This is a genomic window from Glaciihabitans sp. GrIS 2.15 (assembly GCF_035984695.1).
Taxonomy (GTDB): Bacteria; Actinomycetota; Actinomycetes; order Actinomycetales; family Microbacteriaceae; genus Lacisediminihabitans.
The window spans coordinates 1-115,343 of sequence record NZ_JAXCHU010000001.1 but is presented as its reverse complement, the minus strand read 5'-3'; the positions used below and the strand labels follow the sequence as shown (position 1 = coordinate 115,343).

General features: G+C 62.7%; 105 protein-coding genes, 1 tRNA gene and 2 pseudogenes (1 of these 108 running past the window's edge). 55 read left to right on the top strand and 53 right to left on the bottom strand.

Going from position 1 to position 115,343, the window contains the following annotated elements:
- On the bottom strand, positions 1–840 hold the start of the coding sequence (locus tag RCH11_RS00545) for an APC family permease (RefSeq protein WP_327055037.1). 903 nt of this gene lie to the left of the window's left edge; 840 of the gene's 1,743 nt are visible here — the first part of the coding sequence; it begins with the start codon at positions 838–840; its stop codon lies beyond the left edge, outside the window.
- 292 nt (positions 841–1,132) lie between these two features.
- On the opposite strand from RCH11_RS00545, the gene RCH11_RS00540 reads away from it, so the two are divergent.
- Together RCH11_RS00540 and RCH11_RS00535 are read left to right on the top strand one after the other, a co-directional pair.
- On the top strand, positions 1,133–2,047 hold the full coding sequence (locus RCH11_RS00540; RefSeq protein WP_327055036.1) for a helix-turn-helix transcriptional regulator: 915 nt from the start codon (positions 1,133–1,135) through the stop codon (positions 2,045–2,047).
- Complete coding sequence (locus RCH11_RS00535; protein WP_327055035.1) at positions 2,044–2,823, top strand: alpha/beta hydrolase; 780 nt, start codon at positions 2,044–2,046, stop codon at positions 2,821–2,823. Before RCH11_RS00540 ends, RCH11_RS00535 begins: the two co-directional genes overlap by 4 nt.
- Positions 2,824–2,901: 78 nt before the next feature.
- Here the strand turns inward: RCH11_RS00535 and RCH11_RS00530 are convergent, their stop codons facing one another.
- The gene (locus RCH11_RS00530) at positions 2,902–4,488 is read right to left on the bottom strand and encodes a cation:proton antiporter (protein ID WP_327055034.1); all 1,587 of its coding nucleotides are present in this window, start codon (positions 4,486–4,488) and stop codon (positions 2,902–2,904) included.
- A gap of 133 nt (positions 4,489–4,621) precedes the next feature.
- On the opposite strand from RCH11_RS00530, the gene RCH11_RS00525 reads away from it, so the two are divergent.
- Positions 4,622–5,122 (top strand): DUF427 domain-containing protein, encoded by a 501-nt coding sequence (locus tag RCH11_RS00525; protein WP_327055033.1) that lies wholly within the window; start codon positions 4,622–4,624, stop codon positions 5,120–5,122.
- Between the two features lie 51 nt (positions 5,123–5,173).
- Here the strand turns inward: RCH11_RS00525 and RCH11_RS00520 are convergent, their stop codons facing one another.
- Positions 5,174–5,665 carry a CarD family transcriptional regulator gene (locus RCH11_RS00520; RefSeq protein ID WP_185201090.1) on the bottom strand — a complete coding sequence of 164 codons (492 nt, stop codon included), beginning with the start codon at positions 5,663–5,665 and terminating at the stop codon, positions 5,174–5,176.
- A gap of 199 nt (positions 5,666–5,864) precedes the next feature.
- On the opposite strand from RCH11_RS00520, the gene RCH11_RS00515 reads away from it, so the two are divergent.
- On the top strand, positions 5,865–6,809 hold the full coding sequence (locus RCH11_RS00515; RefSeq protein WP_327055032.1) for an SDR family oxidoreductase: 945 nt from the start codon (positions 5,865–5,867) through the stop codon (positions 6,807–6,809).
- Positions 6,810–6,829: 20 nt separating this feature from the next.
- Here RCH11_RS00515 and RCH11_RS00510 read toward each other — a convergent pair whose 3' ends face one another.
- Positions 6,830–8,296 carry a sugar porter family MFS transporter gene (locus RCH11_RS00510; RefSeq protein WP_327055031.1) on the bottom strand — a complete coding sequence of 489 codons (1,467 nt, stop codon included), beginning with the start codon at positions 8,294–8,296 and terminating at the stop codon, positions 6,830–6,832.
- A 166-nt stretch (positions 8,297–8,462) separates the two neighbouring features.
- On the opposite strand from RCH11_RS00510, the gene RCH11_RS00505 reads away from it, so the two are divergent.
- From RCH11_RS00505 to RCH11_RS00475, 7 genes are all read left to right on the top strand, one after another.
- Positions 8,463–8,699 (top strand): hypothetical protein, encoded by a 237-nt coding sequence (locus RCH11_RS00505; RefSeq protein WP_327055030.1) that lies wholly within the window; start codon positions 8,463–8,465, stop codon positions 8,697–8,699.
- A gap of 86 nt (positions 8,700–8,785) precedes the next feature.
- Entirely contained in the window at positions 8,786–8,998 is a 213-nt protein-coding gene (locus tag RCH11_RS00500; RefSeq protein WP_327055029.1) for a hypothetical protein, read from the top strand.
- A gap of 220 nt (positions 8,999–9,218) precedes the next feature.
- Entirely contained in the window at positions 9,219–9,437 is a 219-nt protein-coding gene (locus tag RCH11_RS00495; protein WP_327055028.1) for a three-helix bundle dimerization domain-containing protein, read from the top strand.
- Between the two features lie 199 nt (positions 9,438–9,636).
- Positions 9,637–9,864, top strand: a complete 228-nt coding sequence (locus RCH11_RS00490; RefSeq protein ID WP_327055027.1) for a three-helix bundle dimerization domain-containing protein — start codon at positions 9,637–9,639, stop codon at positions 9,862–9,864.
- A 107-nt stretch (positions 9,865–9,971) separates the two neighbouring features.
- Positions 9,972–11,453 carry a DHA2 family efflux MFS transporter permease subunit gene (locus RCH11_RS00485; RefSeq protein ID WP_327055026.1) on the top strand — a complete coding sequence of 494 codons (1,482 nt, stop codon included), beginning with the start codon at positions 9,972–9,974 and terminating at the stop codon, positions 11,451–11,453.
- A 72-nt stretch (positions 11,454–11,525) separates the two neighbouring features.
- Positions 11,526–11,843 (top strand): DUF7882 family protein, encoded by a 318-nt coding sequence (locus tag RCH11_RS00480; RefSeq protein WP_327055025.1) that lies wholly within the window; start codon positions 11,526–11,528, stop codon positions 11,841–11,843.
- A gap of 85 nt (positions 11,844–11,928) precedes the next feature.
- The gene (locus RCH11_RS00475) at positions 11,929–12,903 is read left to right on the top strand and encodes a bacteriorhodopsin (protein ID WP_327055024.1); all 975 of its coding nucleotides are present in this window, start codon (positions 11,929–11,931) and stop codon (positions 12,901–12,903) included.
- A 6-nt stretch (positions 12,904–12,909) separates the two neighbouring features.
- Here the strand turns inward: RCH11_RS00475 and dhaK are convergent, their stop codons facing one another.
- The 5 genes from dhaK to RCH11_RS00450 form a co-directional block, all read right to left on the bottom strand.
- Positions 12,910–13,905, bottom strand: a complete 996-nt coding sequence (gene dhaK / locus RCH11_RS00470) for a dihydroxyacetone kinase subunit DhaK (protein WP_327055023.1) — start codon at positions 13,903–13,905, stop codon at positions 12,910–12,912.
- A 62-nt stretch (positions 13,906–13,967) separates the two neighbouring features.
- Entirely contained in the window at positions 13,968–14,600 is a 633-nt protein-coding gene (gene dhaL / locus RCH11_RS00465; RefSeq protein ID WP_327055022.1) for a dihydroxyacetone kinase subunit DhaL, read from the bottom strand.
- A complete protein-coding gene (locus RCH11_RS00460) occupies positions 14,597–15,388 on the bottom strand; it encodes an HAD-IA family hydrolase (RefSeq protein ID WP_327055021.1) in 792 nt (263 codons plus the stop codon). The genes dhaL and RCH11_RS00460 overlap by 4 nt, the downstream gene beginning before the upstream one ends.
- A gap of 1 nt (position 15,389) precedes the next feature.
- Entirely contained in the window at positions 15,390–16,268 is an 879-nt protein-coding gene (locus RCH11_RS00455) for a class II fructose-bisphosphate aldolase (RefSeq protein WP_327055020.1), read from the bottom strand.
- Between the two features lie 68 nt (positions 16,269–16,336).
- On the bottom strand, positions 16,337–17,098 hold the full coding sequence (locus RCH11_RS00450) for a LuxR C-terminal-related transcriptional regulator (RefSeq protein WP_327055019.1): 762 nt from the start codon (positions 17,096–17,098) through the stop codon (positions 16,337–16,339).
- 197 nt (positions 17,099–17,295) lie between these two features.
- Here RCH11_RS00450 and RCH11_RS00445 point away from each other — a divergent pair, with 197 nt between their 5' ends.
- From RCH11_RS00445 to RCH11_RS00430, 4 genes are read left to right on the top strand one after another with little or no spacing between them, the layout of a single operon-like run.
- Positions 17,296–17,937 (top strand): ABC transporter permease, encoded by a 642-nt coding sequence (locus RCH11_RS00445; protein ID WP_327055018.1) that lies wholly within the window; start codon positions 17,296–17,298, stop codon positions 17,935–17,937.
- Positions 17,930–19,186, top strand: a complete 1,257-nt coding sequence (locus tag RCH11_RS00440) for an ABC transporter ATP-binding protein (RefSeq protein WP_442788977.1) — start codon at positions 17,930–17,932, stop codon at positions 19,184–19,186. The genes RCH11_RS00445 and RCH11_RS00440 overlap by 8 nt, the downstream gene beginning before the upstream one ends.
- Before the next feature lie 5 nt (positions 19,187–19,191).
- A complete protein-coding gene (locus RCH11_RS00435; protein WP_327055380.1) occupies positions 19,192–19,959 on the top strand; it encodes an ABC transporter permease in 768 nt (255 codons plus the stop codon).
- Positions 19,959–20,942 carry a glycine betaine ABC transporter substrate-binding protein gene (locus tag RCH11_RS00430; protein ID WP_327055017.1) on the top strand — a complete coding sequence of 328 codons (984 nt, stop codon included), beginning with the start codon at positions 19,959–19,961 and terminating at the stop codon, positions 20,940–20,942. Before RCH11_RS00435 ends, RCH11_RS00430 begins: the two co-directional genes overlap by 1 nt.
- On the opposite strand, the gene RCH11_RS00425 is transcribed toward RCH11_RS00430, so the two are convergent.
- A complete protein-coding gene (locus tag RCH11_RS00425) occupies positions 20,939–22,339 on the bottom strand; it encodes an LLM class flavin-dependent oxidoreductase (RefSeq protein WP_327055016.1) in 1,401 nt (466 codons plus the stop codon). The two genes, RCH11_RS00430 and RCH11_RS00425, sit on opposite strands and share 4 nt — an antisense overlap.
- Before the next feature lie 147 nt (positions 22,340–22,486).
- Between RCH11_RS00425 and RCH11_RS00420 the strand changes: the two genes are divergently transcribed.
- Both RCH11_RS00420 and RCH11_RS00415 read left to right on the top strand, forming a co-directional pair.
- Complete coding sequence (locus RCH11_RS00420) at positions 22,487–22,726, top strand: hypothetical protein (protein ID WP_327055015.1); 240 nt, start codon at positions 22,487–22,489, stop codon at positions 22,724–22,726.
- A 72-nt stretch (positions 22,727–22,798) separates the two neighbouring features.
- Complete coding sequence (locus RCH11_RS00415) at positions 22,799–24,043, top strand: monooxygenase (protein WP_327055014.1); 1,245 nt, start codon at positions 22,799–22,801, stop codon at positions 24,041–24,043.
- Between the two features lie 15 nt (positions 24,044–24,058).
- Here RCH11_RS00415 and RCH11_RS00410 read toward each other — a convergent pair whose 3' ends face one another.
- From RCH11_RS00410 to RCH11_RS00395, 4 genes are all read right to left on the bottom strand, one after another.
- Positions 24,059–24,640, bottom strand: a complete 582-nt coding sequence (locus tag RCH11_RS00410) for a hypothetical protein (RefSeq protein ID WP_327055013.1) — start codon at positions 24,638–24,640, stop codon at positions 24,059–24,061.
- A gap of 108 nt (positions 24,641–24,748) precedes the next feature.
- On the bottom strand, positions 24,749–25,597 hold the full coding sequence (locus RCH11_RS00405) for a patatin-like phospholipase family protein (protein ID WP_327055012.1): 849 nt from the start codon (positions 25,595–25,597) through the stop codon (positions 24,749–24,751).
- A 2-nt stretch (positions 25,598–25,599) separates the two neighbouring features.
- Positions 25,600–26,439 carry an aldo/keto reductase gene (locus tag RCH11_RS00400; protein WP_327055011.1) on the bottom strand — a complete coding sequence of 280 codons (840 nt, stop codon included), beginning with the start codon at positions 26,437–26,439 and terminating at the stop codon, positions 25,600–25,602.
- A 132-nt stretch (positions 26,440–26,571) separates the two neighbouring features.
- Positions 26,572–27,609 carry an NADPH:quinone reductase gene (locus RCH11_RS00395; RefSeq protein ID WP_327055010.1) on the bottom strand — a complete coding sequence of 346 codons (1,038 nt, stop codon included), beginning with the start codon at positions 27,607–27,609 and terminating at the stop codon, positions 26,572–26,574.
- Positions 27,610–28,512: 903 nt separating this feature from the next.
- On the opposite strand from RCH11_RS00395, the gene RCH11_RS00390 reads away from it, so the two are divergent.
- Positions 28,513–28,935 (top strand): pentapeptide repeat-containing protein, encoded by a 423-nt coding sequence (locus tag RCH11_RS00390; RefSeq protein ID WP_327055009.1) that lies wholly within the window; start codon positions 28,513–28,515, stop codon positions 28,933–28,935.
- Between the two features lie 148 nt (positions 28,936–29,083).
- Here RCH11_RS00390 and RCH11_RS00385 read toward each other — a convergent pair whose 3' ends face one another.
- Complete coding sequence (locus RCH11_RS00385; RefSeq protein ID WP_327055008.1) at positions 29,084–29,842, bottom strand: SDR family NAD(P)-dependent oxidoreductase; 759 nt, start codon at positions 29,840–29,842, stop codon at positions 29,084–29,086.
- 85 nt (positions 29,843–29,927) lie between these two features.
- On the opposite strand from RCH11_RS00385, the gene RCH11_RS00380 reads away from it, so the two are divergent.
- Positions 29,928–30,524, top strand: a complete 597-nt coding sequence (locus RCH11_RS00380; protein WP_327055007.1) for a TetR/AcrR family transcriptional regulator — start codon at positions 29,928–29,930, stop codon at positions 30,522–30,524.
- Positions 30,525–30,678: 154 nt separating this feature from the next.
- On the opposite strand, the gene RCH11_RS00375 is transcribed toward RCH11_RS00380, so the two are convergent.
- Entirely contained in the window at positions 30,679–31,599 is a 921-nt protein-coding gene (locus RCH11_RS00375; RefSeq protein ID WP_327055006.1) for an NAD-dependent epimerase/dehydratase family protein, read from the bottom strand.
- Between the two features lie 236 nt (positions 31,600–31,835).
- On the opposite strand from RCH11_RS00375, the gene RCH11_RS00370 reads away from it, so the two are divergent.
- The 4 genes and pseudogenes from RCH11_RS00370 to RCH11_RS00355 all read left to right on the top strand — a co-directional run bounded on the left by RCH11_RS00370 (position 31,836) and on the right by RCH11_RS00355 (position 35,983).
- On the top strand, positions 31,836–32,432 hold the full coding sequence (locus tag RCH11_RS00370) for a GNAT family N-acetyltransferase (RefSeq protein WP_327055005.1): 597 nt from the start codon (positions 31,836–31,838) through the stop codon (positions 32,430–32,432).
- A gap of 58 nt (positions 32,433–32,490) precedes the next feature.
- A pseudogene (locus RCH11_RS00365) lies at positions 32,491–33,060 on the top strand (GNAT family N-acetyltransferase).
- 573 nt (positions 33,061–33,633) lie between these two features.
- Positions 33,634–34,230 (top strand): TIGR00645 family protein, encoded by a 597-nt coding sequence (locus RCH11_RS00360; RefSeq protein ID WP_442788976.1) that lies wholly within the window; start codon positions 33,634–33,636, stop codon positions 34,228–34,230.
- 55 nt (positions 34,231–34,285) lie between these two features.
- On the top strand, positions 34,286–35,983 hold the full coding sequence (locus RCH11_RS00355; protein ID WP_327055004.1) for an AMP-binding protein: 1,698 nt from the start codon (positions 34,286–34,288) through the stop codon (positions 35,981–35,983).
- 14 nt (positions 35,984–35,997) lie between these two features.
- On the opposite strand, the gene RCH11_RS00350 is transcribed toward RCH11_RS00355, so the two are convergent.
- Genes RCH11_RS00350 through RCH11_RS00340 form a run of 3 tightly spaced genes read right to left on the bottom strand, consistent with a single transcriptional unit; the run spans position 35,998 to position 37,843 of the window.
- Positions 35,998–36,951 carry a hypothetical protein gene (locus RCH11_RS00350; RefSeq protein ID WP_327055003.1) on the bottom strand — a complete coding sequence of 318 codons (954 nt, stop codon included), beginning with the start codon at positions 36,949–36,951 and terminating at the stop codon, positions 35,998–36,000.
- Positions 36,948–37,682 (bottom strand): cytochrome b N-terminal domain-containing protein, encoded by a 735-nt coding sequence (locus tag RCH11_RS00345; RefSeq protein WP_327055002.1) that lies wholly within the window; start codon positions 37,680–37,682, stop codon positions 36,948–36,950. The genes RCH11_RS00350 and RCH11_RS00345 overlap by 4 nt, the downstream gene beginning before the upstream one ends.
- Positions 37,679–37,843, bottom strand: coding sequence for a hypothetical protein (locus RCH11_RS00340; RefSeq protein ID WP_327055001.1), 165 nt, complete (start codon positions 37,841–37,843; stop codon positions 37,679–37,681). The genes RCH11_RS00345 and RCH11_RS00340 overlap by 4 nt, the downstream gene beginning before the upstream one ends.
- Positions 37,844–38,412: 569 nt before the next feature.
- Between RCH11_RS00340 and RCH11_RS00335 the strand changes: the two genes are divergently transcribed.
- The 5 genes from RCH11_RS00335 to RCH11_RS00315 all read left to right on the top strand — a co-directional run bounded on the left by RCH11_RS00335 (position 38,413) and on the right by RCH11_RS00315 (position 44,526).
- Positions 38,413–39,147: a glucose 1-dehydrogenase gene (locus tag RCH11_RS00335; protein ID WP_327055000.1), complete on the top strand. Its 735-nt coding sequence runs from the start codon at positions 38,413–38,415 to the stop codon at positions 39,145–39,147.
- Positions 39,144–39,689 carry a hypothetical protein gene (locus RCH11_RS00330; RefSeq protein WP_327054999.1) on the top strand — a complete coding sequence of 182 codons (546 nt, stop codon included), beginning with the start codon at positions 39,144–39,146 and terminating at the stop codon, positions 39,687–39,689. Before RCH11_RS00335 ends, RCH11_RS00330 begins: the two co-directional genes overlap by 4 nt.
- A 79-nt stretch (positions 39,690–39,768) precedes the next feature.
- Positions 39,769–41,886 carry a S9 family peptidase gene (locus RCH11_RS00325; RefSeq protein WP_327054998.1) on the top strand — a complete coding sequence of 706 codons (2,118 nt, stop codon included), beginning with the start codon at positions 39,769–39,771 and terminating at the stop codon, positions 41,884–41,886.
- A gap of 188 nt (positions 41,887–42,074) precedes the next feature.
- Positions 42,075–43,175: a hypothetical protein gene (locus RCH11_RS00320; RefSeq protein ID WP_327054997.1), complete on the top strand. Its 1,101-nt coding sequence runs from the start codon at positions 42,075–42,077 to the stop codon at positions 43,173–43,175.
- Between the two features lie 64 nt (positions 43,176–43,239).
- Positions 43,240–44,526, top strand: coding sequence for an ATP-binding protein (locus RCH11_RS00315; protein WP_327054996.1), 1,287 nt, complete (start codon positions 43,240–43,242; stop codon positions 44,524–44,526).
- Between the two features lie 18 nt (positions 44,527–44,544).
- Here the strand turns inward: RCH11_RS00315 and RCH11_RS00310 are convergent, their stop codons facing one another.
- Entirely contained in the window at positions 44,545–45,918 is a 1,374-nt protein-coding gene (locus tag RCH11_RS00310) for a D-alanyl-D-alanine carboxypeptidase family protein (RefSeq protein WP_327054995.1), read from the bottom strand.
- Between the two features lie 123 nt (positions 45,919–46,041).
- On the opposite strand from RCH11_RS00310, the gene RCH11_RS00305 reads away from it, so the two are divergent.
- Entirely contained in the window at positions 46,042–46,434 is a 393-nt protein-coding gene (locus RCH11_RS00305; RefSeq protein WP_327054994.1) for a VOC family protein, read from the top strand.
- Positions 46,435–46,438: 4 nt separating this feature from the next.
- Entirely contained in the window at positions 46,439–46,924 is a 486-nt protein-coding gene (locus RCH11_RS00300; protein ID WP_327054993.1) for a DNA alkylation repair protein, read from the top strand.
- A 53-nt stretch (positions 46,925–46,977) separates the two neighbouring features.
- On the opposite strand, the gene RCH11_RS00295 is transcribed toward RCH11_RS00300, so the two are convergent.
- The 5 genes from RCH11_RS00295 to RCH11_RS00275 form a co-directional block, all read right to left on the bottom strand.
- On the bottom strand, positions 46,978–47,322 hold the full coding sequence (locus tag RCH11_RS00295) for a type II toxin-antitoxin system PemK/MazF family toxin (RefSeq protein WP_327054992.1): 345 nt from the start codon (positions 47,320–47,322) through the stop codon (positions 46,978–46,980).
- Positions 47,316–47,561 carry a CopG family transcriptional regulator gene (locus tag RCH11_RS00290; RefSeq protein WP_327054991.1) on the bottom strand — a complete coding sequence of 82 codons (246 nt, stop codon included), beginning with the start codon at positions 47,559–47,561 and terminating at the stop codon, positions 47,316–47,318. Before RCH11_RS00290 ends, RCH11_RS00295 begins: the two co-directional genes overlap by 7 nt.
- A 91-nt stretch (positions 47,562–47,652) precedes the next feature.
- Positions 47,653–48,486: a phosphotransferase gene (locus RCH11_RS00285; protein WP_327054990.1), complete on the bottom strand. Its 834-nt coding sequence runs from the start codon at positions 48,484–48,486 to the stop codon at positions 47,653–47,655.
- 191 nt (positions 48,487–48,677) lie between these two features.
- A tRNA-Glu gene (locus RCH11_RS00280) sits at positions 48,678–48,753 on the bottom strand.
- A gap of 68 nt (positions 48,754–48,821) precedes the next feature.
- Positions 48,822–49,724: a diacylglycerol kinase family protein gene (locus RCH11_RS00275; protein WP_327054989.1), complete on the bottom strand. Its 903-nt coding sequence runs from the start codon at positions 49,722–49,724 to the stop codon at positions 48,822–48,824.
- A 90-nt stretch (positions 49,725–49,814) separates the two neighbouring features.
- Here RCH11_RS00275 and RCH11_RS00270 point away from each other — a divergent pair, with 90 nt between their 5' ends.
- Positions 49,815–50,453 carry an MBL fold metallo-hydrolase gene (locus RCH11_RS00270; protein WP_327054988.1) on the top strand — a complete coding sequence of 213 codons (639 nt, stop codon included), beginning with the start codon at positions 49,815–49,817 and terminating at the stop codon, positions 50,451–50,453.
- Between the two features lie 22 nt (positions 50,454–50,475).
- On the opposite strand, the gene epsC is transcribed toward RCH11_RS00270, so the two are convergent.
- Both epsC and cysK read right to left on the bottom strand, forming a co-directional pair.
- The gene (gene epsC / locus RCH11_RS00265; RefSeq protein ID WP_327054987.1) at positions 50,476–51,039 is read right to left on the bottom strand and encodes a serine O-acetyltransferase EpsC; all 564 of its coding nucleotides are present in this window, start codon (positions 51,037–51,039) and stop codon (positions 50,476–50,478) included.
- Between the two features lie 4 nt (positions 51,040–51,043).
- Positions 51,044–51,982 (bottom strand): cysteine synthase A, encoded by a 939-nt coding sequence (gene cysK / locus RCH11_RS00260; protein ID WP_327054986.1) that lies wholly within the window; start codon positions 51,980–51,982, stop codon positions 51,044–51,046.
- Between the two features lie 164 nt (positions 51,983–52,146).
- On the opposite strand from cysK, the gene RCH11_RS00255 reads away from it, so the two are divergent.
- Positions 52,147–52,383: a hypothetical protein gene (locus RCH11_RS00255; RefSeq protein WP_327054985.1), complete on the top strand. Its 237-nt coding sequence runs from the start codon at positions 52,147–52,149 to the stop codon at positions 52,381–52,383.
- Here the strand turns inward: RCH11_RS00255 and RCH11_RS00250 are convergent, their stop codons facing one another.
- A complete protein-coding gene (locus tag RCH11_RS00250; protein ID WP_327054984.1) occupies positions 52,384–53,337 on the bottom strand; it encodes a hypothetical protein in 954 nt (317 codons plus the stop codon).
- 236 nt (positions 53,338–53,573) lie between these two features.
- Between RCH11_RS00250 and RCH11_RS00245 the strand changes: the two genes are divergently transcribed.
- Positions 53,574–54,743: a thiolase family protein gene (locus tag RCH11_RS00245; protein ID WP_327054983.1), complete on the top strand. Its 1,170-nt coding sequence runs from the start codon at positions 53,574–53,576 to the stop codon at positions 54,741–54,743.
- Here RCH11_RS00245 and RCH11_RS00240 read toward each other — a convergent pair.
- Complete coding sequence (locus tag RCH11_RS00240; RefSeq protein ID WP_327054982.1) at positions 54,740–55,978, bottom strand: PucR family transcriptional regulator; 1,239 nt, start codon at positions 55,976–55,978, stop codon at positions 54,740–54,742. The genes RCH11_RS00245 and RCH11_RS00240 overlap by 4 nt on opposite strands.
- A 168-nt stretch (positions 55,979–56,146) precedes the next feature.
- Between RCH11_RS00240 and RCH11_RS00235 the strand changes: the two genes are divergently transcribed.
- The 3 genes from RCH11_RS00235 (at position 56,147) to RCH11_RS00225 (ending at position 61,188) form a co-directional block, all read left to right on the top strand.
- Positions 56,147–57,898 (top strand): aldehyde dehydrogenase family protein, encoded by a 1,752-nt coding sequence (locus RCH11_RS00235; RefSeq protein ID WP_327054981.1) that lies wholly within the window; start codon positions 56,147–56,149, stop codon positions 57,896–57,898.
- A 63-nt stretch (positions 57,899–57,961) separates the two neighbouring features.
- Complete coding sequence (locus RCH11_RS00230; RefSeq protein WP_327054980.1) at positions 57,962–59,551, top strand: AMP-binding protein; 1,590 nt, start codon at positions 57,962–57,964, stop codon at positions 59,549–59,551.
- Positions 59,548–61,188, top strand: coding sequence for a GMC family oxidoreductase (locus tag RCH11_RS00225; RefSeq protein WP_327054979.1), 1,641 nt, complete (start codon positions 59,548–59,550; stop codon positions 61,186–61,188). The genes RCH11_RS00230 and RCH11_RS00225 overlap by 4 nt, the downstream gene beginning before the upstream one ends.
- Before the next feature lie 140 nt (positions 61,189–61,328).
- On the opposite strand, the gene RCH11_RS00220 is transcribed toward RCH11_RS00225, so the two are convergent.
- On the bottom strand, positions 61,329–62,231 hold the full coding sequence (locus RCH11_RS00220) for a DMT family transporter (protein WP_327054978.1): 903 nt from the start codon (positions 62,229–62,231) through the stop codon (positions 61,329–61,331).
- A gap of 44 nt (positions 62,232–62,275) precedes the next feature.
- Here RCH11_RS00220 and RCH11_RS00215 point away from each other — a divergent pair, with 44 nt between their 5' ends.
- On the top strand, positions 62,276–62,782 hold the full coding sequence (locus tag RCH11_RS00215) for a MarR family winged helix-turn-helix transcriptional regulator (RefSeq protein ID WP_327054977.1): 507 nt from the start codon (positions 62,276–62,278) through the stop codon (positions 62,780–62,782).
- A gap of 156 nt (positions 62,783–62,938) precedes the next feature.
- Here the strand turns inward: RCH11_RS00215 and RCH11_RS00210 are convergent, their stop codons facing one another.
- Positions 62,939–63,358 (bottom strand): GlcG/HbpS family heme-binding protein, encoded by a 420-nt coding sequence (locus tag RCH11_RS00210; protein WP_327054976.1) that lies wholly within the window; start codon positions 63,356–63,358, stop codon positions 62,939–62,941.
- A 506-nt stretch (positions 63,359–63,864) separates the two neighbouring features.
- Between RCH11_RS00210 and RCH11_RS00205 the strand changes: the two genes are divergently transcribed.
- Positions 63,865–65,187, top strand: coding sequence for an HNH endonuclease signature motif containing protein (locus RCH11_RS00205; protein WP_327054975.1), 1,323 nt, complete (start codon positions 63,865–63,867; stop codon positions 65,185–65,187).
- A gap of 1,180 nt (positions 65,188–66,367) precedes the next feature.
- Entirely contained in the window at positions 66,368–66,778 is a 411-nt protein-coding gene (locus tag RCH11_RS00195) for a hypothetical protein (RefSeq protein ID WP_327054974.1), read from the top strand.
- Positions 66,779–67,830: 1,052 nt separating this feature from the next.
- Here the strand turns inward: RCH11_RS00195 and RCH11_RS00190 are convergent.
- Complete coding sequence (locus tag RCH11_RS00190) at positions 67,831–68,760, bottom strand: LysR substrate-binding domain-containing protein (protein ID WP_327054973.1); 930 nt, start codon at positions 68,758–68,760, stop codon at positions 67,831–67,833.
- A gap of 66 nt (positions 68,761–68,826) precedes the next feature.
- Here RCH11_RS00190 and RCH11_RS00185 point away from each other — a divergent pair, with 66 nt between their 5' ends.
- Positions 68,827–72,267 (top strand): bifunctional proline dehydrogenase/L-glutamate gamma-semialdehyde dehydrogenase, encoded by a 3,441-nt coding sequence (locus RCH11_RS00185; protein ID WP_442788975.1) that lies wholly within the window; start codon positions 68,827–68,829, stop codon positions 72,265–72,267.
- Positions 72,268–72,370: 103 nt separating this feature from the next.
- Positions 72,371–73,597 (top strand): FAD-binding domain-containing protein, encoded by a 1,227-nt coding sequence (locus RCH11_RS00180; RefSeq protein ID WP_327054971.1) that lies wholly within the window; start codon positions 72,371–72,373, stop codon positions 73,595–73,597.
- A 48-nt stretch (positions 73,598–73,645) separates the two neighbouring features.
- On the opposite strand, the gene RCH11_RS00175 is transcribed toward RCH11_RS00180, so the two are convergent.
- Positions 73,646–75,592 (bottom strand): cellulase family glycosylhydrolase, encoded by a 1,947-nt coding sequence (locus tag RCH11_RS00175; RefSeq protein ID WP_327054970.1) that lies wholly within the window; start codon positions 75,590–75,592, stop codon positions 73,646–73,648.
- Between the two features lie 936 nt (positions 75,593–76,528).
- Between RCH11_RS00175 and RCH11_RS00170 the strand changes: the two genes are divergently transcribed.
- From RCH11_RS00170 to RCH11_RS00155, 4 genes are all read left to right on the top strand, one after another.
- Positions 76,529–77,209: a haloacid dehalogenase type II gene (locus tag RCH11_RS00170; protein ID WP_327054969.1), complete on the top strand. Its 681-nt coding sequence runs from the start codon at positions 76,529–76,531 to the stop codon at positions 77,207–77,209.
- A gap of 37 nt (positions 77,210–77,246) precedes the next feature.
- The gene (locus RCH11_RS00165) at positions 77,247–77,726 is read left to right on the top strand and encodes a PPOX class F420-dependent oxidoreductase (RefSeq protein ID WP_327054968.1); all 480 of its coding nucleotides are present in this window, start codon (positions 77,247–77,249) and stop codon (positions 77,724–77,726) included.
- Between the two features lie 135 nt (positions 77,727–77,861).
- Entirely contained in the window at positions 77,862–78,749 is an 888-nt protein-coding gene (locus tag RCH11_RS00160) for a 1,4-dihydroxy-2-naphthoyl-CoA synthase (RefSeq protein WP_327054967.1), read from the top strand.
- Positions 78,750–79,932: 1,183 nt separating this feature from the next.
- Positions 79,933–80,349: a VOC family protein gene (locus tag RCH11_RS00155; RefSeq protein ID WP_327054966.1), complete on the top strand. Its 417-nt coding sequence runs from the start codon at positions 79,933–79,935 to the stop codon at positions 80,347–80,349.
- A gap of 273 nt (positions 80,350–80,622) precedes the next feature.
- Here RCH11_RS00155 and RCH11_RS00150 read toward each other — a convergent pair whose 3' ends face one another.
- The 5 genes from RCH11_RS00150 to RCH11_RS00130 form a co-directional block, all read right to left on the bottom strand.
- Positions 80,623–81,429: a hypothetical protein gene (locus tag RCH11_RS00150; protein WP_327054965.1), complete on the bottom strand. Its 807-nt coding sequence runs from the start codon at positions 81,427–81,429 to the stop codon at positions 80,623–80,625.
- Between the two features lie 3 nt (positions 81,430–81,432).
- Entirely contained in the window at positions 81,433–81,963 is a 531-nt protein-coding gene (locus RCH11_RS00145) for a hypothetical protein (RefSeq protein WP_327054964.1), read from the bottom strand.
- A 142-nt stretch (positions 81,964–82,105) separates the two neighbouring features.
- Positions 82,106–82,333: a hypothetical protein gene (locus RCH11_RS00140; protein ID WP_327054963.1), complete on the bottom strand. Its 228-nt coding sequence runs from the start codon at positions 82,331–82,333 to the stop codon at positions 82,106–82,108.
- A gap of 535 nt (positions 82,334–82,868) precedes the next feature.
- Positions 82,869–83,837: a squalene cyclase gene (locus RCH11_RS00135; protein WP_327054962.1), complete on the bottom strand. Its 969-nt coding sequence runs from the start codon at positions 83,835–83,837 to the stop codon at positions 82,869–82,871.
- 189 nt (positions 83,838–84,026) lie between these two features.
- Positions 84,027–84,359, bottom strand: coding sequence for a hypothetical protein (locus RCH11_RS00130; protein ID WP_327054961.1), 333 nt, complete (start codon positions 84,357–84,359; stop codon positions 84,027–84,029).
- 320 nt (positions 84,360–84,679) lie between these two features.
- Here RCH11_RS00130 and RCH11_RS00125 point away from each other — a divergent pair, with 320 nt between their 5' ends.
- A complete protein-coding gene (locus tag RCH11_RS00125) occupies positions 84,680–86,059 on the top strand; it encodes a GAF domain-containing protein (RefSeq protein ID WP_327055378.1) in 1,380 nt (459 codons plus the stop codon).
- Between the two features lie 368 nt (positions 86,060–86,427).
- On the opposite strand, the gene RCH11_RS00120 is transcribed toward RCH11_RS00125, so the two are convergent.
- From RCH11_RS00120 to RCH11_RS00090, 7 genes are all read right to left on the bottom strand, one after another.
- Positions 86,428–87,261, bottom strand: coding sequence for a polysaccharide deacetylase family protein (locus RCH11_RS00120; RefSeq protein ID WP_327054960.1), 834 nt, complete (start codon positions 87,259–87,261; stop codon positions 86,428–86,430).
- An 852-nt stretch (positions 87,262–88,113) separates the two neighbouring features.
- Positions 88,114–90,237, bottom strand: coding sequence for an alpha-galactosidase (locus RCH11_RS00115; RefSeq protein WP_327054959.1), 2,124 nt, complete (start codon positions 90,235–90,237; stop codon positions 88,114–88,116).
- On the bottom strand, positions 90,234–92,255 hold the full coding sequence (locus RCH11_RS00110) for a beta-galactosidase (RefSeq protein ID WP_327054958.1): 2,022 nt from the start codon (positions 92,253–92,255) through the stop codon (positions 90,234–90,236). Before RCH11_RS00110 ends, RCH11_RS00115 begins: the two co-directional genes overlap by 4 nt.
- A 2-nt stretch (positions 92,256–92,257) precedes the next feature.
- Positions 92,258–93,178, bottom strand: a complete 921-nt coding sequence (locus RCH11_RS00105; RefSeq protein WP_327054957.1) for a carbohydrate ABC transporter permease — start codon at positions 93,176–93,178, stop codon at positions 92,258–92,260.
- Complete coding sequence (locus RCH11_RS00100; protein ID WP_327054956.1) at positions 93,179–94,135, bottom strand: carbohydrate ABC transporter permease; 957 nt, start codon at positions 94,133–94,135, stop codon at positions 93,179–93,181. It lies immediately after the preceding gene.
- A gap of 11 nt (positions 94,136–94,146) precedes the next feature.
- A complete protein-coding gene (locus tag RCH11_RS00095) occupies positions 94,147–95,454 on the bottom strand; it encodes an ABC transporter substrate-binding protein (RefSeq protein WP_327054955.1) in 1,308 nt (435 codons plus the stop codon).
- 206 nt (positions 95,455–95,660) lie between these two features.
- Entirely contained in the window at positions 95,661–96,677 is a 1,017-nt protein-coding gene (locus tag RCH11_RS00090; RefSeq protein WP_327054954.1) for a LacI family DNA-binding transcriptional regulator, read from the bottom strand.
- A 154-nt stretch (positions 96,678–96,831) separates the two neighbouring features.
- On the opposite strand from RCH11_RS00090, the gene RCH11_RS00085 reads away from it, so the two are divergent.
- Both RCH11_RS00085 and RCH11_RS00080 read left to right on the top strand, forming a co-directional pair.
- A complete protein-coding gene (locus tag RCH11_RS00085; protein WP_327054953.1) occupies positions 96,832–97,278 on the top strand; it encodes a MarR family winged helix-turn-helix transcriptional regulator in 447 nt (148 codons plus the stop codon).
- Between the two features lie 70 nt (positions 97,279–97,348).
- A complete protein-coding gene (locus RCH11_RS00080; RefSeq protein WP_327054952.1) occupies positions 97,349–97,789 on the top strand; it encodes an OsmC family peroxiredoxin in 441 nt (146 codons plus the stop codon).
- A gap of 192 nt (positions 97,790–97,981) precedes the next feature.
- On the opposite strand, the gene RCH11_RS00075 is transcribed toward RCH11_RS00080, so the two are convergent.
- Entirely contained in the window at positions 97,982–99,145 is a 1,164-nt protein-coding gene (locus RCH11_RS00075; RefSeq protein WP_327054951.1) for an acyl-CoA dehydrogenase family protein, read from the bottom strand.
- Positions 99,146–99,308: 163 nt separating this feature from the next.
- Between RCH11_RS00075 and RCH11_RS00070 the strand changes: the two are divergent.
- Positions 99,309–100,946 (top strand): annotated as a pseudogene (locus RCH11_RS00070) (AMP-binding protein).
- Positions 100,947–100,952: 6 nt separating this feature from the next.
- Here RCH11_RS00070 and RCH11_RS00065 read toward each other — a convergent pair.
- The gene (locus tag RCH11_RS00065) at positions 100,953–101,543 is read right to left on the bottom strand and encodes a TetR/AcrR family transcriptional regulator (RefSeq protein ID WP_327054950.1); all 591 of its coding nucleotides are present in this window, start codon (positions 101,541–101,543) and stop codon (positions 100,953–100,955) included.
- 58 nt (positions 101,544–101,601) lie between these two features.
- Between RCH11_RS00065 and RCH11_RS00060 the strand changes: the two genes are divergently transcribed.
- From RCH11_RS00060 to RCH11_RS00050, 3 genes are read left to right on the top strand one after another with little or no spacing between them, the layout of a single operon-like run.
- On the top strand, positions 101,602–103,209 hold the full coding sequence (locus RCH11_RS00060) for a carboxyl transferase domain-containing protein (RefSeq protein ID WP_327054949.1): 1,608 nt from the start codon (positions 101,602–101,604) through the stop codon (positions 103,207–103,209).
- A gap of 5 nt (positions 103,210–103,214) precedes the next feature.
- Complete coding sequence (locus tag RCH11_RS00055) at positions 103,215–105,215, top strand: acetyl/propionyl/methylcrotonyl-CoA carboxylase subunit alpha (protein ID WP_327054948.1); 2,001 nt, start codon at positions 103,215–103,217, stop codon at positions 105,213–105,215.
- Positions 105,216–105,237: 22 nt separating this feature from the next.
- Positions 105,238–106,089, top strand: coding sequence for a DNA-3-methyladenine glycosylase (locus RCH11_RS00050; RefSeq protein ID WP_327054947.1), 852 nt, complete (start codon positions 105,238–105,240; stop codon positions 106,087–106,089).
- A 171-nt stretch (positions 106,090–106,260) separates the two neighbouring features.
- Here RCH11_RS00050 and RCH11_RS00045 read toward each other — a convergent pair whose 3' ends face one another.
- The 3 genes from RCH11_RS00045 to RCH11_RS00035 form a co-directional block, all read right to left on the bottom strand.
- Positions 106,261–106,911 carry a cation diffusion facilitator family transporter gene (locus RCH11_RS00045; protein ID WP_327054946.1) on the bottom strand — a complete coding sequence of 217 codons (651 nt, stop codon included), beginning with the start codon at positions 106,909–106,911 and terminating at the stop codon, positions 106,261–106,263.
- A 1,169-nt stretch (positions 106,912–108,080) separates the two neighbouring features.
- A protein-coding gene (locus RCH11_RS00040) for an IS3 family transposase (RefSeq protein WP_327054945.1) occupies positions 108,081–109,264 on the bottom strand; the annotation gives its coding sequence in 2 pieces (ribosomal slippage) (positions 108,081–109,006 and positions 109,006–109,264; 1,185 coding nt in all).
- Positions 109,265–109,473: 209 nt separating this feature from the next.
- The gene (locus tag RCH11_RS00035) at positions 109,474–110,667 is read right to left on the bottom strand and encodes an IS30 family transposase (RefSeq protein ID WP_442788974.1); all 1,194 of its coding nucleotides are present in this window, start codon (positions 110,665–110,667) and stop codon (positions 109,474–109,476) included.
- Between the two features lie 146 nt (positions 110,668–110,813).
- Between RCH11_RS00035 and RCH11_RS00030 the strand changes: the two genes are divergently transcribed.
- The 3 genes from RCH11_RS00030 (at position 110,814) to RCH11_RS00020 (ending at position 113,074) form a co-directional block, all read left to right on the top strand.
- Positions 110,814–111,041, top strand: a complete 228-nt coding sequence (locus tag RCH11_RS00030; RefSeq protein WP_327054943.1) for a DUF2283 domain-containing protein — start codon at positions 110,814–110,816, stop codon at positions 111,039–111,041.
- A gap of 51 nt (positions 111,042–111,092) precedes the next feature.
- Positions 111,093–111,596: a hypothetical protein gene (locus RCH11_RS00025; RefSeq protein WP_327054942.1), complete on the top strand. Its 504-nt coding sequence runs from the start codon at positions 111,093–111,095 to the stop codon at positions 111,594–111,596.
- A gap of 1,199 nt (positions 111,597–112,795) precedes the next feature.
- Positions 112,796–113,074, top strand: a complete 279-nt coding sequence (locus RCH11_RS00020; protein WP_327054941.1) for a hypothetical protein — start codon at positions 112,796–112,798, stop codon at positions 113,072–113,074.
- Here the strand turns inward: RCH11_RS00020 and RCH11_RS00015 are convergent.
- The 3 genes from RCH11_RS00015 to RCH11_RS00005 form a co-directional block, all read right to left on the bottom strand.
- Positions 113,065–113,583 (bottom strand): VOC family protein, encoded by a 519-nt coding sequence (locus tag RCH11_RS00015; RefSeq protein WP_327054940.1) that lies wholly within the window; start codon positions 113,581–113,583, stop codon positions 113,065–113,067. The two genes, RCH11_RS00020 and RCH11_RS00015, sit on opposite strands and share 10 nt — an antisense overlap.
- A 636-nt stretch (positions 113,584–114,219) precedes the next feature.
- Entirely contained in the window at positions 114,220–114,975 is a 756-nt protein-coding gene (locus RCH11_RS00010) for an NUDIX hydrolase (protein ID WP_327054939.1), read from the bottom strand.
- A 146-nt stretch (positions 114,976–115,121) separates the two neighbouring features.
- The coding region (locus RCH11_RS00005; RefSeq protein WP_327054938.1) for a hypothetical protein at positions 115,122–115,343 on the bottom strand (222 nt) is incomplete at its 5' end.

The following is a 115,343-nucleotide window of genomic DNA, read 5'->3' as shown; positions in this document are numbered from 1 at the left end:
CGCGACCGCGACGAGGGCGTAGGTCACCAGCAGCAGAAGCGTGCTGATGATCGCGGCGCGACCGGGCGTCTTGGCCGGATCGGCGGTCTCCTCGTTGACCGAGACGGCGGTATCCCAGCCCCAGTAAATGAAGATGGCGGTGAGCATCGCGGGAGCGATCACCTTCGTGAAGTCGAGGGTGAATGGATTGAACCAGTCGAGGGTCGGCACCAGTGAATAGCTTTCCGCGTTACCGGAGTAGACCCGCACGAGCGCGAATGCGGCGAAGGCGATGAGGATGATGACCTCGATACTGAGCAGGAAGTACTGGAGTCGCGCGGAGATCTCGATACCGCGGTAACAGATCCAGGTCATCAGGGCGATCCAGAGGAGGCCGGCCACTGTCGACCAGAAGGTGCTGCTCGACAGGTCGGACATGCCGGGGACGCCAAATTGACCGAGGAGGGTGAAAGTGTACGAGCCGGCAATCTGGGCCAGGTTTGCCATGACGATGACGTCGGCGACGATTATTCCCCAGCCACCCATCCAGCCGGTGACCGGCCCGAACGCGCGGGTCGCCCAGGTGAATGTGGTGCCGCAATCGGGCTCTGCACGGTTGAGTTCCTGATAGGCCACGGCGATGAGATACATCGGGATGAAGGCGAGCAGCACGATGCCCGGGGCCTTCACCCCCGCGAGGAGCGCGCCGCCGCTTGCGACGATCAACCCCAGACTCGCTGCGAGGCTATAGGCCGGAGCGGTGGATGCCACCCCCATGACGATGCTGGAGATGAGGCCGAGTGAACCGCCCTTCAGCCCCTTACTGTCCACATCGCTCGTGGTCGGATCAGTTGCGGTCATGCGCACACTCCTTGCCTGCAGGCCGCCGGTGGAACGGCACAACCGGGTAGCGGAGATCGCTCGTCATCGAACGACTTATGCGGCTCACACTAGTGCCGAATCGTGTCGGACTTTCGACACATTTCTGCGGATTAAGTGTTTTTCGCCTCTTTATTACGATGAGATCGTCTGCGGTTTCACCATAAAGCCGATCAAATGGTCCGTCGAAGGTAAACCGGCCGAGTCGATGGGAGCTCTGCCGGGAGGCGGATCGGCGCTGCCGGGGCCCCTCGGTTCTGCGTATGGTGGTCACATGCAACCAGGCAACCAGTTCGGCGAATTCTTGCGCGCCCGGCGCGAACTCCTCACCCCGGAAGATGTGGGCCTTCCGGCCACCGGACGTCGACGCGTCCAGGGCCTGCGTCGGGGGGAAGCCGCCCTCGTATCCGGCCTCTCGCCGGAAGACTACCTGCGGCTGGAGCAGGGGGTCGAGCAGAATCCGACCGATGATGTGCTTGACGCACTCACTCGCGCGCTCAAACTGGACGACGATGCCGCTGCAGCCCTGCGCAATCTCGCTCGGCCGACACCCCTTGCGAACCGCGAATCCACGAGCGCCGAGGCATCACACGGCGAAGCACCCGAGGGGCTCGTCGGCCTGATCGACACCTGGCCGAACCAGGCCGCCTGGATTGAGGGACGGCTCACCGAAGTGCTCGCCGCCAATCCCCTCGCCCGCGCGCTCTCCCCGCTCCTCGCACCCGGAACCAATCTCATGCGCTCCGTGTTTCTCGATCCGGCCGCACGCGAGCTCTACACCCGGTGGGACGAGATGCTCGTCGCCACGGTCGCGCGTCTGCGCACCCTCATCGGCCCGGACATCGACGACCCGGCCCTCGCCCAGCTGGTGGGCGAACTCTCCGTGCGCAGCGGCGAGTTCCGCGCGCTGTGGGGTGCCGCCGAACTCCCGACAGAGGGCGACACGATCACCCGCCTGACGCATCCGCAGGTGGGGGCGCTCGAGCTCGAGACAGAGCGCCTGGCCATCGGCTCCCCCGGCGAAGCCTCTTTTGGGCAGTTCCTCGTGATCCTCCATGCGCAAGCGGGCTCCGATTCGGAGACCGCTCTTCGCCGGCTCTCCGCAATCGCCTCCGGAAAGTCACCGGCCGAAGCTAAGCGCATCCTTCCTGCCCCCGTGCCGATCGAATCGAAGCGCCGCCTTCCGTGACCCGGGCTGCTTCCACAGGCCCTCGCGTCATCTCCCGGATCGGCCGACGCGCCGTCCGGGTGCTCATTGTGATCGTCGTACTGTTGGTGCTCGCGATCGTCGCTCTGGTCACCTGGGCGAATATCGTCATGCAGGGTGAACGCGGGCCGGCACTCTTGGCCTGGCGTGACCACCGGGTCGCCATCACTTCAACAAATCACTCGATAGTTCTCACCCCACGCTCCGGAGCCACGGGCACGGGTCTCGTCTTCATACCGGGCGCAAAGGTCGATCCCTATGCCTATCTCTACAAACTCTCCGGCATCGTGGAGAAGGGGGTGACCGTCGTGATCACCAAGCCGACCCTCAATCTCGCCCTCCTCGACCAGAGACCGCTCTCCACCTTCACCGCCGATGCTCCCGAGGTGACCCGCTGGTTCGTCGGGGGCCACTCGCTCGGCGGCGTGCGCGCCTGCATGCTGGCCGCTTCGACCGCGGAACCGGATGTCGCGGGCCTCGTGCTCTTCGGCAGTTATTGCGCCAACGACCTTTCGCATACCGAGCTGACCGTGCTCAGTATCGGCGGAGAGCGTGACGGCCTGAGCGCGCCAGCCAAGATCGATGCGGCGAAGCACATGCTGCCATCATCCGCCACCTTCGTCGAGATCCCGGGGAGTAACCACGCCCGCTTCGGCGACTATGGAGTGCAGCCGGGCGACGGCGTGGCGACGATCTCGAGCGCCGCGGCGCGATCAGAGATCTCCGCGGCGCTGGCACGGATTCTCGTCGGCGATTAGAGTACGGGCCAACACGAGGGCAGACCCGTTGGACACCGCCCTGCCGCTGACGAGCTGTCTGGTCGGCCGTTCCTGAGTTCAGCTGTCATTCCTGTTGTTGTGCCGGATCGCCCGCACCGCCACTTCCTCGGCATCGATCGAGGCGAGGATGGCACGCACCGCCGGCTCCTGGTAGCGGCCCTCCCTGCGGGCGACCAGCACCGCTGCACGCTCGGCATCGATCATCGCAAGTCTCAGGCGCCCGAAGACGGCCTGGGCCGGTTCCACGCCGTCGGTACCGGGGCTGAGCAACGGTTCCCCGAGCCGGGCTGCGTCGTTGCGGAGACGATCAATGACTGCCGCGTCATCCGATTCCTTTCTCTCGGAATCCAGCTGCACGACACCGGCCGCCCGAGCCTCCGCCATCAACATCTGTGCCTCGACGAGTTCCTGGTCGGTGTTCGGTGGCGGCAACTTCAACCGCCGGATGATCAGGGGCAGGGCTAATCCCTGAAGCAGGGTGCCGATCACAACCGCGAAGGCGAGGAATTGCAGGAATGGTTTCTGAGGGGTTCCGTCGGGGAGGAGGAACACCGCCGCGAGTGTCACCACACCACGCATCCCGGAGAATCCGATTGCCACGGTGGTGTTCCAGCTCATGTCGCGCCCGCGGAAATGTTTCGGTCCGAAGCGGTAAAAAGTACGAACGGAGACGATCCAGGCGAACCGCGCCGCCACGAGGAAAAGCAGCATGCCCACTGAGATGAGGATCGTCTCGACGACGCTGAAGCCCGAGTTTGCGACCCCGCCAAGGATGCCCTTCAGATTAAGTCCGATGAACAGGAAGACGGAGTTCTCGAGGAGGAAGCGAATGGTGCGCCAGTTCACCGAGTCTGCAATGCGCGCCTGCGCCGACTGCACGACGGGCGCGTTGACCCCGACGATGAGGCCGGCGATCACGACGGCGAGCACCCCAGAGCCGTGGAGCAACTGCGTAGGAATAAAGGCGACGAATGGTGTCACCAGCGACAGGCTGGTATCGAGCACCGGCGCCTTCAATTGCTTCCGGATCGCGGAGAGGCCGTATCCCGCTGCGAGGCCGAAGCCAACGCCGACCACCACCGCGAGCACGAAATCCCCGGCGACCGCCCACGGATTGAAGGTGCCGACGATCGCCGTAATTGCCGCTGACAGTGCCACAAGTGCTGCGGCATCGTTAAAAAGGCTCTCCCCCTCGAGAATCGTGACGAGCCGACGGGGCAGATTGAGGCGACCGGAGATCGAGGTCACCGCCACGGCATCCGTCGGGGCGACGACCGCGGCGAACGCGAATCCGGTGGCGAGCGTGATCGCCGGCACGATCAGCCAGGTGAAGAATCCGACGACCACGACCGTGAACAGCACGAGCCCTACCGAGAGGGCGAGAATGCTGTCGCGTCGGGCTCGCACATCAACCAGGGAGGTGCGGATCGCCGCGGCGAACAGCAGCGGAGGCAACAGCCCGTAGAGCACGAGCTCCGGTCGCACTTCGATCCGTGGCAGCCCAGGGACGAAGGAGACGAGCGCACCAACAGCCACCAGCGCGATGGGTGCGGACCAGCCAACGCGACGCGAGAGACCCGTCACGGTGACCGCCACGAGCACGAAAGACACGATCCAAATAATGGTCATAACGGAGTCATTCATGTCGGCATCCCTTCGGTCTGTGCTGCAGTTTTAGGGTAGATCGTGAGGGGGCAGAGCGTTTGAGGGCAGAGCGTTTGAGCTTCGAGCACGACACACTCGGGATCAGTCCAGATTCGAAGAGCAGGATTTCACTATGCGTCCTCCCGTTCGCCCCGTCGTTCCCGCCCCCGGCCAGGAATCCGTCTGGGACTACCCCCGCCCGCCCCGCGTCGAAGCAACTACCGACCGCATTCGCATCCGATTCGGAGGCGAGACGATCGTCGACACGACGGATGCCGTGCGGGTGCTCGAGACGAGCCATCCGCCGGTCTACTATCTGCCCCGCTCCGCGTTCCCGGGGGGTTCGCTCGTACCGGCCCCCGGCTCCAGCTTCTGCGAGTTCAAGGGTGCCGCGAAGTACCTGACGGTGCTCGCCGGCTCAGCCCAAGCCGAGTCTGCGGGCTGGTACTACCCGAACCCGAGCCCCGGGTACGAGTTGTTGGCGGACCGCGTCGCAGTGTACCCCTCGGCGATGGACTCCTGCGAGGTCGCCGGCGAGATCGTGACACCGCAGGACGGCGACTTCTACGGTGGCTGGATTACCTCGAAAGTTGTCGGACCGTTCAAGGGTGAAGCAGGAACGAGTGGATGGTAGCGCCCACCAGTGCGTTGACCAGACGGGGCGCTCACCAAACGGGGCCCGAAGCTAGACCGAGACGGTCGCCAGCACTTCGTCGAGTACCGCTGAGGCTTCTTCGTCAGTGGAATTCTGGGCGAGTGCGAGCTCGGAAATCAAGATCTGTCGGGCCTTGAGCAGCATCCGCTTCTCGCCAGCCGACACGCCGTGGTCCTGGTCGCGGCGCCACAGGTCGCGCACGACCTCGCTGACGCGATAGACGCTGCCACTACCCATTTTTTCGGTATTGGCCTTGAATCGGCGGGACCAGTTGCCTGGTTCCTCGACCATGTCGCTGCGCAGCACGTCGAAGACCGCTTCGACTCCGGCGCTGTCGATTACGTCACGCACTCCGATGAGCTCGACGTTTTCGATCGGTAATTCGATCGTCAGGTCGGTCGCGTGCACGTTCAGGGTGATGTATTCCTTCGGCTCACCCTTAATTGTTCGCGTCTTTACCGCGGTGATTGTTGCAGCGCCGTGATGGGGGTAGACGACAGTCTCTCCGACTTGGAAAATCATGCGGTAATGCCTTCAATCGTTGATTCTGTATCGCAGGCACCTATCGCACGCGACACAAGCGCGAGGGGAGCGGGTAGCTGCCTGGAGGGACATCGAGCGGTTCCACGTCCGTGACCGTATACAGGATAACGTATGGGGGCTCGATTATATTTCCCACTGACCGGTCGGAGCCCGGAGGTGCCGGGCGTAGCCTTCGACCATGACCAACACTCTGCGTGATGTCGCCGTGCCTGACCTCTCCGGACTGCTTGCCGTCGTCACCGGAGCGAACAGCGGTCTCGGCTTCGCACTCACCTCTCGTCTCGCCGCAGCCGGAGCCGAGGTGGTACTCGCAGTCCGCAACTGGGCCAAGGGCGAGGAGGCGGTCGCCCGGGTTCGAGCGGAAATTCCGACGGCACGACTCCGGATGCTTCCCCTCGATCTCTCCTCGCTCGATAACATTGCACGCTTTGCGGCGATGCTGACCGCCGAGGGTCGACCGCTCGACCTGTTGATCAACAACGCCGGGGTGATGATGCCGCCGAAGCGGGGCACGACGCAGGATGGCTTCGAGTTGCAGTTCGGCAGCAACTATCTCGGTCATTTTGCGTTGACCGCCCATCTTTTGCCCCTGCTGCGCACGGCGGAGGCGCCCCGAGTGGTGTCGCTCAGCAGCCTCCTCGCCCGTTCCGGTCGATTCGACTGGAATGACCTGCAGAGCGAAAAGCAGTACAGCCCCCTGCGTGCGTATGGGCTCTCCAAGCTAGCGATGCTCGTATTTGGTCGCGAGCTTGATCGGCGGAGCGCTGAGGCCGGATGGGGCATCCGCAGTTACGCGGCCCACCCCGGTTCCACCCTCACCAACCTGCAGGTGACTGGGCCGCAGTCCGGCGGCACGAAGGGTGGCGCTCTGGCAACCTACCTGAAGCTGACCTCGGGAATCTCCTGGCTCTGGCAGCAGGCACCACGGGGTATCCTGCCCGCCCTGTACGCCGCTACGAGCATCGATGCCGTTGGCGGCAGCTACTACGGACCGGGCGGATTCCTCGAGCTCACCGGCCCTCCGAAACTCGCCGTCGTGCCACAACGCGCGCTGTCGGAATCGGATGCCGCCCGCCTCTGGACCGTCTCAGAAAATCTCACCGGGGTTTCGTTCTCCGGCTGACTCGCCTCGGTACGTAGCGGTCAGCCGCGCGCGGAATCCTTCTGCGGAGGTGCCTTACCCGCCTTCGCGCTCCCCTTCTGCGGCAGTAGCGTGTTCGCTTCCTCCAGCGACATTCCGTTCGTCTCGGGGATGAACCGGGAGACGAACAGGAACGACAGCAACGCGAACGCGGCGTATATGCCGTAGGTGAGCACAAGCGAAACCGCGGCGAGCGGAGGGAACGACACCGTCACCAGGAAGTTGGCGATCCATTGCGCTGCCGCGGCAACACCGAGCGCGCGAGCACGAATGCGGGTGGGAAAAATCTCGCCGAGCAACACCCAGACCACCGGACCCCAGGATGCCCCAAAACTCACGACGAAGACGTTGGCGGCGACGAGGGCGATTGGTCCCCACGCTCCCGGGAGCGAGGGTGCTCCCTTCACCACATCCGCCTGGCTGAAGGCGATGGCCATGGTCGCAAGCGACAGGGTCATGCCAGCCGATCCGACGAGCAGAATGGGGCGACGGCCCACCCTGTCGACGAGCGCGATCGCCACGAACGTCACCGCAATGTTAGTGACCGCGGTGATCACCGAGATGGTGAAGGAGTCTTTCTCCTGGAAGCCGACAGACTTCCAGAGCGTGGTCGAGTAGTAGAAGATCACGTTGATGCCTACGAACTGCTGGAACACCGACAGGATGATGCCGATCCAGACGATCGGTTTGAGGCCGAAGCGATCGCCACGCAGCGCGCCCTTCTTCGATCCCTCCACATCCGTCTTGATCGCGTCACGCATGTCACGGATGGCTCGCTCCACATCGTCGTCCGGCCAGATGCGCGCGAATATCGTCCGCACCTCGTCATCGCGCTTTTTCAGCACGAGGAAGCGGGGAGACTCGGGAAGAAAGAAAGCGATCGCGCCGTAGATGACGGCCGGCACGATACCGGCGAGAAACATCCAGCGCCAGGCTTCAAGCCCCAGCCAGAAGGTCGCGCTCGCGGTGCCGGCGGCATTGGCGAAGATCGTATCTGAGAGAAGGGCAGCAAAGATTCCGAGGGTGATGGCAAGCTGCTGCAGGGAGGCGAGACGCCCACGAAGCTGGCGCGGTGAGATCTCGGCGATGTAGGCCGGAGCAATCACCGAAGCGATTCCGATGCCGAGTCCGCCGACGAGACGCCAAACCACGAGATCCCACACGCCGATCGAGAGACCGCACCCGATCGCGCTGGCGAGGAAGAGAATCGCGCCTACGATCATCGCCGGGATTCGTCCGAATCGGTCGGCGAGACGGCCGGCGAGGTAGGCGCCCACCGCGCAGCCGATCAGGGCACTGGCTACCGCGAGCCCGGTGAGGGACGCGGAGAGGGAGAACTGTTTTCGCACGGCATCGACCGCGCCGTTGACCACCGACGAATCGAAGCCGAAGAGGAAGCCACCAACCGCGCCGGCCATCGCCAGAGCGATGACTTTCACAGTGGTGCGGGGACTGGTGGTATCTGACATCACGGACCTTCGATCAAAAATCAAGCGCTCCATTTCACCCTACGCTCGTCCCTCACGGCGATTTCATGGGTTGCCAGGCAGGGCGGGCAGGGGTATCCGACTGACTTTTGGCAAATGGTCGACCGCTGTTAACTTCTCCTCTATATGCGAGCGCAAAGCTGGTCCCATGATCGCGATCACCCTCAACTCACTCGAGCTCCAGGCCGTTGTCGGTTCGAGCGAGACCGCAATCGTGCTTCGGTCGCGCATCACGAGCGAGGTCTCGGCAGCAGTGCCGGAGAGTCTCTGCGGCGAACGAGTGTCACTGGCATGGTCTTCCCACCGGGTCGTCATCCCGCCTGTGTCAAACCGGCTGGCCGCCGTCACGGTGCGCACCACACCGGGTGACGATGCGGTCGACTGAGTCCCCGGGGACACGCCGCGTGCTTACGGAAACCGGCAGCACCATCCCCACCCGAGCCCTCCGGCGCGAAGTCATCCGTTGAACCCATGGACCACTCGGCTGTCAATCGTTCACAATGGTTTTTCGTGGAGTCCTCCGGGGTCTGCCGATGGGATATCCGCCACCAGGTGACCGGCGAACTTGCCGGAACCATCGTGCGCACCCCCGCTGGTTATGTGCTCAAAGACGATCAGGAGTACACCATCGGCCGCTTTTCCACTCGGGAACATGCGGTCGACGGACTCTACGAGTTCGTCTGACCGGCGGGATTTGCACCATTTCCGGGAAGTCGACCGGACAGGGGCGAATGCTTCGACATCGTGAAGCCGAATTCAGGTTCGGATGAAGTGGCGGCGGAAAGATTCCCTCGCACGCCGAGATTGGCGCGGTCCACTCCCTCGCGTCCACTCCCTCGCGTCCACTCCCTCGGGTTGACTCCCTCGCGTTGACTCCAGATCCTGTGGAGCGCAGACTGTGGGCATGTCCTCCTCCCCACCGGATGCCGCGGCCGGAAAACTCGTGGACCGCCTCGCCATCCGGTTCCCGAGAGCCACTCGCGAGCACATCGCGACGACGGTCGCGGAAGAGTACGAGTCACTTTCGGACAGTCGCATCCGCACCTACATCCCGAATCTGGTCGAGCGCGCGGCCCGCTCCCGCCTCCAGCACGAGGTTGTGCGGCTACTCCCAGCCGATTAGAACGCGAGCGCCGGTTAGAACAGAACGCGAGCGCCGTTTATGGCCCGCGGTCACCGTGCAGTCCACTGCCTCACCGAACGATGTGTCGGATGCGGTTCCCTAACGGCTGAGGGTTGCCATCGTTTTAGCGAACAGCAGGCAGCCAGTAGCTGAACATCGTTGGTTGACGACGGGCGAACGGATGCCCCAGACTCAACCAATGGATCAATTGCAGGAAGACCTGGGTATCGCCAAGGTCGTGGACCATCTGACTGAGCAGTTTCCCGCCCTCGGCCGCATCCGGGTGGAACAGGTAGTCGACGAGGCCCACAGACTGCTCAGCGGAAATCCAATTCGTGACTACGTGCCGGTGCTCGTGCAGCGCACCGCGAAAGATCGCCTGAGGCGCATAATGACGGATGAACCCGCGGCCATCCCGGCCGTCTGAGCCTTCATCGATCTCCTGATCCACATTTGCAGGCGCCGCCGCCCAGGCGCCCTTTACGGTGCGCCATCAGCTCCCACCAACGACCACTCCTCTCCGACGGGAATCCCATGACCAACACCGTCTCCGCCCGCATCGAAGAACTACCTCACGATCACGCCGCCCGACTCGGGGCGCGCAATCGCCTGGTGATCTTCCTTTTGCTCATCTCGGTGTTCGTAATGATTCTCAATGAGACGATCATGGGCGTCGCGCTGCCAACTCTCACCAAAGATCTCGGCATCACTCCGAGCGCCGCCCAGTGGTTGACCGCAGCCTTTCTGCTCACCATGGCCGTGATCATCCCCGTCACCGGTTTCCTGCTTCAGCGCTTCAACACCCGACCGCTGTTCATTGCTGCGATGGGCCTTTTCAGTCTTGGCACTCTGATCGCCGCCGTCGCACCCGGATTCGAGATCCTGCTGCTCGCGCGGATCGTGCAGGCCAGTGGAACGGCCATCATGTTTCCTCTGCTGATGACCACAGTGATGAACCTCGTTCCCGCGGCGACCCGAGGTCAGATGATGGGAAATATCTCGATCGTGATCTCGGTGGCTCCCGCCATCGGACCGACCATCTCCGGTCTCATCCTCAGTGTGCTCGACTGGCGATTCATGTTCATCCTCGTGCTCCCGATCGCGCTCGCCGCCCTCGTCGTCGGCGCGCGCCTCATCGCCAACGTCACCGAACCGCGGCCAACGCGTATCGATGTGCCCTCGGTGATTCTCTCCGCGCTGGGATTCGGCGGCGTCGTCTTCGGTCTCAGTACCCTCGGTACGGCCACCACTGCGCTCGAAAGCTGGCTGCCGCTCACCATCGGCGTCATCGCCCTGGCGGTCTTTGTGCTTCGTCAGATACGACTCCAGCGCCGCGACCGGGCGCTGCTCGACCTTCGCACCTTCGTCTCACGGGACTTCACATTCTCGATCGTCATGTTCGCGATCAGCATGATGACCATGTTCGGCACCATCGTGCTGCTGCCGTTCTACCTCGTGAGTGTGCTGCACGTACCGGTAATCACCGTCGGCCTCCTGCTGCTGCCCGGCGGGCTCACAATGGGACTTCTCGCACCCCTTGTCGGCCGCATCTACGACCGGGTCGGGCCGACCGTGTTGCTCATCGTGGGCTCGAGCATCGTGAGCGCCGACCTGTGGGCGATGACAATGCTCGACGAGAACAGCTCATTTCTCTGGGTGCTCGCGGCCCATGTGGCGCTGAGCATCGGCCTCGCACTGCTCTTCACCCCGCTGTTCACCGCGAGCCTCGGATCTCTCAAGCCCGCGCTTTACTCCCACGGAAGTGCGATCGTCGGCACCGTGCAGCAGCTCGCCGGAGCAGCCGGCACCGCTCTTTTCGTGACGGTGATGTCCGCCCAGGCTGCGACTCTCACGACCGCGGGAGCGTCACAAGAGTCCGCCACGGCTGCGGGTATCCGAATCGCGTTCACCTACGGCGCTGTCATTTCACTCTTCGCTATTCCCGCGGCCTTCTTCGTGCGCAAGCAGAACAGCCCCACACCGGCGGATGCCGCGGAGTTGGTCGCCCCCCACTGATCACCGCAAGCACTTCATCGCCGCCATCCTCGGATACAGTACTCACAGAACCACGAGGAGCAGAGATACAGCATGGGCAGTCTGGTGTACGGCAATTCGAGCATCGAAGTAGCCTTCGACGACCGGGCGCTCATGCATCTTCAGATTGTGATCACCAACAAACTGCGCCGCAACGAGAGCTTCATTTTCACCTGGGTGAACGCGCCGGAGTTGGGCAGTGGACGCAGCACGATCTGGCTCGATCCCAGCAGCACCCTCTACTACCGCTATTCGGGCAGTCGCATCCCGAGCATCAACCGGGGGTGGGTCGAAATGTTGATGCTCTCGGCCAACAGTGCGAGCGGTCTTTTCTTCACGCCGGAGCCACCGATACACGGGATCGCCTCGTGACGTGGGATGTGCGCAGCGCTATTCACGTTTCGTACCGAATCACAAGGGCCTGCCGCAGCGCTGCGATGAAGGCGCACACTGGCTAATGATGATCGCCGCAAGCACAGCGCCCTGGAACGCTACACTCAGCCAGCCGCAATACCTCCTCTGCCTGTACTTCCTCGTGATTGCGGGCCTCGCTCTCTTCGCCGGATTCCTGCGCACCTGGACTACCCGCAACGAGGTGGGTTCCCGCTATCGCAGTGCCGTGGTCGCCCGACTGAGCGTCATGATCGTCGCAAGCCTGAGCTACTTTTTTATTGTCGTGGAATTCCTGCGCGGCTACGACGTCACCGGTGAGGGTCATCGACCCAACACCGAAGCAATCCTGGCTTTCGCACCGCGGTACATGGACTGGTCGATCACGGTGCCCCTGCTCACGGTCGAACTGCTCGCCGTCTGCACCATCATGGGCGCCGCGGCCCGCCGCACCCAATGGCTGGCCGGAGGCGGAGCTTTCCTCATGATCTTCACCGGATTCCTCGGTGCGTTCGTCATCGGAGGCGGCGAAGACACCACGCAACTGGTGCTGTGGGGCTCGATCAGTTGCGTGTTCTGGATCTTCACCACGATTGTCCTGATCCGGCGCGTTCAGGCCTCAACCGCGCACCTCACCGCGGAGTCGGCCTCTTTGCTACGCCAAGCCGCCACCCTTCTCCTCGGAGGCTGGGCCGTCTATCCACTCGTCTTCCTCATTCAGATCTTCGCCTTCGGGGGCGGCTGGACCACGACGATGCAGGTCGCGCTGTGCATCACCGACGTCATGGTGAAGATCGGCTTCGGAAGCCTGATCCACCGAGTGGCCAAGCTACGAACCGCTGAAGACGTGCGCGCGGGCGATGACGTACATCCCGAATCCATTTGGATTTCGTCAATCAAGCAGTCTGATGCCGGTGCGGCTCGCGAGGTCTATCTCGCCGAGGGAGCAATGATCCACCCCCGCCGAGTCAGGCCCCCTTCGGCAGGTGCCGTCGCTGCCGCCGGCACTGCCGAAGACGACCTATCCGGCCTCGACGACTGAGCGTGATCAGAAGACTCGAATTGCTACCTCCGCCGGTGCAGCGAGAAGTGCCTCGATCTCATCGTCCAGCTTGACGAGGGTCAGCGACGCGCCGGCCATGTCGAGTGATGTGCAGTATTCGCCGACATAGTTGCGCCCGACGGTGATGCCTCGCGCTTCCAGTTTCTCGTGCGCGATACCGTAGAGCAGGTAGAGCTCGCTGATCGGTGTGCCCCCCAGCCCGTTGATCATGAGCGCAACCCTGTCGCCCGGGGCAAAGGGGAGGTCGGGCACGATCGCGTCGAGAAGCACCTCAACCAAATCATTGGCCGGGGACCACTTTGCACGCTCACGGCCCGGTTCCCCATGGATTCCCACTCCGATTTCGATCTCATCATCGGCCAAATCGAACAACGGCGATCCCTTGGACGGCGGCGTGCAGGCCGTGAGAGCAATCCCCATTGTTCGGGTCACCGAATTGACCTTCTCCCCGATTCGCACCAATTCGTCCAGGTCGGCACCATCTTCCGCCGCCGCCCCGACAGCCTTCATCACGAAGAAGTTGCCGGCCACGCCTCGGCGACCGACCGTATAGGTTGAGTCTTTCACCGAGACATCATCATCGATGAACAGTGTGCGAACGGTGACGCCGTCGGCCTCGCTCATCTCCTGGGCCATGTCGAACGCCATGCGATCACCGGTGTAGTTGTTGACCAAAAGCAGCACACCTTTGGGGGAGGCGAGGAGCTTTGTGGTCGCATAGACGTAGTCCATCGGCGGGGCCGCAAACACGTCACCGGGGCAGGCTCCGTCGAGCATGCCCTTTCCGACCGTCATCACATGGGCCGGCTCGTGACCCGATCCGGACCCCTGGATGATGGTCACCTTGTCGGGCCTCGGCGAATCGGCGCGGTGGATGAGGTTGTACTCCGGCACATAGCGCAGGGTGTCAGGGTTCGCGAGCGCGATTCCCTTGAGCATTTCCGGCACGAACTGTTGCGGATCATTGATGAACTTCTTCATGGGGGTCTCCTTCGGATCAGGTTGTGATGATGATGATGATGATGATGGTGGTGGTAGTGGTGTCAGCTCTTCCAGGTTTCAGCAAGCTGCTCTGCGAGTACGGCGACCGCGACGGCCCCCGCGTCAGGGGATCCGATGCTGCGATCCCCGCTGTAGCTTGCTCGGCCGCGAAGCGCTTTCAGCGAACTAGTGGCCTCCGCCGCCGTCCGGGCGGCCGCGGCGAGCTTCTGCATACTGAGACCGCCGGAATCTCCCTGGAGCACGGATGCTTCGAGCGCATCGATAGCGGGAACGAGAGCGTCGAGCAGGGTCTTATCCCCGACATCCGAATTGCCGCGCTTCTTGATGCCTTCGATACTGGTGCGGAGGGCTGCGACCACGTCGGCGCCCGATACCGAGTCGATTCCCTTGAGCGCGGTGCCGGCACGCATAAAGGCAGTACCCCAGATCGGACCAGAGGTCCCCCCGATACGGCTGGAGATCACGAGAGCGATCTTCAGCAGAAAGGTACCCGAATCCTCCCGGTCGTACTCGTCCCAGTGCGCGATCACCTGTTCAAAACCCCGCGCAAGGGAGTAACCGAAATCGCCGTCACCGACAACTGAGTCCAAATCGCCGAAGTACTTTTCATTGTCGACGCAGGTCTGGGCGATACTGCGCACGACGAACTCGGTCGTGTCGAGGCTGGTGCTCATGAGGGGTTCCTTACTGGATCGGTCGCGAGGATCACATTGAAGTCTTGAATTGTCACCCAGGCACCCGGACGAACGTTGGCCGCATCGTGAAGCACAGTGGTGACCTCGCCCCCGGGATCACCGAGCGATGAAATGACAAGGTCGGCACCCGCGAAGTCTTCATCGCGGGTATAGCTACTCACCGTCACAACGGTCGACAATCCCGCGGCGAGAGCCGCGCGAAGTCCATTGGCGCTGTCCTCGATAACGACGACCTCGCCGGGCGCGAGGCCGAGTTCACTGAGGGCGAGAAGGTAGATGTCGGGAGCTGGCTTCTTGGCAGCCACGATGTCGCCCGCAAACACCCGGAAGACCGCCGCGGCATCGACTCCAACCGCCTGACCGAGCACCGCGCGAACCGAGGTCTCCGCCGAAGTCGAAGCGACGGCGAGGCCGTAGCCTGCTTCGATGGCCTCGTTGACCAGTCGCGCGATTCCCGGACGGGCTGGCATCCGTCCCTCTCCGACCAGGGCGGTGTAGATCTCGGTCTTGCGTCGATGCCACTTCGCGATCAGGTCTTGCTGGGTTCGGGCATCGGTGGGGAGGCCTGCCAACGCGACGAAGTCCGGCGTGAACAGGCTCGCCATGCGCTCCTTGCCCCCGCCGATGAGGACCCGTGAGGCGTACTCCTCGTCGCTCCACTGCACGGGCAGATCGAACTCCCGGAACGTTTGGTTGAAGGCAGGCAAATGGCCGTAGCGTTCAGTGTCGGCGAGTACGCCATCGCAATCGAAGATCAGGGTCGGCACGTCACCACGCCTGTCCCGCGCTACCGAACGTGCGAGCAAGATCAGCCGTCATCCGGGTGACGTCGGAACCCACTGCCGTGAACAGTGTGGGTGGATCCCACTTCTCGGCCGCCTCCGCCTTTCGCAAATTCTCGAGCGAGGACTTCATGAACAGCTCTTTGAGAGCGGTAGAGATGTTGACCTTCGCGCACCCCCGGGAGATGAGGTCGCGGAACTGGTCGTCGGTCATGCCACTTCCGCCGTGAAGGGCGATCGGGATCGGCTCCGCGGCAACAAGATCGCTCACCCGTTGAAAGTCGAGCACCGGCGTGCTGCGATACACGCCGTGAGCGTTTCCAATCGAGGGAGCGAAAACGTCGACCCCCGAGCGCCGGATAAAGTCGAGCGAGACCTCAAGCGACTGTCTCTTGGCCTCATCGTCTGAGCCGTGTCCGTCTTCGACGCCGGTGATGGCTTCGATTTCCCCCTCGACGTGAGCGCCAAACCGTCGCGCTTCGGCAACGACCTCGATCGTCTGGCGCAGATTCTCTTCCACCGGCAACTCCGAGGCGTCAAAGAGCACGGAGTTCCAGCCAAGAGCGAGGCATTCGGTGATGACGGACCGGTCCGGGCAATGGTCGAGGTGCAGGGTGACCGGCACCTCGATGCCCGCCGTCATGCTCGACCAGAGTGCGAAAAGCACCGGCGCACCGATCGACCGAACGGTCTTGACTGAGGTCTGGATGATCACCGGCGAATTCGCCTCGACAGCACCGGCGAGTACGCACTCGAGCGTGAGGTCGTTCAGGATATTTACGGCTGGCACGCCATACCGGTGCAAAAACGCCCTGTCGACGATCTCTGTGAGCGGCACAATCGCCATCGTGACCTCCGTTGTCATCCGTACTCCAGAACGTACGTGCGGTCATCAACGAACGATATGGGGGGTTTCCCTACCGCGCTCGGTGGCTAGCCGCGCTCGACCAGCACGGATGCTGCCCACGAAGCCAATTCCGTGCGATTGCGAGCACCCGTCTTCCGCAGGATGGTTCCGACGTGCTTCTCTACGGTCTTCGCTGAGATACCCAGCTCGTACGCGATGCGCTTGTCTGGCCAGCCGGTCTCCACCAGCAGGCTCACTTCGCGCTCGCGTGCGGTGAGCGCTGCATCCGGCAGCGGTGGTCGGGTAACGAAAAGGCGAGAATTGGCAATCGCCACGGCAGCGTGAATCGCGAAGAGCTCAAGGAGCCGCGTGTCGTCGCCGTCGAACGTCCTCTCCGCATCGTGTCCAAAAACAATGCAGGCACCGATAATGACGGAACCGAGTCGAATGGGAACCCCGACCACTGCACGTGAGCACCTCACATCGTCGGCATGGATGTGCCCTCCCGGCACTGCGGAATAACGGCTGAAAGTCACCGCTCCGTCGGCCCGAACGACAGCCCCGGTGACACCCTCGTCGAGGGGAAAGACCTCACCCGAGCGGCATCCGACATCGAGATCGACTTCCTTGCGGTAGACCTGCCTCAGCTCGTCGATGGTGCAGATCGACCCGCTCTCGCAGCCGAGCAATAGCACCGCATTCCGCAGGATTCTTTCGAGGAGCGGCTCCAACGCGAATTCGCCGGCAAGGTCATTAGCAAGAGCGGCGAGCACGGCCAGCTGCCCATCCACTTCCCCCCCAGCGCCTCGACCGCGGAGCTCAAGGGACGCGACTGTTGAGCGTTTCATTATTCATCCTCAGTGCGGCGCAACGGTGCACAGCGTGTCTTCATTTTCTCCCCGAATGTTCGTGTTCGCGAGGAAAGCCCCTATTTTGGCAGCAATGTCAAATTTGAGTTTCCGGGAGCTTTTATTATGGTTGAAGGCGGCGTCTACCCCCCAAACGAGGGGTGCGTTTCGATCAGGAAACGTGCGAGGTGCTGTTCATGTGGGATTTTCTCCAGAGTCATTCGGCTCAGATCGTGTTCTCCTCATGGCAACATGTGAGCCTTGTCGCCCAGTGCCTTGTACTCGCGACGATCCTGGCAGTGGGGTTGGCTGCGGTCGCCTATCGCAGCAGCATCCTCAGTTCCGCAGCGAACTCACTCTCCGCGATCGGGCTCACCATCCCGGCATTCGCGCTGGTCGGACTCGTTATCGCGCCGCTCGGGTTCGGGGTGCCGCCCGCTGTCGCGGTCGTTACCTTCTTCGCGATCCTGCCCATCTTGCGTAATACCGTCGTCGGCCTCAACGGAGTCGACCCGGCCGTCGTCGAATCGGCACGCGGCATCGGAATGGGTCGTATCCGCACATTGCTAACAGTGGAGCTCCCACTGGCGTGGCCCGTGATCCTAGGTGGTATCCGCGTCTCGGCGCAAATGGTCATGGGGATCGCCGCCGTCGCGGCCTACGTGCTCGGACCTGGGCTCGGCGGGTTCATCTATTCCGGACTCTCTCGACTGGGAGGTGCCAATTCGCTCGAGTCGGTACTCACCGGCGTCATTGGCGTGGTCATCCTCGCCCTCATCCTCGATCTCGTCCTCGTCGGTCTCGGCCGACTCACTACACCCAGGGGTATCCGTGTCTGAAACCGCCATCACTGAAGCACCCGCGATTGCGACCAGCGCCACCGCGCCCGTAATCAGCGGCAAGTCGATCCTGCTCGAGGGGGTCACCAAACGCTACCCTGGCCTGAAGAACGCGGCAGTGGACGGCATCACCCTCGAGATCCCGGCCGGAAAAATTGTCATGCTCGTCGGACCGTCCGGGTGCGGCAAGACCACGACGCTCAAGATGATCAATCGGCTCATCGAGCCGACCGAGGGTCGCATCGTGCTCGGCGACGAGGATGTCACTGACATCGACGGGGACGAACTGCGTCGCCGAATCGGCTACGTCATCCAGGCCGGTGGGTTGTTTCCGCACCTCACGGTCGCAGCGAATATCGCGATCGTGCCGAAGATGCTTGGCTGGGACAAGAAACGCATCTCCGACCGCGTCGACGAACTGCTCGAGCTGGTCTCCCTCGACCCCGCCGACTATCGCGATCGCTACCCAAAGGAGCTGTCCGGGGGGCAGCAACAGCGAGTCGGCGTCGCTTGGGCACTCGCGGCCGATCCGCCGGTGCTGCTCATGGACGAGCCCTTCGGTGCCGTCGACCCGATCACCCGCCAGAGGCTGCAAGACGAGCTCATCCGCATCCAGGAAGAGCTACAAAAGACGATCGTGATCGTCACACACGACTTCGACGAGGCCGTGAAACTCGGAGATTGGATCGTTGTGTTCAGCGACGGGGCCCACATCGTGCAATACGACACTCCGGAACGGATCCTTGCCGAGCCGGCCAACGAGTTCGTCGAGAACTTCATCGGCTCTGGAGCTGGCCTCAAGCAGCTGACCCTGCGTCGCGTGAGCGATGTGGAGCTGGCGGATGCGGTACTGGCGCACCCGGGAGAGATCGCCTCAGAGGTGCATGCGCGCGCCGTCGCCGCAAAGCACAACCACGTCGTGATTGTCGACGATCGCGACCGCCCGATCCAATGGCTATCTCGCCGGCAGCTCTCCCGGCTCAGGTCGATCGGCGCCGAACGCGACAACCACCTACCGGTGGTCGGCAGCCGCGCGACCCTCAATGATGCCCTGGACACCATGCTCGTCTCGAGCGCGGGCGCCGCGCTCGTCACCGGTAAACGCGATCGCTTCCTTGGGGTGATAGACGTGGAAACGGTGATGGATGCCATTACCTCCGCACGCGCCTCGGCCGCCGCCTCCGCTGCTGCACCGACCGGTACGAATTCTGGAGAGATCGCGATCATCGAAGAGACGGCGACCAGGTGACCACGATTGAACGCCCCGAAGTGGCACAGCGCGTGCTTGCTACCGCGCGATCAGCCTCCTGGCGAGGGCTCATCGCGCAGCCGATCGCCATCATCGCGGTGCTCACCGGGTTCGTCGTGTGGCTGGCGCTCGCGCCCATCACCGCCACAGAACGCACCACCCTCGCCCCCAGAGCACTGTGGACAGCCACCCTCCAGCACCTGTCGCTCACCTTCGTCTCGGCTGTGTTGGTGTTGGCCATTGCTATCCCGCTCGGAGTGCTGCTCACGCGGCGCCGCTTTCGTCGCCTCGGCGCCCCGATTCTCGCCATTGCAAATATCGGTCAAGCCGCCCCGGCCGTCGGTCTCGTCGTATTGCTCGCGATTTTCATCACGTCGGGATATTGGGCATCGGTTCTCGCCCTGGTGCTGTATGCCGCGCTCCCCGTGCTGCGCAACACCATGATCGGCGTGCGCGGGGTCGACGAGCGACTGGTCGAGGCCGGACGCGGCATGGGCATGAGCTCGACCTCGGTGCTTTTCCGCATCGAGTTACCTCTCGCCGTGCCTGTCATGCTCGCGGGCATCCGCACGGCCCTTGTGCTGTTGGTCGGCACCGCCGTCCTCGCGGCATTCGTGAACGGCGGAGGCCTCGGCATCCTCATTGTCACCGGCGTCAATCTCTATCTCTACAGCGTGCTCGTCTCCGGGGCGCTGCTCATTGCGCTACTCGCACTCTCCATCGACTGGCTCGGCCGCATTGTCGAACAGGTCGCCCGCCCGAAGGGACTGTGATGAATCGCATCATCCGCTCTATCGCAGTACTCGATGTCGGCATCCTCGCCCTCACCGGGTGCGGCTTGCAGCCCGCCACCGCCTACGTGCCACGGGTCTCCCCCGGCTCGATCACCCCGTTGGACCTGCCGCGCGGCGCCTCACTGACCATCACGTCGAAGAACTTCACCGAGCAACTCATCCTCGGTAAAATCGCCGTGCTCGCGGCGAAGGCCGCCGGCTTCGCCGTCACGGACCTCACCAACGTGCCGGGCAGCGTGCCCGCTCGCAACCTCATGACGTCAGGCACCGCCGACATGATGTGGGAATACACCGGCTCTGCCTGGCTCACCTACCTCGGTCAGACGGAGGGTATTCCCGACAAACAGGCCCAATACCTCGCTGTGAAGAAGGCGGATGCCGCGAACGGGCTGAGCTGGCTCCCGCCAGCCCCGCTCAACAACACCTACGCCCTCGCCATCCGAGCGGAAGAAAGCAAAAAACTGGGCATCACCAAGTTGTCACAGATCGTGACGCTTCCAGTGGCAGATCGTACGTTCTGTGTCGAGCCGGAGTTCAACTCTCGAGTCGACGGCCTGAATCCCATGCTCACGGCCTACGGGCTCACGCGCGGCAAGGCGAGCAGCGTTCCCGCCTCAAGCGTCAAGGTCTTCGACACCGGAGCCGTCTACACCGCGACCGACCGGGGCACCTGCAACTTCGGCGAGGTCTATACGACCGACGGCCGCATCAACAAGCTCGACCTCACCGTGCTCGAGGATGACAGGGCCTTCTTTGCCGCCTACAACGTCGCTGCCATATTCAACTCGGCAACACTCTCGAAGTATCCGCAACTGGCCGATATCTTCGACAGGATTACGCCCACAATCACCGGCACAACAGTTCGCAAGCTCAACCTCCGCGTCGATGATGGCGGCGAAGAGCCCGCGGATGTCGCGTTGGACTTCATGCTGAAAAACGGTTTCGTCCGGCCCGCCGGCTAATTCTTCGGGGTGGTGGCAGTCGACGCGACTCCTCCGATGCGAAATCCCGCGCCCTTGTGCTCGGCCGGCAGACGGTCACCGCGTCCGTGCAGCTTGTGGCGAAGCGTTCCTTCCGCGTATTCCTCGGGATAGGCGCCACGGGCGCGCAGCACCGGAATCACATGTTCGACGACATCCTCGAAGGTACCCGGCGTGATCGCGTAGGCGAGATTGAAGCCGTCGACGTCGGTCTCGGTGACCCACTCCTGCAGCTGGTCGGCGATCTCTTCTCCCGAACCGATCATGAACGGTCCGAGGCCGCCGATGGCACCGAGACGGGCGATATCGCGCACCTTCCATTCGCTGCCGTCCTCGTTGGCGGCCTGGAAGTTCGCGACCGTCGACTGGATGGCGTTGCTCTTCACATTGCCGATCGGCTCGTCGAGGTCGTACTGCGAGAGGTCGATTCCCATCCAGCCCGACATGAAGACGAGCGCGCCCTCTTCACTCGCGTACTGCAGATAGTCCTCGTATTTCGCCCTCGCGAGCTCCGGCGTCGCGTCGGTGATAATCGTGAGGAGGGTGTAGATCTTTGCCGAATAGCGATCACGACCGGCAGCTTCGAGCGCATCGCGGATGCGCCCCACCGTCGCCTTGAGGCCTGCCTTGGTCGACGATGCGACGAAGATCGCCTCGGCGTTTCCCGCTGCGAACGCGATACCGCGCGGGCTCGCTCCCGCTTGGTAGATCACCGGCGTTCGTTGCGTCGACGGTTCGGACAGATGGATGCCTGGAACCGTGAAGTTCTTGCCGGAGTGCCCGATCTCATGCACTTTGCTCGGGTCGGTGAAGACACCGGTCTCGCGGTTGCGCTGCACCGCGTCATCCTCCCAGGATCCCTCCCACAGCTTGTAGAGCACCTCGAGATACTCGTCGGCAACGTCGTAACGGTCGTCGTGCTCGAGCTGGTCATCGTGACCCATGTTGCGCGCCGCAGACGGGAGGTAACCGGTGACGACGTTCCACCCCACCCGACCGTTCGTGAGGTGATCGAGCGTGGACATCCGCCTGGCGAAGGGATAGGGATGCTCGTAGGCGGTGCCAGCGGTGATGCCGAAGCCGAGGTTGTCGGTGACCAGCGCCATTGCCGACACTAAAAGCACGGGATCGTTCACCGGCACTTGGGCGCCGTGACGGATCGCTGCCTCGTTCGAGCCGCCGTAGACGTCATAGGTGCCGAGCACATCCGCGATGAAAATTCCGTCGAAGGTGCCACGCTCGAGGAGCTTCGCGAGATCCGTCCAGTAGTGCAGGTCCTTGTACCGCCAGGACTGGTCATCGGGGTGACGCCACATGCCGGACGACTGATGGGCGACGCAGTTCATGTCAAACGCGTTGAAACGGATTTGTCTGGCCATGAGTCCATCGTGACCGATCCGGGCTACGCCTGCGCCTCTGGAGGACACGGGGCGTCACATCCCGAAACAGTGCGGGCAGCGCGAGCCACTTCAGCCCTACGCTCGCCGAGTCACCTTCCCCACCATCCCGTCCACTGGAGCCCCTGAATGATCCGCATCGAACAACTCACCACAGTCGTCGGGCACGGCGCCGAGGGCATCGGCACGGCCCACCAGCGCAAGGCCTGGCTGAGCCAGGTGCCAGAGGCCAACTCCGACTTCGCCGAGACGGCCACTGCTGTGTGCGACATCGAGTACCACCCTGCCGCGAAAATACCGGTCGAGAAAGCGATCTGCGCACCGCCGACCCCGCCGTGCAGCAATTCCTTGCCACTGATGCGGCGGTGAAGAGCATCCTGCTCGACCTCGACGCACGATAACCGCACGATAACCGCTACCGCACGAGATCAGGAGAACATCATGACCCTCACCACATCGACGGGAATTTCGATCGATAACCGCTGGAAAGACGTCCCTCGACCCTCGGATGCCGCGGAGTGGATCGCGCGCGCGGAGGACGTCGCCAACATCCTCGCGACGGATTCTGTGGAGCGCGACAGCGCAAACCAGACGCCCTTCGCCGAGGTACAGCTGCTGAAGGACTCCGGGTTGGTGACGCTTCTCGGCCCGGTCGCGCAGGGGGGTGGCGGCCAGAGTTGGGATACCGCCTACCGCGTCATCCGCGCCGTGGCCCGTGGTGACGGGTCAATTGGGCAGCTCATCGGTTATCACTATCTCTGGGCCTGGGCCGCCCGGCTCGTCGCTACCGAGGATCAGATCGCGGCTGTCGAGGAGCTCTACACGACCAGAAACCTCCTGTTCGGAGGGGCCGTCAATCCGCGGGACAGCGATCTCACGGTGATCGAGGATGGCGACGAACTGATATTCAGCGGTCACAAATCGTTCTCAACTGGTGGCCAGGTCTCGGACCTGACCGTGCTGGAGGGGATTCTCGACGGCACCGACACCCACATCTTCGCGATTGTGCCCACGGACCAGCCCGGGATCGTCTTCGCCGACGACTGGGACAACCTGGGCCAGCGACTCACCGAATCGGGTTCCGTAGACATCATCGATGTACGGGTCGACTGGTCTTCGGCTGCCGGTTTCGTTGGCAAGGTATTTCAACCGCTGGTGTACAACACGCTTAACGTGCCGGCCATCCAGCTCGTCTTCGCGAACTTCTACCTGGGGATCGCCGAGGGAGCTCTCGAGACTGCAGCTGCCTACACGAGAGCCAAAACCCGCACCTGGCCCTACGGAGGCGACAACAAGCGTGAAGTTGGCGAAGAGTGGTATCTGCTGGAGGGCTACGGCCAGCTCGAGTCCAAGCTGTTGGCGGATGAGGCACTCATAGATCGTGCCGGATCCGAGATCAGCCGAGTGCTGCACGAACCACGGGAGAATCTCACGAAGCGGCGCCGCGGAGAACTGGCCGTGCTCGTCGCGGCGGCCAAGCTGAGGATCATCGAGGATGGCCTCGAGATCACCACCAAAATCTTTGAACTGACCGGGGCGCGCGCGTCAGCCAACTCCATCGGCCTCGATATTTTCTGGCGTAACCTCCGCACGCACAGCCTTCACGATCCACTGCCCTATAAAAAGCGCGAGGTGGGCCAGTTTGTGTTGCTCGACGAGGTCCCAGAGCCGAGCTGGTACACCTAAGCGCGGCGCCGCCGGTCAGAAACCGCCGAAGTCACCGCCGCCGCCGAAATCGCCGCCGCCCCCGAAATCTCCTCCGCTGTCGTAGCCGCCGGAGTCTGCGCCGGTGGAGTCGGAGCCCCAGCCATCTGAGGCGGCCGAGTCGTTGCCGAAATCCATCGGCATGAAACTGCTCACCAAAGCAGACCCGATCACGAATCCCGCCACGCTTCCCAGCAGAGAGGTCGCGAACATGCCGCCGAGACCGACTCCGCCAGCACCTCCGAAACCAGAACCGCCAAGGGTGCGAGTGAGGGCGCCTGGCTGCTGCAGCTCCACGCGAGTCGCCGCTTTCGCGAGTGTCGAAGGTTCAGCGTCCGCGGGACGCTCATTCGCATCGGCGTGTGCCGTCAGCTTTTCGAACAGGATGTCCCGCTGCTGCGGTGTGAGCTTCGAGAAGGCTTCGGTGTGCACTTTCTCGATGGTCTCGGGCGGTGCCGTACGCAGAAGATATTCGTAGCGCTCGACAGCGATTTCATCGTCACTCCGACGGGCTGGCGCAGCAGGACCCCGCTCTGCGGACTCGTCTCCGCGGCCGAACAGTCGATCAAAGAATCCCATGGTCGTGTTCCTCTCGAGAGATTGCGAATCTTCCTCGCAAATACTTGCGAACTCCTGGATTTGTGTCGGAGACGTAATCGAGCCGCGCCGACGTCGACGGCGCCTGGACTAGCCGAGGAACGCCGCGATCTCAGCGGCGATCCGGCGGCCCTGCTCTCGGCCGGCGCGCGCTGATACGGGGGCGGTGGCGGGATCGAGCGGATTGCTGCCGAACGCGAGGAGCGAGGCGTCATCCGCGAACACCACCTGCACTCTGGCAGGTTCAAGGACCGCGAGTTCATGCGCCGGGAGGGCCACCGGCGCGTTGGCTTCGGCGAGCGGCGCGAGGATGAGCACCGGATCCGATCCTGCGGCGAGGTCCGAATTCGCGATCGTGCGCACTCCCCCATCGGTGTATCGGTTGCCGTCGATCTCCACAGTCGGCCAGATCCCCGGCACGGCACAACTCGCGGCGACCGCATCGATCAGGTCCACCCCAGAGTGACGGTCGAACACCCGCAACTCACCCGTCACCGCATTGACGGCCGTCACCAGCAAACGTCGATCGGGCCAGGACTGCACGGTGAGTCGCGCACTGATGATGGCACGACGGTCACCGGGAGAAACCGTTGTCGATTCGAGTGCGAACCGGCCAACCCGACGACGTCCCTCCTCGGCCGAGGTGACACCATCGAGAAGGCGCGCCAAAGTCTCCTGGAATTCGAGCACATCGAATTTCGCACCGACCTCTGCCGTGTGCTCTTCGAGTTGCTGCTCGAACAGCGTGCGGAGCGCAACACCGCCAGCGATCTGGGAGGCGACAACCGATCCTGCCGACGTGCCGATGAAGGTAGAGTCAGTGGCGAACAGCCGCAGGCTCGCCTCGGGTTCGACCTCTTCGATGCCGAGCAGCACTCCCACTTCCCAAGCAATACCGGCGATGCCGCCACCCGCGAGCACCAGCGCATTCGCGCCCACCCCTAGGCCTTCGGCACGTAGTTGAAGGTGTCGGGGTCCGGACCGGTGCGCTCCTTGCGGTCGAGCTCAGTGATCGACCGCATGTCGTCATCCGACAGCTCGAAGTCGAAGATTGCGAAGTTTTCTTCGACCCGCGAGCGCGTCACCGATTTGGGGAACACGATGTCACCGCGCTGGATGTGCCAGCGGAGGGTGACCTGCGCCGGTGTCATATCGACCTTCTCGGCGATCGAAACGATCACTTCGTCAGCGAGCACTTTGCCCTGGGCGATCGGCGACCAAGCCTCAGTCACGATTCCGTGAGCCGCGCCGAAGGAGCGCAGGGAGTCCTGCACGAGGTACGGGTGCACCTCGATCTGGTTGACGGCGGGCACGATGCTCGTCTCGTCGAATAGTCGCTGCAGGTGCGTCTCCTGAAAGTTGGACACACCGATCGCCTTCACGCGGCCAGACTCGGAGATTTCCTGCATCGCCTTCCAGGTCTCCACGAAGTCACCGACGGAGGGGAGCGGCCAGTGGATCAGAAAGAGATCGAGGTAGTCGAAACCGAGCGCGTCCAGCGTTTCATCGAAGGCCCTGAGCGCGGCATCCCGCGCGTGGAATCCGTTATTGAGCTTGCTGGTGACAAAAACCTCGGAACGGGCAAGTCCCGATGCGGCGACTGCCTCCCCGACCTGCTTCTCGTTGCCGTACATTTCGGCGGTGTCGATGTGGCGGTAGCCCACCTCGAGCGCATCGAGGGTCGCCTGCCTCGTGTCATCCGGAGTGATCTGAAAAACGCCGAATCCGAGTTGCGGGATGACGACCCCGTTATTCAGGGTGATGGTGGGTACTTCGGTCATTGTGCGTGTCTCCTTGCGCTTTGTTGCATGTTCTCTGCAGGTCCATTGGAGGCCAACACCGTCTACGTCCGACTTATGCCCAGCCGTTCCCAAAAGGGGTCGCGGACGCAGAACCACGGGCACGAGGGTGCGCTAGTCCTCGCCAGCATGGCCGACGTCGATGAGCACCTTGCCTACGATGTCTCCTTCGACCGCCGCATGCGCCTGCGCGGTCTCGGCCAGCGAAAACCGGTGAAGCGGAAGGCCGACATCATCGCCGATGGGGAGTGCTCCGTCGATGATGGCGGCGTTGATGTCCGCAGCCGCGGCATCTCGCACATCCTGCCCCTGGGTGTACAGCAACTGGAACTGGTAGCGCACATTGAGTGTCATGAGCACCCGGATGTCGAGCACCAGCGGATCTCCGGTGCTCGCGTACACGGCGATCGAACCGCGGTTTCGGATGACCTTGCCGTCGAGCTCTGCGTTCTTGTCAGGCGCGACTTCCACGATCAGGTCCACGCCGTCCGGCGCAAGCCTGCGGATTTCGAAAGCGGCATCGGTCTCGCGGTAGTTGACGACGTGGTGGGCGCCCGCCGCCCGTGCCAGGGCGGCTTTCGCCGGCGAGCTGATGGTCGTGATCACCGTCGCTCCGGCCCAACGGGCGAGTTGGATGGTGGCGTGACCGACGGCGCCGGCGCCACCGGCGACCAGCACCGTCTTCCCGGCGAGGGCACCGGGTGAAAGTCGGGACGGTCCGTCCTCCGCCACGGTGAGCGCGCGATGCGCGGTCAGGGCCGGCACACCGAGGCTGGCACCGAGGTCGAAGCTCGCGGCATCCGGAAGCGGGTAGACGCGATCCTCTGGGAGCACGGTGAACTCCTGGGCGGTTCCGCCGCTGGCACTCTGAAAGGCGGCGATCGCCGTCCAGACCCGATCCCCTACCGCGAAACGGTGTGCACCGGAACCGACCGCATCGACGACGCCGGCGCCGTCCTGATTCGGCACGATCTCCGCATAGGTCAGCGGATCACCGGGTTTCGATCCACGGCGCGATTTCCAGTCGGTGGGATTCACCCCCGAGACGACGATGCGGATCCGCACTTCCCCGGCCTCCGGTTCTGGCACGGGGCGCTCGACCAGATGAAGCACGGATGGAGCGCCGGTTTCGCTGTAGACGATTGCTTTCATGATGGACCCAACGCTACGCGTGTGCCGGGATTCCTGGCCGGGTTATTCGGTTGTACCCGCGAAAAACTTCAGCCGGGCGGGCGCGAGCACCGTCTGGGCGACCGCGGGATTCTGTTCGGCTACGGCAGGCATACCCGGGATTTGGAGCACGGCGCGAGTCGCGGAGTCTCTGTTCTCCGCCTCGACGGCGGTGGAAAACCCAAAGTCGTCCCCGGTTTTGGGAGCCTTTCGGATCGAGAGGGCAGGGCGGCTCACAGACCGCCAGCCGGCTGATCGGCACTCCCCCGATCACGGCCTCGAGGTTGATGGTGTCGCCGTTGGCGTCACTGCCCGTGCTGTCTCGCTGGCCGCGCCAGTCAAGCGGAAAAGGTGAATCGGTCAGCGAGAACCGTGACCCGCACATGCGGCGATAATCGTGTGTTGAGAACGTCACTGGCGACGACGTGGACCTCGTTCCAGACGATCCAGTATTTAGACGGTCGCCGGCACTTCTGCACCGATCGCAGATCTGTCGCGTTGGCCCTCCGGCTTGCGGGCTTTGTCGAACGACCGCAAATTGCGATGGTTTAAGTGGGAGAACGCACGAGAGTTAAACCGGTCGGTGAGCCCTGCGAAAACCTCGATAGCCGTGACGCTTGTCGCGTGCATACGGAGCTGCACCCTCGCGGGTTCAAGGGGTGCACCGTGTTCGACTGCTTCGGCGCGGGACAGAAAGTGTCCCAGCGCACATTTGACGGGCGATCCTGGCGCGCCGATCCGCGCACCCGCGAAGCAATGTTCAGGACATTCCCGATCGTCCGTCGACTTCACGAATTGCTGTGGTATCTCGATCAAGCAATAGCCCTCGTCCCCAACACACGCGATACCGCCCCTCTGCGTGCTCATTGTGAGCATGTGCTCGTCTTGAGTAATCAGCGGCCGGACCAGCTCAGAGAGCTTGACGTCGACGCCGAGTTCGATCGCGCGCGCCCCATCCTGATCGAAGCGAGCGAGCTCGCGCGGGGCTCACGGGGAACGGCCGAGCGAAATCCGCATGACGGACGCCGACTCTATCCAGGGAGTGACCTCAGGGGCGCCAAATTGGCGAAGGCCAATCTCTGCGGTGTGACCCTTCGCGGCTCAGTACTAGTCCGGGCGGATCTCCGCTCCGCCCAGTTGACTGGTTGCGACGTTCTCGGCGTGGACATGCGAGATGCGAATCTGTCCGGCACCGACCTCGGTGGCGCGATCTACCTGACGCAGATGCAGGTCAACAGTGCGCACGGCGACGATGCGGCGATTCTGCGCGCAGGGTTCAGCCGCCCCTCGCACTGGAGCGCACGGTAGCGGTTCCCCCAGCGGAACAGCATCGGCATACTCGGCCGTTGGGTCGAGTGGCCCCGGATCTGTCGCGGTGGAGGGCCGGGCTTATGACACGCTCCCAGCAACCTCGGCCTGGTGTCGTGCTCGCGCCGGTTCGTGTGAGGGAGGTCGGCTACCAGGGGGCTCGGGTGCCGTCCCAGGACCAGAGGGCTCCCGTTGGACCGTCGTCGGGCAGGAGCGCGAGGCGGATCGCTCCTGTGGCGGCTTCGGCAGGATCGCCGCCGACGGTCATGCCGGCGATGAGATTGGTGCGGCGCAGGCCCGGCGCTAGGGCGTTTACTTTGAAACCCTGGCCGAGTGTCTGAGCCGTGAGGAGGGTGACGGCGTTGACCGCGGTCTTGGAGCTCCGGTAGGCGAGTCCGCCGCCTTGAACCTGTTCCCAGTCGAACTGCGGGTTCGGGCTGTTGTTCCAGGTCAGCGAGCCGGTGCCGCTGGAAAGGTTGACGATGCGAGGATGTGCCGACAGTCTCAGCGCGGGAAGGAAGCCTTGCGTGACGGCGATAAGGCCAAAAACGTTGGTCTCGTAAGCAGTCCGCAGTTGCTCGATGGTGGTGCCGGTGATGTCTTCGCCGCCGGGGTTCACCCCCGCGTTGTTGATGAGGATATCCAGTTCGCCGACCTGTTGCACTGCGGCGGCGACCGATGACGGATCGGTTACGTCCAGCTGCACGACCTGCACACTCCGGCCAATTTCTTTCGCAGCCCGCTGTCCCTTTCCGAGGTCTCGCGCTCCGATCCACACGTTCACGCCGCGGTCGAGGAGTTGCTGCGCGATATCGAATCCGATGCCACTGTTGCCTCCGGAAACTAGTGCCACCGAATCCGGCTCGGGCGATCGGATCTCCGTGGGAAGACGATCAATTTGGTTCATAGTAATTCTCCAACTCCAACGATGTAGTTGGAATACTACGGCACTCGCGCCACATCTCCAACTTAAGCGTTGGTATTCTGTCAACGTGGCTTGGGATACGGAAGGAACGCGTCGCCGACTCCGTGACGCTGCGCTAGTGGAGTTTGCCGCTCGGGGGTTCGACGGCACCACTGTCGGCTCCATTGCCGAACGGGCCGGAGTGAATAAGGAACGGCTCTACAGCTACTTCGGCGACAAGAAGGCCCTCTGGGAGCTCGTGCTGGCAACCGAGCTAGAGCGTCTTGCGTCCGCCGTGGACCTGACCGGAGTCGGGTTGGACGATATCGGGGAATTCGCAGGCGCGACGTTCGACTACCACGCAGCCAACCCCGCGCTGGGTCGCCTCTTGCAGTGGGAAGGGTTGCAGGACGGCCCGCCCGCCGACGCCGCCGCCCGCACGATGCACTATCGGCAAAAAGTAGAACGTTTCGCCACTGCCCAACGGGACGGCCTGCTCGATGACGGCATCGATCCCGCTCACCTCGCCTTCGCGTTGATCGCCCTCGCCGCATGGTGGCAGACCGTGCCGCAGTTGGCCGAAATGATCACCGGCGCCGGACCGGACGATCCGCAGGAGCGTGCACGACGACGACAGTTCGTCGTCGAAGCAGCACGACGACTCGCGGTACCGTCGCGCAGCTAACAGGGTGAAGGCGCCCGAAAAGGAATGTTGACGTGCGACCACGGTGTTCAGGATGCTGCACCGTCAATACCGTTCCGCACGGCCGTTCATGCGTGTCAGGGATCGAGATATTTGGCGAGCGACTATGACGGGCTATGGGGCTGAATGGAGCCAATCACTTCTTGTTGCGGTAGCTTTCGGCAGTCGTGATGAGTGCCCCGGTCCACGGCGTTACGGTTACGTCGAGTTCGCGCTCCGTCTCCGTCGAATCAATGATGTACGGCATCTCGAACTGATAACTCGAGGCCCACACTTCGCGCATCATCGGATTGACCACACCGAGCGAGCGCAGCAGCAACTGTGGGTAGCCGGAGACTTTTCCGTGGGTGCCATAGTGCGCATTGACCTGCCCCACGATGTCGGTGCGACTGGCGGTGCTGCTCGGAACATGCCAAATTCGGCCCCACTCGCCCGTGTAATCTGCGGCGGCGATGAGTGTGGTGACAATGTCGGGCAGGTAGCTCCAGCTGTGTGCGAGCTGCGGTTTACCCACGACACGAGCCGTCTTGGACCCGAGGACCGCAGTGAAAAATGACCCGCCGAGGTGTGCTGTGCCGGTGGCTCCCGGCCCGAAGTAGTCGCTGGCACGCACCTCGACGGCGCGAACGTGGCCGGCCTCATGTGCGGCGCGCATCCTCGCCCATCCGGCCTGACGAATCAGTCCCTTGGCTTCGGTGGTTGTCTCGGGTGAGTGTTCGGTCATTGCGCCGGTCGGCGCCCCATACGGGTAGAGGTTACCCATAACGACGATCCGGGCGTCCGTGGCGGATGCGGCAGCAATAGCCGCCTCGAAGATCGGCGGCCATTGCGCGGCCCAGTCGGTGTACGGCGGATTCGTGCAGAGAAAAATGGTCGAGGCATCCATTGCAGCGTGCGCAAAAGCGGCCGGATCATTTGCCTCCAGTACTCGGGCGGTAGCGCCGACGGCGGCGGAGCCTGAGCGGGTCGCGATGGTCACCGTGTCGCCGCGCGCGGCGAGGCGTTCGGCGAGCGGACGGCCAATCAGGCCGGCTCCAACAACGAGGTGCTTGTTCATGGGGTCCGTTCGTTTCGATCGTCACATCGCGGAGTTCACGCAGGTCACGCAGAGTCTGGCAGAAGGACAGCGCAGGAATAGCCGCTCCCGCGCAAATGCAGTGGCATTCGATCGGTTGGTCATCGCTCCAGCGTGCCCGGCTTCCTCTCACCGGAACGCAATAGAGCAATCAATCGCCTGCTCCGCAATCCCGGTTGCCGGCGTGCGGCATGTCATCACGGCCGTATCGTTTAGGCATGACTTTCGCGGCGACTCCCGTGCTCAAGAACGCCCGTGTGACTCTGGAGTCTCTTCGCCTGGATCACTCCGACGATCTCGCGATCGCGGCCGAAAAAGATGACCTGTGGCGAACGTGGTACACCCACATTCCGGCGCCAACCGAAATGACTGATGAGATTGAGCGCCGACTCTTGCTTCAGAAGGAGGGCCGCATGGCGCCCTGGGCAATCATCGACGGTGGGAGCGGCTGTGCTGTCGGCATGACGACGTACTGCAACCTCGACCCTGTCAACCGTCGGCTGGAGATTGGATCAACCTGGCTCAGCGGCGCCTCGCAGAAAACCGGCGTCAACACGGCCGCAAAACTTCTTCTTCTGACCCGAGCGTTCGAGGAGTTGGACTGCATCGCCGTCGAGTTTCGGACACACTGGCACAATCACCAATCACGAACTGCCATTGAGAAACTCGGAGCGAAGCAGGATGGTGTGTTGCGTAACCACACGGTCTTCGAGAACGGGACCGTCCGCGACACAGTAGTGTTCTCCGTCATCGACAACGAGTGGCCCACCGTGAAATTTGCGCTGTCGGACCGAGTCAATCGCAGGGCCAGCTGAGCCCGGGGCCCCGTACAGGATTCCCGCACCAGTGTCGGCGGGCCGATAGCGTGAACAAATGGACAAGGTAGAACTGCGCACCGAACGGCTTCTTCTGAGAGCTCCATCTCCCAGTGACGTCGAGGCCATCACCGCGGCCTGTCAGGATCCGGAAATCCAGCGGCGAATACCGATCCCGGTTCCATACACGCGGTCGGACGCTGAAAGATACGTCACCACCTAATCCGACTCTGGTTGGGCAAGCGGTAAGAGTTGCACGTGGGCCATCACGATCGCAGATGAGTTCGTTGGCGCAATCGGCCTTGACGGCATCGGTTCTGAGCAAGCCACGATCGGCTACTGGTTGGCGGTCTCTTCTCGAGGCCGCGGACTGCTCACCGAAGCTGCGCAAGCCGTCGTAGAGTTCGGCTTCGCAAGACCACCCACAGGACTGGGCCTCATACGCATCGAGTGGCATGCCTACGCGGGCAATGTTGCATCCGCTCGCGTCGCTCGCCGTGTCGGCTTTCACTTCGAGGGGACACTTCGGCTCGGTGCCGTAGGACGTTATGCCAGAGAAGACGATTGGGTCGCCGGCATCCTCGCGGGGGACGGGCAGAGCTCGCCAGCATGGGCGATCCTCCCCTGATTCGCATGCTCACGCGCAAGAGGTTCAGCCTCCGGGAATGTTGATGAGGCCGGACAGAAGTGGCAAGTTGCGTGGATAGACGACGCAGTGCCGGGGACAGCTCTACCCCTCGGTCTGCCTGTTTTCGCTGCCCCCCGCTGGAGTGGGACCGTTCAGGAACGGTTGTCAACTCATTGTCAACCCGCGATCTTGCTGACTTCGTCGACCGTGTCTCGATATTTTTTTGGATGAGGTCGCGGTTGCCGGAGCGGCGCCTTTCGATGCGGAAGATCCAATCCGAGTTCTGCCGCAGCGCCTTCCCACACGACGGCTCACTTCCGCGCGGTATTTCGCGATCTCCCTCGGCGGGAAGATTTCTGGCTATCCATTCTGGCTATCCAGTGACGAGACAGGAGGACAAGATCCCGAACAGCCCACCCAGCACATTCCCGAGACCACTTCCGTAGGCTGGTGGGCAGGACGTCGCCCGACCAGCCCCGCCAATACCGCCCATAGTCCGCCGGAGTTTCCGGCATCGGCTACCTCATTTTCTTCAGCCGCTGGCTGCAGGCCCCTCTATACGTTGGTCTCATCGTGGCCCAGCTCATCTATGTCGTGGTCTTCATGGTGGAGCTCTACCATCTCGGCGAAAAAGTGCTGGCGCACCCGCTCGAGATCAAGGAAGCCGAGATCATGCTCGGCGTGCTCGGCCTGATCGACGTGGTGATGATCGCGAATCTGCTCATCATGGTGATCATCGGTGGGTACGAGACCTTCGTCTCACGCATCAGGATCGAGGGCCACCCCGACCAGCCGGAATGGCTGTCGCACGTGAACGCCAACGTGCTCAAGGTCAAGCTCGCCATGGCGATCATCGGTATCTCATCGATTCACCTGCTCAAGACCTTCATCGGCGTGAACGACCTCGGAGACAAGAACGCGGTGGTCGATCCGGTCACCGACGAGCGTTACACCTCCGAGGGAGTCTTCTGGCAGGTAATCATCCATACCGTATTCATCTTCTCCGCCGTGGCTCTCGCCTGGATCGACAAGATCTCGAGCGGAGCCCACACCCCCGCGATCGCGGCCAACCCGCCCCGCTCCGAGTACGCCACCAGTGGCGCCCCATCAGACAACGAGTTGCGCGCTGCCCACTACGAGCAACTCGCGCGGGAGCTCCGGGGCAACTGACTCGGAGAGGAGCCCGCGATACGATCGAGTTCCTAACCCTCGAGGAGCGCCACCGGTGTCGCACAAGTCCGCAACTGACAACTTCCGCGCAGCGCGAGACCGATTGGTTGCTTTTCGCGACAATCACGCCGAAGCCGTTGCGGGATTCGAGTGGCCCGATGTCGGGGATACCTTCAACTGGGGTATCGATTGGTTCGACGCGATCGCCCGGGGTAACAACCACCCCGCCCTGGTGATCGCCGAAGAAGACGGCGCGACGAAGCGGTTCTCCTTCCGCGAAATGGCAGCACGCTCCGACCAGGTGGGCAACTGGCTCAAATCCCTCGGCGTGAGGCGCGGCGACGCGGTGATGCTCATGCTCGGCAACCAGGTCGAGCTCTGGGATTCGATGCTCGCCATCATGAAACTCGGCGCGGTGATCCTGCCAACGACAACGGCACTCGGCACCGCGGATCTCATCGATCGGATGCAGCGGGGAGGTGTGCGGCATGTGATCGCCGCATCCGCCGATGCGGACAAATTCGATGACGTGCCGGGCGACTTCACCCGAATCCGGGTGGGAGCGGGCAGTGCCGACTGGACCGATTTCGCGGATGCTTTCGCCACGCCGGCCGCGCCGCTTCCGCATCCGCTTACCGCTCCCCACGATCCGCTGTTGCTCTACTTCACCTCGGGCACGACGAATCGCCCGAAGCTTGTGGAGCACACCCAGGTGTCGTATCCGGTTGGCCACCTCTCGACGATGTTCTGGCTGGGACTCCGCACCGGCGACATCCATCTCGCCATCTCCTCCCCCGGCTGGGCGAAGCACGCCTGGAGCTGCTTCTTCGCCCCATGGATCGCCGAGGCCACAATCTTCGTCTACAACTACGGCCGCTTCGATGCGGCGGGGCTCACCCAGAAGATCCGGGACGAGCACGTCACTTCGTTCTGCGCACCACCGACCGTATGGCGCATGCTCATCCAGTCCGACCTCTCAGCCGGTCGCGGCGACCTTCGCGAGGCGATCTCGGCGGGCGAGCCGCTCAACCCCGAGGTGATCAGCCAGATCCGGCGCCAGTGGGGGCTCACCATCCGTGACGGCTACGGCCAGACCGAGATGACCGCGGTGGTCGGCAACACCCCCGCTTCGCCGGTGAAGGACGGGTCGATGGGTCGGCCGCTTCCCGGAAGTCCGATCGTGCTGGTCGATCCGATCTCCGGCGCGCTCGCTGAGGAGGGCGAGATCTGCGTCGACCTGGCCAGGCACCCGGTGAACCTCATGACCGGCTACGTCGGGGACGCTGAGCGCAACGCCGCCACCACCCACGACGGCTACTTCCACACCGGCGATATCGCGGCACGGGACTCCGACGGCTACATCACCTACATCGGCCGCACCGACGACGTGTTCAAGGCCTCCGACTACAAGATCAGCCCGTTCGAACTCGAGAGCGTGCTCATCGAGCATCCGGCCGTGGCCGAGGCCGCGATCGTACCAGCTCCGGATGCCGTGCGACTGGCCGTACCGAAGGCGTACGTCGTGCTTGCTGCGGGCTTCGAGCCCTCGTCGGATACCGCGTTCTCGATCCTCGCCTATGCGCGGGAGCAGCTGGCGCCGTTCCAGCGCATCCGCCGCATCGAATTCATGGAGCTCCCGAAGACCATCTCAGGAAAGATCCGCCGGGTGGAGTTGCGCGCCCGCGAAGAGGAGGTCGCCATCGGCACCGTCATTGCGATCGAGTGGCGCGACGACGACCTCCGCGGGAACTGAGCCCGGGTCGGTCCCTACCGGCGTTTGTAGTAATTCCGCCACACGAGCTTGTGAAACGGGATCAGCCGCGGAAGATCACGAAGGCCGGGAATCAGAGGAACCAGTGTGAGCAGCAACGTGAGGATTGCGACAGTGAACACCACGAGGAGATCCGCATTGGCGGCGGACTTGAATGGCTCAATCTGGTAGAAAAACGAGAACAGCCACAGCCAGGACTGCCCGGGATAGTTGCCGGTCTCGTTCATCATCCCCCACTGGTCACCGCTGAGATGCAGGTTTGTCGCGAGGTCCTTGAAGTAGGTACCATCGCCGAGAAACAGCACCGAGCGCGTGTAGTCAAAATTGTAAAACGATCCGCCAGCCTGCAGAACACTGTCGAGTGATCCCTGCTTGGCCATCGTGAGAAGTGATCCGGTCAGCGCCGGAACCGGTCCGTATTTGCCCGAAGCCACCTCCGCCGGATTATTGTCCTTCGCCTTGTCGAGAGCCTTCCCGTAGGCATCCGTCCAGGATGTCTGTTGATCGCTCGTGGCGGAGTTCCAGGCCGCGACTGCGGCGGGCGTGTTTGGCAGCGTGCTGAGCGGCTTGATCACGAAATCCTTCGCTGTGTCGAAGGGAATCTTCACCCCGGCAAGACTCTGCAGGTCGAGTGGGCCGATGGTTTGGGTCGCGCCCGGCGTCGAGTTGTAAGGCGGTCCATAGCCTGCAGTCCCACTCGTGTGCCCGAGTTCGGCGTTCGCCGTGACCACGAAGTCGTTCGGCTGGCTGTTCGCCCAGGACTTGAGCGTGACGCTGTGGTCATCGGGCGAACTGAAGATCGCGGATGCGGCGAGCACGAGAAGAGTGACCACAATCACCCCGACCGTGAGTTCCTTGAACAGGTCGTACTCACGATTGGTGCCATTCCATGCGCGACCGGCGAGGCCGGTCCCTCGGCGCCACGACATCGGGCTCAGCGGCTTGCTCATCGGTCTGCCTTATCTGTCAGTTCGGGAAATGCCGCATCGCGCAGCTGGGTGTCGGTCTCTGCTGCATCGAGAGGCGAGACCACTCCATGAACCCGTACGAGGAGAACATGTAGGGCGACGATCGCCGCGACGGCGAGCGGTAGGAGGGTGATATGCCACATGAACATCTGGCCCACATTCGCAACATTGAACCAGGCACCGATCCCGGCGGCGTTGAGGGCGTCCTTCGCCTCGAAGGAAATCCATTCCGATTCGAAGTTTGTCTGGAGCAGATAGCCGGTGAACGCGGCACCGATCGATACCGCAAATGAGACGACACCGGTGATCCAGGTGAGCAGTCGGCCCCCGCGCCACGCTGCCATCCAGAATTTTCCCCACAGGTGCACCACCATGAAGAGGAAAAAGAACTCCACACTCCAGAGATGCATGCTGTTCACGAAATGTCCGAGCGAGGAGAGGTGCCACCAGCTCGGACCGTTGAGACTGAGGACCACTCCGGACACGATGATCACGGCGAGCGATGCGATCGCACCCATACCGAAGACATAGATCCAGGATGCGACGTAGCTCGGCTGGGTCTCCGGGAGCAGCTTCTTCGGCGGCAGGGTCTTCAACATCCACCGGCGGGCTTTGCCCGTCCAGGTGTAGAACTCTTCATCCGGCTTCGCGCCCGGAGCGTTTGCTTCGGTCGGCCCAGCCGGGGTGGTTGGCGGTGGTACGAAGGTGGTCATTTGCGCTTCCGTCCCGCCGGGAAGGGAAGCACGAGAGCGAGCACGAACAGCAACAGCATCACGGCGATCACGATGAAGTTACCCAGCTGGATCGTGAACGCACCCCAGCCCAGATAGATCGTAGAGGCATCCGCCGCCACTGATGAGAGAAGAACCTGCATGATGACCTCCTGGCCGTTTGATTGTTCGAACGTTACGAGCGCTGGCCCCGGGAAATCGGGACTTTGGTCCCCAGTCGTATCTCGGAAGTCGGGACCAGCAGGCCCGTCCGCGTGAAGACCTGCTCGCAGACTGCCGGAAAAGATCCGCCGGGTCGAGCTGGGTGCCCGCGAAGAGGAGGTAGCCATCGGTACGGTCATCGCGATCGAATGGCGCGACGACGACCTCCGCGGAAGCTGAGCCCGGGTCGACCTCTACCGGCGTTTGTAGTAATTCCCGCAGATGATCTCGTGGAACGAGATCAGCCGCGGAAAGTCGCGGAGGCCGTTTGACCTCGTGGCGGGAGTTACAACTCCCTCCGCATGACGTTTTGCCTTCCGCGAGCCGCGTTTTCCCCCGCCAGCGCGTCCAAGAGCGCGAAGTCAGTCCCTAAGTGGAACGTAAACGGACCTTCGGGTAGGGCCCTTTACACGGGCCGCCCCTTCGGGACTAATGGCCCGGTCCACACGAAGGACTGCTCGCAGACTGAACACCAGACATCACCCACCAGAAACGAAGCAGAGGACGCTCTATGAACCGGGTCACAGGCAAAGTCGTACTCATCACCGGGGGCGCCCGCGGGATGGGAGCCGCTCACGCGCGGCTACTGGTCGCCGAAGGGGCGAGCGTCGTTCTGGCGGATGTGCTGGATGCGGATGGCGAAACTCTGGCCGCGGAGCTCGGCGAAGCGGCCCGATTCGTGCACCTCGACGTCACGCAGGAAAGCGACTGGGCAAACGCTCTGCGGCTGGCCCTTTCCGAGTTCGGCCACCTCGACGTACTGGTCAACAACGCCGGGATCGCCAACGGCTCCCCGATTGGAGACTTCCCGCTTGAGCTCTGGCAGAAGACTGTCGATATCAATCTCACCGGCAGCTTCCTCGGAATGAAAACTGTGTCGGCTGTGCTGGCCGCCCAGGGACACGGATCCATCATCAACGTCTCCTCGGTCGAAGGGCTGCGGGGAAGCGCGGGACTTCATGCGTACGTCGCAACAAAGTTCGCCGTGCGAGGTCTCACCAAGTCGGTCGCACTCGAACTCGCGCCGTCCGGAGTTCGGGTGAACTCCATCCACCCCGGATTCATCAGCACGCCGATGACCGCCGGTCTCGATCCGCACCAGCTGCAGATTCCGATGGGCCGGGCCGCGGATCCCACCGAAGTTTCTCAACTCGTGCTCTTCCTGGCGAGCGATGAGTCGAGCTATTCCACCGGCTCCGAGTTCGTGATCGACGGCGGACTCACCGCGGGGATTCCACACTCGTGACCACCGCAGCGATTCTGCGGAGGGTCTCCACCTCCCTCGTGACGAACCCCGACGGCGCGGGCGTGCTCGCGGGTGCCGTGCTGATGGCCGCCCACTTTGAGCGCTTTGCAGAGGTCGCCGACCCGCCCCCGGAATTTCGTCGCCCCCGGGGGAACGACGTCGCCTACCCGCTCGGCAATGTCCCGCTCGGCAATGTCCTACTCGTCTGTGCTCCGGGCTGCGATTCGGTGACGGTCGGCGAGAACCTCGCTGCAGCCCTCGCGGCCGGCAACCGGGTCGCGGTGTCACTCCCCGGAGTGCCAGACCAGCTGATGCGACTTCTCTTCGAATTGCTCTACGGATGTTTTGCCATGGAGCGATTTTGTGTGCTCACCGAGGCGTGCGGTTGGACTATCTCCGGCGCCGACCTCTCGATCGTCGTTCTCACGCCCTCTCGCGCGTACCTCAATGAACGCCCGTGGATAACGCAGGCGCAGTCCCCTGGGTTGCTCACCTCATCTACGGACCTTCTGCGTTTCTATGGCGCCGCGCAGGGGGACTGACGCGCGCGCGCACGGGCTTTTCGCACATCACTCTGGTCACCGAATCTGCGCCACGGCCGGCGGCGGCTAGCGTGGGGGCATGTCAACTGAGACCCAGCGTGTGCCATTCGCCTCCCTCGAAAGCTATATCGCACTCCCCCGGGTTGAGGGCCTTGCGCTCTCCCCGGATGGCCACAGCGTGGTGCTCACCATCGCGACCCTGGCCCGCGATCGCACCTCGTACGAGCGTGCACTCTGGTCGGTGCCCGCCGACGGCTCGGGATCACCCACTCGGCTGACTCGCTCCGCCAAAGGCGAATCGGGCGTCGCCTTCACCGGTTCGGGCGACATCCTCTTCGTCTCCGCGCGACCGGATGCCGCGGCGGAAAAGGACCAAGATGCCGCGCAGCTCTGGGTGCTCCCCGCCGCCGGTGGTGAGGCCCGCGCGGTCACCAGGCTGCTCGGAGGGGTCTCCGAGATCGCCGCAACGGCTTCGGGTTCCAACACCATCGTGATGACGGCGAACCTGCTGCCGTCGGCGGACAGTCTCGAGACGGATGCCGCGGCGCGCGCCGAACGCACGACCAAGAAGGTCACCGCGATCCTCCACGAAAGCTACCCCGTCCGGTACTGGGACCACGACCTCGGGCCCGCGGAGCCACACCTTCTCGCGCTCGACCTGTCGATCCTGCGAGAGACGATCGCCGACAGCCCCGACGCGTCCGGCCCCAACCCGTCCGGCACCAACCCGTCCGGCACCGACCAAGCGCTGCTCCCCTATCCCACGGACCTCCCCCGCCCCCGCGACCTCACTCCCAGTCCCGGACGTTCCGCCGACACCGCCGGCCAGGCCCTCACCCCCGACGGGCGCACCCTGATCGCGTCGCTCCGGGTTGCGGAGCAGCGAGCCGGTCGCTTCGTGATCGTGTCGATCGATGTCGAGTCGGGCACCATGACGACCCTCTTCGATGAGGAAGGGGTGGACTTCGAGGTGCCAGCGGTCAGCCACGATGGTCGACGGATCGCCTACGTGCGCGCCGACTTCAGCACCCCGAACGGCCCCGCCGACCAGGAGCTGTGGGTCGCCGACATCGATGGCGGAAATACTTGCCGTGTCGCCGAGGGTTGGGACCGCTGGCCCTCCAGCCTCAGCTTCGATGCCGACAACGAGTCCCTCATCGTCACCGCCGACCACGACGGCCGCGGTCCGGTCTTTCGCGTACCGCTCGACGGCGGATCTCCGATTCAGCTCACCACGGACGACTTCAGCTACACCGATGTCGCGGTCGACCTCGCGAGCGGGGACCTTGTCGCGTTGCGATCATCGTGGGTCGCGTCGCCACATCCCGTGCGGATCTCCCGCTCGGGGGTCGTCACCGCGTTGGCAACCCCCGCTCGGCTGCCGGAGGTGCCCGGGTCGATCACCGAGGTCGAGACGACGGTCGAGGATGGCGCTCGCGTGCGCAGCTGGCTGCTGCTTCCCTCGGATGCCTCGCCCGAGCATCCAGCTCCACTGCTGCTCTGGATCCACGGCGGACCGCTCAACAGCTGGAACGGTTGGAGCTGGCGCTGGAACCCGCTGCTCGCGGTCGCCCGCGGGTATGCAGTGTTGCTACCTGATCCGGCACTCTCGACCGGCTATGGCCTCGACTTCATCGCCCGCGGCTGGGACGCCTGGGGAGCCAAGCCCTACACCGACCTGATGGCGATCACGGATGCTGCTGAGGCTCGCCCCGACATCGACGGCACCAGGACCGCGGCCCTTGGCGGCTCGTTCGGCGGGTACATGGCGAACTGGGTGGCCGGCCATACCGACCGGTTCCGCGCGATCGTGAGCCACGCCAGCCTCTGGGCCCTCGACCAGTTCAACGGCACCACCGACAACTCCTGGTACTGGCAGAGCATCTTCTCGCCGCAGGGCATGATCGATAGTTCGCCGCACCACAGCGTGCGCGACATCGTCACGCCGATGCTCGTGATCCACGGCGACAACGACTACCGCGTGCCGATCGGCGAGAGCCTGCGTCTCTGGTCGGAACTCGCCGAACACCATGCCTCGCCCGATGGCTCGACCCCACACAAGTTTCTTCTCTTCCCCGACGAGAATCACTGGGTGCTGAAGCCCCAGCATGCCGTTCTCTGGTACGAGACCGTTTTCGCGTTCCTCGACCAGCACGTGAACGGCGCAAACTGGGCGCGCCCGAAGCTGCTCGGCTAGCCTGCCGGGCGTCAGCGGCGGCGGCCAGTATTTTTCTGCGGCTTTTTCGTGCGCAGTTCTACCGATGCGTCAAGTCTCGTCGAGTCACCGCTGACCCGCCGAACGCGGGGGAACCTCGCCGTGTTTATTTGCCCACACTCGGGGTTCCCTGCAGCGAGTCACTCTCATGGAGACGTAGCATACCTACCGTGTCGACCCGCCACCGAAGCAGAATTGCGATAGTCACCTGCGCTGTCGCGGTCCTGCTGCTTGGCGTGGCTATTTTTTCCGCCGGGCGGTCTTTCGGGCTATTCAACGAGAACGTTGCGGAGACGGGTTTTCGACCCCTGGCGGATGCCCTGAGTGGTTCGGGTGCGAACCGCGTCTGCGAGCAGGGAGACGCCGGCTTCGGTCCAGACAACTCGTCGCCCTGGTACAAGGCAGTCTTCGCTGCGCCGGCATCCATCGACCTCACCGACGAGGTGACGAGAGCAGCGGCGAGACAAGGCTTCGTTCTCTCCTCCCTGCGAATCGCCGCTCCCGGGGCATCCCAGAAGCTCTACCAGGGCACTAGTTCGAATCGCACTCTCACTATCGCGGTGTACCAGCATGGCGCGTCGATGAACACCTGTGCCGGATCGACTACTGCGAGCAGCCGATCGAGTTCAGTGGAGCTCACGCTCGAGTACCCCTCAAATACAACCGGAAAGGCCGCACCGATAGAGGTGCAATCGACCGAGCCGGCACCCGACCCGGCTACCTGGTATGACCAAAAGTTCGGGACTTTCGTCGCAGTAGCGGTGACCGGATTGGGCAGTAGCACTGTTGCGCTGCCGGCCGGTGCACGATCAGGGCTGCTCACCATCACGCACGCGGGTTCGGACCGTTTCAGAATTTCCGCGGTCGATGCTGGCGGCACTTCGACCGGGGAAGAGATCGTCGATACCGTCGGCGATTACTCCGGAGTGACCGCCTTCGGAGTGCCAAGCACCGGGGCGATCCCGTCGACACTGTTGGTCGACACAGACGGCCCCTGGAGCATCACGTTGTCCCCCCTTGCAGACGCTCTGCCACTCGGTGTTGCCGCCGAGGGATCGGGTGACCGGGTCTTTCGCTACGATGGCCCGAACCGCGACCTGGCGCTGCGATTCACCGGTTCGTCGCTCTTCGAGATACGTCAGATCAAGGATCCAGGTGCACCCCTCATCGTTGCCTTCGAAGACACCGGTGTTTTCTCGGGCTCTGGCTCAATCTCCGAGGGGCCGTCGATCGTGGTCGTGCACTCGAACGGTGACTGGACCATCCGGTAGGGGCTTCCCCAGAGGTCAGTGGCCTAGATTGACACCCACACGAAATTCACGCGAGGGAACCACAATGACCGGTTGGCGCATCCGAGACTTCCACTCCGACGATCTCGATGGCATCCTGCACCTCTGGGAGGAGATCACCGCCGCGAAGGCCGAACCGGTCTACGGGCTCTCCGAGGTGCTCGCCTCCTGCCAGAAAGACCATGCCGTTGTGGCAATGCACGGCGAGGAAGTGGTGGGTGCTGCCGTCGGGCGCGCCGCTCACGCCCAGGGCTGGATCGTGTTCCTGACCACCGCCGAGCCCTGGCAGGGGCAGGGCATCGGCACGGCAATGCTGGCCGCGCTCGAAAACCGGATGGCACCGCATGGCCTCGCTAAGCTCTCCGCGCTCATGCCAGAATCCCCGAGCCGGGTGGATGCCTTCCTCAATCGCGGCTTCGAGGTCAAGAAGAATTTGCGCTACTTCGAGCGCCACATCCCGGTGCAGCGCGAAGAGCTGCGCTCGCTGAGTGAGCTCGGCGGACGCATCCTTCCCCGTGACCTCTGGGAAAGTGTCGGTGGGATGCAGCGAGAGAAAGAGCTGCTCGAACGCCGCCTCGTGATGCCGCTCGCCAAGCCCGATATGGCCGAGCAATATGGCGTGGTACCGCCGAAGGCCGTTGTGTTGTTCGGGCCTCCCGGCACCGGCAAGACCACCTTCGCCAAAGCGATCGCCTCCCGCCTCGAATGGCCCTTTGTCGAGGTCTTTCCCTCTCGACTTGCGGCGGACCCCAAGGGACTGGCCGGCGCCCTTCGCGAGACCTTTTTGAAAATCTCCGAGCTTGAGCACGCGGTCGTATTCATCGACGAGGTGGAGGAGATCGCCGCCCATCGCGGCGGAGAGCCGCCGTCGGCGCTTCAGGGCGTGACAAATGAACTGTTGAAGATCATCCCGGCCTTCCGCGAACAGCCCGGACGGCTGCTCGTCTGCGCAACCAACTTCATCCGCGCCCTCGATTCGGCCTTCCTTCGCCACGGTCGGTTCGACTATGTCGTGCCGATCGGCCTGCCGGATACAGCGGCCCGACTGGCCATTTGGGAGCGTTACGTGCCCATCTCGATGACCGGTCTCATCGACCTCGACGCCCTCGTCGTGGCGAGTGACGGGTTTTCCCCCGCCGACGTGGAATACGCCGCGCGCCGGGCATCCCAGGAGGCGCTCGAGCGTGCGCTTTTCGCAGGAACGGACGAGTCCACTCCGGCCGGTCCGAGCACCAAAGACTACATTTCCGCCATCCGGTCGACCCGCACCACGGTGTCGCCGCAGGTCGCGGCCGATTTCCTCGAAGACATCGAGAGGCTCGCCCGGCTGTGATTCGAGCGGCGGTGAGGTTCAGCGCACGCTGAGCAACTCGTGCGGATGCGTGAGCCGCCACCATCCGTCCGGCCCGGAGATCGAGCCGTCCAGCACGAGCGGCACCGCGATCGGAGCGCCGTCGACGACGAAATAGAGGCTGCCGACCGTCGAGCCATCGGTCGCCGTCGTTACGGGCTTTATCGTCATTTTTGAGGTAATCGGCGCATCCGACCAGGTGAGCACGGATGCCCTGCTACCGGTCACCACGCGCGCGCCGTCTTTCCAGGTCGTTGAGTAGCGTCCAACGACCGTGCCGTCACCCACGAGTTGAACGGTATGGAAGCCGGACCGGATGCTGCGGACCATCAGCTGCGCGGCACGATCCAACGATTCACGGCTTTCTCCGCCCAGGATCACCCCGACGATGGTGATCGGCTTGGCGAGGCCGACGTCCGCGGTGGCCGAGAACAACAGGCTCGAACCGACCGTGTCGAGGGTGCCGGTCTTGATGCCGTTGATCCCCTCTGAGCCGAGACTGATGTTGTTGTTCGACAGGGATCCCACTCCGGGCACCGTAATCGAACGCGATCCCACGATCGCGGCGACCGCCGGGTTCATTATCGCGAGCTTTCCGATGGCGATCAGATCAGCCGGGGTGCTGACGTTGCGCGGGTCGATACCGGTCGGCTCCACGATGGTCGTGTTGGTGAGACCATGGGTGGCGAGCCAGCTCTTCACTGCGCTGAGGTAGCGGGCGCGAGATCCGAACGCCCAGGTGCTCACCGCATCCGCGTAGTTGCAGGCGGATGCCACCAGCATGAGTGCGAGCGCGTCATGCTCGGACAGCGTGCTGCCGGTCTTCATCGGTTCGATCGAAGCGCCGAGCACGTAGTACTGGTCATAGAGATCGTGATCGGCCTTGCTGAAGGTGAGGGTCGGCCCGGGATCCGTCCCCGTGAGGGGCTTTGCGTCGAGCACGACGAGCGCGGTAATCAGCTTGCTAATACTTGCGATCGGCAGCGGGCCCGCCCCGCCACTCGAGGCGAGAATGCCGTTGGTACCAACAGTGCGCGGATATGCCTCGGCGCCGGTGACGCTCACGGCGGCCTCCCCCACGCTCGGGAGAGTGAGCACCACCGCCCCCGGCTGGGTGAACGACGGCTTGGTCGACGACAGCGTCGCCGGGCTGAGCGGCGCGAGAAGGGTGAGCGGCAGGTACGTGCCGACTGCCGCGACGATCACGAGCAGCACGACAAGCCCGGTGACACGGCGACGGATGCGACGGCGGCGAGCCCTGGCCTGGACGACCGGGTCGAGCGGGTCGAACCTGTAGCCCCCGGCATCCGCCTGTCCGCGCGCGAGCATCTCTGAGAAATCGACGAGGTCGGTCGGCTCGGTGCGCTCTGTCACCGCGACATCAATAGAAGTGAAACTGTCGCGGTTTTTGAGTACATATGCTCATGTTACGGCGGTAGGGCAGTTTTGTCGTCGGCTTCGGCGTAACTTGTCCAGCGACGCGAATGAGGAGAACATATGCCCGTGTGGCCCGGATCGATCACTGCCATCACCCTGTTCGTCGACGATCTCGCGGCGACCAGGGCCTTCTACCTCGAGGTGTTCGGGTTGCCGATCCTCTTCGAAGACGAAAACTCGGCAGTATTCCGTTTCGACAATACGATGATCAACCTGCTCAGGTCGTCCGCGGCCGTCAGCCTCATCGACCCCGCAACGGTGGCCTCCCGCGGCTCCGGTTCGCGGCTGCAACTCACGCTCGATGTGGAGAAGGTGGACGCCACCTGCGCCGAGCTCACCGCGCGAGGGGTCGAGCTGCTGAACGGTCCGATGGATCGCGAGTGGGGTATCCGGACGGCGAGTTTCCGAGATCCCGGCGGTCACATCTGGGAGATTGCGCAACCGCTTGGCTAATGGAGTGAGTGACCCCGGCGAGTTTGTGGATGCCGCCCTCCAACTCGAGGCGACCTGGCAGCGCGCGATCGACGAAGAGGCCCGCATCGGCACCGACCTGCAGTTCTACGGAGCATCCGTTGGCGCCGTGCGCGGCACGATTCGGGATGTCGCCCAGCGGTATCCCGGCCTCGGGCACGACGAGATCACCGCCCTGAGCTCCGAACTCTGGAATCCACCCGTCTTCGAGCGCCGGCTGGCGGCCATCGTGCTGCTGCAGACCCACGTGCGCCTGCTCGACAACTCCGACCTCACCCGCCTCGAGGGTTTCCTGCGGGATGCGCGCACGCCAGCGCTCGCCGACCCCCTCATCAGGGAGGTGATCAGCCCGCTGGTCGAGGCTCTGGATGCTCCGGGGCGAGCCCGCGCGAACATGGCGCTCGCTCGCTGGTCGACCGACAGCAACCCGTGGCTGCGTCACGCGGCGCTGCAGGTGAGTCAGCCGGAGTGAGTTCGCAGCTCAAACCGCACGTAAATCTTCTGGTGACGTAGCAATGCCCCCGGCTAGAGCCCGAAAACTAAGCGGAGCCCGTCATCCACCCCGTCAAGAATTCCGTCCGAAATCTGGCCACACTTCTCCTCAAGATCCGACTTGTTCAGTGTGACGACTGCCGTGACGTTGACGACCGAGTCGCGCGGAAGACCAGAGACCGCCGAAGGAAGGAACACGTTACCGGGCATCGCCGCGAGGGCGGTTTTCGAGGTGATCACGGTCGCCAGCACCGTCGCCAGTCGGCTGTCATTGAACGAGTCGGATTGGATGACGAGCACGGGGCGACGCTTTGCCGGGCGGCTTCCGTCCGGTGCGCCCAGGTCCGCCCAATAGATGCCTCCTCGTAGGATCACCATTCGTCGGTAGCGCCGAGAACACGGCGTCCGGCGCTGACGGCGAGCTCGGTCGACTCATCCGTCTCCCCGATGATATCGAGCGCCGCGTCCATCTGTGCGGTCAGTGACTTGGCGTCCAGCTCATCCAGGTAGTTGACCGCCGCGCGGGCGAAGAACTCCGAGCGGCTCATCCCGAGTTCCTTGGCTCGACGAGATGCGCGATCGAAAGTTTCGTCGGGGAGGGAGATTGCCGTCTTCATTCCCAAAGTATAACTCGGTATAACTTTTCCCTCAATCGGCGTCATCGGTCCATCTCGAATTGACCAGGGTTGTGATTCGGGAGTCGCGCAGTCACCCGCCGGTGAGCACCGCGCGGACCATGCTCCGCCCGTGATCTTCAAAGGCCGAGTCGTTGATGCTGTTCGCCCAGACCACCGTTCCAAGAGCCTGCTGAATGCACTCCAGCCGGTAGATCTCAGAATCCTGTGCGGTCATTGGTCGATCGAGGCCTTCCAAGAACGCGCATTCAAGGTGTGGGCGCCCTGCGAACTGTTGGTTGGCCAGTCTGACGAGCTCGCTGGTCCAATGGCGTTGGTCCGCGCGACCGAAATCAATCACTCGCAGTTGACCGTCGTTCACGAGCCAGTTGCGCGGCTGATAGTCACCGTGAGTAAACGAAAGAGCCACTGGGCGGATTGAGACGGAAACAAGCCGCGCCTCGAGTTCCCTGAGCTGCACTTCGGGCACCAGTAAGCGAGCCCGCGAAATCGACAGCCTGGCGTCTGTGACAAGCCTTTGGATGTAGTGCTCGGATAGAGGGCCAGGAACGAGAAGTTGTTTGAGCCGGCATCCCGCCTGACGGTAGATCTCAGGATCCACTTCGGCGTCAGTCCCCTCGACGAGTTCCCCGGGGAGGTAATGGGTTACCAGGATGAGTTCATCGCGTGAAGAGTGAGCCAACTGCGGTACCCAGACGCTGAACCTTCGAAGGAACTGGTCGTGGGCGTCGATCTCTCGCGCTATGTGGTGGCTGGCTCGACTGGCCTTGACGATGTACCGCCGCCCGCCTGACCGCACGTCAAGTACCGCCGTGTCTTGAAGTGGCCATGAAAGATCGGCGAGCACTTCCCAGTCATCGAGCCAACCATCGAGAAGGTTTCGCTGAACCAACGTCAATTCCCGCATGCCTTCAGTATGCGACCGCGTGAAGTGAGCCCGGACTGGCACGATCGGATGAGACAGCGCGATGTGAGATGAATCCAACCGAACCGAGGCGATCATCGACAGCTTCGACTGTTGCCACAGGCCGTTTTCGGGGGCTCTAGCTGCACTAATGAAAAAGGCCCGAATACCGAAGAATCTGGCATCCGGACCGGTGGTGACCCCAACCGGATTCGAACCGGTGTTACCGCCGTGAGAGGGCAGCGTACTAGGCCGCTATACGATGGGGCCGCAAGTGGACAACTCCCCGAGTATGCCACATGCCAGCGAGACGCACCAAAACGGGACCGGTGCTGTGCTCAGGGCGACAGAATGCGCAGGGCCCCCGGCACGATTTCGATCTCAAGCGGCAGCGGGCCCACTCGCTCGCCGTCGGCGTAGGCGACCACGCCATCCGCCTCGATCCTTACGTGCTTCGCGCGACGAATCGAGACTCGCGGATCGGTCACGTGCGTGCCCTTAAACACGCGCGGGAAGATCCCAAGGAATGCAATTCGTGACAGCGGCTCGACCACGCACACGTCGAGCAGCCCGTCATCGAGCAGGGCATCGGGGGTGATCAGCATCCCACCGCCGAACGAGGTGTTGTTGGCGATCGACACGAGTGTGCCCGCTGTGTTCCATTCGACACCATCGAGAACCAGTCGATAGGTCGTGGGTTTGAGGGTCGCGAGTTCACGAAACAGGGCCACGTTGTAGCGGCTCTTCCCGCGCGGCCAGCGCATGAGGTTCGCGCGCTCGTTGACAAGCGCATCGAATCCGGCCGAGAGCACGCCGGCATACCAACGGTCGGGCTCCCCCGCGTGGCGAATGAGCGCGGCATCGATCACGCGCGGCTCACGCGCGAGAGCGCTGAGTAGCTGGTCGGTCGCCGCATCGGTGTCCCCGATCGGGATCCGCAAGCCGCGGGAGACGTCGTTACCGGTGCCCGACGGCACGATTCCGAGCGGGATGCGCGTGCCGGCAACGAGGTTCGCGCCGAGGCTCACCATGCCATCGCCGCCCACAACCACGAGGGCATCCGGGGCAAGAGCGACCGCCTTCTCGGCCTCACGGTGAAGGTCTGCCATCGTCGGCTCGCTCAGGGCGGTCACCCGATGGCCGGCCCCGCGCAGGCTTTGCACGACGGTGGGGCCGACCGCGCGTCCCTTGCCGAATGAGGCGGTCGGATTGATCGCGACGACGATCCGCAAAGCGGTCACGAGAGCGGCAGCGGTGTCGTCATTTCACCAGTATGTCGGATGCCATTCGCGAAACTTCCGAGCCGCACAGATTCGAGTACAGTCGGAAAAATGCGCATCACGAAACAAGAACATGCCTGCCTCATCCTCGAATCCTCGGGCAAGACGCTCGTGATCGATCCCGGAATCTTCACCACCGCACTCGTCGGCCTCACCGACGTCGTCGCTGTGGTGATCACCCACGAACACGGCGATCACTGGACCGCCGACCAGCTCACCCGCATCCTGAAGCGCAACCCCGATGCGAAGCTGTACGGGCCGGAAGGCGTGGCTCTCGCGGCCACCGACTTCGACATCATCATCGTGAAAGACGGTGACACGATCAACGCCGAGCCGTTCTCACTGCGCTTCTTCGGCGAAAAGCACGCCGTGATCCACTCCTCGATTCCGATCGTGGACAACGTGGGCGTGCTGGTCAACGACGCTCTGTACTACCCAGGCGACTCCTTCACGGTGCCGGAGGGCGTCGAAGTGGATGTGCTCGCAGCACCCGTCGGCGCTCCCTGGCTGAAGATCGGCGAAGCGATCGATTTTGTGCTCGCCGTGCGACCTCGCCGTGCCTTCGCCACCCATGAAATGGTGCTCTCGACCGCGGGTAAGGCGATGGGTGGCGACCGCCTGAAGTGGGCTGCCGAACAGGGCGGCGGGGAGTACGTGGCCCTCGAGCCGGGAGACACGCTCGACCTTTAGAACTGCCTCTTAATCAGCGGGGTCAGATGTAGATCGCGGGGTCCGTGAACGTATCGGCGGCGGATGACGCGGTTCGCGGTCGAACGCGCGCCGGAATGCCGGTGAGCACCGAGTGCGGCGGAGCATCCGTCACGACAACCGCGTTCGCCCCGATGATCGAGTCGTGCCCGATGGTGACGGGCCCGAGCACACTCGCACCCGCGCCGACCACCACGCGGTCGCCGATGGTGGGATGCCGCCGCTCACGCACAGAGCTCGTGCCGCCGAGGGTGACGCCGTGATAAATCAACACGTCATTGCCGACAATCGCGGTCTCGCCGATCACCACGCCCATGCCGTGATCAATAAAGAGTCGGCGGCCGATAGTCGCACCCGGATGGATCTCTATGCCGGTAAACGTCCGCACGATTTGCGAGTAGATGCGGGCCAAGAGAAACAGCCGCCACTTCCACAGACGGTGCGCGACGCGATAACCCCACACCGCATGCAGACCGGAGTAGGCAAGGAACACCTCGGCATTCGACCGCGCTGCCGGATCATTTTGCCGAGCCATCCGGATGTCTTCACGAATGCCCCTGAACGGCACCCGGTCAGTCCGCGAGGTCTTCGTACAGCACTGTCGAGAGATACCGCTCGCCGAAGCTCGCGATGATCACCACGATGGTCTTGCCCGCGTTCTCCGGTCGCGCGGCCAGATCGACGGCAGCCTGCACGCTCGCCCCGGAGGAGATCCCGGCGAGGATGCCCTCCTCCGCCGCGAGACGACGTGCCATCGCGACGGAGCGGGTGATGTCGATGTCGATGATCTCGTCATAGACCTCGCGGTCGAGAACTTCGGGCACGAAGTTCGCCCCGAGGCCCTGGATCTTGTGCGGCCCGGGTGCTCCCCCGTTGAGGATGGGCGACTCGGCCGGCTCGACGCCGATAACGGTGAGGCCCGGCTTCTGCTCCTTGAGATAGTTTCCCGTGCCGGTAATCGTGCCGCCAGTGCCGATGCCCGCGACAAAAATGTCGACCGCTCCCTCCGTGTCGTTCCAGATCTCGGGACCGGTGGTGGCGTGGTGGATGGCCGGATTCGCGGCGTTCGCAAACTGTTGTGCGTAGACGGCTCCTGGGGTGCTGGCGACGATGTCGGCCGCGCGGTCGACGGCGGACTTCATACCGCCGGGGCCGGGGGTCAGCACGAGATCGGCGCCGTACGCGCGCAGCAGCATCCGCCGCTCCTTGCTCATGGTTTCCGGCATGGTGAGAATCACCTTGTAGCCGCGGGCCGCGCCGACCATCGCGAGCGCGATGCCGGTGTTGCCGCTGGTGCTCTCGACGATCGTGCCGCCGGGCTTCAACTCGCCCGACTTTTCGGCCGCATCGACGATGGCGACCGCGAGACGGTCCTTGACGCTCGCGGAGGGGTTATAAAACTCCAGCTTCGCGAGCACCGTCGCTCCGAGGCCCTTGGTGACCTTGTTGAGCCGCACGAGCGGGGTGTTACCAAAGATTTCGGTGATGTCGTTGTAGACGCGTTGCGACATGGGAGTGCGCTTCCTGTTCCTGGCCAGACCGCAGTCACCTGCGCGACGGTTTTCGGTGATACTGGATTCAACGCCGCTTCGGCCAATTCCTTCCCGATTATGCCGCCTCGCGCTGCGAGCACTGTGAAAATGGCTGGGCTGGGGCGGCCGGGTCGATTCAGCCTGTGCCTTTCGGCCCTGTGGTGATGTGGCTAACCATGCGCTCGTCCGTCAGCCATGCGGCCGAACACAAGCCCTCACGGTCGACGTACGACGGCATGGTCGCGCCGGCGCGGCATGGTCGCGCCGGCGCAGCATGGTCGCGCCGGCGCAGGCATCGCGGCGTCGCCATCGCGCGTCGCAGCGTCGCCATCGCGGCATCCGACGCCATCGCGCCGCCGCATCCGTCGCCGGAAATATGACTAGCGGATGCCTGCGGCTAGGAGGTGCGCCCGCAGTCGATTCAGCGAACACGCGATCTGCCAGTGCCACCGAGTCATCCCGTGGCCCGCCGCCCGAAGGTCATCCTCGCGCCGCTTCTCATCGATTAGAGCTTGCTCAGGAGTTCGGCCGCGCAAGAATTCCGGATCGGTGTACTTCGCATTTCCGTCGAATTCGCCGATCATGTTGAACTCCGGCCACCAGAAGTCGACGATATAGACCTGACCGCTCGCTCCCGTCACAGCGACCTGCAATTGCGGCATCGGGATCCCGAGACACTGCATGTTCGCGCGGCTCACCGACTCCCCCGGCCGGTCTGAATTTCCATCGGCGAACTCGATCGCTCGCCTGGCTTTCACGCTACCGTGCGTCAGCGGCATCTCGTCGAGTTCGCGAATCAGGTCATGCTGTGTGACCAGCGTGCGAGGGACCGACGCGAGCGGATGCGCGGTTCGGCGCAGCGCGGCATCCGCGAGCGCGACACCTGCCGCAAAAGTAGTGCACGCGGCCATGTCCGCCACCGTGCGTGCGAGCGTCGTAACGCTGAGCTGCTCGATCGAGATCGATTCGCGAGGGAATCCGACCGTGTGTCGCTCGAGCATGCCGGTCGACCGACCACCGGTAGCTCGCGGCACGAGGACGTGTGCTTTGGTCGGCCACGAGGCCACGAGTGGCAGCCGCCACAACGCAGCAGCGGAGTGGTGCGAGAAGACGGTGCCGACAGGAGCGGCAAGCGATACGGCCTTGACGCGAGCCCGATACCTTTGGTCCCCGCTCAGGGCACTCCAGAGCGATGCCCGAATGTACACGCCCGGGAAGAGGGCGACCAACTCTCCTCGCGCGACTGAAGCGAAGAATGCGGAGCGCTCGCCCGGAGTCGGCAGTTGCCGGGTGACGTGGATGTGGTCGATCCAGTCGGCCGTGAGTGGTGGCATGCCCTCAGGGTGCCCGGCCGGGCGCGACCGACCCGCTGTTCGATCCCTTTTGGCGGACGCCGGACTCACAGTCTGAATGTGAAGGAGTGGATGGGAATCGCCGCACCCGAGCCAACCGGAGACCGTGCGTCCGTTTGTCAGCCATGCGGCCAAACGAACTGCCGCACGGCTGACAAGCTGCCGCACGGTCGAGCTCCCGAGCTTAAGCTGGAGGAACCAAGACAAGGAAGTCCACCATGAGCAACTCCGCAGTGATCGTCGACGTCATCCGCACCCCCTCAGGCCGCGGCAAGCCGGGCGGCTCGCTGAGTGGTGTGCATCCCGTCGACCTGCTCGCCATCACCCTGCGCGCCCTCGTCGAGCGCAATGGCGTCGACCCGGCGACCATCGACGACGTAATCGGCGGATGCGTCGCGCAGGCCGGCAAGCAGACCTATAACGTGACCCGCAACGCGGTGCTCGGCGCCGGCTTCCCCGATCACGTGCCCGCCGTCACGATCGACCGGCAGTGCGGCTCCAGCCAGCAGGCCGCCGTCTTTGCCGCCCAGGGCATCATGACCGGCAACTACGACATCGCCATCGCCTGCGGTGTGGAGTCGATGAGCAGCAACCCGATCGGCTACTCGATCATGGGCGAAGACATCTACGGCGAGCAGGTGGCTGCGCGCTACCCCGACGGGCTCGTCGGCCAGGGCATTTCCGCCGAGCTGATCACGAGCAAGTGGGGATTCTCGCGCGCGCAGCTCGACGACTTCGCGGCACGCTCACACCAGCTCGCCGCTGAGGCGGCCGCCGCCGGCTATTTCGCCAACGAACTCATCGCCGTTGGCGACGTCACGACGGATGAGACGGTGCGCCCCGCGACGACTGCGGAGGGCCTGGCTGGCCTCAAGCCGGCCTTCTACACCGAACGATTCGCCGCGCGCTTCCCGGAGATCGGCTGGAACATTACCCCAGGCAACTCCTCCCCCCTCACCGACGCCGCCGCCGCGACCCTCATCATGAGCGAGTCGAAGGCCGCCGAACTCGGGCTGAAGCCGCGCGCGCGGTTCCATAGTTTCGCCGTGACCGGCAGCGACCCACTGTTCATGCTCACCGGAGTGATCCCCGCCACGGCGAAGGTGCTCACGAAGGCCGGACTCACGATCGACGACATCGACGCCTTCGAGGTGAACGAGGCGTTTGCTCCCGTGCCGTTGGCCTGGCTCGCAGAGACCGGAGCGGATGCAACGAAGCTCAACCCACGCGGCGGCGCGATCGCGCTTGGGCACGCACTCGGAGCATCCGGTGCCCGGCTGCTCGCCACGATGGTCAACCATCTCGAAGCCACCGGCGGTCGCTACGGCCTCCAGGTGATGTGCGAGGGCGGCGGCATGGCGAACGCCACCATCATCGAACGTCTTTAGTCGCGAATCCCGCCGAGGCGCACCGCGCGCAGGGCGGCATAGAGCTCGGATGCCTCGGCCGGCCGTGACACGGAGCGACCGGTGAGTTCGGCGATTCGTCCGAGTCGGTAGAGCACCGTGTTGCGGTGGCAGTGCATCCGCTTTCCCGCGTCTGCCGTCGAACCGCCAGCGTCAAACCACGCTTCGAGCGTGTCGAGAAGCACGGTACCGTCAGCAGAATTCGCGCCGCCGACAGAGCTCGCACCGAGGAGGTTCGCGAAGACACTGTCCCGCAGCTCGGCTCCGTAGCCCGGCTGCGCTACGAGCAGAAGATCGAGCGGTGCTGATCCGTATCGGTGGATGCCGACGCCCGGCGATGCGATGCACTCGACCGACATGCGGGCCTGACTCACGGCATCCGGCGAGGCCGCGAGCTGGTTGAAAGCACGGCTGATGCCGACCCTTGACCTGGCACCGGTCGCGACAATCGAAACGGCACGGTCGAGTTCCGCTCGGGGGGCGACCCCGATGAGGCCCACATATTCTCCCTTCCAGGCGGTCCAGGCGGAGGAGATGCCCGCCGCGCGAAGTCGTCCGTGTACCTCAGGAACCGGGTCGGCGCCGCTACTGCTGCGCTCGGCGGCGATAACGAGGTAGCTGGCATGCTCCGGCAGTTCGAGCGCACGAAGAAGGCCGCCGATCTCCCCGGGGGCGGCGCTGCCGTCGAGAAGGCTGAGCAACATGACGCTGCGCGCCTGCTCATCGCGGCGATCACGCTCGTCCACGAACGCGCGATACGCCTCGGCGGCGGCGCCCGAGAATCGGTCGATAATGCCCCAGACATCCGACGACAGGTGCAGCAGCGTCTCGGTGCGCTGGGTGCCGACCGAGCGGGACATCATCTCATCCCACAGTTGCAGTCCCGCAAGACGGTAGGCGTGCAGCAGGCTCGTCATCGGGATTCCGTGCTCGGCCTTGACGCGGCCGGCACGGCGCGGGGCGGCGAGCGAGTTGGTCGTGCCGGCGAGAGTGGCGAGCAATGCCGAGATATTTTCGCGCACGATCGAATGCAAAAGATCGCGGGACATCGGGTTCTCGGAGTACGCGTGTTCGCCGGCGAGGATCTGGTCGACGACGCCGTCGGTGAGTGCTCCGACCGAGTCGACCAGTTCGAGGAAGAAGCCGGAGGATCCGCCGTCATCCGGTCGGGCGGGCGAGACCGCGACGCTGCGCGTGAGTTCCTGGTCGATGGACATAGCTGGACTGTATCGCGACGTTGTGCGGCGGCACAACGGTATTCGGGGAACAGGCGGCGTTCGCCCATCGCACTCTCCTCGATCATGGGCGATACTGGAACTTCTTAGGTGAGGCATGGTCGTTGCGATTATGCCGAAGACCAAGCAGGCAGCGATCAAAGGAGATTGATGACCACCACAGAGCCGACCGTGCCCGCCACGGCCGTTCCCACGCTCGACGTATCCATTCGGGGCGATCTGGATTCCGCGATCAGTCAGCTTTCCGAGGGCGAGTCTCGCTGGGCCAAGATGACCGTTCCCGCCCGCGTTTCCCTGCTCAGCCAGGTGCATGCTTCTGTCGCTGCGGCCGCGGACCAGTGGGTCGACGCGGCCACTCGCGCGAAGAACCTCGACCCTGATTCGCCTTTCGTAGGCGAAGAATGGATTTCGGGACCCTACGTCGTGCTCTCTAGCCTGCTGGCTCTTCAGCACACGCTGGGCGCGATCGCCTCCGGCACGAGCCCGATCGCTGACAAGAAACTCGGCACAGCGCCCGGCGGTCGGGTGAGCGTGCCGGTACTGCCAGCGAACGCCTACGAGGCACTGCTCTTGCACGGTTTCAGCGCCGAAGTGTGGATGAAGCCGGGCACGTCCGTGGACTCGGTGCGGTCATCCGCCGGCCTCGGTGCCCGCACCCCGACCGAGACCAACGGAGTCGGCCTCGTGCTCGGTGCCGGCAACATCACCGGCATCCCGCCGCTCGATGTGCTCTATGAACTTATTGCCCATAACCGGGTCGCGCTTCTCAAGCTCAATCCGGTGATGGACCGGATGCTCGCGCCCTACTCAGCCGCCTTCAAACCGCTCATCGACCTCGGTCTGCTGCGCATCGTGACGGGTGCAGGCGATGTCGGAAGCTACCTCGCCAACCATCCAGGCATCTCTCACGTGCACATCACCGGCAGCGCGGCCACCCACGACCTGATCGTCTGGGGCACCGGCCCCGGGGTGGCCGATCGCAAGGCCTCCGGCACGCCATTGCTCAAAAAACCGATCACCAGCGAACTCGGCGGCGTGGCCCCCATCATCGTGCTGCCCGGGGCTTGGTCACAGGCCGACCTGAAATACCAGGCCGAACACGTGGTCACCCAGCGCCTGCACAACGGCGGCTACAACTGCATCGCCGGCCAGATAGTGGTGCTCAGTTCCCAGTGGCCGCAGCGCAAGGCATTCCTCGCGGAGCTGCGCAGCGCTCTCACCCGCACCCCCGACCGCGCCCCGTGGTATCCGGGCAGCGATGTCCGGGTCGACTCGGCCTCCACCTCCTACCCCGGTGCCGAGCGATTCGGGTCGAGCGGAGGGCGGCTGCTCGTCGACATCCACGCGAACGATGATGCCTCGACGATCCTGACGACGGAGTACTTCTCGCCGGTACTCGGTGTGATCGAGCTCCCTGGCACTGGGCAGGAATTCCTCGACACCGCGGTCGACACCGTCAACCGCGACTTCGTCGGTACACTCGGGGCCAACATCATCGGGCTGCCGAGCACCATCAAACAGCTCGGCGCCGGATTCGAGAACGCCCTGGCCAGACTCGACTACGGCACCATCGCGGTCAACACCTGGACCGCCCTCGGCTTTCTCACCCCGGGAGCCCCGTGGGGCGCCTTCCCCGGTCACACTCTCGATAATGTGCAGAGCGGTATTGGTGTCGTGCACAACGCCCTTCTGCTCGACGGCACCGAGAAGACAATCGCTCGAGGTCCATTCCGCCCGTTCCCCCGGTCCGCGCTGCATGGGGAGTTCGCGCTGTTCCCGAAGCCACCGTGGTTCGTCACCGCCCGCAGTGCCAAGAAAACGGGCAGGCTGCTGGCCGGTTTCGCTGCCGCACCGTCGTGGTTCAAAATGCCCGCCATCTTCATCTCGGCATTCCGCGCCTGACACCGATAGGTTTCTTAGGCCACAGTAGGAGCACCACTCACCACACGATCAAAGGAGATTCACGTGGTTTTTCGAGGACCTCTGCCGGATGTCGACATCCCGCACCTCAGCGTCTACGACTACCTATTCGCCAGCATCGATGCGGCCGATCTGGACCGCATTGCGATAGTGGATGGCGCTTCCGGCGCCGAGACGAGCTATCGCCAAATGATCGGCCAGATCAACCTCGTGGCGGGGGCGCTCGCGGCCCGAGGTATCGGTCTCGGCGATGTCGTGGCGCTGCATTCGCCCAACGTGCCCGCCTTCGCTGCCGTATTCCACGGCATCCTTCGATCGGGTGCCACCGCGACGACCGTCAACGCGCTCTACACCGGGGAGGAGATGGGCACGCAGCTCAGCGACTCGAAGGCGCGCTTCCTCTTCACGGTGTCGCCGCTTCTCGCCGCCGCGAAAGATGCGGCATCGCGGGCTGGAATCGCCGACGACCATGTGGTCGTGCTCGACGGCGCCGAGGGCCACCCGTCGCTGCGTGACCTGCTGACTGAAAACAACCCAGCGCCCCAGGTGCGGTTCGACCCCGCCGAGCAGATCGCCGTACTGCCGTATTCCTCGGGCACGACGGGTCGGCCGAAGGGGGTTATTCTCACCCATCGCAACCTCGTGGCGAATGTCGCGCAGTCCCTTCCCCTTCTGGGGGCGGATGCGGCTTCCCGGGTGCTCGCAGTGCTGCCGTTCTTCCACATCTATGGCATGACGATGCTTCTGAATATGGCATTTCGTACCCGGGCGCGGCTGGTGACGATGCCGCGATTCGACCTGGCGGAGTTCCTGCGTATCATCCAGGATTTCCAGATCAACTGGGCATTCATTGCGCCTCCGATCGCGGTGGCACTGGCGAAGCATCCGCTCGTCGACCAGTACGACCTGTCGAGCATGGAGGTCATCGTCTCTGGCGCGGCGCCATTCGACGGCGCTCTCGGAACGGCCGTCGCAGAGCGACTCAGCTGCCTGGTGCGCCAGGGATATGGCATGAGCGAGATGAGTCCGGTTTCGCACAGCATTCCGGTGAGCCGGGATGATATCCCCCTTGGCTCGGTCGGCATAACCCTTCCGAACATCGAGTGTAAGCTTATTGACACTGCCACCGGGGACGAGATCGAGATGCCGCTCGAGGGCACCAGTGCGCCCGGCGAACTGCTCTGTCGTGGACCGAACATTATGCGCGGGTATCTCGGCAACGACGAGGCCACTCGTGAGACGATTGACGAAGACGGGTTCCTGCACACGGGCGACATCGCCACCGTGAGCTCCGAGGGGATCGTTTCGATCGTCGACCGGCTCAAAGAGCTCATCAAATACAAGGGCTATCAGGTGGCCCCGGCCGAACTCGAAGCCCTGCTGCTCACTCACCCGCGCATTGCGGACGCCGCGGTCGTTGGCTCGCACGACGCCGAGGGCGAGGAGATTCCGAAGGCATTCGTCGTTGTGCAGTCTGGCTCCGAGATCTCGGCCGACGAAGTCATGGCGTTCGTGGCCGAGCAGGTGGCTCCGCACAAGAAGATCCGCCAGGTCGCATTTATCGACACCATTCCGAAATCGTCTTCGGGCAAGATCCTTCGCAAGGACCTGCGCAACCAGGAGGTATCCGCATGAGCACTACCCACGTCGGCACCGCCGACGCCTTCGACTACGTCGTCGTCGGCGCCGGGGCATCCGGTGCCGCCCTTGCGGCAAAACTTACCGAAGACGGCACCCGAACGGTGCTCCTTCTCGAGGCCGGGCTCGTCGACAAGAAGACCGAGGTTCACATCCCGGCCGCATTCTCAGCCCTGTTCCGTTCCGAGCTCGACTGGAACTACGACACGACGCCCCAGCCCGAACTCGGCGGCCGCACCGTCTATTGGCCGCGGGGCAAGATGCTCGGCGGCTCGTCGTCGATCAACGCCATGATGTGGGTGCGCGGGTTTGCCGCCGACTACGACCATTGGGCTGAGACAGCGGGATCAACCTGGTCGTACGCCGCGCTGCTTCCCTACTTCCGCAGCGTGGAGCGGGTGGAGGGCAACACCGATCCCGACCAAGGCTCCGGGGGCGCCATCAGCATCGAGCACCAGCGCAGTCCGCGCTCGCACACAGCGACCTTCCTCAAGGCGGTCACCCAGGCCGGGTTCGCAGTGGTGGCCCCGAATACGGCGCTGCCCGATGGATTCAGCCAGACCATGGTGAGCCAGAAGAGAGGCAAGCGCTTCTCCAGCGCCGATGGCTATCTCACGCCCGCCAAGGGGCGAAACAATCTCACCGTGCGAACGAGTGCGCAGGCCACTCGCATCGTGTTCGACGGCACTCGCGCCGTCGGTGTGGAATACCTCCTCGACGGGGTAAAGAAGCAGGTGACGGCACACAACGAGGTAGTTCTCTGCGGCGGGGCCGTCAACACTCCGCAGTTGCTGATGCTCTCGGGCATCGGCAACGCTGGTGAACTCACGGCTCACGGCATCCCGGTACTCGTCGACTCACCGGAAGTGGGTAAGAACCTGCGCGACCACCTCCTTTCCGGCCTGATCATCGAGACCGCCGGAGACACTCTGTTCACCGCGAAGAAGATTCCCGAGCTCGTGAGCTTCCTCGCCAAGGGCCGGGGCATGCTCACCTCGAACGTCGCAGAAGCGTATGGTTTTGTGCGCTCGGACCCGTCATTGGAGCTTCCCGATATCGAGATCATCTTCGCGCCGGTGGCATTCATCGGCGAAGGCCTCATCCCCGCACCGGCTCACGCACTGACCGTCGGAGCGATTCTGCTGAAGCCGGAGAGCACGGGCACGATTACCCTCGCCTCGGCCGATCCGCTGGCAAAGGCGATCATCGACCCGCGATACCTCACTGATGTCGGGGGCACGGACCGCGCTCGACTGATAGCGGGCCTCGGTATCTGCGAGGACATCCTGCAGGCGCCGGCGCTGCAATCGACCACCGGGCCGCGATTCGTCGCACCGGAGGGGGGCGAGACCATGAGCCGGCTCGAGCGTGATGGCACCGCGATCGAGACCGCAGCGCACACGCTGTACCACCCGGTGGGCACCGCTCGAATGGGCACGGATGCCGCCTCCGTCGTCGACGAGGAGTTGCGGGTGCGCGGAGTGCAGGGCCTTCGCGTTGCCGACGCGTCAGTGATGCCCGACATCATCCGGGGGCACACCCAGGCCGTGTCGATGGTCATCGGCGAGAAGGCCGCTGACCTGCTGATGGCGGCGGCGAAGACCGAATCGCTTACCGCAGGCGCCAGACGGTAGTTTCTCTGGTCGCCACCGTTCCTCCCACACCGGAGCGAGCGGTGGCACCCCTGTTTCTCGCGCCCGCATGAATTGCGACATCCTTCCGCGAAGCTCATTTCGGTCACCGTCGGCTGTAGTCGGTCCCGCAAGGGAAACAGCTATCGGGTGGGGTCGTTGGGAAGTCCTTCGTGAGCACGGACGGGCTTTGCTGTTTTAGAGACGATGACGGCAGCGATTGACCCAAGGACGATGACAACTCCTGCTACCTGCAGCGGGGCGAGGTCCTCCCCGGCGATCATCCAGCCCAGGAGTATGGCCACGACCGGGCTGAGTAAGCCGAGGAAAACCGTGGTGCTTGCGGGAAGCTGCGCGATTCCGCGAAACCACACGACATAGGCGAATGCGGTGCCGACGACAGAAAGATAGCTGAACCCCATCATGTTCGGAAGTGTCAGAGGCGTCGTTATAAGCCCCTCGATCGCGATCGTGAGGACCAGGAGGAAGAGCCCGCCTGCGATGAGCTGCCACGCTGTTGTGGTGAGCGGGGACGCTGGCTGCCCCCACTTTTTAGCGAGCACGATCCCGGACGCCATGGAGAGAGTTCCGCCGATGGCGGCCGCGAGGCCGACGGCATCGAGGCGCGATTGCGCCTGGAGCACAATAAGGCACACACCGAGCAGGCCTGAAGAGCCGGCGAAGACGACCCGCGCGGTAAGTCTTTCTTGGAGAACACGACTGGCGAGAACGGCGACAACGAGCGGCTGAAGGCCGCCGACAATTGCGGCCACGCCGCCGGGGAGCCGGTACGCCGCGATAAAGAGCAACGCAAAGAACGCTCCGATGTTGAGAATGCCGAGAACCCAGGACTTCCACCACCATTCACCGCGCGGCCACCGTCGGCAGAGCACCAGGAGCAGGACTCCCGCAGGAAGCGCACGCACAGTTGCCGCGAGCAGCGGCCGATCCTCCGGCAGGAACAATGTGGTCGTGAGGTAGGTGGTGCCCCAGAGCACCGGGGCCACGGCTGTCGTCAACACGAGGAAGTTCTGATTGCTAAGCACTTAGGTATTATACCTAAGTGCTTAGCAATAGCTAGACTGGGGGCATGCCAGACCAAGTAGATCGAATCATTAAGCAATGGCACGCAGAAAAGCCAGAACTCGACGTCTCATCAATGGCCACTCTCGGCCGACTCAGTCGTACGACACTCGCCGTGGAATCGCGCCTGGCCGAGACATTTGCGCGGCATGGTTTGGATGCCCCCTCATTCGACGTGCTCGCAACGCTCCTGCGAAGCGGCGCCCCCTACCGGATCGCCCCACTGGAACTGGCCCGTGAAGCCATGATTTCCACGAGCGCGGTGGCACAGCGCCTGAACAAACTAGAGTCCCGCGGATTCGTCACGCGGGAGGCTAACCCCGACGACGGCCGCGGAACTCTCGTGTCGCTCACCGGCACGGGCAAGGATCTCATCGAGTCCGCTTTGCCAGATCATCTCGAAACCGAGCGCGCCATCACCGCAGTGCTCAGCACCGACGAGCAGGCCCTGCTCGGGATGCTCCTTCAACGAATCAGCACCGCGGCCAGTTCACGACAACCGCCAACCCGTTAACATCGCAATGGGAATCGCTTCGTTAATGTCAACCTAGTGACGAGCAAAAACGCTCGGTCCCGGGGGTTTACAAACCAGGACGAAAACTCGACGCGCGCAGTTTCGAGGGTGACCGCGTTCGAGCCGCAGGCCCGCTGAAACCCGCGCGTGAACGCCTCAATACGCTGCAGCTCCCGCCGTTGCGACATCCTGGTCCTGCTCAATCGAGCCCGTGGAGACCCCGATGGCGCCCATGATGTGGCCATCGCGAACCAGTGGGATGCCGCCGGGAAAGACCGCCAGACGCCCGCCGTGGGCATCGCTCAACCCAAAAATCGACCCCTCCGGGCGGGTGAGCTCCTGCAAGTCGCCTGTTTCACATTGGAACGCGATGGACGTATAGGCCTTGTTGATCGCAATAGTGATGCTGCCGATATTTGCCCCGTCCATGCGCACATGAGCCTTGAGGTTGCCCCCGGCGTCGACGACGGCAATGTCCATCGGCTGCCCGATCTCGGTGGCTTTCGCTTCGGCTGCGTCAATCACGCGCCGAGCCTCTTCGAGTGTGATGGTTTCGAGTACGGTTCCGTTGGCCATTTGATGTCCTTTTCGCTGGGGAATATTGAGGTTATTCAAACACGCAACGAGCCGACTGGATAGGTAGGAATTACCCCCATAGCCCAGTGCGCAGAATCCCTGTAGCCCGGCAAGACAAGCTCCTCGAGCGTCGACAAAATCCGAACCGGGTTTCACTGGATTTAGCTGGTTTTTTGACCAGCCAAGCATGATCCGACCCGCCCGATCGCGAACCTCTGTCGGATATTTGTCGGGCGTATTTCACATCCTTCCAACGGAAACATGGTCATCGGCGAGGAAGCCGCCGATGTGCTGATAGCGGCGGCCGATTGGCTCGTCGTACGCGCCAGACCGTAGTTCTCTTGGTCGCCACCGACCCTCCAACAGCGGAGCGAGCGTGATGCTTATTCTTCCCTCCTGGCTCCACTCCTCCCCAGGCGGATTTTTGCGGCTTTTTTCCACAGGAAGTCCTGATCAAACGGGGTATCAGCTCGAGGAATGTCGGTGGTCACTGCGAGACTTCTCTCATGAAAACGTCAACGCTCGAGCGCACCGCGGCGGTGGATCTCACCGACTCCGAGCTGCTCGCTGCGCTCGAGGATCGATTCGCCGAGCGTCGCGTGGTGGATGCCGAAATCACTCGACTCGCCGCCCAAGTGGGTGACCGATCGTGCGTGACTCTCGGGCGCGAGGGGCTTGCCACCCGGCTGGGAGAAAACAGTCCGGCGGCAGTCCTGGTCGCGGTTGGACTCATCGCGCTGAGCGAAGCGCGGCTGTTCTGCCGCGTCGGCGATGCCACCTCGGCGTCTCGGAGTCTGACCGGCGAAGCCGTGTCGCCGCGGCATCCGCTAGTCGCCGAGGCGTTCTGTGCCGGGTCGATCGCCCTCGACTCCGCGAATTGGATCGTCTCGAACCTCGACCAAGCGTCACCGCGCGCCGACTTCGAGCAGGCGCGCACTGCGGAACGGCTGCTGTGCGCGTTCGCGACGGAGAACCCGGCTGACAGCGTGCGCAGAATGGCGCTCGCCTGGCGAGATGCGTTGGATGTCGACGGAATCGAGCCCCGAGATGAATGGCTCACCCGCACACGCTCACTCCGCCGACGGGTGCTTCCGAACGGCATGAAGTTGTTCTCGCTCACTCTCGCCCCGGTCGGCGCGGCATACCTGGATGCCTACCTCGATGGGTACGTCGGCAACGTCCTGCGCGCGCCACGCTTCGAGTCGGGTGTTTCCCCCGGCAGCGACGATGCCGAACCTCAAGACCCGCGCACTCTCACCCAGATTTCGGCGGATGCCCTCGTCGAGCTCGCCCAACATGGCATCAGCTGCCGAAGCACCGCAGCGCCTATGCCCAGCACCACGATCGTCGTGCGGATGAGCCTCGACTCACTCCTGACCGGGCTTGGCGCGGCGCACATCGACGGCGGCGATCAACCAATCTCCGCTGGTGCCGCGCGACGAATGGCGGCCGACGCCCACATCATTCCCGCGGTGCTCGGCGGCCCGAGCGAGGTGCTCGATCTCGGCAGGTCGAATCGACTATTCAGTCGCGCCCAACGACTCGCCCTTGCAGAGCGCGACAACGGCTGCGCTGTCGCGAACTGCCATAAGCCACCGAGTTTTGCTGAGGCGCACCACATCCGCTGGTGGACTGACGATACGGGGCCGACGGATCTGGAGAATGGCATTCTCCTCTGCTCGAAACACCACCATGCGATTCATCAGGGCGGATGGGAAGTGGTGATCCGAGACGGGGTGCCGTGGTTCATTCCACCGTCGAGTGTCGATGTTTACCGCAGACCGCGGCGCGGAGGACGCGCGCCCGTGCCGGAGTTGGTGGCGATGTGATTGCGCGCCACAGAAGGAAGCTCCCAAAAGTACAGCACGAACGAGAGCAGCGCCCAGGACTGCAGCACTCAGCGGTACAGGGCGTAGAACCATCGGACGAAGCGTGAGCTGGGAAACGACAGCTCGATCAAGGGGAGGTACCCGAGGTCCGTCCCGCACAGTGTCGCTGGCCGCCGACCCCGCGACCTGTCGTGCCGCGCCGTTGCGCTCCGCCCGATCCAGACCAGGCCGGGCAGCAGCACCACAGCATTTCCTGATTCCCCCAGGCAGATGTGTGACTGTAGCTCGGCCGTCTCGAATTGCACATCCGGCTCGAACCCGGCCAAGCGGCCGGTCTGCTCGGCCTCAAGCCGATTCGGTCGTCGCAGCCGCCAGACGGTAGTTCTCCCGGTCGCCACCGTTCGACCCCCGCAGAGCGAGCGGTGACGCCCGCTCCCTTCGCTGCTCCACTCCTCCACTCCTCCGCTCCTCCACAGTCGCGACTTCGCAGATTTTTCCCCAGGGGGCATCGATCAATTAGGGAGAAAGCTCTCGGAATATCAGCGGTTATTTTCGATACGCCGCTACACGAATTCCCATCCTCGCTTCCGAAGTTCATCCAGGCTAACGACGGCTGTAGCCCCTTTCCCAAGGGACAGCGTTGGCCAATACCGGGGAAAAGGAAAGCCGGACTCGACTGCCGAGTCGATCAGAGTTTTAGCGGCCGCACGGAACCACTGCACCCGCGCGAGGGAAGACAGCCACCAGTGAGGTTGGGTAACGAACAACGGGAATACTTCGCTCGTGGAGACTGCCAGCCACCCGGTCAGGCTCGATCGCTTCAGCCAAATCGCTTCAGCTAAATCGAAATCGTAAACCTGCCCGCCGGTCACCACACACGCCCCGCTGACTTACGCCGCTGCGGAAATCTCAAATCTCTGGTGATGTCGCTTGGCCGCCTGACTGCGTCAACCTGGTTCGCTGCCGACGCCTCGGCTCACGTTCCTGGTCAAGAGGCGGCGGAATACCCCTGGCGGCGGATTGCGGCGACGGATCGGAAGAAGCGTGCAAGCCAATATTCTTAGCGAGAACCCATGCTCAGGAGTGCGGCCGATATGAAGGAGATCAAGGGATGACTGGAAATTACGAATACTTGCAACACGCCCGCGCCAAACTACGGCTCAACGAAGGACCACCGACTGTGGGCGCGGCCGCCAAAGCTCTTCACCCCGAGGACAAGCTCGTCAACCGGATCAACCGAAAGGTTGGGTTGGGGATCACAAAAAGCGTGGGAACGATGTGGTGCGCATACGCGTTCGCGCTTCTCGCTCTCGTGAGCCTGCCTGCGGCAATTTTGAGCCATGATCCGATCATCATCATCGCCTGGATCGCGCAAACCTTCCTTCAACTCGTCTTGTTGCCGGTGATTATCGTCGGCCAAAACATTCAAGCCGTTGCCGCCGATGCCCGGTCGGCGGCAACGTATGAAGACGCGGGCGCGATTCTGGAAGAAGCCAAACAGATCCAATTGCACCTGGCATCACAGGACGCAGCTATCGGCGCGCTCCTCGACAAGATCAAGGCCCTCGAGGTATCAAAAGCCGGCGGCTGACCCTGACGTCCGCAATTCGTCAACTCGCCTGGAGTGTTGGCGCCCGAGGGACTTCGGACAGTGAAGCCGAACAGGGAAGTTGCTGATTTCGACGGCGTTTCTCCTAGTGACAAGCGCTGGACTATCGCCCATGAGCAGCGGCAGCGGCAGGAGCAGCGGCAGCGGCAGCGGCAGCGGCAGCGGCAGCGGCAGCGGCAGCGGCAGCGGCAGCGGCAGCGGCAGCGGTAACGGTAACGGTAACGGCACCGAGTGTTCGCCGAAGCCGCAGAGAACATGCCTGAGCTTCTCAAACGGGACTTCACCGCCGCCCGCCCATGGCGCAAGTTCGTCGGCGACATCGGTGAAAAAATCGGACGCGATCTCCCCATGCGTTCCTCGAAGCGCAGAACTGGGGTGGGCCGGAATTAGGCGTTGGCCGAGTCGTTGTTTTCCGCAATGAGGACCGTTTCTATCCCGCGGAAGATGCCACGAAAAAGTCAGCCAGACGCGATGTCATCGCCGATATCGAGGGGTCCGATAACACCCGCCGACGCCACTCAGCGCTCCGATACCGGCGACCCAACGAATTCCACTCCCGTTACCAGCAACCAGCCTTGCCAGCGCACCGACAACCATTAATCCGCTGTCCGAAACTCACGCAGCAGCCCCGTCTCTGCGATCACTTTCGCTCACTCGAGTTAGGGGATTTAACGGAAGTGCATCTGTCATATTTCCGACCAGCAACCGCGAGGTCGATAAGGCGTTCTGGTCTCCTATTGGACGACAACCGACATTTATGTCTCTCGCAACCCTCTGCTAGCCGCCGGCGCCCTTGTGCACCAGGACATCAAATCCGTGGGAGAGGGAGTACTCGTGGTCACCATGAAGGATATTGGCGGCAACATCTTTGGTCTTCTGCAGCGGCGGCAGGACGCAGGGTCGTCCCAATAGTTCGATGAGGTCCGGGCGGTCCGGCACCGGGTTTTTAGGAGGCTTGCGTCCGGTGCTTGAGTGAGAAACCCGTGGCGAATCAGCGGCGGAACGGCGCGTCCACCACGGGGTAGTGCCAGAGGTCAGTCACCCGAGCTGGCTTCGGCCGCCGACCCCGCCACCTGTTGCGCCGTGCGCTCAAGCACCGCACGAACGGCAACGATCGCGGGACGGGTGCTGCTCGCCTCGCGCACCGAAGTGAAGATAGTGCGCTGGGGATGCTCCGGTAACAGCACCAACCGTGCCGTCGTGCCCCGCCCGATCCAGACCAGGTCGGGCAGCAGAGCCACGGCATTGCCCGACTCCACCAGGCGGATGTGCGACTGCAGGTCGGCCGTCTCGAATCGCACATCCGGCTCGAACCCGGCCAGGCGGCAAGTCTGTTCTGCCCAGTGCCGGGAGGCGGTGCCACGAGGCTCCATGACCCAAGCTGCATCCGCTGTCTCCCCGATCGAAGCGGGATGGAACCGACCGCGGTCCGCTGGTGGCGTCGCGAGTCGGATCGCATCGGTTGTGAGCGTACGCCGGTCGAGTTCCGGATGTCGCGGGGCAGCGTGTCCCGGATACTGCTCGGCGATCACGAGGTCGAACTCCCGCGCCCAGGTCTCGCGCAGGGCGGACTCCGGCTCCCGCTGCACCATCTCTACCCGCACTTCGGGGTATTCGGCCTCCATGATAGAGAGCGCGTCAGGCATGAGGGCGAGCGCTGCAGATTGGAAGACCGCGATCTTCACCGTTCCGGTGACAGTCGTCAGCGACGAGGCGAGTTCGGCTTCGGCACGTTCGAGCGTGCGCAACACCTCTGCCGTATGGCTGACCAGGATCTCTGCCTGCGGCGTGAGCACCACCCGGCGGCCCGAAGATCTCAGTAGTTCCACACCCACTTCCTTCTCGAGCAGGCTCAGTTGTTGCGACACCGCAGAGGGACTGAAACTCAGCGCTTCGGCCACGCCAGCGAGGGTACCGCGGATCTGAAGTTCGCGAAGCAGGCGGAGGCGTCGTACATCGAGCATCGGGGCACCCTATCCATTAGTTGCACTTAAGAATACTCGTCAGAAAGGGTCGCTTTACCTAACCGGATGTACGAATCAATACTGGAATCAGACTGCTGCGAAAGGATCCCCGTGACCGACACCGCCACGACTACGTCCCTGGACGACGCCCTCTCCCCCGAGCTTGCCGAGCGCACCGTAGCGCTCGTGCGCCACTGGCTCGAAGAGGGTGCACGAGTGCCGGTGAACGCCTCCGCCGGGCGCCTCGCCGGAGTACTGAAGGATCCGAAGGGGCTCGCCTTCACGGTCGGCTTCGTCGACGGCGTCATCCGCCCGGAGGACCTCCGAGTTGCCGCGCGTAACCTGGCAGCACTCGCGCCTGGAGTGCCCGCGTTCCTGCCCGTGCCCCTGCGCGCCGCGGTGCGCCTCGGCGGCGTGTTTGCTCCGCTCCTCCCAGGAGTCGTCGTGCCGATAGCCCGTCGGGTTCTGCGCGGTATGGTCGGCCACCTCATCGTGGATGCCACGCCGGCCAAACTCGGCACCGCGATCGGGTCTCTCCGCGCTCACGGCGCGAAGCTCAACATGAACCTCCTCGGGGAAGCGGTGCTGGGAGAGCGGGAAGCGGCGCGTCGCCTCGCCGGTACTCACGCTCTGCTTGCCAGGGATGACGTCGACTACGTGTCGATCAAGGTCTCGTCGACCGTGGCTCCGCACTCGCCGTGGGCGTTCGAAGCGGATGTCGAGCACGTCGTCGCGAGCCTCGCCCCGCTGTTCGAGCGAGCAGCCTCCTCGACGCCAGCCAAGTTCATCAACCTCGACATGGAGGAATACAAGGATCTCGATCTCACCGTCGCCGTCTTCACGCGCATCCTCGACCAGCCTCGATTCGCGCAGCTCGAGGCTGGCATTGTGCTGCAGGCCTACCTGCCGGATGCCCTCGCCGCGATGGTGATACTCGGTGACTGGGCCACCCGTCGTCGGGCGGCCGGTGGCGCTGCGATCAAGGTGCGCCTGGTCAAAGGCGCCAACCTGCCGATGGAGCAGGCGGAGTCTTCGGTGCGCGGCTGGCCACTCGCCACCTGGTCGACAAAGCAGGACACTGACACAAACTACAAGAGGATCCTCGACTACGCGTTGCGACCGGAGCGTATCGATGGTTTACACCTCGGCGTGGCGGGTCATAACCTCTTCGATGTGGCCTATGCATGGTTGCTCGCCGGGATGCGCGGCGTGCGGCATGGCATCGAGTTCGAGATGCTGCTCGGCATGGCTACCGGCCAGGCGGAAGCGGTGAAAAAGGATGTCGGTGGCCTTCTGCTGTACACGCCCGTCGTGCAGCCGAAAGAATTCGATGTCGCGATCGCCTACCTCATCCGTCGGCTCGAAGAGGGCGCGAGCCAGGACAACTTCATGTCGGCGGTGTTCGAGCTGTCCGACAACGAAGTGCTGTTCGAGAGGGAGAAGAGCCGCTTCCTCGCCTCGCTCGCCTCGCTCGACCGGGCCATCCCACTGCCGCGACGCACCCAGAATCGCTCCGTCACCGAAATGTCACCGACCGACCGCTTCGTCAATCAGGCCGACACTGACCCCTCGCTTCCGGCCAACCGCGCGTGGAGCGCCCGCATCCTCGAGCGCGTCCCCGGCTCACGGCTCGGCATCTCCGCGGTTACCGACTCCGTCATCAGCACCGAGGATGCCCTCAACCGGGTGATTACCGCGGCCGCCACTGCTGGCGCGGAGTGGGGTGCCCGCAGCGCCGAGGAGCGTACCGCCATCCTGCATCGCGCGGGAGACTCCCTCAGTGCACACCGTGCGGAGCTGCTCGAAGTGATGGCGAGCGAAGCCGGCAAGACCATCGACCAGGGAGACCCGGAGGTGAGCGAGGCCATTGACTTCGCCCACTACTACGCCGAGCTCGCCCGCACTCTTGAGACCGTCGACGGCGCCACCTTCGTACCCTCGAGGCTCACCGTCGTGACCCCGCCGTGGAATTTTCCGGTGGCGATTCCTGCAGGTTCCACGCTGGCCGCTCTCGCGGCCGGCAGCGCCGTCATCCTCAAGCCGGCGGCGCTCTCGGCCCGCTGTGGAGCCGTGCTGGCTGAGGCACTTTGGGAGGGCGGTGTGCCGCGGGAGGTGCTGCAGCTTGTGCAACTGAGCGAACGCGACCTCGGCACGCAACTGATCTCGCACCCCGAAGTGGACAGGGTGATCCTCACCGGCGGCTATGAGACCGCAGAGCTGTTCCGTTCCTTCCGCCCCGACCTACCTCTACTTGCCGAGACCAGCGGTAAGAACGCGATCATCGTCACGCCGAGCGCTGACCTCGACCTCGCCGTCAAGGACGTCGTCGCATCGGCGTTCGGCCATGCCGGGCAGAAGTGCTCGGCGGCCTCCCTGGTGATCCTGGTCGGCTCGGTCGCTCACTCGGCGCGCTTCGCCAACCAGCTGCGTGACGCGGTCGCCTCGCTCAAGGTGGGTTACCCGACCGACCCGGCAACCCAGATGGGGCCGCTGATCGAGCCGGCCAACGGCAAGCTTCTCGGCGCTCTCACCACTCTCGGCGAGGGCGAGGCTTGGATGCTGGCGCCGAAGAAACTCGACCGCGATGGCCAGCTCTGGTCGCCCGGGGTGCGCACCGGAGTACGTCGCGGATCGGCCTTTCACCAGACCGAGTACTTCGGGCCCGTGCTCGGCGTGATGACCGCGCTGACGCTCGACGAGGCCATCGCCATGCAGAACGAGACTGACTTCGGGCTCACCGCGGGCATCCATTCCCTCGACCCTGCGGAGCTCGGCCTGTGGCTTGATACCGTTCAGGCCGGAAATCTCTATGTGAATCGCGGCATCACCGGGGCAATCGTGCAGCGCCAGCCTTTCGGAGGCTGGAAGAAGTCCTCGGTCGGAGCCGGCACAAAGGCGGGGGGACCGAGCTACCTGTTCGGGCTCGGCTCCTGGGTGCCAGCACACCACTCTGCACCCGGCGAAGCGAACACGCATGCCGGGGTGAGAGCGCTGCTTGCGGCAGATGACTCGCTGTCCGGCGCCTTCGGCAGCGACGCTGCGGCCTGGCACAGCACCTTCGGGAAGGCTCAGGATGTCTCTGCCCTTGCCGTGGAGCGCAACGTGTTCCGCTACCTCCCCGTGCCCGTGACAATCCGACTCTCTGAGGGAGCGCCACTGTCCGAGCTGCTGCGCGTCGTGGGCGCAGGGCTCCGTGCGGGATCCGACCTCAGCGTGTCCACCGCTGTCGCAAGCGACGCGCTGGTCGGCATCCCGGTAGTGGTCGAGAATGACGCGACCTGGCTTGCGCGAGTGCCGTCACTGAATCCCAGCCGTATTCGTCTCATCGGCGGCGACCATTCGGCCCTCGCTGCCGCACTCGGCGGACGCCCTGATGTCGCGATCTATGGCGGCCCGGTCACTCCGGCCGGTCGAATCGAGCTTCTGCCGTTCCTGCGCGAGCAGGCGATAAGCATCACAGCCCACCGGTTCGGCACACCCAACCACCTCACGATCGGCCTCATCTGACCTCATTTAAGAGGGTATTTATCTGGGAGCTGAAAACGGTCGCACGCCTGCGCGCCGGTTCAAGACAGAGCGTTCCTTCATTTCCTCGGCCTAGATTCAGCGGGTGATCATTTCCCTCGACGGCGTCTCCCCCGTAGCCGTGGTTGAACGACACCTGTCGCATCTCGTAAGCGATCGGATCAGGGCGAGCCCCGACATCCGCGGTGGCCAAATGGCAGCGGATGCTGCGCTCAACGCGTTCGACGTGGCCGGGTATGCCGCGACGCGCAGCCGAGTGCTTCCGGAATCGGCTCGCGGAGCCTCGCGGTTGTCGCCCTACATTCGCCACGGGTTGCTACCACTGCAGGAGGTCTGGAACGCGGTCGCAGGCCCGACCGCGGATGTCTCAAAATTCCGCGACGAACTGCTCTGGCAGGAGTACGCCCGACACCTGTATGCCCGAGTTGGTATGCAGCTGCACCGCAACTTGCGATTCGATGTTCCCTGGTCGGGAGATTTCGCGCCGGAAGCGTGGCCGCGCGAAATGACTTGCGTCAACTGGGCGCTCTCGAGCCTGGAAACGAATGGCTGGCTCGTGAACCAGACTCGAATGTGGCTTGCCTCGCAGTATGCCGTGCGGTCCGGAGCAGGATGGATGGCCGGGCAGGAGTATTTCCATCGCCAGCTACTCGACGGCTCTCGCGCAGCCAACCTGCTCGGGTGGCAATGGACGGTGGGCGCAGGCTCCGGTAAGCCCTACGGATTCGCGCGCTGGCAGGTCGAAAAACGTGCGCCTCAACTGTGTGCAGCGTGCCCTCTGAATCGTAACTGCCCGATTCAAAACTTTCCTCCTGACTCGGTTCCGCGCCCGCTTTCCGAACCGAGTCCGCGACTCGTTCGAGACGACGATCTCGCAACCACCAGAGGCCCCCCTACGGTTGTCGAACGCGCAGCGCCACAATCGGTATTACTCACGGTCGAATCGCTTGGGGATGCGGATCCGGCACTCCTCGCACATCCGCAGCTCACTGCTGTCTTTATCTTCGACGAACCAGCCCTGGAGAAACTGCAACTTTCGAGCAAGAGACTGGTGTTTTTCGTGGAGACGCTCCAGGACCTGGCTCAGCGGCGTGAGGTGATTGTGCATCTCGGAGACCCGAGACAGATCACTCCACACCTCGGCGCCGCGATCACCTGGGCGCCGGTGCCGAGTTTTGAAAAATACGCCGGAATCACCGCGGAGCTTCATCCGTGGCCCTGGCTCGCCGAACCTCATGCCGGCTCGATCAAGAGTTTTTCGGCGTGGCGCCAGAAGCTTGCGAAGCCGAGAGAGAAATCGGTTCGCGACTAGGCAGGCCGCGACGTCGTAATTATTGTGGGCGCCTCACCGAAGCGCACGTCAGCTCAGGGTCATCCGATCGATATCAAAGGTGCCCGCGTTGAAGTACAGCAACACATCGTGCACGCCGGTCAGCGTGGACTGGGCGCATCCCATCGTTGACAGGTCGATAGTGTGCGTCTCGGTCGTGTTGGGTGCAACGTAGACGAACGGTGATTGGCACCAGGTGTAGGCGTCCCCGGTTCGCACAGCGAGAGCGATCGAACTCCCCGCAGCGCCGGTCTTGAGTGAGAACGAAATCGAAGACCGAGTCGACAGGTCGAGTAGCGGAGTGAACGACCCGGAACCGAACCACGCTCCCGATCCGAGCGCGGTGATCTCGAGTGCGTTGGCGCCATCCGTCACACCGTTCGTCGTCAGCGCTACCGACCCGGGATTGCTCTGCCAGTTGGCCGCGGCCCAGCCGTTCAGTCCGTTCTCCCAGGACTCGAGTACTACCGGTGCGCCCGGAACCGGTTTGACCGTGACCGTCAGGACAGCCGTCGACGTTCGTACACCGTTGCTCACCGAATACGGCACTTCAAAAGTTCCCGATTTACCCGTCGGCACGAACCTCACGGTCCCGTCCGAGACGATCGTCGCCACGCCACCCGCAGTGTCGAAGGACAACTGCCGACCGGCCGTCGCGGGGTCGAGATCGAGGCTGGCAGCGCGAATCGCCAGTGTGATCGAGATGTCATTCGCCAGCACATTCACGCTCACCGGTGTGTCCGCTTGCGTGGTGGCTGTGTCGTTATCCGCGATGATCGTCTGACGGATGGCCGGGGTGTCCGGCTTCGGCACGAGGGCGGCCTGCGTTGTCATCAATGTGCAGACCGGACTCGGGCAGTACACGGTGAAGCCGTCGTAGTCCGCGTACAGGGTGCCGTCATCCTGCTTCGACGACAGGATCCAATACAACGCACCGGCGACACCGGTAGAGCGAACTGTCTCGAGCCAGTGCGCAAACACCGGCAGTCGGGTGCTCTTGTCAAGCAGGCCAAACTCGCCGAGATAGACGGGCTTTCCCAGCTTTTTCGCTGCAGCGGCATGCTCTTCGATCCAGCCATTGCCCCACGCAACGCTCTCCTTCCAGTTATCCGGATAGAGATGCATCGACATCATGTCAATATTCGGCAACGCAGTCAGGGCGATCGTATCGATACCGTCTTTACAGTCCTCGCCGAGTCCTGGGCCGTATCCGGAAGCACCGTATTTCTGCGTGAGCGTCCAGTCCGCCGGTGCCCGGCAGAATGCGCCCTCGTCCCCCACCGCGAGCAGGTGACGATTATCGATGGATTTGATGAACGTACTCATCGTCGACGCCCAGTTGGTGATGGTCGTCGTGTCGCACGTTCCATCGGGATACACGCCAGCGCTGGTGCATCGTGGTTCGTTCGCGAGCTCCCACGACATGATGGTGGGATCATCCTTGTATTTCACGCCGGTGATGCTGTTGGTGCGGTTGAGTAGCGTGCTGATGTACGTCTTGAACCAGCCCTGAATCTTAGGGTCGGTATAAAACTGCGCGTGTGTGCTGCCGCCAGCCCAGCGAACGTACTGGTCCATTCCGCCAAAACCATTCCAATTGTTGACGAATGGAATGATCAGCTTGATGTTGCGCGCACCCGCAGCCGCAATCACATAGTCCAGCTTCTGAAGGCCGTTTGCGCCGTCGTTGATCATCGGCTGTCCCGCCGCGGCATCCCATGCCTGGTACCAGACCCCCTCGAAGCTCGACTGCACCGAACCGGAGCCGTCCGGGTTCTGAAAGTCCTGGAATCCCCAGGTTCGCATCACGTCGAACCGGGCCGCCTGAGCGTCGTCGAGCACCCTGTCGGCCATCGCCGGCGACTTATAGCCCAGGTAGTAATTGTTGGTTCCCGCGAACTCGAATGGCTTGCCGTCGAGTTTCAGTTTGCTTCCATGGCGCGTCACGAAGCCAGGGGAAACTTTCGATGAGGTCACGGTGGATGCTCGACCAGAGTCAGTCCTCATGGTCCCGCTGGAGCTGGTGGTTGCCACGGCTGCAGTCGGAGCCCAGAGAGCTCCGAGCATCGCTATCACGGCGATCGTGCCTGCCACAATCCTCGGATGATCTCGGTTTTTTAAGAATGTCATCGTTGACTTTTTCCGCTTAAGTTGGGCGTCAAGCACTATGTTACAAGGGCTGACCGGGGTTATGTCAACGTTGACATCAAGATTTTTCAATAATTCTGCGTTCGGTCGAGACGGGCCGATAATTTTGGGTTCCTTGCCGAGCCAGCCAGTCGTTCCGAGTCCAAGAATTCGAATGAGCGCAGTGAGGGCCGGAACAGGGGGCCGCAGGGAGCACGGCGAGGATTGCAGTAACCCGCACGAGAAGGATCACCATCGTCGCTATTTCTTCACCATGGACGATCCTGCTGCGCGTCGGGTTATTCTTGCCGCCCCTGCTGGAGCGGCGCCGCCACGTGAACCAGACGCTATTCGCTGTTGTGATGGACCCCCGTGTGCACTGGCGTTTCGACCCGAAAGGTCAAGACACGAGTCATAGCGCGCGGCCCGACCGTGCGCAGATCAAGAAACAGTCCACCAAGGTGGCCCTCATTCTCGGAAGTCCCCATCCCGTGATGGCTGCCGTGCTCACCGACGCCCCAACCAGAGCTGCAGACTCTATCCGCTTCTTGGCTCCCCGGCTTATTCTTCTCTCGGGATTTACCCGAAGTCTGGAAGGCTTTCTGGATCCAAACCACCGGTTACCGATAGCACGCGCCATGTGGGGACTGGGGCGACCACATTCCGACGAATGCCCTGTGACATGCGTTACGGAGCAAGCCCCGTTGAGAAGTTGTTGATCGCCCCTTTGATGCTTGCAGCACCTCGTCGTAACCTTCTTGCTACTCCCATGCGAAGGACGCCATCGTGACTAATAATTTGGCAGTGATCGTCTTCGACGTCAACGAAACTCTCTCTGACATGTCGCCCCTGGCCGATCGGTTCGTCGATGTCGGGGCGCCCGGGCTGATGGCCGGAGTCTGGTTCGCCGGGTTACTGCGAGACGGCTTCGCTCTTACCGTGGTCGGCGCCAACGAGAAATTCGCGACGATCGCCGCTGAATTACTTCACGAAAACCTCACCGGGCTCCCGCTGAACCGCAGCGTCGATGAAGCCGTCGAGTATATTTTGCGCGGATTCGCCAGTCTCGCCCTTCACCCGGATGTCGCCGGCGCGGTCCGCACGTTCGCCGCTTCCGGGATGCGCCTGGTGACGCTCAGCAACGGATCAACCCAGCTCGCGGAAACACTGTTTCGCGACGCCAACATCCGGGAAGAATTCGAGATGCTGCTCTCCGTCGAGGACGCGCCCGGCTGGAAACCGCTGCGAGCAGCCTACGAATACGCCGCCGACGCCTGCGGTGTAGAAGTGGGCCGGATGTTACTGACTGCCGTACATCCCTGGGACATCCACGGGGCCGCTCTGGCCGGGCTGCGCACAGCCTGGATCAACCGCGCCGGCGCCACCTATCCGGGATATTTCACCGCTCCCGATATCACTGTATCGACCCTGGACGAGCTCGCCTCGATTCTGGGAAACGGTGCCTGACTGCACGACGCGGCAGCACCCCCGTAGCCTTGACCCTATGGGCCGAAGCATTGCAACTACCACTGCCGTCGATCGACACCACATGCTCGACTTCGTCCGGTCTCGGCACCGGATGCTCCTCGCCACCACACGGACCGACGGTCGACCGCAGATCTCCCCGGTCTCCGGGGGCGTCGATTCCGCCGGACGGATCGTCATCTCCTCCTACCCCACCAGGGCAAAAACCCGCAATACCGAGCGTGACGTGCGGGCTTCCGTGCTCGTGCTCTCCGATGACTGGGACGGTGCCTGGATCCAGCTGGACGGCGACGCCGAGGTGCTGCACATGCCCGAGGCATCCGAGGGACTCGTCGAGTATTTCCGGTGCATCTCTGGCGAGCATTCGGACTGGGACGAGTACCGGGAGGCGATGGCGATTCAGGACAAGTCACTGATTCGAATCGCCCCCACCAGATGGAGCCCGATCTGCACCGGGGGATTTCCCGAGGATGTCGCCGCCCGACTCGGCGCGCTCTAGCTATTCTGCAGGCCGATCCGAGTACGGCACTGATGGTGCGCACTGCGAAGCGGTTCCCTGCGAAATTCAGGGGTGCGAGTGCAAGTGGCAATCTGGTGCTCCCGCCGCCGATCGCGGCGAACCTAAACTGAAACAATGACCGATGTTTCCGAGCTCTTCGATGCGCGTGCCTGGAAAGCCGTCGCCGGCTTCTCCACACTCGCCGACATCACCTACCACCACGACAATGCGGGACGGGTGGCGCGCGTCGCTTTCAACCGGCCGGAGGTGCGTAACGCCTTTCGTCCGCAGACGGTCGACGAACTCTATCGGGTGCTCGATGACGCGCGACAGAACACCCGCATCGGGGTCGTGCTGCTCACCGGCAACGGACCGAGCCCGAAGGATGGCGGCTGGGCGTTCTGTTCGGGTGGCGACCAGCGCATTCGCGGTCGAGACGGCTACCAGTATGCCGACGGGTCGGCCAGCACGGGCCGCCTCCACATCCTTGAGGTGCAGCGGCTCATCCGCTTCATGCCGAAGGTGGTGATCGCAGTCATCCCCGGTTGGGCGGCCGGTGGCGGGCATTCGCTCCACGTCGTGTGCGACCTCTCGATCGCGAGCGCTGAGCACGGCAGATTCAAGCAGACGGATGCCGATGTCGGGTCGTTCGACGGCGGTTATGGCAGCGCCTATTTCGCCCGCCAGGTCGGCCAGAAATTCGCGCGTGAAGTATTCTTCCTCGCCCGCGAGTACGACGCCCAACGCGCCCTCGACACGGGGGCGATCAACGCCGTGGTGCCTCATACCGAACTTGAGACGACCGCGCTGGAGTGGGCGAACGAGATCCTCGGTAAGTCACCTACCGCCATTCGCATGCTCAAGTACGCCTTCAACGCCGTGGATGACGGGATGGTCGGCCAGCAACTCTTCGCCGGGGAAGCCACGCGGCTCGCCTACGGCACCGACGAGGCGGTAGAGGGCCGCGATTCGTTCCTCGAAAAACGTGAACCGGACTGGTCACCCTTCCCCTGGCAATTCTGACGCCCGTGGTGCGGAACGGCAGGGCTGCGGAACGGCTCAGCCGCGGCGCTGGGGTGGGATGCCCCGTGCGCGACAGGCTGGGCCAGTCTTCCCGCAACAGACGGCTCCTTTGCTTTTGGGACACATCCCGTGTCGTAGTTGACGCACCCGAGAATCCTTTTCGGGCAGCGCTTGTAAGCATGGCGACCACTGTGGAGTCTCGCTTCCCCGATATGCCCTGACGACGACACCCGCGCTACCGGCTCGATGGGGTGAGGGATGGTTTCACTGCATTAAAGCTTCCACGTTGCAGGTCTCCCCGCGGGTGTCAGTCTCCGGGAAATGCCCGATAGGGCCCTGACAACGATCACCTGCTTCCAGATTCCCGGTGGTCCTCTCGTGCATAACGAAAGTCGCACCGAATCCGACCACGACGTGTTCGGCTGGACATCATTTTCATACGCGGAACACGGGAACGATCTCCGGATTGAGGTCGCTCGCGACGACCGTTTTGCTCACGGATGCGTGCCAAGCTACGCCGAGTGGATGGTGATCCGCGGAATGCTCCTCGCAGGAGAGACCCGCTTGTGCTTCACGACCCTTGACGATAGCGATGCAAGCCCGCGTCCTAATCCGACAGAACTCAGCATCACGTCCGAGTCCGGAAGCATCGACAAAACGGGCACCGTCATCCCCAGCGCTGGCCACGTCGTCCTGCGGGTCAATGGCGAAGTGAGAAATCGGCATTGGCTTGCCGGAACCACAGTCGTGGCTTCCGACTGGAACGGCGCAAGGTCTTATACGGAGGCGACTCTGTCTGATTCCCTTATCGGACTCGACAGTCAGGTCGACACGATCAGTCACAATCCTCCGAAAACGAATTCGTCGTCGTCGCTGAGTCGACAGCGTTCGTATGGTCGGTGTGGCACCCGGATATCCTTACGGGAATTCGGGTGCGACAGAATCCCAAGCAGCCACGCTGTGTCCGCAACTCATCGTGGGGGTTGGAAGTACCACGTCTCTCGACTCTGCAACTTTGCGGAACGGTAAAGGATTCGGTGACCAGACAGGGTTCCCCGGTGACTCATCGTCGGCCGGTCGGTGTTTGGATCGTGTGCCCCCAGCTCTGACGGGTTTGTCGCGCGCTTTCCGGTCCGCTCTAGAGTGGAGCTGGCGGTTTGCCTAACGCGCAGAGGAGGCCCTCATGGGCGAGTACCCCCAATTGCTGAATACAGTTCTTGACTGCACCAACGCACGTGAACTCGCGGAGTTCTACCGGCAATTGCTCGGTGTACGCTACCGCAGCGGCGACGAGCCGCCTACCGACGGTACGCCCGATGATGCGGACTGGCTCGTCTTGACAGACGCGAATGGACTGCGCAAGCTCGCCTTCCAGCAGGTCGATGACCTGCCGCGGGCCACCTGGCCAGAGTCGTCGGGAGTGCCGCAGCAGTTGCACCTCGATTTCACTGTTCCGAGCCGCGCTGAGCTTGAGCGGCAACGGCAGCGCGCGGTAGTTCTTGGTGCAGTGATTCTGCTCGATCGGAATGACGATCCCGACGAGCCCTTGTACGTGTTCGCTGACTTGGCAGGGCACCCGTTCTGCATCTTCGTGGCCTGAGCAAGGTGCTACGGCGACGTCGGATGAATTTTGACCCCGTATCGTCGTTTGATTATTAACCCCTCGGGTTGGTTTTGGTGCGGTGTGACTGAAAAAAGGTCCACTTCTGCCCTGGGTCGGTCCCTATCTCAAGCAAACCGACAGAAGTACCAATCACACGATCGAGCGGTATCCCCACGGCGCGATCGGGTACCACAAGTGGGTGCGTGGTGGGCATAACGGCATCTCTCCACCGGAAAAAGCGGTGAGAGATCTGGACTCTTCTCAGCTGTTCTACCTACCGACGAGAACCCCGTGCGCGAAGATAATCGCCGGGAATGTCGCAGTGAAGGCCCAAAAGAAAGTATCGAGGCCAATCAGCACGGCCGTTCCGAGATGGAGCATGGCCCCGGCAAAAAGCAGAGCTACCAGCACGCCTGGCGGAGCTACAAGGGCTACAGGAAAAATGATCTCCACGACGATAACTGTCCACCCGACGAAGCCTCCGACCCAAGGTCGTCTACGAAGTAAGGCCGCGGCTGTGGAGTGTCCGTAAGTAGCGGTGTTGAGAATGCTTTGCAGGGCTGATCCTTCACGCCACTGTGCGTTGGATATCTTCGATATTCCTGCAGCAAAATAGGAAAACAGAGCCTGCGCTGCGATGAAATACAAACCTACGGCTTGGAATGGACTCGACGTGGGGAGCAGGAAAGTGAATGCCAAGCCCGCAAGGATGATGAACGATATTTGGTTAGAGCCATCTTTGCCGTAGCGAATTTGATAGGCCAGGAAGAGGCTCGACAGCAAAATGATGACTGCGTAACTTGCGTAGAGCAGATTGCTCTGAAACGGAGCTATAAGCGCTACGGAGCAGACGACTCGAGCAATCACGACAATACGTAGCCATACTGAGCCGCTGTGCCCGACCATCCATCCACGTGACGCACCGTGTGACCTGGCGAGGATCTGTCTGCTGTTCCAGTCAAACAGCCCGCTCGCGTTGAATTCTCTTAAACTCACAAGCAATTGCAAAGAACCTTGAAGGATGCCTATGCCCACGATGACGGCGGTAATTCGTGCGGCGCTTTCGATTGTCAACATGGCTTACGACACCGGGTGAGTCAGCGAATAGAAACGAACGCGTGGCGCAGAAGCTCCGCTTGGACCGCGTGTTTCAACCAAAGCAAACTGGTAGAACGCCTGCGACGACAATGAACCTCCGAGTCGCTTGCGCGCAACGTCGAGCAAGATTATGTATGGCGCGGTGAACTGAAGCCGCTCTGCAGAGTGGTTGATACTGGAAAGCGCCAGCAGCTGAAACAATTCGATCATGCCCTCTCGGTAGCGTTTTCGAGGGTTCCAAAGGGGAAAGAGAATTCCTCTCGGGGATAAATTCATCTCCAACCAGGGACTGACGCTCGACTCATCGTCGCGACTGCGATAGACAAAGTGGTAGTTACTTGCACCAGGATCTGGCGTGAAAAATGACCATCTTGGTATCAAAGAGAAGCGGTCAAACCTTGTAGTGAACCGGCTGAGCGGATTATTTTTCTGAAATGCGATGGTCAACAAGAACCAGACAGAAAAAACGACGAGTCCAATGATGCCGAAGACAGAGCTTGCAGTACCATTCATCTTGCGGCTCCCCCCCGATGCAATCGGCCAGCGAATAGTTTGCTACCGAGGCGACTTGACGGACGAACTCGCAGCGAGATCGTGTGCCAATTTTGGTACCAGGCAGCAGTTGATGGATTGATGATTCTAGGCAAAGTTCGGGTCATTTCGATCGCGCGGCGATTGCGTCCGCTCGGTGGGCCCGAAGGACCTTCAAGGTCTGTGCTGGTCGATGCTCGCTAGGAGCGTCTGCAAGCTCCTTATTCATACCCTCTACATCGCAACGGATAGCTGAGCCGCCGTCAGTGACGATCCAGTCGTCTTTGGGGTCGACCGGGGTGATGAGGCTGTCGAGGGTCGAGAGTTCAAGATCGGTGAGGCTGATAGCCATGTGCGTTCCGTCTTTCGTACTTGGAAAAATTGTGTCGACGCTCTCCCAACAACCATCCGGGATGATTCGCCGCGCTCTTGTTCAGGCGGGCCGCTCGAGAGGAAGGCGAGACACGTCGGTTCAACTACCTAATGTCTATTCTCAGAATCAGCTTTCGTCAACTATGAAAACCAGGCCTCCAGACAGTCATATCAGCTCGTTATGGGAGGGCCCTGCAGCGATGTGATGTCGGACAGGAGAACCTCATCACGACGAACCACTATCGGGCCCCCGGGACCCTGGCCGGTGCGAGGGAGCGCCGACGTTTTTGTTGACGTGCTGACCTGCCAACGGCGGTCCCCTGAGACGCCATGACCGGGTGCACGAATTCAGCTTGATCACCGGTGAAATCAACCTACTTGCCCTTCACCAACCCCCGTCGCTGAGTGAGGCAACTGCCTCCTGAGGGCCGAAAATCTCAGGCGTGCCATTCCCGATTCGGGCATTGAGGATCCCGTGCTGGTCGGACTGCTGATGGCGGGCTGCCGAACTTGGGTCAGTAGCCCTCATCCCACCAATCAAGCACTCGACTTCCGATCATGGTAAGCCAACGGGAGGGCTCACCCTCTTGCGCGTCAACGTCGAACCACGTGCGACCCGTGAGGGGGGCTGCCTGCACCCATTTGCCGTCCGATCTGCGGGCGGCGCGGACGACATCGACCGCTTCGGCGAGCCGCGGATCGGGCGCGGTCCCGTCGAGCAGGGCGGCATCCCGGAAGTGGTCCAGTGCAGCCAAGGCGCTGTAACGGTATCGGTTTGGATACACGAACTGTGTCACGAACTCTCCGACTGGCTCGCCTGTCGTCGCACGATAGAGAAGTTGCCGGTCGAGCAAGTACTCCTCACCGCGGCGACGGGCATCTTGCAGGTTCGTATCTCCCGTTATCTTTTCGTAGGCGAGTATGCCGCGGATCGCGTTGAGTGTTGAGTGAAAAGACGAGCAGGTCGAGTTTCCTTCTTCCGCCTCGCAGTTCCAGCCGCCGTCACCGAGGCGATGGGCCGGAAACCATAACGCGAGTTGCGTGACGTCCGCGCCCAGCCAGGCACCGTTGGCCAGTGTGAAGGAGTTGATGCACACGTCGACCTCTCCGCCCCAATACGGCAAGTCGTCGTAATCCCAGCGGCTGTTCGCTGCGAGCTTCTCCGCGGTCCCAGCAATTTTCGAGGCATCGAGACCCCATTCACGCAGGTCCTTGAGCGACCGGGTGGTGGCAATCCAGGGCTGCCCGGGATTATTTGCTTCGGGACTGTCGAAGAAACCCGCCGGGAAATAGGCACCGCCGGCCCACTGGCCATCTGTGTCCTGCGCCGACAGCAGCCGAGCACCAAAACCCTCTGTCGCGACCCTGGCACGGGTCGACTTCCACGCCTCGGGTGTGGCACCCTCGAGATCACGTTGCACCTGCCAGCGCAGGGCCGGGTCAGAGTCGAGCAGCCAGTCGAGGACGTTCGGATCCATAGCCATGCTGGCAGAGTAGCGACCGCCGCCGACGTTTCGAATGCTGGTGTCCGTGTCGGTGCGCGTAACCGGCTGGATTGGTGACGGGAAGACCGCCCTTTCTCGGTCCGGATCGAGAGCGAGGCCTGCCGTTGACGGCGCTCATCGAATTTCCCCAGTCTTGCTCATCAAATTTCCCCGGGTCGCGGGGTTAGGCTAGCGCAGATTTATGCCGGTAGTCACGCGGCGCAACTCCTGGGATGCGACGGAGTAATTCGACACTTTGACCCGAGGTAGGTCCGCGCTAGTGAACTGAAGCATGGGCTGGCTGCCGGGACGCTCGAAGGCATCGCCTTCGCGAAACCGCTGATCGAGGAAGTCACCGCCGGTCGAATCACTCGAGCTGATTGGGTGAGCCGGGTCAGCACGATGGCCTGAAGTGCACCGGCTGCGGAGATCGCCGCGCTGGGCATTGCCGACCGGTTCGACGCAATCTTCACCTCGGCCGACATTGGTTTCGTAAAGTCGGATGTTCGCGCCTTCGAGCATGTGCGTCATGCCCTCGGCGTGGCAGCGGTGCAGGTGTTCTTCACTGATGACCTGCGTCGAAACTTGCTGGCGCCGACATCCTCTCGATGCGAACCCACTCATTTACGGGCGTCGACAACCTCCGCGACCACCTCAGTGAGGCAGGCGTCGAAGTGCGCCGGCCCGCTTCCTAAGCCCGTAGGATTCTCCAGCGCAAGTCATGGTGAACCGTCCTTGTTTTCTTGATCAGCGGCCCAGATCTCGCTCGACCGTTGGTCGGCCCGCTCGTCACTGACAACTTCTTCCCGGTGTCAATATCGGCGGAATTCTTAGCCCTGTCGATGCTCATCGAATCCAGGGCCAGTTCTGGCATTGCACTTCGAGGAAAGTGCCGAAGTCGAAATGGAAATCCGAGCGCCCCGCTTTGGGGGTTGGCGACGAGGCGACTGCGAAATTACAGTTTAACTGCAGGCGGTAGAACGGGGGTTTCTGACGTGGCACAATTCGAGTCGTTGTTTGCGAAGAGCCGTTTTCGTCTGTGGTCGCTCCGGATGCGGGCATCTTTAGCGGCGGTAGAGACACCGACGGACATTCCTCGAGTGCATGCGAGCGGTCTTGATCCGGATCGTATTCTGCTTTTCGGGAGTGACATTTTCGTTGGGCGGGGAGTCCTTAGCCATGAGGTCGCGTTCCCCGGGTACCTGGCCCGATCAATCGCCCGCAAAACGGGTCGGGGAGTCGACGTTGTTATTGCGGCCCATTCGTCGTTGACGATCGAAGAGGCCGTTGCCGAAGCCCGGATGCTGGAATTAGACCGCTACGACGCGGTGATGGTCGATCTTGGTTCAGCAGACGCCCTTGCGGGGACTCTTCCGGGCAAGTGGGCGGCTCAATTGGAAGTGCTTCTCCAAATCCTGACCTCAAGGGTATCGGCCTCGGCGCACGTTTTTTTTATCGAAAGCCCCGATCCGACAATCGTGCCCGCATTCCGATGCCCGCACGGTCACGCTGTCGCGGACGCGTTTTCACGGTTCAATCTGAGGTCTCAGGAGATCATTGACGGGTTCGAGAATGCGAGTTTTGTGCCATTCCCGGTGCAGCGCGAAAAGCCTACCGACCGCCTCCACACGGCGCGCACATTTGAGGGCTTCGCTGCGACTCTCACCCCGCCTGTCATCGCGCACCTCGAAGCGGAATTTATTGCTGGTGCCCCCCGAAGTGAACCCATCTTTTCGGAAGAACGCCGCCAAGCCTCAGTCGATCAGTTGGGGATCGTTGACACCGGACCCGACCTGCGTTTTGACCGGATCGTTGCGCAAACACAACGCATATTCGGCACTCAAAGCGCTTCATTCAACCTGATCGACCACGACCGGCGGTGGAGCAAATCACACATCGGCCCAGGCGTTCGGGAAAGCGCACGCAGAACCGAGTTCTGCGACACGACCATCCACACCCACAGTGGGCTGATCGTCGGCGACGCGAGAGACGATACCCGGTTCCGCGACAACCCGTTGGTCACCGGCAACCCACACCTGAGGTTCTACGCCGGCTACCCGATTGAGTCGCCGGACGGGCAACGAATAGGGGTTCTGTGCGTATTCGATACCCAGCCTCGCGTGGTTGGTGGCCAAGAAGAACCACTGTTACGCGACCTTGCAATGAAAATTGAGCGGGAACTGTGGCAAATGTCATTGAGGGACACCCGCATCCTCGCCTGAATCAGCAAACCCCGATATCGCCGCTGCCAGCGACACGGTAAGACGAAGTCGTAGCCAGCTGCCGCGGATGAGTCGTCTTCCGGGCGATCACAATCTGCCTCACGGTGTTACGAGAGACGCCGGAGTGCGGCAGTGTGTGGGGAGCGACGACGGGCCTGCGCTACGGAGACGTCGGGGAGTCGTCAGAGGCAGGCATGCGTTCGTGCGGTGCCCGAACGCATCCATACTGCTGTGAACGCCACATCAGGCGGAGCGCGCCCCGGCACCGAGCCCACCAGGCTCGAGCTGCTTGACCTCACGAGGCGGCCCGGTCGTGACGCGGTTCGCAGCTATCCCCCGTTGCCGTCTCGGGGCCGGATCCGTAGGCTTCAGGGTTTGAGGAAAACGTCGTTCAGCGTGACAGTCTGTAAACCGCGCGTGTGAATCATCGCACTGAGTTGCGAGAAGACTGTTGTCACCGGCGGGAAATTGGCGTGCCCGATGACGATATGCCCGGGGAGAAACCATTGGTCGGCGAAAGACACGACCTGCTCCGGGGTGATGAGCCCCGAATCGGACAGAGTCCCGTACCAGAGCACCGGAGTCGAGTAGCCGATGCTGGCGGCGAGGCGATCCACCCGTGCGTTGCGAAAGCCATAGGGCGGGCGAAAGAAGGGGCGCGCATCGACGCCGTAGGTGGTGCTGATGAAGTCATGATTGCGCTGGAGCTCCGCCACCACCCGGCCGTCGCTGAGCTTGGTGAGGTTCGGATGATCCCAGGTGTGATTGCCGAGCTGCACCTGGCCCGATGCGACGAGCGGCCGCAGAAGCGCGGCGTGCGTTGTCCAGCCGGGGTCGGCGCCGTTGAGGAAGAAGGTGAGCCTTGTGCCCGTTGCCGCGGCGAATTCGATGTACTTCAACACCACATCGGCATCGATACCGTCATCGACGGTCCAGGCGAGAAGCGCGGCATTACCGGGGAGTTCGGTGATCGCGCCTGCGGGCAGCGACACTTTGGCCAGCTGCGGCGGTCCCTGAAGTGGAGTGGGCTCGGGGGAAGGAACGGGTGGTGTAAAACTGGGAACGGACTGAGGCGTGGATGTCGGTCGCTTGCCCACGCGGGGACTCGCCGTCGGGAAATCCCATGGTGGCATCCTCGCGCAGCCAGCGAGCGCGAGCGCCGCACCGCCCGCCACGGCGGAGAGAAATGCTCGACGATGCATGACGCTAGCCTAGGCGCGCCTTCCCACAATCGTGGGTACCCGGTCGGTGGAAAAACCACCTAATTCGCAGCGATTTTGAAGCGGCGCAGACCATTGAAAAGCTGCACCCTCACAGGCCGTCTCGAAAATGTAGAGCCTGTTAAATCACGCACGATACTCCGGAGCATGATCGCCGATGTCGCTGGGCGCTTTTTATCTCGGAAAGTCGTCTCGCAGTTGTCTCTGTTTCGAGGGGGCCGAATCGACGTTTATGGGACAGGCTGTCGTACTAAGGCACCCGGCTACACCCGCATCAGCACCATGCCCAGGATGCCCAATTGCAACTCGATGCAGTCCTGTGATCGGGCTTCTTGATCGCTGGGTGACCGGCCGGTTGATCGTCTAACGGTCGGCGCTATCGAATTTTGGGGCACATCCGCTCGTAATACTGATTGATTCCGCCCGTTCAAGATTCTCAAGTCACACAGAATCGGTGTGCTCGATCGCTGTGTGGATTAGCCCCAGATCTGTCGCTATCGGTCATCGGCGTCGAGGATTGCAGCGACCCAGCGACCCAGCGACTCGGGGCGTTTGCCCCAGCGGATGGTGCCGAGGGACCGGCGTGGACGAATGCCACCCATCTTGAGACGAAATTCGCGAAGTTGAAAGTGGCACTTTGACGATCACTTGGTCGCAACTTCATGCGACAGTCTCATCCAGATTGTGAATTCACCGGCACGGCATTCCGGGACCCTTGGCCGGATCTCGGTCTGACCTCCGCCGTGCTCATGCTCATTGATGCGAGCAATAATCCTGGCCTGCTCGAGGTTGGTAACTCGAACGGCACCCGACCGCGCGCTTCCGGCACCGCCGCTACAGCCCTGACGCCTCCAGCGAGGAAACGAGGTGGATGAGCACCCCCTGCTCGGGATTGAGGATCGGCATCGGAAGCCCGACCTCCGCTAGGAACCGTCCGCTGGCCGTGATGCCGTCCGGAATCCAGCCCACGTTGGAACGCTGGTTGTAGGGCGAGGTGGCGGTGGGAAAAATCACAGTCACGTCATAACGGACATCGGGATCAAGTCCCGGAAATCCGACCCGGCCCGGAATTTCGTCGAACGAGGTCGCGACGCAAACAAAGGAGTAGAGCGCCTCGCTGCCGTCTTGGGCGACCGATCCGCCGAGCAGGTAGGCCGGATCCACCAGGTCGCCGTGAACAGCGACTCCGGAGTGGATCAGCGCGCGATGCTTCTTGTAGAGGGCGACGGCCTCGCTCAGCTCCAGAAGCTCGGAGTCACCGAGGGTGCGCACATCCCACTCGATGCCAAAGTGGCCAAAGATCGCGTTGATCGCGCGGAAGGACAGCGAATGCGTGCGGGAGGTCGTGTGTGAGGTGGTCGGACCCACGTGGGTTCCGACCAGCTCCGGCGGAAGGATCGCCTCGGTCCAGCGCTGGATCGTCTGCCGTTCGAGGGAATCGTTGCAGTCGGACGCCCAGACCCGCTCGGTGCGCTCGAGGATGCCGAGATCCACGCGCGCACCGCCGGAGGAGCAGCTCTCTATTTCGACTTCGGGGTGCGCTTGTCTCAATTCGTCGATCAGTCGATAGGCGGCGAGAGTCTGTTCGTGGGCCGACGGAGCACCAGTGTGTCCCATCTCGGTGAGGTCGCGATTCTGATCCCATTTCAGGTAGGAGATCGCGTTGTTGCTGAGTAGAGCATCCAGTCGCTCGAGGATGTAGGCGAAGGCCGCTGGATTCACCAGATCGAGTACCTGCTGGTGTCGCCAGCCGACCGGCGTGCGCCCGAACCCGGCACCGCTGATCCAGTCGGGGTGTGCGCGAATCACATCCGAGTCCTCGTTCACCATCTCGGGTTCGACCCAGAGTCCGAATTGCATACCGCGGGCTCGCACCGCATCGATCAGCGAGGCGAGGCCCCCCGGCCAGACGTCCTCATCCACATACCAGTCCCCCAGTCCGGCGCGGTCAGTACGGCGATGTCGAAACCACCCGTCGTCGAGCACGAAGCGTTCGACACCGATAAGTTCGGCCCGGTCCGCAAGCTCAACGAGGCTGTCCAGTTTGTGGTCGAAGTACACCGCCTCCCAGGTGTTGAGTACCACCGGACGCGCGGTGGCGGGATGCGTTGACCGAGACCGGAGCCAGCGGTGGAAGGTGTCCGTTACCCCATCGAGTCCGCGCGCCGAGTAGGAGGCATAGGTCAAGGGTGTCTCATAGGATTCCCCCGCAGTGAGAACGATTTCGCCCGCTCCGAGGAGTTCGGCATTACCGATCAGGGCAGGACCGGTCGGTGTTTTCTCCACGGAAGTGACGCGGTTACCGCTGAAGCCGAAGTGAGTCGCCCAGACTGAGCCCGAGCGATTGCTGAATCCCGTGGTGCCGACCGCCGTGAAGAGCGACGAGTCGTGGCCGGTGCGACCGTGACGGTATTCACGCAGCCAGGTACCCTGGCGCAAAGATTGGCGTTGGGGATGCTGCTCCCGACACCAGCGGCCCGTGAGGTCGAGGATCTCCGACGCTCCGAGTCCGGTAGGAAGGGCGGTGCTGAGCGACTGCAGGGTGAAGTCGTCATCGCCGTCGTTGCGCAGGGTGCTGCGTAGCCGCAGCATGCCCTCCGGCGAGAGCTGAATCTCGAGCGAAAGGACAAGGCCGGCGGCGGCATCCGTCATTGTGATCTCGACACCTTCTACGCCGAGATCACGCGACCCCGTAGTGACCAGGGCCGGCGAAAAAGCCCGTCCCCGGGCGCGATGGCCTTCGAGAGCGGGGCGGCCGCGCCACCCACTGGAAGCCTGCGGCACCAGTTCCTGCACGGGCGGGCGGTCCAGCGCAGAGTGCGCCACCGGGCTCGCGGGAACCCCGTCCGGAATTGACTCGCCGAGATCTGCACCCCAGTGCACGATCACCGGAGTCGGCCCGGAGAGGTCGAGCACGAAGGCAGATCCCCCGCCTCGCAGGTTGACGATGTCCCTCACGCGACTGTTTCGCGCACCACGGCGACTCCACCGGAAGCGACGGTCAGAGTTCCTTCCGTCGCCGCGCCGGTGAGAAGGTCCACCCCGTCCACTGTCACGACCGCGTCGGCACTTCCATGGTTGATGGCGAACAACCAGGTGCGGGTTCCATCGGATCGGCGAGTGATCTCCACGTCGTCGCCGCTCTTCTGCGGAACAGGAATGCTTGATGCGGTGAGGATTTCGGTCACGAGCTCGCGCGCGCCGGCCGGGGTGAGCGAGGTGCCAACGTAATAGACCGTTCCCATGCCGACGCGATTGCGAGTGATCGCGGGCGAGCCGGCAGTCGGTCCACCCGCAAATTCGGCAAGTACCTCGGAGGTGAGAGGGCGGCCGAGTTCGCTGAACACGCGACCCGAGCCGTACCGGGTGAGCTCCACCTCTTCACCCTCGTGCAGCGGGTAGAACTCCTCGATGCGAGTACCGGTTAGCGAGAGAAAGGCTCCCGGGTATCCACCGAGACGGATGTGATCATCTTCATCGACAATTCCCGACTGGTAGGTGATGACGACGGTGCCGCCATTGCCTGCGAACGATCTCAGGGAGTCGGCGCCGGCATCCGTCATCAGGTACTGCATTGGCACGACCACGAGGCCGTAGCTCGAGAGGTCATCAGTAGATCGGCGGAAGTCCGTCGTCACCCCGAGACGGTAGAGGGCATCGTGCCAGAGTCGAGTCTCGTTCAGCAGGCTCGCGTCGATCGTGGGATGCGAATCCAGCTCGCTCGCCCAGCGCGCATCCGTGTCGTGGATGATCGCGACGGCCGCTCCGCACACGCGGGAGCCGACGATCTCGGCGATCGCAACGAGGTCGGCGCCCAGCTCGACCACTTCACGCCAGACCCGGGAATCGGTGCCGGCATGAGGAAGTAGCGCAGAGTGGAACTTCTCCGACCCGGCTTTCGCGGCACGCCACTGGAAAAACAGGGCTGCATCGGCACCGCGAGCGATGTGCTGCAACGAGTTGCGTCGCAGTTCGCCCGGCCGCTTGGCGATGTTGCGCGGCTGCCAGTTGACGGCCGATGTGGAGTGCTCCATCAGCACCCACGGCCCCCCGGAGGCAAGCCCCCGCACGAAGTCGGCACCCATCGCGAGCTCCTGGAAGTTGCGCGGATCCTCCGCGACAAGGTAGTGATCGTTTGAGACCAGATCCATGTGGTCCGCCCACGCCCAATAGTCGATCGGCTTGTCGAGCCCCATGGAGAAGCCCATGAAGTTGGTGGTCACCGGAAGGGGGGAATGAGCGCGAAGAATATCGGCCTCAGCCCGGTAGCAGTCGAGCAACTCATCGGACGAGAACCGTGCAAAGTCGAGCACCTGGGTCGGGTTGACGAAAGTGCCGGATTGCCGCGGCGGAGTGATCTCGTCAAACCGGTAATAATGCTGCGACCAGAAAGCGGTGCCCCACGCTTCATTGAGCGCGTCGATGTCGTCGTATTTGCGTTCAAGCCAGCGCTGGAATGCTGCCCCCGAGACCTCGCAGTAGCAGGGTTGGTTGTGGCAGCCGTACTCGTTGTGTACGTGCCACATGACCACTGCCGGATGCGACGCATAGCGTTTCGCAATCTCTGTGGTCAGCGCCGCGGCCGCCCGCCGGTATTCCGGGCTCGAGGCACAGAACGCCTGGCGAGATCCGTAGCCTAGTCGCACCCCGTTCGCGGTGACCGGCAGCGACTGCGGGTATCGGTGGGAGAACCACGGCGGCGGGGATGCGCTCGCATTGGCGAGGTCTACCCGGATACCAGACTCCTGCAGCAGGTCGAGCACGTCGTCAAGCCAACCGAACTCATAGCGGCCTTCGGAGGGCTCGAGCAGTGCCCAGCTGAAGATGCCAACACTCACGAGGTTGACCCCCGCGACCTTCATCAGTGCCACGTCTTCCTGCCAGACCGATGGGTGCCACTGTTCGGGGTTGTAGTCGCCTCCAAAGCCGAACGCGGCAGTGCCGTCAGCGCTGAGCCGTGACGAGATGGAAAGCATTTTTATCCTTTACTTGCCCCGAGGGTGAGCCCGGCGACGAACTGGCGCTGAAGCGCCAGATAGATGATCAGCGTGGGAATCACCGTGATGATGGCCCCGGCTGCGAGCAGGTTGTAGTTGGACAGGAACTGCCCCTGAAGATTGTTGAGCCCGGTGGTAACCGGCAATTTGCTTCCGCTCTGGATGAACAGGAGTGGCCAGAAGAAGTCGTTGTAGATCCAGATGATCTCCAGAGTTCCGAGTGCTGCCAGGGCCGGGCGGGTCAACGGCATGATGATCGACCAGTACTGGCGCCACACACCCGCGCCGTCTACGAAGGCAGCCTCGGTCATGTCCTGCGGAAGGGCTTTCATGTAGTTCGACAGCACAAAGGTGCAAAAACCGACCTGGAATGCCGTATCGACCGCGATGACAGCGAAGTAGGTATTCAGAAGATTTCCGGAATCACTGACGCTGTATGGCAGTTCGAAATGCTTAAACATCTCGAACAGCGGGGCAGCGAGCACCTGGGGCGGCAAGAGGTTTCCTGCCGTGAACATGATCAACAGGGTGATGTTGAACTTCCAGCTGAAGCGGCTCACCGCGAAGGCCATCATCGACGCGAACAGTAGCGTCAGGATCACGCTGGGAACCACGATGATCGCCGAATTAGTGAAGAGCGTCGCGAAGCCGCCCTGATTCCACGCCGTGATGAAATTCTGGAAGTTGAAGGAACCGCCGAAGCTGAAGTAGCCGAACTTGTCGGTGTCGGCCTTCGGCCGAAGGGCAGTAAAGACCGCCCAACCCAGCGGGATCAGCCACAGGATTGCCATGACGATCAGAAAGAGATGGATGCCGTACCGAGGGCGTTGCATCGATCCGACCTTGGTCGGTTTGCCTGATTTCGTGTTCGCTGTCGACTGTCGAGCACTGACCGTGGACATTCAGACCTCCTTCTTGAAGGTGCGACTGAGGTAGATGATGATGGGCACAAGCGAGACGACCAGCAGGATTGCGGCCAGAGCCGAGCCGACCCCGATGACCTGCCCCTCCCCCACCAGATTCTGGATCACCAGGGCGCTGATCAGTTCCAGGCCGTTCGTTCCACGGTTGATGATGTAGACGATGTCGAAGGCCCGCAGCGATTCGATGATCGTGATCACCACGATCACAATGTTTATCGGTCGCATCACCGGGAAGACCACCCGAAAGAAGGTCTGGACGGCATTTGCCCCATCAAGCGACGCAGCCTCTCGAAGGGACGGATCCACTCCTTTCAGACCGGCCAGATAGAGAATCATGACGTACCCGGCATGCCTCCAGGTTGCCGCGATGAGGGCCGCCCAGATGTTGACCTTTGGATCGCCGAACCAGTCCACCGCCCTGGCTGTGCCGGAGGTGCCGAGAAGGAAGTTGAGCAAGCCATTGTTCTGGGAGTAGAACAGCTGCCAGATCACTCCGATCAGCACGAGGGACAGCATCACCGGGCCGAAGAAAATGCTCTGATAGATGCGGGTTCCTCGGATGTTCTGGTCGAGCAGGATTGCCAGGAGCAGTCCAAGGGGTGTGGCGATCACCGCCAGGAAAACCAGCCAGAGCACGTTGTGCTGGAGAGCAGGCCAGAACGGCGGATAGTCATTGAAGACATAGGCGTAATTCGCAAGGCCCGCCGGGCGAATGTCCGAAAAGGCGAGCCCGTTCCAGCGCACGAACGACAGGAATACCGAGATCACCGTCGGGATCCAAATCAGTACGAGCTGGATCAGGGTCGGCACGAAGACCATGGCCCCGAGGACGATCTTGTCGCGACGGGACAGCAGGCTATAGCGGCGGCGGCGGGGCCGGCCAGGAGAAAGGACTCCCCTGGCCGATGCCGGTGCGCCGAGGGTCGTGTCGGCCATGATGCTTTCTGCTACTGGGCGGCGTAGAGCGCTTTTGCCTGCGCCTCGAGGTTGGCGGTGTCGATCGTTCCATCCTTCAGGAAGCCCTGAAGCGCAGGAATCATGACGTTGTTGGCCATGGCCGGCAGCGCATCCCGGTCGAAGAACTGGCTGACCGATTTCGCCTTGCTGATCACATCCGCGAGCTTCTTATTGAAGTCGCTGTAGCCGGAGGTGTCTGCACCCTTGGCCGTCATGAGGTTCGACTTATCGACCGAGAAGTAAGCCTGCTGGCCGGCCGGGGTTCCCATGAATTCGAGGAACGCCTTTGCAGCCGGATTGCTGCCGCCTTTCTTCGAGAGCATGAGTCCGTCGATAGGGGCCTCGACGGCGGTCATACCCTCCTCCGCGATCTCCGGGAACGGGAAGAAGTCGATATCGGCGAGCACGGCGGCATCCGTGAACTGCTGGGTCACAAAGGAACCGAGCAGGTACATGCCGGCCTTGCCTTCACCGAGCAGTTGGGCACCCTCTTGCCAGGTGAGGCCGAGTGCGTTCGGCGACTGGTAGGGCAGCATCTGCTTCCAGTTGTCGAAGACGTCTTTGACCTTTTTCTGGTTCCACGATTCTTTATGCGCGGTGAGGTCCATGTGAAACTTGTAGCCGTTGGTGCGCATGTTGATGTAGTCGAACGTGCCCATGGCGGGCCAGCCGTCCTTGTCCGCGAAAGCGATCGGCACGAGGCCATCCGCCTGCATCTTCTTGGAGAGCGTGATGAGGTCATCGAACTTGGTGGGAACCGTATAGCCCTTGGACGCCCACACGCTCTTGCGGTAGAAGAAGCCCCAGGGGTAGTTGTAGTTCGGCACGAAGTACTTCTTGCCGTCGTCCGCGGTCGAGGCTTTGGTGAGTCCCGCGCTGAAGTTACCTCCGATCTTGCTCCACACGTCATCGATCGGCGCCGCGAGCCCCTTACCGGCGTAGTAGCGCATCCGGTAACCGGCGAACCAGGTGAACGAGTCATCCGGGCTGCCCTGCAGGTAGGTGTTGATGTTGTTCTGAAAGTCGTTGTGAGCGACGGTGTTGGTCGTGACTGTGTCACCGGATGCTGCTTGGAAAGCCGCGACCACTGCCGCGTATGCGCGCTTGGGCACGTCATCCGAGGAGCCCGACCCCAGGGTCGTGGTCTTCGAGCCGGTCGCTGTCGGTGTACTGCCTCCCGGGCTGCAGGCGGCGAGCATGCTGATGGTCGCCACGCTTACCGCTCCGGTGAGAACGGCCCGCCGGCCGAGCTGGCTGCTTCCGATGTTTCCGAAGGCGCTCAACTTATCTGATGTCATCGCGATTACTCCTTTGTAATGTGCAGTGCTGTGTAAAGCAGGACAGGTACAGACTGGCCCTCAAATCGAGCTTCTCGCTATGACCATCTACGAATCACACGTCGGGAGCGCCGGTCGGTGCCTCAAATATACGCCCGTGCGAGCGCTGGGTCTACTGCAGTAGATTTTCGGCGCAGAATATTTCTCCCGGCACTGTGCGCGAGCGATTAGAGGGGTAGGCAGCCGCAGGATTGCCGCACTATCAGCTCGGAGGTGAACGACCGATGCTCGGGTTTCGCGTCGGCACCTCGACCGAGTGCGGCAACTGCTGCTCGCGCCATCGCCTCGACCGGCTGGCGCATCACCGTGAGCGGTGGCCAGCTGAATTCCGACTCCGAGGACCCGTCGAAGGAGACCACCGCCATCGCTCCCGGAACGTCGATGTGAGCCTCGTGCAGGGCGCGGAGCAGCCCGATTGATTGCAGGTCGGAGATCGAATAAATCGCCGTCGGACGCTGCGGATCCGCGAGCATCCGAATCCCCGATTGGTAGCCGCCGTTGCGCCCCCATTCGCCTCGCACGACGGGCCCGAGGGGCAGGCCCGCCGCGACCAACGCATCCTCCCACCCCTGCTCCCGTGCGGTGGTGGTAAGCCCGCCGGGCGCACCGGAGACCAGTCCGATTCGACGATGACCGTGGCCGATGAGGTGCTCGACTGCCACTCGGGACGCCACTCGAAAGTCCACTCCCACACTGGAGAACCCGGGCAACGGCTCTGATCGATCGAGCATGACGACCCGCACTTTGGCCGCTGTCGCGCTGCTGAGGTTGGGTTCATCGTCTGTGCTGGCGAGCAGGAGTCCATCGACCTGGCGCGAGACCAGCTTCTGCACCTGCTCGTGCTCCTTGCTCGGGACGAGGGCAGAATTCGTGAAGATGACCGAGAGCCCGGTGTCCGCTGCCGCCTTCTCAATGGCGCGGGAGAACTCCGCGAAGAAGGGGTTGGTGTTATCAGAGAGCACAAGCCCGATGAGTTCGCTGACGCCGAGTTTGAGTGCTCGGGCGGCCGCATTCGGACGGTAGCCCAGGCTGTTGATCGACTCGAGCACCCGCGCACGGGTCGCGGGCGCCACGTTGCGCGGCCCCGAGTTGACGACATAGCTCACCACCGCAGTGCTCACTTTGGCGTGTAGAGCGACATCTTCGCGAGTGATCGAAGGGCGATCCTCAGGCGGTGCAGGCACGGCATCCTCTTCGACGTTGTGGTCGCTGCACGCAACGGATTTGCCGCGCGTCGTGGGCCAAATCCTACCCTTGGCTCAATTCGGCGCGGGTTCCATCCTTTTTTTAAATAGGTTGTACACAATTGAATTGTGTTCAATGCGCTAGGGTGATGGCATGACCCCGAGCACAGATGCCGTGCCGAAGCTCCAAGACCAGATCTGCTTCGCGTTCTATAGCGCCTCGCGAGCCATCACCGCGCGCTATCGCGAACTGCTCGCCCCCCTTGGGGTCACCTACCCGCAGTACCTCGTGCTCATGGTGCTGTGGGAGACCGATGCGATCACGGTGAGTGAGCTGGGCGATCGGCTCCAACTGGACTCGGGAACGCTCTCCCCCCTGCTGCGTCGCATGGAGAAGGCCGGGTTGGTCAAGCGGAGCCGGCGCAGTGAAGACGAGCGGAGTGTGCAGGTATCGCTCACAGCCCACGGCGACGGCCTTCGCCTGCTGTCGGTGGGCGTGCCCGAACTGGTCTGCGAGTCAACCGGGCTCCCCCTCGGGGAGCTCCAGCGCCTCACCGGTCAGGTCACCGCGATCGCAGCCAACGCCCGTGCCTCCCAGTAGCTCCTGAGTCCAAGAGTACCCAAGTCCACTCGGGCGGATCTCCCGCCCGTGAGAAGAAAAGAGAAAATCAATGCCAACTCGCACCGCACGCACCGCTTGGAACGGCAGCCTCGAAACCGGCGAAGGCCAGGTCGAGATGACCAGCTCCAAGATCGGAACCTACGACGTGTCCTTCCCCAAGCGCGCCGCCGAGGACGCCAACGGGTTCACCAGCCCGGAAGAGCTACTCGCCGCCGCACACTCGGCGTGCTACGCAATGCAACTCTCTGCCGTGCTGGGTGCGGCCGGAGGCACTGTCGAATCACTCGACGTGAAAGCCGACGTGAGCCTCGGTGCCGATCCGGCCGGCGGATTCCGCCTCACCGGTATCCACCTCACTGTGCGTGGCGAGGTGACCGGCATTGACAGCGCCACCTTCCTTGCCGCCGCGGCCGACGCCAAGACCGGCTGCCCGGTGAGCAAGGCTCTCACCGGGGTGGAGATCACTCTGGACGCCCAGCTGGAGGAGTAAGCCTCTCAGGAGGTCGCTCGGTGGATCGACTTGAGCCGCACGTAGGGCGCGACGTTGTTTGCGGCTTAACAGCTAATGACATGGACTGTCGGTTTTGATGTGGCGCGCGGATAACCACCCACGCGACCACGTCGAGATCGGCATCCTCTGTTCTCCTCTCGGCCGGCGAAACACCCTTGTTAGGCGGTAAGCCTAGAAGCCGAGTTCCCGCGCAATGAGCATGAGTTGCACCTCGGTAGTGCCCTCTCCAATCTCGAGAATCTTGCTGTCTCGATAGTGCCGGGCGACAACGGTTTCGTTCATGAAGCCGTAGCCGCCGTGGATCTGGGTGGCGTCCCTCGCGTTGTCCATCGCGGCTTCCGAGGCGACCATTTTGGCGATCGACGCATGCTTTTTAAACGGCTTGCCCGCGAGCATGAGAGCGGCCGCGTCGTAGTAGGCCGTTCTCGCGACGTGTGCCCGCGCCTCCATCCTGGCAATTTTGAAGGCGATGCCCTGGTTGGCGCCGATGGGGCGCCCGAAGGCCTCTCGTTGCTGCGCGTATTTCACGCTCTCATCAACGCAGCCCTGCGCTGCGCCGACGCTGAGAGCGGCAATGGCGATCCGTCCCTCGTCGAGGATGCGCAGGAAGTTCGCGTAGCCGCGACCGCGCTCGCCGAGAAGGTTCGCTTCCGGAACTCTCACGTCGACAAAACTGAGCGGATGCGTGTCCGATGCATTCCAGCCCACCTTGTTGTACGCCGGCTCGACAGTGAGCCCCGCGGTCGATGTCGGCACGAGGAACGTCGAGATCTCTTTCTTGCCCTCCGCCCCGACGCCCGTGACCGCGGTCACCGTCACGAGCGTCGTGATGGCGGTGCCCGAGTTGGTGATGAACTGCTTGCTGCCATTGATCACCCATTCACCACCCTCCTGCTCCGCGCGAGTTCGTGTTCCGCCCGCATCGGTTCCCGCGCCGGGCTCGGTGAGACCGAAGGCAGCGAGAGCCTCTCCGCTCGTAAGCGATGGGAGCCATTCCTGCTTCTGCGCGTCGTTGCCGAACCGATAGATGGGCATAGCACCGAGCGAGACGCCGGCCTCTAGCGTGATCGCCACGCTCTGGTCGACCTTGGCAAGTTCCTCGAGGGCGAGGCAGAGGGCGAAGTAGTCGCCTCCCATCCCGCCGAATTCTTCGGGGAACGGCAGCCCGAAGAGGCCCATCTCAGCCATCCCCGCGACAACTTCGTAGGGGAAGCTGTGATCGGTGTCGTGCTGCGCGGAGACGGGCGCGACCACGGATCTCGCGAAGTCCGCGACGCTCTCGACCAGTTGTCGGTAATCGTCGGGGAGGCTACCCGTCGTCAGGTAATCGGTCATCGGTACCCTCTCGTGGCTATGTCATCCGCGATATCACTCGGAATTTTCAGTTATGCGCGGCTAACTGTGAAGTAAGGTTAGCAAGCAATAACTGAAAATCCCAGTGCGTCGTGAGATGCGATGCAACTCGTGTCGAGCATCCCTTCTCAGTGTGGAGAACCCAATGCAGCCAGGACCTTTCGGACCACAAGACAGCTATGACCGGGGCGCAGCGACCCAGCCGCTGCTCACCCAGACCATCGGCGCAAACTTCTCGTCGACGGTTGCCCGGTTCGGGGAACGGGAAGCCCTCGTCGAACGGTCGAGCGGCCGGCGGTGGACCTATACCGAGCTCGACGAGGAAGTGGATGCCGTGGCCCTCGGCCTGCTTGCGCTCGGTGTGACGACGGGCGACCGGGTCGGCATTTGGGCGCCGAACTGCGCCGAGTGGGTCTTGGTGCAATACGCGACCGCGAAGCTCGGGGCGCTGCTCGTGAACATCAACCCGGCCTATCGCACCTACGAACTAGCCTTCGTGGCCAAGCAGTCTGGCCTCCGCACCCTCGTGGCTGTTTCCGAGTTCAAGGGCTCGAATTATGCCGACATGATCGATGCGATCCGGCACGACTGCCTGGCGCTCAAGGATGTGGTGCTGATCGGATCGGAGTTATGGAACGACCTGATGAGGGCGGGGCGGCACGGCGACCGCTCACAGCTGGACGCCATCGGTGCCAGACTCGAAGCCGACGATCCGATCAACATCTAGTACACCTCAGGAACGACCGGATTCCCGAAGGGCGCGACGCTGTCGCACCGCAACATCCTCAATAATGGGTTTTTTGTCGGCGAACTGATCCGATACTCGGAGAACGACCGGATCTGCATTCCCGTGCCCTTCTACCATTGCTTCGGAATGGTGATGGGCAACCTCGCGGCGACCAGCCACGGTGCGGCCATGGTCATCCCCGCGCCCGCTTTCGATCCGCGGCTAACCCTCGCTGCGGTCGCCGAGGAGCGCTGCACGTCCCTCTACGGCGTGCCCACCATGTTCATCGCGATGCTCAACGACCCGAGCTTCGACCAGTCGGACCTCTCGAGCCTGCGTACCGGAATCATGGCTGGGTCACCCTGTCCCGCCGAGACGATGAAGCAGGTGATCGAGCGGATGGGCGCTGGCGAGATTTGTATCTGTTATGGCATGACGGAAACATCTCCGGTCTCGATGCAGACGCGACTCGATGACTCGTTTGAGGTGCGGGTCTCGACTGTCGGGAGCGTGCATGAGCACCTGGAGATTAAGATGATCGACCCCGAGACCGGCGAGGTTCGGCCGCGCGGCGAGATCGGTGAGTTCTGCACTCGTGGTTATTCGGTCATGCTCGGATACTGGGACCAGCCCGCCAAGACGGCCGAGGCCATCGACGATGAGGGATGGATGCACACCGGCGACCTCGCGATGATGGATGCCGCGGGCAATGTGAGCATCACCGGCCGCATCACAGACCTCGTGGTTCGCGGCGGAGAGAACATCTATCCGCGGGAGATCGAGGAATTCCTGTTGACCCATCCCGACGTCCTCGACGTACAGGTGATCGGCGTACCCGACCAGAAGTACGGGGAAGAGCTCATGGCCTGGGTGCGCATGAGGCCCGATACGACCTCTCTCGACGCCGCGAAGGTCAAGACTTTCAGCACGGGAAGACTGGCCCACTACAAAATTCCGCGCTACGTGCATATCGTCGACGAGTTCCCGATGACCGTGACGGGCAAGATCCGCAAGGTCGAGATGCGTGAGACGGCCCTCGGGCTGCTGGGACTGTAGCAGTCGTCAGCCCGCAGGAGCGCTCCCGAGCACCGTGGCAAGCGCCGTGTCGACCAGAACGGCGCGCACGTCGGTCGCGCCGTCGAGCTTTGTGCTGTACGGCGTGGAATTGAGCACTCCGAACAAGGCATGCATCTTCACTTCAAGATCGGCCTCCGACAACTCGGGGCGCAGCCGCGCAACGATCCGCTGCCAGCCCTGGATGTAGCGACGCTGCACCTCCCGCACCCGATGGTTGGGCACGACCGGGAGGTTGGCGAGCTCGCGATCCTGGATTCGGATGACGTCTCGCTCGGTGATCGCGAAGTCGGCATGGAAGGAGACGAGGTTGCGCAGGGTCTCTAGGTCGGGGGCATCCGCCGCGATCGTCCTCTCGTAACCGGCGAGCAGTCTCTCGCTCGCGTCCACCAGAAGCTCGATGAGCATCGCCTCCTTACTGGCGAAGTGTCGGTAGAGGGCCGGGCCGCTCACTCCGACGGCGGCGCCGAGATCTTCGATGGAGACCGCACGGTAGCCGCGCTCGGCAAACAGGTGTCCGGCCGCGGCGAGGTACTTCTCCCGTCGGTGAGCCTTCTCGGTTGCGCGCCACGTCTCCACCACACGGCAACTATAGGCGACGCTGGACATTTCAGTTAGCGCTCGATAACCTAAATTTATGCACAGACTCACAAGCGAAGCACGCCTGGCGAGCCCCGAGTTCCACGCCAACGAGGCGGCTCAACTCGCCGCGGTCGCAGAACTTCGCGAGCGCCTGGCCGCTACCGCACAGGGCGGCTCCCCGGCGTCCCGCGAACGGCATGTGAGCCGCGGCAAGCTCCTGCCGCGTGACCGGATCGACCACCTCGTCGACCGTGGCAGTCCGTTTCTCGAGGTCGCGCCGCTCGCTGCCAACGGCATGTACGACGACGAGGTCCCCGGCGCCGGAGTAATCACCGGAATCGGTGTCGTGCACGGCCGCCAGGTGATGATCGTCTGCAACGACGCGACGGTGAAGGGCGGTACCTACCTGCCCATGACCGTGAAAAAGCACCTGAGAGCACAGGAGATCGCGGCGGAAAACGAGCTGCCCTGCATCTACCTCGTCGACTCCGGCGGCGCCTTCCTTCCCCGGCAGGACGAGGTGTTCCCCGACCGGGATCACTTCGGCCGCATCTTCTATAACCAGGCGCGGATGTCGTCCCGGGGCATCGCGCAAATTGCGGCGGTCCTTGGATCGAGCACGGCAGGCGGTGCCTATGTGCCCGCGATGAGCGACGAAACGATCATCGTGCAGAACCAGGGCACCATTTTCCTCGGCGGGCCGCCGCTGGTGAAAGCGGCGACGGGCGAGGTCGTATCGGCAGAGGACCTCGGCGGCGGCGTCACCCATACGAAGTACTCCGGCGTAGCCGACCACCTCGCCGACGACGACGAACATGCGCTGCAGATCGTGCGCGATATCGTGGCGCAGCTACCTCAGCCGCGCGATCGCGCGTGGGAGGTGGCCACACCCGTTGCGCCGACTGTCGATCCGTCCCAGCTCTACGGCGTAGTGCCCGCTGCGCTCTCGACGCCCTACGATTCTCGCGAGATCATCGCGCGCGTCGTCGATGGCAGCGACTTCCACGAGTTCAAGCGCGACTACGGCGCGACGCTCGTGACCGGTTTCGCCCGCATCCATGGCCATCCCGTCGGGATCATCGCAAACAACGGTGTGTTGTTCTCGGAGTCGGCGCTCAAGGGCGCGCATTTCATCGAGCTCTGCGACAGGCGAAAGATTCCGCTGCTGTTCCTGCAGAACATCACCGGGTTCATGGTTGGCCGCGAATACGAGCGCGGCGGCATCGCCAAGCACGGCGCCAAGATGGTCAACGCCGTCGCGTGCGCGCGCGTACCAAAGCTCACCGTGGTCGTCGGCGGATCGTTCGGCGCCGGTAACTATTCGATGGGGGGTCGTGCCTTCTCCCCGCGCTTCCTCTGGATGTGGCCGGCGAGCCGCATCTCGGTCATGGGTGGCCCGCAGGCGGCGTCGGTGCTCGCGACTGTTCGTCGCGACCAGCTCGAGGCGGCAGGCACCGAATTCTCGGCCGAGGACGAGGCACAGTTCATCGCGCCGGTGCTCGAGCAGTACGACGTGCAGGGCAGCCCGTACTACGCGACCGCGAGGCTGTGGGACGACGGGATCATCGATCCGGCCGACACTCGTATGGTGGTCGGACTCGCCCTCGAGATCTGCTCACGGGCGCCGATGGAAGACGTCAACTACGGCGTTTTTAGGATGTGACGCCGATGTTCGATACCGTACTCATCGCGAACCGAGGCGAGATCGCCTGCCGCATCATCAGCACCCTCCGGAAGCTCGGTATCCGGTCGATCGGTGTTTATAGCGACGCGGATGCAGGGGCGCGGCACGTTGCGCTCGCCGACGTCGCGGTGCGCCTCGGGCGTGCCGCGGCGGCGGACAGCTACCTCAACATCGAGAAGATCGTCGCGGCAGCCGTCGCCACTGGTGCGCAGGCGATCCATCCCGGCTACGGCTTCCTCGCCGAGAATGCCGCATTTGCGACGGCGTGTGCGGCAGCGGGGATCGTCTTCATCGGGCCGAGCGTTGAGGCCCTCGAGGTGATGGGAGACAAGATCAGCGCGAAGGCGCAGGTCGTGAAGCGCAACGTGCCGATCGTGCCCGGTCTCGCCGAGCACGGACTCTCCGATGAGCAGCTTGCAGCGGCGGCCCTCATTATCGGCTTCCCTGCGTTGATCAAGCCATCGGCCGGTGGAGGTGGCAAGGGGATGCACCTCGTTCGCACGGAGAGTGAGGTGAAAGCTGCGATCGCCGCTGCGCGCAGGGAAGCAGCCTCCTCGTTTGGCGACGACACTCTGTTCATCGAACGGTTCGTGCAGAATCCGCGCCACATCGAGGTGCAGGTGCTTGCGGATAACGAGGGCAACACCGTGCACCTCGGAGAGCGCGAATGCTCCCTCCAGCGGCGCCACCAGAAGGTGATCGAGGAGGCGCCGTCGCCGCTGCTCGATGAAGTCGTCCGCGCGAGGATCGGCCGGGCCGCGGTCGACACGGCGAAGAGCGTCTCGTATCGCGGCGCAGGCACGGTCGAGTTCATCGTCTCCGCCGACTCGCCCGATGAGTTCTTCTTCATGGAGATGAACACCCGCCTTCAGGTTGAGCATCCTGTCACCGAGCTTGTTACCGGACTCGACCTGGTCGAGTGGCAGTTGCGGATCGCCGCTGGCGAGAACCTCGACTTCAGCCAGGACGATGTCGTGCTCACCGGACATGCCATCGAGGCACGCATCTACGCCGAGGACCCGCAGCACGGTTTTCATCCGACCGGCGGCACCGTGCTCTCGCTGACCCACCCCACGGGGCAGGGTGTGCGAGTCGACAGCGCCCTGATTGAGGGTCTCACCGTCTCCTCGGACTACGACCCGATGCTCGCGAAGGTCATCGCCTGGGCTCCCGATAGGGAGGGCGCTTTGCAACGTCTGCGGGCCGCCCTGAACGACACCGTGACGCTCGGCGTCACCAACAACGTCGAGTTCCTCACGCTGCTCCTTGCCGACGCTGATGTCATCACCGGTACTCTCGACACCGAGCTGATCGAGAGGCGCCTCGACGGATCCGCATTCCACGCGGCCGACGCTGATGTTTTCGCGGCAGCGGCGCTCATCATGCACGCTCGCGGCTTCCCCGGGACGGGTGCCGGGCCGTGGCAGCAGCGATCCGGGTGGCGTCTGGGAGCGGCGGCGGCATCCGTGTACCGGCTGGCCACCGGACCGGAGGAAGCTCGCACTCTGGTGCGGGTGCTTGGCACGCCGGTTGACGCCCTCGTCACCGTAGATGACCGTGAGCCCACACAGGCCAGCGTGAGCATCACGGGAGCCTCGGCGCGGGTGAGATTCGGCGACTCGACGGTGACGCTGCGGTTCGCCCACGACAGCGTTCGGCTGTATCTTGCCTCCGGCGGTGCGTCCTGGAGTATCACGGACGTTCGGTCCGAACGGAAGTCCGCGGGCGCGGTCGGTATGAACCCGGAGCTTCGTTCGCCGATGCCGGGAGCTGTGGTTGCGATCTTCGTCGAGGACGGTGCCGAGGTCGAGGCGGGCACGCCGGTTCTGAGCATCGAGGCGATGAAAATGGAACACGTGCTCAGGGCATCCGTAGCAGGCACGGTGGTGTTGCAGGTGCAACCGGGCGCGCAGGTGTCGGCTGACCAGGTGGTCGCGTCGATCGTGACGGTGCGGGGCGCTGCTGTAGTCGACGAAGCATCATGATGGAACGGCGGATTGAGCGAGCGTGCTGAATGGATTTCACCTGGCGAATCGAGAGTTTTTCGCCCGTGAGGTGCTCGACGTCGCACCCGAAATTCTCGGCTGCATCATTCAACGGACGGATGACGAGGGCACGGTGACCATCCGGATCACCGAGGTCGAGGCGTATGCGGGTGAACGCGACCCCGGCGCTCATACCTATCGGGGCAAGACGAATCGTAATAAGACGATGTTCGGTGCCGCCGGGCACCTCTACTGCTATTTCACCTACGGGATGCATCACGCGCTGAATCTCGTCGCCGGACAACCGGGGCAACCATACGGTTGTCTCATCAGGGCGGGAGAGGTGATGGAGGGTATCGACATCGCCCGCAGTCGTCGACAAAGCCGACCGCGAAAGGCACCTCTTCTTGATGCCAGTTTGGCGCGGGGCCCTGCCTGTGTTGCCCAAAGCTTCGGGGCAACCCTGGTAAACGATGGTGATGATCTTTTTGGCGGACAGTGGAAATTTTTCGTTCCGGATGACGGTGTGGTGTTACCCCACCGGACCGGACCGCGCGTTGGAGTCAGTGGTCCCGGTGGAAGTGCGACGAATTTCTCCTGGCGATACTGGTTAGCGGACGAGTCATCGGTCTCGGCCTACAAGCCGGGCCGCGTGGAGGACGAGGCTGGGGATCAGGACGGAGTCCGGGTGCCTGTGGGTCGCCTCTGGCCACGCGGCATGAAGAAGGTCACTATTGAAGGCTTAGTTGTCACTTCATTGAGGCCGCGAGTGAGGCCGGTTGGTCCATTATTTCAAACTCGATCGGATGAGTCGAATGCCCGATTGTGTAGACACAGGTTGGCGCCATGCTCCCAGTTGAACAGCCAGTGCTAGGACCCGCATCGATAATCTCGAATTCACGCACGCACTATTCGCGCCTCGATGTCATGCGGGCGGAGTCGTGCGGGCGAAGGCCCCTCCGCTGGCCACGGCCGTTGTGGCATCCGCAAGCCGTCGGCAAGCTGTTCGGTGAGCAGCCTGATGTGACGGCAGACCCACCCGGTGTCAGTCGTTATCGAAGTCGATATCGGCCCCGCGCAGCGCGGCGATCGCTTGGATGGCGAGCCGGATTCCTGAGTAGCCAATCACAGCAGCGAGAACGAGTGCAATGACCGGATCGAGCCAGTAGAGCCCGCCGGTGAGCCAGATGATGGTGCCGGCCACGAGCACTCCAGCCGCGGCGGCGGCATCCGCAAGCGTGTCGATGAGCACTGATTTCATGTGGATGTCTTCGCGATGCGAAGAAAAGCCGAGCACGAGCGCGCCGGTGATCATCACCGCGAGGGTGATCAGGCTGACGATGGCCATCGGGAGTCCGAGAACAGCGGGGGAACCCTCGCGCAGTCTCACGATCGCTTCGGTCACGACGCCGATGGTGACCGCAACGAGAATCATGGAGTTGATGAGAGCTACGATCGCGATCGGCTTGTTGGCGCCGGGATGCTCCGAGTTGCGGTCCCGCAGTGCCACCGCGATCAGCCCGAGGGCCAACGCGACTGAGTCGGCCAGGGTGTCCCCTGCCGCCGCGAGCACGCCCACTGAGCGGGCTGTGATGCCGACGGTGACGAGTCCGCCGATCAGGGCGATGTTCAGCACAAGGACGATGGCGAGCCTGCGGCTCTGGCTGAACCGTGGTGTGCCAGTAACCGTGCTCATGCGTCGGTTTCGGATGCGACAAAGGATAAGAGCCAGAGCGGACGGCTCCGACGATCGACAGAATGGGGAGAACTCACTCCATCATCCTTCCAAACTCTGCCGGGCGAGACCAAACGGGGTGCGCCTTGCACTGTCGACCAGGGCGCGCCTACCGGGGCAGGCGTTCGTCGGCAAGTCGAATGACCGGGGTCTTCTGCGCGAGCTCGTAATCGTTGGCGCGGAAGCTGCTCTCGATCCTTTTCCGTGGAAGCCGGCGGCGTATTCCTGCGTGATGGTCAGGTTCTGATGCCCGAGGATCCTGGCAAAGATGTGCGCTCGCAAACCCGAGCACTGGGTCCAGGATTCATGCGATCGCCTGAGCGGAACAGGGCATCCGCTGCTCACGAACATTTCGGGTTAAGCGTCCACAGTCGTCTCTGTCTCAGAAAGATACAGCTGTGGCGCATCGAGTCTCAACGAATGGTGACAGACAACCAGAAGCATGCCGAGACGCGAATCACCACACGAGCAGTGACAGCAAATCCAGACCTAGACCGGAATCAAGAAGGGAGGCACCTGAGCTCCGGTCAAAACAGAAGGCCCTCCGACCAAATCTAGATTTGGCAAGGGGGCCTTTGACTGTTGCGGGGACAGGATTTGAACCTGCGACCTCTGGGAGCTTTCTGAGGTGTTCTCAGCAGCCCCGAATCTTGTCGGAAATCCCCGGAAACGCTTGGAATTTCAAGGAAACCGGTTAGCTTCTTGCGTGCAGTTTATCGGATTGTTTTGGGTTTGTGGTCCATCGTTTGTGATGAGTAAATGATGACCGATCGAGATGTATCGGGGCGCTCCCTTTGTCACTCTCCGCTTCGTGCGAAGTTAGACATGTAGGCAACACCACACGTCAAAGATAACGCCAATTGTGTTCGGAGGAGTTGAACTGTTCCGTTGCCCTCGCGCGCAGAATCACGAATCCGCATTCTGGCCCGTAATCGACGGACAGTTGGCAGGTTGCCATGTGGCACTGCGTCGAGATGCAACCTCTTCACAGCCCTTAGCGCCTGCGTTAGCACTTTTCGCAATGCGGGCCTGCCTGTCAGAGCAGCGATCAGCGTACCCGAACTGAGATCGCCATCGAAGCGGTTCTGGGCTGCTGCGAGGATTTCGGACAGCGGAATTAGTGGATTCTTCTACGCTGCCAGGGCTGGCTGCTGATAACCATAGTGGACTTCGTTGGGGCGTCGGTAGCCGAGGCCTGAGTGCCGGCGTCGACTGTTGTAGAACCCCTCGATGTAGAGGATGAGGTCTTTGCGAGCCTGGGCTTTGGTCGCGTAAACGGTCCGGTAGACGCGCTCGTTTTTCAGCATCGAGAAGAACGATTCGGCCATACTGTTGTCCCAGCACACGCCGGTGCGGCCCATGGACGAGCGCATTCCTAGGCTGATCACTAAGGCTCGGAAATCGGCCGAGGTGTAGACGCTTCCCCGATCGGAGTGCCAAATCGCGTCCGGCTCGATCAGGGTCGTCGCAGCAGCATTCTTGAGCGCGTCAGCGACCAGCTCGGTGCGCATGTGGTCAGCGATGGACCACCCGACGACCTTCTTGGAGAAGCAGTCAATGACGGTGGCCAGGTAGACGAATCCTTGCCAGGTGTGGATGTAGGTGATGTCCCCGATGAACTTGCGCCCGGGGCGGTCGGCGGTGAAGTCGCGTTTGAGGAGGTCGGGCATGGTTGCCGCGGCCACCGTGTCGGCCTCCGTGGTGATCCGGAATGGTCGTGGGTGGCAGGCCACAAGGCCCTCCTGGCGTATCATCTGCCGCACCAACTCGGGGGAACACTGCGTCTGCTCCGCAGCAAGGTCCGCGTGGATTCGGCGATACCCGTAGGTGCTGTCGGACTCCTCAAAATAGTGCCTAACCCGCACGAGAAGGGCCTGTCGGCGGGCCGACGTCACCGATTGGGGGCGCGTCAGCCAGTGGTAGAAACCAGACGTTGACACCTCCAACCAGCGGCACATTTTCACGACCGGGTTGCGGTTATCGGGCTCAGATTTTTGGGAGTCGATGAATTCGTACCGGCTCACTACCGCTGCTCCCACGCGAAGTAAGCGGCCGCTTTTTTCAGGAATTGGGCCTCAGCTTTGAGTTCCTGCACTTCTCTCTCAAGCTCCTTCAGACGAGCTCGTTCGGGGACGGTCAGTTCCGTCTCGGTGCCGCCGTTCGCTTCGCGGTGCTTGATCAGCCAGTTGCGCAGAGTCTCGGGGCCGACCCCGTAGGCCTCAGCGACGTCCCTGATCGGTTTGGACGTGCTGATCACCTCGCGGCACAACTCGTCTTTGAACTCCTGGGTGAATTTTCGGCGTGCTGCGGTCATGCTGATCTCTACTTTCAGTACACCCTCATTTTAAGAGGGCCCACTGTCCGAGATACCCGCAGCAGCCCAGACCGACTCAAACGCATCTGTTGCGTATGACGTACGGGAGCGGGAATTCCTAGCGGGACACCTATACGGGAAATCATTGCGTGCCGAGAGGGTCCGATGTCAATAACCGCCGGGGAGTGTCCGCAAGAGGTCCGGCGGATTCAAGCGGTCGTTGCAACGATGGGTTTTTCTGGGTTTGACAGTAGTCGTTGCATGGCTTGGGCGGGGGTGATCCCGCCGAGTGTTTTGCGGGGCCGATTGTTGAGTTCGGTTGCGACTTCGAGCAGCCGTTCGGGTGAATGGATGGAGAGGTCGGTGCCCTTCGGAAAGTATTGGCGCAGCAACCCGTTCGTATTCTCGTTGGTGCCTCGTTGCCAGGGCGAGTGTGGGTCGCAGAAATAGATCGCCATCTTGGTCGCCAGGGTGATCTGTTTGTGTTGGGCCAGCTCGGTTCCCTGATCCCAGGTCAGGGACTTAGCCAGCCGTTCGGGAAGGGTTTTGATGGTTGCCAGCAGGCCATCACGAACGGTGATCGCGTTGTGGTCGCCGGGGAGGTGGACCAGCATGGTGAACCGGGTCTGACGTTCCACCAAAGTTGCAATCGCGGACCGGCAGTTCGACCCCAGGATCAGATCCCCCTCCCAATGACCGGGAACAGCACGGTCGGCCACTTCCGCCGGCCGCTGGCTGATCATGATCATGTCCGGGATCTTGCCCGAGTTTTTTGCGGCAGGTCGTCTCGGACGTCTGATCGCACGGCCGGTGCGCAAGTGTTGATGCAGGTCAGCCCGCAGGTGGCCACGACCTTGAACATAGAGTGCTTGGTAGATCGTCTCGGGACTCACCCGCATCTCCTGCCGGTCCGGAAATACCACCGCCAGATGATCACTGATCTGTTCCGGACTCCATTTCACGCACAACTTCGCCTGCACCAAGGATGCCAGTTCCGGGTGGTCGAACTTGCTCCCCTTGGGGCGGCGGCCCCGATGCTCGGCCTGTTTCTGCGCAGCATACGGGGCATACCGGGTTCGTGCTCGCGGGCCGGTCTTGGATCCACCTCGGGCCAGCTCCCGACTGATCGTGCCGGCCGAGCGGCCCACTTCGACAGCGATCATCCGCATACTGGTCCCCGTCAGGTGCAGGTCAGCGATCTGCACCCGCTCCTCCACAGACAGGTAACGCCCCGATAGCTTCGGCTTCGGCAACGGAACCCGACCTCCTGTCGGTTGGCGCCAACGCCGTCCAGTTCGTCGATCCACCCCCACAGCATCACATGCTGCAGACGACGTCGAACCCCCGGCAACTAACACCCAGAACCGTTCCCGCTTCTGAACCAACGCATCCTTCGACCACACAGACAACACCTCACTGACAAACGAGTGTTGCAACGACCGGCTGAACCCGCCGTCCCGCTTACGGACACAGCTCTGATGTGAGGGGAACGCGGGTTGGTGTGTTCCGTATGTACCCCCCTAGTGCGACTCATCGGTAGCCTTCGCGAATGGATTTCACCTTTGAAGCTAACAACGATTCGGCGTATATCTCCTTCCTCACAAATGAGAGTCGATGGAGTCAGGCCGTAAGATCCGTAACCCTCCTCGATACCAACGTGCGCGAAGATATAGTCCTGGACTTCGATGATGATGGTCACTTGATCGGGCTGGAGTTCCTCACTGCTCGCCGAAACCTGAGACCCGAAGTCCTCAAACAGGCACGGCAACAAGGTTGAGCCGAGACGAAGTGGTGATCCCAGATACGTCGGAGCAGGAGGGGACCCGTGGTGATCAAGCGCCCTAGGATCGGTGACGTTTTCACGATCCCGACAGGAGATGGTCGGTTCGGTGTCGGCCAAGTCGTCGCGACCTACGGGAAGGACGCCTACTTCTTTGCTGTCTTCGGACCCTTAGTGTCAGCCGCCGACTTGCCAACCCGGCTTATCGAGGTACTGGCCGGTCCCGCGGAAATCCTCGCCCTATCCTTGGACGCCAAGATCCACACAGGCCATTGGAAGGTGGTGGACTGGATTCCCGTTCGTGACGATCTACCGCTTCCCGCGTTTAAAGAGGCGGTGGCGTCGGCCGACCACTTCGATGTAGTGAATTACTCGGGCTCTCAGCGACGGCGAGCAAACAAGGATGAGGTTGCCCGACTGCCCAACCGGAAGATCGTCGGACCCGTGCGATTGGAGCGAGCGCTCCGGGCCAGCGCGGGTATTGAGCCCTGGCTGGATGCGTTTGACGAACTCAGGCCACGTGGGCTGACCTCCAGGGAGGCCTTCCGCTGACGCGCTTCCCAATCCGCCGTCGAGTGGGCTGAGCCACCGCCTGTTCGTAAAGATCGGGCTCCCTGGATCGGAATGACACGAACGGAGGCGGTACGCAAAACAGATCGAGCAAGAGCTTGCGCTTCAAGCGTCGCCAACATCGGCTCTGGCCAAATTCGATGACGATGGATCGCGGCTCTCAAATCAAGCGAAACAAATTTCTCAACAGCAAGTCCCGGAAAGCGACTGAATCGGCAAATCGCTGAGACGGCCTTCAACTCCACGGTCACTGCGTCAGTTGACGTTCCCTTGTGACACAACATCGGCACGGTTGATGGTTGGGTCGTGTGGCCCGAGATCTGTCGCGCTTGCCGTCCGGCATACGGGCAGCAGTGCCGCTGTTCCATTCCGAAGAAAAGCGGAAATCCAACGTGAAGAGCAACATCTTCCGCCGGTTCCGTCGAGATCAATTGTTTTCGGCCTGTGTCGCTCTGGTTCTGTCGATAAAGCAGCAGGGTGGAGTGAAGCTGATTTTGTCGCGGGCTTCGTACGTGGCCTTCGCGGCGTTTGTCGACAGCGTTCGGGCTGTTCTGGGGAACATGGGGTGCGCTACTTCCCGCTTTTCGCAGCCAGGCTTCTCTCACCGATGCGGAGTTCGGGACCGTTTTGCTCTTCATTGGTGTCGGTGCACTGCCGGCAATGCTCCTTTCCGGCCGCGCGGTCGATCGGTGGGGCGTATGGGTCGCCGGCATCATGCTGATTTCCCTCGCTGTCGCAGCCACAATCGTTGGAGCGACCGCGCACAACTTCGTCTCAGCATCCATCTCGATGCTCCTACTGGGTGTTGCCTCCGGTGCGTCAGATATCGCCATTAACTCTCTTGCGGACCGTGCTGAGCAGCAAACGGGTAGCCGCATCATCACCCGCTCCCACGGGGTGTTTTCTCTGTTCGTGGTCATCGGCAGCCTGGTTGCCGGCACAGCCCGCTCGGTCAACCTGAACCCACTCACCATTTTTCTCAGCACCGCGGTTGTGATCCTGATTTTGGGGAAAGGCGTTGCCCGGCTCGCAAAGACGTCCGATTTCGCGAGCGGCGGAGATGTGAGGGGAGGCGAGCGTCCCGCCCTGGGATCTTTTGCACCATTCGCAGAAGTCGCCGCTGGAGGAAGGCACACCGAGACGGGTTTCGCAGCACAGGCGTTCCGACTGGTCTCTGGCGCATGGCAAACCTCGTTGAAAAGATCGCAGAGTCGCTCAAGGATTTCGGCGTCACGCACAACTACGGCGCCTCGGTCACCGTCAGTGGCGTCGAGATTGTTCCGGTCTCGCTCGTCTGGCTCGGCTACGGAGGCGGAAACGACCAGGACGAGAACGGTGGATTCAGGCTAAGCCGCCCGCAGGTCCTCATGCTCCGGACGCGTTCGGGTCTACCGCCTACGGGTCAGGCCGGGAGCAAGGCCCCGACGGCCGGCAGGCGTGTGGTGCATTTTTATCCGTAGAGCTCGGGATCCAGTTCATTGACTTTGATGAGAAGGCCACCAGGGGCGCGCAGTTGAAGCTGTCGCCCAAATCCTTCATCCCTGACGGAAGAGACAACTTCCACTCCCGCCTCGGTCACGAATAGCTCAAGGTCGTCGACGTTTCTCGTCTCAAAGTTCAGCTCTACGACGCTATCGCCTTGTTCAGGGTTAGCCGGGTGGGCAAGAAGGGATAGCTGAGTCTCTCCAAGCGACAGCAATACGAAATCTCCGTCTCGCGAGCCGTTGACGATCTTCGCTCCTAGCGCTTCGTAGAAAGCGATGGATGCAGGCATGTCATCAATGTGCACCATGGGCTGCACAGTCACCGCTGGTTTTTGGGTCATTGAGTCCTCTTTCGATAGGTGGATTGTCAGAACTTTTTCCAGCCAATCGGAGAGCGAGTGTTGGTCGTCGATGGCTTGGTGTTTCGCCGCTCGGATGAGCTCAGGCGGAAGAGTTACGTTGAACTGCTGCTTCTGGGTCGGCACACCCCATCGTAAAACCTATATATCTATAAGTCTAGGTGACCGACTGTTGCGGGTTGCTGTTTCCTCCGATGGTCGATGTCGGTTTGCAGGTAAGTTGTGGTCCAGCCGGTTGAGTGGCAGTTCGACACGTAAGGCGAAGCAGTAGATCAGCCATCGCTTCGTATGACGGGGAAAGTCGATGGGCTCATGAGCGTCCGGTGTCGGCAGGTCCAAACTGCAGACGGTCTCGTTCCCTTGACGGGAGAAGCCATACAGCAGTCCGTGGCAAACACTTCCGGTTCATGGATGTGCCAAGGCTGGCTTGCGCAAAGCGAGACTAGTCACGGCGCTGACGCGAATAGCCACCATGGATCATACGAAAGTGCCTTCGACGACGACACCGCCGATCTTTATGGCTACATACTCTCGTTGACGGTCAACGACGAGACTGACAGCGCCGCGAAGTGGCTATGAAATAGCGCAGAGGGCTCGTTATTTCATGTCTCCTCCGGTCGGCTGCATAGGCAGGTCGCGCTAGCGGTTCCCATCTGACACACGTCGCGTGCCGCTCTGCAATTGTCGTATTCGTATTCACGTTCGAGGTGCGTTGTTGATCTTCCGTCTTGTCGGCGGAGTCTTGCCACCGCCTCACTGGAGTCAGTCCAGCCGGAGGGATTGCCCCGTTGCTCGAAAACGTTCGAAGAGCGGTAACAGATAGTCGGCCGGTCGCCCGTCGAGCAAAGCGAGGCCTGCGGCATCGGTAACCAAGGCAACTTCCGCGAACTCAGGCTCGCGCCCCATCAATCGCTCGGCAAGGACAACAGAACCGTGACGCTGAAGGATGAACTCAACGGGCAAGCTCGGGGCGAGAAAGAAAAACCCTACGTTCCCGTTGGAAGTACGCGCAACTGCCCACAGGGCGAGGTCGTCAGGGGCTGCGTCAATTCCCGTCTCTTCGGCGAGTTCGGCTGCGGCATGGCGTCGCAGTGCGGAAGTCGTGATTTCCTGCCCCGGCGGCGGCGGCTCGAGGTTGCCGCCAGGGAATTGGATCACTCCCGGGCTACTCGTAGATCTTGACATGTGGCCCACCAGCAGGCGGCCGTCCAACGCGGGCTGCAGCACGCAGACGAATACCGATGACAGGGCGGGAGCGCTTGGGATTTGCCGAACCGTGCGGTCGCGATAGGTTGCGCGGGACCAGCTGACCTCAAGGTGAGGGGAGATCTGGCGGAAGTCACAGCAGAGGACTACTGGCCCATCGAACAAGGTCGGGTTTGCGCGCACCATCTCAGCCCATGCGCTGTCCACCGCGGAGAGAATCTCAAGCGATAACGCGGGGCCCGGAACCTCCTCAAACCGAACATCCAGAACGTCGAACAGCATTAAGCCCGACCCGAGATCGCTGGGGTGCATGTGGCGAGTATTCCATGAACGCGCCACTTCTGATCTCCGTGTCGGCACTCGTTAAAAACCCGGCCACCCGAACAGATTGGTTAGATGACAACAGACACCGTTTTCGCAGTCGCACTGCGCCGCTGATGGTTCCGCTTACGACGCCTTTAGGCTACTGGCGTCGTGGGGGTGTATTCGATGGCGGCAAGAATCGCGGTAGTGCCCATAAGCGAACTCATCCAGTTCGTCTTCTGCGTCAGTGCGATGATTCGCGCATCCGAGTATGGGAGTAATGCTTGCCGAAGGCTTTCGCTGGCTCGACCAAGATCGTTCCCTCGGACGGTGACAGTAACAAGGGCTTGTGTGTGCGTTAGTGCCATGCGCTGAGA

Excerpts from the sequence above, each read along its gene's own strand:
- RCH11_RS00155 (WP_327054966.1), top strand. The coding sequence starts at position 79,933 with ATGGGCGAGTACCCCCAATTGCTGAATACAGTTCTTGACTGCACCAAC.
- RCH11_RS00215 (WP_327054977.1), top strand. The coding sequence starts at position 62,276 with ATGCCAGACCAAGTAGATCGAATCATTAAGCAATGGCACGCAGAAAAG.
- RCH11_RS00240 (WP_327054982.1), bottom strand. The coding sequence starts at position 55,978 with ATGTCCATCGACCAGGAACTCACGCGCAGCGTCGCGGTCTCGCCCGCC.
- RCH11_RS00315 (WP_327054996.1), top strand. The coding sequence starts at position 43,240 with ATGACCGGTTGGCGCATCCGAGACTTCCACTCCGACGATCTCGATGGC.
- RCH11_RS00505 (WP_327055030.1), top strand. The coding sequence starts at position 8,463 with ATGATCGCGATCACCCTCAACTCACTCGAGCTCCAGGCCGTTGTCGGT.
- RCH11_RS00335 (WP_327055000.1), top strand. The coding sequence starts at position 38,413 with ATGAACCGGGTCACAGGCAAAGTCGTACTCATCACCGGGGGCGCCCGC.
- RCH11_RS00085 (WP_327054953.1), top strand. The coding sequence starts at position 96,832 with ATGACCCCGAGCACAGATGCCGTGCCGAAGCTCCAAGACCAGATCTGC.
- RCH11_RS00410 (WP_327055013.1), bottom strand. The coding sequence starts at position 24,640 with ATGGGATTCTTTGATCGACTGTTCGGCCGCGGAGACGAGTCCGCAGAG.
- RCH11_RS00100 (WP_327054956.1), bottom strand. The coding sequence starts at position 94,135 with ATGGCCGACACGACCCTCGGCGCACCGGCATCGGCCAGGGGAGTCCTT.
- RCH11_RS00295 (WP_327054992.1), bottom strand. The coding sequence starts at position 47,322 with ATGGTGATCCTACGAGGAGGCATCTATTGGGCGGACCTGGGCGCACCG.
- RCH11_RS00420 (WP_327055015.1), top strand. The coding sequence starts at position 22,487 with ATGATCCGCATCGAACAACTCACCACAGTCGTCGGGCACGGCGCCGAG.
- RCH11_RS00305 (WP_327054994.1), top strand. The coding sequence starts at position 46,042 with ATGCCCGTGTGGCCCGGATCGATCACTGCCATCACCCTGTTCGTCGAC.
- RCH11_RS00030 (WP_327054943.1), top strand. The coding sequence starts at position 110,814 with ATGGATTTCACCTTTGAAGCTAACAACGATTCGGCGTATATCTCCTTC.
- RCH11_RS00165 (WP_327054968.1), top strand. The coding sequence starts at position 77,247 with ATGGGCCGAAGCATTGCAACTACCACTGCCGTCGATCGACACCACATG.
- RCH11_RS00190 (WP_327054973.1), bottom strand. The coding sequence starts at position 68,760 with ATGCTCGATGTACGACGCCTCCGCCTGCTTCGCGAACTTCAGATCCGC.
- RCH11_RS00225 (WP_327054979.1), top strand. The coding sequence starts at position 59,548 with ATGAGCACTACCCACGTCGGCACCGCCGACGCCTTCGACTACGTCGTC.
- RCH11_RS00270 (WP_327054988.1), top strand. The coding sequence starts at position 49,815 with ATGCGCATCACGAAACAAGAACATGCCTGCCTCATCCTCGAATCCTCG.
- RCH11_RS00290 (WP_327054991.1), bottom strand. The coding sequence starts at position 47,561 with ATGAAGACGGCAATCTCCCTCCCCGACGAAACTTTCGATCGCGCATCT.
- RCH11_RS00525 (WP_327055033.1), top strand. The coding sequence starts at position 4,622 with ATGCGTCCTCCCGTTCGCCCCGTCGTTCCCGCCCCCGGCCAGGAATCC.
- RCH11_RS00080 (WP_327054952.1), top strand. The coding sequence starts at position 97,349 with ATGCCAACTCGCACCGCACGCACCGCTTGGAACGGCAGCCTCGAAACC.
- RCH11_RS00510 (WP_327055031.1), bottom strand. The coding sequence starts at position 8,296 with ATGTCAGATACCACCAGTCCCCGCACCACTGTGAAAGTCATCGCTCTG.
- RCH11_RS00495 (WP_327055028.1), top strand. The coding sequence starts at position 9,219 with ATGTCCTCCTCCCCACCGGATGCCGCGGCCGGAAAACTCGTGGACCGC.
- RCH11_RS00285 (WP_327054990.1), bottom strand. The coding sequence starts at position 48,486 with ATGCGGGAATTGACGTTGGTTCAGCGAAACCTTCTCGATGGTTGGCTC.
- RCH11_RS00160 (WP_327054967.1), top strand. The coding sequence starts at position 77,862 with ATGACCGATGTTTCCGAGCTCTTCGATGCGCGTGCCTGGAAAGCCGTC.
- RCH11_RS00415 (WP_327055014.1), top strand. The coding sequence starts at position 22,799 with ATGACCCTCACCACATCGACGGGAATTTCGATCGATAACCGCTGGAAA.
- RCH11_RS00455 (WP_327055020.1), bottom strand. The coding sequence starts at position 16,268 with ATGACAACGGAGGTCACGATGGCGATTGTGCCGCTCACAGAGATCGTC.
- RCH11_RS00450 (WP_327055019.1), bottom strand. The coding sequence starts at position 17,098 with ATGAAACGCTCAACAGTCGCGTCCCTTGAGCTCCGCGGTCGAGGCGCT.
- RCH11_RS00130 (WP_327054961.1), bottom strand. The coding sequence starts at position 84,359 with ATGCTCGAAGGCGCGAACATCCGACTTTACGAAACCAATGTCGGCCGA.
- RCH11_RS00500 (WP_327055029.1), top strand. The coding sequence starts at position 8,786 with ATGGACCACTCGGCTGTCAATCGTTCACAATGGTTTTTCGTGGAGTCC.
- RCH11_RS00145 (WP_327054964.1), bottom strand. The coding sequence starts at position 81,963 with ATGAATGGTACTGCAAGCTCTGTCTTCGGCATCATTGGACTCGTCGTT.
- RCH11_RS00120 (WP_327054960.1), bottom strand. The coding sequence starts at position 87,261 with ATGCATCGTCGAGCATTTCTCTCCGCCGTGGCGGGCGGTGCGGCGCTC.
- RCH11_RS00205 (WP_327054975.1), top strand. The coding sequence starts at position 63,865 with ATGAAAACGTCAACGCTCGAGCGCACCGCGGCGGTGGATCTCACCGAC.
- RCH11_RS00485 (WP_327055026.1), top strand. The coding sequence starts at position 9,972 with ATGACCAACACCGTCTCCGCCCGCATCGAAGAACTACCTCACGATCAC.
- RCH11_RS00075 (WP_327054951.1), bottom strand. The coding sequence starts at position 99,145 with ATGACCGATTACCTGACGACGGGTAGCCTCCCCGACGATTACCGACAA.
- RCH11_RS00370 (WP_327055005.1), top strand. The coding sequence starts at position 31,836 with ATGACTTTCGCGGCGACTCCCGTGCTCAAGAACGCCCGTGTGACTCTG.
- cysK (WP_327054986.1), bottom strand. The coding sequence starts at position 51,982 with ATGTCGCAACGCGTCTACAACGACATCACCGAAATCTTTGGTAACACC.
- RCH11_RS00105 (WP_327054957.1), bottom strand. The coding sequence starts at position 93,178 with ATGTCCACGGTCAGTGCTCGACAGTCGACAGCGAACACGAAATCAGGC.
- RCH11_RS00520 (WP_185201090.1), bottom strand. The coding sequence starts at position 5,665 with ATGATTTTCCAAGTCGGAGAGACTGTCGTCTACCCCCATCACGGCGCT.
- dhaL (WP_327055022.1), bottom strand. The coding sequence starts at position 14,600 with ATGAGCACCAGCCTCGACACGACCGAGTTCGTCGTGCGCAGTATCGCC.
- RCH11_RS00425 (WP_327055016.1), bottom strand. The coding sequence starts at position 22,339 with ATGGCCAGACAAATCCGTTTCAACGCGTTTGACATGAACTGCGTCGCC.
- dhaK (WP_327055023.1), bottom strand. The coding sequence starts at position 13,905 with ATGAAGAAGTTCATCAATGATCCGCAACAGTTCGTGCCGGAAATGCTC.
- RCH11_RS00095 (WP_327054955.1), bottom strand. The coding sequence starts at position 95,454 with ATGACATCAGATAAGTTGAGCGCCTTCGGAAACATCGGAAGCAGCCAG.
- RCH11_RS00400 (WP_327055011.1), bottom strand. The coding sequence starts at position 26,439 with ATGACCGAAGTACCCACCATCACCCTGAATAACGGGGTCGTCATCCCG.
- RCH11_RS00325 (WP_327054998.1), top strand. The coding sequence starts at position 39,769 with ATGTCAACTGAGACCCAGCGTGTGCCATTCGCCTCCCTCGAAAGCTAT.
- RCH11_RS00245 (WP_327054983.1), top strand. The coding sequence starts at position 53,574 with ATGAGCAACTCCGCAGTGATCGTCGACGTCATCCGCACCCCCTCAGGC.
- RCH11_RS00185 (WP_442788975.1), top strand. The coding sequence starts at position 68,827 with ATGTACGAATCAATACTGGAATCAGACTGCTGCGAAAGGATCCCCGTG.
- RCH11_RS00110 (WP_327054958.1), bottom strand. The coding sequence starts at position 92,255 with ATGCTTTCCATCTCGTCACGGCTCAGCGCTGACGGCACTGCCGCGTTC.
- RCH11_RS00020 (WP_327054941.1), top strand. The coding sequence starts at position 112,796 with ATGGCAAACCTCGTTGAAAAGATCGCAGAGTCGCTCAAGGATTTCGGC.
- RCH11_RS00210 (WP_327054976.1), bottom strand. The coding sequence starts at position 63,358 with ATGGCCAACGGAACCGTACTCGAAACCATCACACTCGAAGAGGCTCGG.
- RCH11_RS00530 (WP_327055034.1), bottom strand. The coding sequence starts at position 4,488 with ATGAATGACTCCGTTATGACCATTATTTGGATCGTGTCTTTCGTGCTC.
- RCH11_RS00055 (WP_327054948.1), top strand. The coding sequence starts at position 103,215 with ATGTTCGATACCGTACTCATCGCGAACCGAGGCGAGATCGCCTGCCGC.
- RCH11_RS00060 (WP_327054949.1), top strand. The coding sequence starts at position 101,602 with ATGCACAGACTCACAAGCGAAGCACGCCTGGCGAGCCCCGAGTTCCAC.
- RCH11_RS00490 (WP_327055027.1), top strand. The coding sequence starts at position 9,637 with ATGGATCAATTGCAGGAAGACCTGGGTATCGCCAAGGTCGTGGACCAT.
- RCH11_RS00475 (WP_327055024.1), top strand. The coding sequence starts at position 11,929 with ATGATGATCGCCGCAAGCACAGCGCCCTGGAACGCTACACTCAGCCAG.
- RCH11_RS00140 (WP_327054963.1), bottom strand. The coding sequence starts at position 82,333 with ATGGCTATCAGCCTCACCGATCTTGAACTCTCGACCCTCGACAGCCTC.
- RCH11_RS00515 (WP_327055032.1), top strand. The coding sequence starts at position 5,865 with ATGACCAACACTCTGCGTGATGTCGCCGTGCCTGACCTCTCCGGACTG.
- RCH11_RS00235 (WP_327054981.1), top strand. The coding sequence starts at position 56,147 with ATGACCACCACAGAGCCGACCGTGCCCGCCACGGCCGTTCCCACGCTC.
- RCH11_RS00150 (WP_327054965.1), bottom strand. The coding sequence starts at position 81,429 with ATGTTGACAATCGAAAGCGCCGCACGAATTACCGCCGTCATCGTGGGC.
- RCH11_RS00125 (WP_327055378.1), top strand. The coding sequence starts at position 84,680 with ATGCTCATCGAATCCAGGGCCAGTTCTGGCATTGCACTTCGAGGAAAG.
- RCH11_RS00385 (WP_327055008.1), bottom strand. The coding sequence starts at position 29,842 with ATGAACCAAATTGATCGTCTTCCCACGGAGATCCGATCGCCCGAGCCG.
- RCH11_RS00010 (WP_327054939.1), bottom strand. The coding sequence starts at position 114,975 with ATGCACCCCAGCGATCTCGGGTCGGGCTTAATGCTGTTCGACGTTCTG.
- RCH11_RS00045 (WP_327054946.1), bottom strand. The coding sequence starts at position 106,911 with ATGAGCACGGTTACTGGCACACCACGGTTCAGCCAGAGCCGCAGGCTC.
- RCH11_RS00395 (WP_327055010.1), bottom strand. The coding sequence starts at position 27,609 with ATGAAAGCAATCGTCTACAGCGAAACCGGCGCTCCATCCGTGCTTCAT.
- RCH11_RS00480 (WP_327055025.1), top strand. The coding sequence starts at position 11,526 with ATGGGCAGTCTGGTGTACGGCAATTCGAGCATCGAAGTAGCCTTCGAC.
- RCH11_RS00540 (WP_327055036.1), top strand. The coding sequence starts at position 1,133 with ATGCAACCAGGCAACCAGTTCGGCGAATTCTTGCGCGCCCGGCGCGAA.
- RCH11_RS00350 (WP_327055003.1), bottom strand. The coding sequence starts at position 36,951 with ATGAGCAAGCCGCTGAGCCCGATGTCGTGGCGCCGAGGGACCGGCCTC.
- RCH11_RS00250 (WP_327054984.1), bottom strand. The coding sequence starts at position 53,337 with ATGCCACCACTCACGGCCGACTGGATCGACCACATCCACGTCACCCGG.
- RCH11_RS00445 (WP_327055018.1), top strand. The coding sequence starts at position 17,296 with ATGTGGGATTTTCTCCAGAGTCATTCGGCTCAGATCGTGTTCTCCTCA.
- RCH11_RS00340 (WP_327055001.1), bottom strand. The coding sequence starts at position 37,843 with ATGCAGGTTCTTCTCTCATCAGTGGCGGCGGATGCCTCTACGATCTAT.
- RCH11_RS00375 (WP_327055006.1), bottom strand. The coding sequence starts at position 31,599 with ATGAACAAGCACCTCGTTGTTGGAGCCGGCCTGATTGGCCGTCCGCTC.
- RCH11_RS00135 (WP_327054962.1), bottom strand. The coding sequence starts at position 83,837 with ATGGCTATGGATCCGAACGTCCTCGACTGGCTGCTCGACTCTGACCCG.
- RCH11_RS00430 (WP_327055017.1), top strand. The coding sequence starts at position 19,959 with ATGAATCGCATCATCCGCTCTATCGCAGTACTCGATGTCGGCATCCTC.
- RCH11_RS00345 (WP_327055002.1), bottom strand. The coding sequence starts at position 37,682 with ATGACCACCTTCGTACCACCGCCAACCACCCCGGCTGGGCCGACCGAA.